The sequence below is a fragment of the Pseudomonas rhizosphaerae genome (assembly GCF_000761155.1).
In the GTDB taxonomy this organism is placed as follows: domain Bacteria; phylum Pseudomonadota; class Gammaproteobacteria; order Pseudomonadales; family Pseudomonadaceae; genus Aquipseudomonas; species Aquipseudomonas rhizosphaerae.
On record NZ_CP009533.1, the window covers coordinates 2239793 to 2352867 of the forward strand.

Consider the following 113075-nt stretch of genomic DNA (forward strand, 5'->3'; position numbering starts at 1 on the left):
CCCGTGCGTGCAACGACCCAGAAATAGTGAAGCTGACGATAATTGAGCACGGGTATGTTCACTTCGTAAAAACCGAAGTGTATCTGGTAAAAATACGAATTTTCCAGAAGTATCCGCCTCTCTAGAATGCCTCGCTAGCAATGAGCCAGTAGTTAGGGCTAGAGATCTGATGCGCGGCATCTGCCGAGCCTCCCCAGACATTCAGCGAACCGTGATAAGGGCAGGAACGATACATGGAATACCTACTGGAACTGGCTTCAAGCCCCACCGCCTGGGTGGCGTTGATTACCCTGGTGATCATGGAGGTCGTGCTGGGTATCGACAACCTCATATTCATCTCCATCCTGACCAACAAGCTGCCCAAGGAGATTCAAGCCAAGGCACGCCGTATCGGTATCAGCATGGCGCTGATCCTGCGCCTGGGTCTGTTGAGCACCGTGGCCTACATCGTTCAGCTGACCGAGCCGGTGTTCTCCGTGCTGGATCACTGGTTCTCGTGGAAAGACGTGATCCTGATCGCCGGTGGTCTGTTCCTGCTGTGGAAAGCGACCAAGGAAATCCACCACACCGTGGACCCGGTCGAACAGGAAGAAGCCAAGATCGGCGACAAGGTGAGCATGAGCTTCGCCTCGGCGATCGGTCAGATCCTGGTACTGGACCTGGTGTTCTCCATCGACAGCATCATCACCGCCGTGGGCATGACCGAGCACTTGCCGATCATGATCATTGCCGTGGTCAGCGCCGTCATCGTGATGCTGGTAGCAGCGGAACCTCTGGCCAAGTTCATCAACGACAACCCGACGGTCGTCATGCTGGCCCTGGGCTTCCTGATCATGATCGGCATGACGCTGATCGCCGAAGGCTTCGGTGCCCACGTGCCTAAAGGCTACATCTACGCAGCCATGGCGTTCTCTGCCACCATCGAGGGCTTGAACATGCTGTCGCGCAGGGCCAAGCAGCGCAAGATAGCGGCCAGTCGCGAGGCGTAAAGGCGACAAGCAAAGCGAGGGGGCATGGATGCCCCCTTTTTTTTTCGCCTGATGCTTTGTTTGGGTGGGTTCAGATGTGTTGCGGCGTGGTGGTGCGGCGCAGCGCTACAGCGCTTTTTGGTTTGGCTGGTTGCCGGATCTGCGGCTCGTGGTGCTGATGGCGACGCGCAATACGCAGTACACCCCAAAGCATGGCAGCTGCCACGGCCATCCAGCCGGCAATCAGGCTGAAGATTGTCATTGCAAGGCTCATCACTACCTCCATTGCTTTCGCGTCTTCTCGGTCACGTAATAGATGACCCTGAGGGTTTGCCGGCGTTTCAACCTATTGACGAAAGGTCATTTGCGTGGGTTGAACTCGTTGGTGCGATGTCCCGTAGCGAGTCGCTGTACCACTGGCTGCGGGAAATCTATGATGGCCGCTCAGGCGGTACGTTGTGCGCCGCCATGGAACGGGGAACACCATGCTGCCGAAAATGAACGTCATGGCCAGAACGCTGCTGGTCTGCAGCCTGCTGGCTGGCGTGGCCGCCTGTACCAGCAGCAATGGCCCGGCATTGCCCGGCCTGGCGGATCGGGTGGAGCTCAACGGTGTGCCGTTCTTCCGGGGCAACGCCAATCAAAGCGGTTCGATGGTGCTCGCCAGCATGCTCTCGCAACAAGGCATTACCATTACACCCGGGCTGCTCGACCCAGCCTTGAAACTACCCGGTGAGACCGATCGCCTGCAGCAGAACATTGCACAGGTGGCCCGTGAATATGGCCTGCTGGTGTATCCGCTGGATCCGGAACTCAATGCGTTGCTGGCCCAAGTGTCGGCGGGCAATCCGGTAATGCTGCGCTACAGCGAAGGCTCGGCGTTCTGGTCGCAGCCGCGCTATGCGTTGCTGGTGGGTTATGATCGATTCAAGCGGCACGTGTTGCTGCGTTCGGGTATGAACCGACGCCTGCAGATGGATTTCGGCAGTTTCAGCTCGGCGTGGAAAAGTGCAGGGTCATGGGCCATCCTGGTTCAACAGCCCAATCAACTGCCTGCCCAGCTCGACCGCCAGCGCTGGCTGGACGCCGCCCGCGAAACCGCCGCCGCCGGCCAGGAACCCGCCGCCGCCCGCGCCCGCAAGGCAGTCGGCGCATAACCACCCGCCCGTGGGAGCAGTCATCGGCCGCGAAGAAAGCACCGCGCCGTATCAGGCATAACTGTATGCACCCCTGACGCGGCTCGCGCCGCTGCTACAGGGCAATTCGATTTCTGTAGCAGCGGCGCAAGCCGCGTCCGGGAGCACAGCGGTGTGTCAGGTTTGGCGTATCCGGGTCAAAACCCGAGGCGATCACGCAGGCTGTAATACCAGGCGCCCAGCTGGGTCAGCGGCGCGCCCAGGGCTCGCCCGCCAGGAAAAGGGTAGTGAGGCAGATCGGCGAATGCATCGAAGCGCTCGGCCTGGCCGCTCAAGGCCTCGGCAAGCACCTTGCCCGCCAGGTGGGTGTACGTCACCCCATGCCCACTGCAACCCTGTGAATAATAGATGTTGTCGCCCAGGCGCCCCATCTGCGGCAGGCGCGACAACGTCAGCAGGAAGTTGCCGGTCCAGGCATAGTCGATCTTCACCTGCGCCAATTGCGGAAACGCCTTGAGCATTTTCGGCCGAATGATCGCCTCGATGTTGGCCGGATCTCGCGCGCCGTACACCACGCCACCGCCGAAGATCAAACGCTTGTCCGCCGTCAGGCGGTAGTAATCGAGCAGGTAGTTGCAGTCTTCCACGCAGTAATCCTGCGGCAACAGCCTGCGCGCCAGTTCCTCGCCCAACGGCTCGGTCGCAATCACCTGAGTGCCACAGGGCATGGACTTGGCCGCCAATTCCGGCACCAGCTCGCCCAGATAGGCGTTGCCGGCGACGATCACAAACTTGGCCCGCACCTTGCCGTGAGCGGTATGCACCACAGGGCTCGGGCCGCGCTCGATGCGAATGGCCGGCGATTGCTCATGAATGCGGCCGCCCAGCGACTCGACCGCCGCTGCTTCGCCCAACGCCAGGTTCAGCGGATGGATATGACCGCCACTGACGTCCAGCAAGCCGCCGACATACTGGTCGCAGTCCACAACCTGGCGAATGCGGGCCTGGTCCATCAGCTCCAGCTGGGTATGGCCGTAGCGCTCCCATAAACGTTGCTGGGACTCGAGGTGCTTGAGTTGCTTGGCCGTAATTGCGGCGAAGACACCGCCATTCTTCAAATCACAATTGATGCCGTAGCGCGTCACCCGTTCGCGAATGATCCGCGCGCCCTCGAAGGCCATGTCGCCGAGCAGCCGCGCCTGTTCGGCGCCGACACTGCGCTCGATCACATCCAGGTCACGGCTGTAACTGTTGACGATCTGCCCGCCATTGCGTCCCGAAGCACCGAAACCGACCTTGGCCGCTTCCAGCACACACACGCTGAAACCACGCTCCAGCAGAAACAGCGCACTGGACAGGCCGGTATAACCTGCACCGATGATGCACACATCCGTTTCGATCTCACCTTGAAGGGCAGGGCGAGGCGGCGCCGCGTTGGCAGACGCGGCGTAGAAGGAGGGTGGATACTGCATGCTGGACATCCGGCAACCTCGGCGCGGTGGAATTCACCTGTCTTCGGATGCTAGCGCAGTTGGGCCCGGCTCACCAGCGCGCAGAAATTGAACGCGCTGAAAATAATTCCGCAATTCATAGGCTTAGCGCGTAAAAATGAGTTGACAGGTCATGCCGATTCCGTAGAATGCCGCCTCACAGCAGGCACGTAGCTCAGTTGGTTAGAGCACCACCTTGACATGGTGGGGGTCGTTGGTTCGAGTCCAATCGCGCCTACCAAACAAAATCCGCTCTGCTGGGCGGTCTGGAAAGGCGATCCGAAAGGGTCGCCTTTTTTGCGTCTACCGATCCGTAGTTTGCTTGAGCCGTTCGACCAGGGTGGCAAGCTGCGCGCTGCAAGATTCGATCTCCGCGAGGCGTTGAAGAACTTCTGCGCCTGCGTCAGACCGATGAAGACAGCGTCTGACGTCGTCCAGAGCACCTGCGTACGCTTGTTGATGCTGCTGAAGGCGCATCAGGTGCAGCGCCAGCAGGTCATGCTCGAACATCGCGGCTCCCCCTCATGCGTGTCACAGCCGCCTGGTGATGCCTTGCAGAGCGAGTTCAGTTCAGCGGCCGCCACTGCACATCACGCAGACCCCGGCGTTCGACGTGTCTTCTCAACTGCTCGGCATGCTCCGCCGGATTGGTTCCGCCGTAGACCAACCCGATACCCGAATGCAGGGCGGCGTAATACCAGGCGTCGGAGTCGCTCATGTGGGTATCTCGTTGCTGAAAGCGCCGAGCTTCACCATTGAGAACGTAGCGAATCTCGTAGTCCGTGAACCGGCTTGTCATATATTGCTCCCGTGTTACCGGGCATCTGACATGCAGGCCATTAGCCAGTTCCGCAATGATGGCAAAATCCTACCATCGGTAGGATCGGCCTTGGGCGTATCAGCTCGGTTCGGTCGATGCGTCGGCACCGTCGATGTCCGGATCGTCCGGCAGCACCTCCGGCTCGCCATCGTCGGCATCGTTGAGGGCGGCGCCATCGCTGGTCAGGTCATCTGCCAGCGGATCGGCCTCGGTTTGGCCGATAAGCGGGATGGGATCAAGATCGTTGGTCATGGCATGCCTCGCAAGTTGACGTGGGTGTCATGCATTCGAGATATGCCTGGCAGCTCAGGTTCTGTCCGATCTGCAACCGTCGGTCATGTCACAACTCGATCGCGTTGAATTCGCAGTAGTCCTCCCAACTCAAGCCCAGCGCGTCGGCCACCTCTTGATGGACCTCAAGGCGCATGGCCTTGAGCTCTTCCGGGCTCTGCGCAATCAGCTGCAAGGCCAGCTCCCAAGGCTCGAGGCCCTGAGCCTGGGCTTCGTCCTCGAACGCCCACTGCACTTGTTGTGCTTGCTCGCGGCTGTCCAGCACCTGAATTTCCTCGCGCAACTGGGGGTGCGCGTCGAGAAATATCGCCAGTGCGGCTTGGTTACGGTCTTCTTTGGCGATCATGTCTAGGCCCTGCCGGCTGTTCGAAATAAAGCGCTCATGATGCCATGGCAGGGCAGTGACGTCAGCGTCGGTCATCGCCCGTGCGGGCGCTGGAAGGATAGATAGTGATAAAATCCGCCCCTCGAATTCTGGAGGTAGGCGTGTGCGCAAGTTGATGATGGTGATGGCGATGCTGACGTTGGCCGGCTGCGGAACCGCGTTCGAAAAAGCCCACGAGGCGGTGTCGCAGTTGTTGGAGAATCCCAAGACGGCGCGTTTCACCAACGTACGCACCACCGACCAGGGCAACTACTGTGGCCAGGTGAAGGGCAAGGACGCCCAGGGCGTCTACGGCCCTTACCGCAGCTACGCGGCGATTCCCCACGGCGATCGATTTGAAGTTGTCATCGACAAGGATGGCAACGATCCGCGCGTGCGCGAAGTGTGCGGCAGCGCCGAGGAGTTGCTGCCTGCAGTCGATGCAGCCGAGCCGGGACAGCGCTGGGAAGTGCGGATCGTCTCGGGCCGCAACATGGGCTCGGTCACCGACATGGCGGCACGTTTGGTGGAAAACGGCTTCGTGGCCAGTTTCGTCCAGCGTGACGGCCAGACCATCGTCTACCTGGGGCCGTTCGACAGCAAGGCCGAGGCCGACAAGGAACGGGCCCGGCTCATGGGATCACGCGGGATCGAGTCGGTGGTGATGCCGTTCAGCGAAGCGGACAAGCCCTGAGGCGTGGGTACGCTTCAGGGCAGCGGCTTCAGCCGCAGGCCTTGAGGTCGACCGGCCCGACGAAAGCGTTGCCGTGTCCCATCACGCACGCCACCTGCTGGTTGCGCTGGCGCTCCCAGACCTGCACCGGGTAGGTCTTGTCCCAGGCCTGGTACAGCTGGGTGTCCTGGCGCGACAGGCGCAGCCCGTACTGCTTGCTCATGTACATGTAGGTGCGCGCGATCATCCCGCGGATCGAAGGCCGGGGCATGACCTTCTTGGCCTTGAAGTCGACCTGAGTCAGGCACGAACCGTATTGCCCGCGTTGTTCGGGCAGCCAGCCGAAGCTGAAATTGCTGCGGTCGCCGTTCACCTCGCCAATGCTGGGCACCAGGTTGTGCAGGTCGGCTTCGGCGGTCTGATAGACCTTGTCGTTGCGGGTACAGTTTTTACGCCCGCCGTTCTGCCAGCACTGGCGCTGGTGACCAATCTGCCAGGCGGGGACGATGTGTTCCCACTCGATGCGCGCAGCGCGGTTGGCATTCTTGCGCGGCACATAACCACACGCCGCCAGGTTGACTCGGTTGCCGGTGTACTTGCAGCCGCAGTAGAACTCGGTGGACTGGGGGGCGTACAACTTCCAGGCGACTTTCTTGGCTTCGCTGAAGGTACGTGGGGCATCGGCGTGGGCGATGAAACTGGACAGCATCAAACTGACGAACAAACTGCGAACCATCATTGAATCAATCTTCCTTCGGTACGACCCAGAAAATCTGCACGCCACCGTCGTCGCGGTGGGCGAGGGTGACATTGTCGTTCTCGGCGATTTCCTCGAGCATTTGCGCCCAGTCCTCCTCGCTTTCGTGCTCGAGCCGAAAGATCAGCGCGGCACGGGATTTCTGCGCGGTGGGCGAGTTGATGATCTTCTGGATGCGCACGCCTAGACGTTCATAGGCGCTCGGCGCGGCGGGGGTGGCAGTGGTCACGACGCGTTTCCTTGAGGGGCTGTACGTGCGTACAGTATTTGACTGTAGGACGTTTCGCAATAGCCCTAGGTAAATAGCGGGGTTCTGACAGCGGATTCGCGAATTTTCTTCCCGGTTGACAAAAAAACTTGAATCCGATCAGAGACATCCGACACGACGTGGCGAATCGAAAGTCCTGGCAGTGATATCGTTATGCAATAACGATATTTAAAATTACGTTCTTATACCTCTACAGTTTGGCCATTCCCTCGTACTCAATAGCCAGAGTCGGAGCACAACATGGCCGTCGCCCTTTCAGAGATCCCTCGTCAGTCCTTCAAGATCCGTCCGTTGGCCGGCCATGTCGGGGCCGAAATCATCGGCCTGGACTTGCGCTTGCCGCTCAACGATCAGGATTTCGCCAGCATCCACCGGGCGCATCTGGACCATCATGTCGTGGTCTTTCATGACCAGCGCATCACCCCGCAACAGCAGATCGACTTCAGCCGCCGTTTCGGGGTGCTGCAGATCCATGTGCTCAAGCAGTTTCTATTGGCAGGGCACCCGGAAATCCTCATCGTTTCCAATATCGTCGAGAATGGCCAGCCGGTCGGGTTGGGTGACGCAGGCAAGTACTGGCACTCGGACCTGTCCTACAAAGAATTGCCGAGCCTGGGCTCGATGCTGCATGCCCAGGAGTTGCCCAGCGAGGGCGGCGATACCTTGTTCGCCGACATGCACAGGGCCTGGGACACGCTGCCGTCTGCATTGCGCGAGGCAGTCGAAGGCAAGCAGGCCGTGCACTCATACACCGCGCGCTACAGCGAGGGCAAGAACGCGGCCAATTGGCGGCCGACCTTGACGGCGGAGCAGTTGACCCAAGTGGTGACCGTGACCCATCCGGTGGTCCGTACCCATCCTGAAAACGGCCGCAAGGCCCTGTTCGTCAGTGAGGGATTCACCACGCACATCGTAGGCATCCCTGAAGATGAAAGTCGGGATCTTCTGCAGCAGCTCTATGCCCACAGCGTGCGCGCAGAGAACGTCTATCGGCATTCCTGGCAAGCCCACGACATGGTCTTCTGGGACAACCGCTCGCTGATTCACCTCGCGGCCGGCTGCCCGGACCACCTGCGGCGCAAGCTCTACCGCACCACCATCCAGGGCGACGCGCCGTTTTGATAGGGAGTCTTGCATGAACGCTGCACTGCCAGGCCACACGGCCAGCGCTGGGACCGATTCGGCAACCGGGCAACGGGCGACTCCCGAAACCCTGCTGCAGGTGGAGAACGTCAGCCTCGAATACCGCACCTCCGAACGGGTGGTGCGGGCCACGCATCAGGTCAGCTTCGAAGTCGATCGGGCCGATCGATTCGTCCTGCTCGGGCCTTCCGGGTGCGGCAAGTCCACGTTGCTCAAGGCTGTGGCGGGTTTCATCAAGCCCAGTGAAGGTCAGATCCGCCTCGCGGGTGAGCGGATCGAAGAGCCTGGCCCCGACCGGATCGTGGTGTTTCAGGAGTTCGACCAGCTTCCGGCCTGGAAAACCGTGATCGAGAACGTGACGTTTCCGTTGCTGGCATCGCGCACGCTCCAGCGCGCCGAAGCCAACGAGCGGGCCCGTCACTACCTGGAGAAGGTCGGCCTGAGTGCCTTTGCCGATGCCTACCCACACACCCTCTCCGGCGGCATGAAAGCCCGCGTGGCAATCGCACGCGCGTTAGCCATGCAGCCGAAGATCCTGCTCATGGACGAGCCGTTCGCTGCGCTCGATGCGCTAACGCGGCGCAAGATGCAGGAAGAGCTGCTGGAGCTGTGGCAGGAAGTGCGCTTCACCCTGCTGTTCGTCACCCATTCCATCGAGGAAGCCTTGGTGGTGGGCAATCGCATTCTGCTGCTCTCACCTCATCCCGGCCGGGTTCGGGCCGAGATCAACAGCCACCAGTTCGACCTGGGCAGCCTGGGCGGCGTGGACTTCCAGGCCAGTGCGCAGCGCATTCACCGGTTGCTGTTCGACGAAGGCGAGGAGCCGTCGATGGACCTTCCCGTGGATTTCCAGCACCTGCGCATCGCCTATTGACCTCGCTGCGTTGACCCCGCCGCATTCGGAGCAAACCCATGAGCCTTTCCCCACCCGTGCGTCAAGAGTATGAAGTGACGCTTGAGCCGTTCACTCAATCCGAACTGGTTCGCGACATTTCCCTGCCCCGTCGCATCTGGCAGCAGGCCTGGGTACGCAAGGGCGTGATCCTGTTGGCCCTGGCCGTGCTATGGGAACTCGCTGCCCGTTGGCAGAACAATGACCTCCTGCTGCCCAGCTTTCTGCAGACCGCCAATGCGTTCATCGAGGGAGTTGCCAGTGGCGAATTGCTGAGCAAGGTGTGGATCTCCCTGACCGTGCTGATCAAGGGCTACCTGATCGGCATCGTCCTGGCGTTCGGTCTGACCACCTTGGCAGTCTCGACCCAGTTGGGGCGCGACCTGCTCAGCACCTTGACCGCCATGTTCAACCCGCTGCCAGCCATCGCGCTGTTGCCGCTGTCGTTGCTGTGGTTCGGCCTGGGCGAGAACAGCCTGATCTTCGTACTGGTGCATTCGGTGCTCTGGGCCCTGGCGCTGAACACCTACGCCGGCTTTCTCGGGGTATCCGAAACCCAGCGCATGGCCGGGCGCAACTATGGCCTGCGTGGCTTGCGCTTCGTCTGGCACATCCTGATTCCGGCGGCACTGCCGTCGATCCTGGCGGGCCTGAAGATCGGCTGGGCATTCGCCTGGCGCACCCTGATCGCCGCCGAACTGGTGTTCGGTGCGTCTTCGGGCAAGGGCGGCCTGGGCTGGTACATCTTCCAGAACCGCAACGAGCTGTACACCGACAAGGTCTTCGCCGGCCTGGCCGCCGTGATCCTGATCGGTTTGCTGGTGGAAAACCTGCTGTTCAACACCTTCGAACGTCTCACCATCAAGCGCTGGGGCATGCAGCGCTGAGTCCATCCATCCCTGTCCAGAGCATTCAACATGGTATTTGCAAACAAGCTTTCCCTGGCCTGCGGGCTCGCTGCCGCGGTGTTGGCCGGCGGCGCCAGCGCCGAAGGCAAGATCAGCATCGCCCAGCAGTTCGGCATCGGCTACCTCATCCTTGATGTGGTGCGTGACCAGCAGTTGATCGAGAAACACGGCAAAGAGCAGGGCGTGGACATCGAAGTGGACTGGAACAGCATATCCGGGGCCACTGCCATGAACGAGGCGTTGCTCGCCGGTGCTCTGGATGTGGTCTCGGCTGGGGTGCCACCGATGCTCACCGTGTGGGACCGGACCAAAGGCCGGCAGAACGTCAAGGCCATCGCTTCGTTGGGTTCGATGCCCAACTACTTGCTCAGCAACAACCCCGACGTGAAGACCCTGAAAGACTTCACCGACAAGGACCGCATCGCGGTGCCCGCCGCTGGCGTCGGTTTCCAGTCGCGCACCTTGCAACTGGAAACGGCCAAACTGTATGGCGACAAGGAATTCAAGAAATTCGACAACATCTCGGTGAGCATTCCCCATCCGGACGCGACCTCGGCATTGATCGCCGGCGGTTCGGAAATCAGCGCGCATTTCTCCAGCCCCCCATTCCAGTACCAGGCCCTGGAAAACCCCAAGGTGCACAAGGTGCTGAGCAGCTATGACATTCTCGGTGGGCCGGCCACCTTCAATGTGCTGTACACCACCCAGAAATTCCACGACGACAACCCCAAGACCTACAAGGCCTTCTATGACGCGTTGGTGGAAGCGGCGCAGATCGTCAAGGCCGACAAGGTGGCTGCAGCCAAGACCTACATCCGGGTCGAGAAATCCACCCTGAGCGAAGCCTTCGTGGAGAAGATCGTCAAGGACCCGGAGATCGACTTCACCGTAGTGCCGCAACGCACCTTCATCTACGCCGAGCGCCTGCATGAGCTGGGTGTGCTGAAGAACAAGGCGCAGAGCTGGAAAGACTATTTCTTTGAAGAAGCGCACGGCGGCGAGGGCAGTTGATACCAAGTGTCGCGTGGTTTTTGCCTGGAAACCGAACTCAATGCGGGTCGCTCTATTGATCGGTGCATCTGTCACTGATTGAATCGGACCCGGCAAGCTCGACGATCCGAGGCCTTTGCTGAGGTCGTCGGTCTTGCGCATCAAGCAGCCGCGTGCCGTTGCGGTCGTGTTGCTGCTGTTCGCGGGTTCTCATTCAAGGCTTTGATCATGTCGTCGAGCAGTACCTTCGCCACCGCGTCGCCGGGTCGGCAAGCGCAGATTTCCACCCGTATTGCCTTCTTCATCGCCGGTTTCGCCATGGCCGCCTGGGCCCCGCTGGTGCCGCTGGCCAAGGCTCGGGCGCAGCTGAGTGAAGGTAGCCTGGGCCTGCTATTGCTGGGCCTGGGTGCCGGCTCGATTCTGGCCATGCCGTTGGCCGGTTACCTGTGCGCACGGTGGGGTTGCCGGCGGGTCATCGTCGGTGCCAGCGTGCTGATCTGCCTGATGCTGCCGCTGCTGGCCAGCGCCTCGACCCTGCCGCTATTGATCGCCGCCGTGCTGTTGTTCGGCGCCGGGATGGGGGCCATCGACTGCGCCATGAACATTCAGGCCGTGCTGGTCGAGAAGGCCAGTGGGCGGCCGATGATGTCCGGTTTCCACGGCTTGTTCAGTGTCGGTGGCATCCTCGGCGCAGGGGGCATGACCGCCTTGCTGGCACTGGGCCTGACACCGACGCTGGCAGCGCTCTGTGTGGTGGCGGTGACCCTTGCCGCCGTCATCAAGGCGGCGCCGAACCTGCTGCCTTACGGCAATGAAAGCGACGGCCCGCTGTTCGCCGTCCCGCGCGGCATCGTGCTGTTTCTCGGCGCGCTGTGCTTCATCGTCTTCCTCACCGAAGGTGCGATGCTCGACTGGAGCGCGGTGTTTCTGGTGTCCGAGCGGGGCATGGAACCGGCGTACGCCGGCCTGGGCTATGCAGCGTTCGCCACCACCATGACCATCGGCCGACTGACCGGCGATGCCATCGTCGCCCGCGTCGGTGGTGCCCGCGTCACGTTGTTCGGTGGGTTGTGCGCAGCGGCCGGGCTGGCCTTGTCGCTCGCCGTTCCGGCATGGCCCGCCGCTCTGCTGGGCTACGCCCTGATCGGCGCCGGTTGCTCGAATATCGTGCCGGTGTTGTTCACCGCCGTCGGGCGCCAGACCACCATGCCGCAGAGCGCCGCCATCCCGGCCATGACCTCGCTGGGGTATGCGGGTATTCTGGTGGGGCCAGCATTCATCGGTTTCGTCGCCCACGGCAGCAGCCTGTCGATCGCGCTGGGCGTGCTGATCGTGCTGCTGCTGTTCGTCGCCGCCAGCGGGCGCTACCTGCGAAACTGAACGGTCCGTGCGGGGGTCTACGCTGTACGCTCACCAGTAGACTTTCCATCGTCACTCGATACGGAGTTCAGCCATGCAATTGCACGGATCCTGTCACTGCGGTGCCGTCACCTTCAGCCTGCACAGCGCGCACCCTTATCCCTATCAGCGTTGCTACTGTTCGATTTGCCGCAAGACCCAGGGTGGCGGTGGCTACGCGATCAACCTCGGTGGCGAGGCTGCGAGCCTCAACGTTCAAGGGCGCAGCCACATTACCGTCTACCATGCGCGCCTTCCTGACGAAGACGGTACGGGCTCGCACCCTAGCAGCGCCGAGCGGCATTTTTGCCATCTGTGCGGCAGCGCGCTGTGGCTGTTCGACCCTGCATGGCCTGAGCTGGTACACCCGTTCGCCAGCGCTATCGACAGCGAACTGCCCGTGCCGCCTGAGCATACCCATCTGTTGCTCGATTCGAAGGCGGGATGGGTGGAGGTCAATGCGGGCAAGAACGACCTGCAGTTCCAGAAGTACCCGGAAGAATCACTCGCCCAATGGCACGAACGGCTTGGCCTGACCCAGGATTGAGCGGCAGTGCTGCCTTGGAAACATGGTGAATTACCTGCGCGGGTCTGCCAGGTCATGGTGCAGCGAACGCCTGAGGCGATTCATCCTCCAACGCCTGAACCCATTGTGATCGAGGACACGCTACCCATGAAGTTGTCCCTACTGGCGACCGTGCTGCTGGGCGCGGCGCTGTCCCATTCGGCACTGGCCTTCGAGGCTACTGTGCAGAAACCGCCGCAGCAGGTCATCAACCTGGCTGCGAACGACACCTCGAACCCCTACAACAGCCCTACACGACGCATCAATCCGAACAGTCGGCAGGGCACCACCGCGCCCAATCCGCAATTACGCCAGCCCACGCCGCGCACCGACAACCCACGGCCGCCGACGCTCGAGAACCGTGGTATCGGTAACGGCGAAAATCTGCGCCGTCCGGTCAATGGTACCCAGCAACCCCGCACCGCCCCTGGCACGCGGTGATCCCACTTTTTCTCGCTGAAGGATAAGCCCTATGTTGCAGAAGACCCTTTTGGCCTCAGCCTGTGCTGGCCTTGCCCTGTATGGAATGGCAGCTTCGGCCGCCACGGTCACCACTTACCAGAGCGAACTGGGCCAGGTGACCGTGACCACCGTGGCCGAAGGCCTCAAATACCCGTGGGGCCTGGCTTTCCTGCCCGACAACAAGGGCATGTTGGTCACCGAGAAACCAGGTGATCTGCGTGTGATCAGCGGCGAGGGCAAGATCTCGTCACCCATCAGCGGTGTGCCGCAAGTGTGGGCGAAGAACCAGGGTGGCCTGCTCGACGTGGTGCTGTCGCCCGATTTCAAGGCTGACCGCATGGTCTACCTGTCGTATGCCGAACAGGGCGAAGATGGCAAGGGTGGTACCGCCGTGGGCCGCGGGCGTTTGTCTGAAGATCTGACCCATCTGGAAAATTTCACCACGATCTTCCGTCAGGAGCCCAAGCTGTCGGTGGGCAACCACTTCGGCTCGCGCCTGGTGTTCGACCGTGACGGCTACCTGTTCATTGCCCTGGGCGAAAACAACCAGCGCTCGACGTCCCAGGACCTGGACAAACTACAGGGCAAGGTGGTGCGAATCTTCCCCGACGGCAAGATACCGAAGGACAACCCGTTCGTAGGCAAGAAAGGCGTGCGCCCGGAAATCTGGTCGTTCGGTCATCGCAACCAGCAGGGCGCCGCCTTGAATCCATGGACGGGGACGCTGTGGACCCATGAGCATGGCGCCAAGGGTGGCGACGAGCTCAATATCATCGAGCGTGGTGCCAATTACGGCTGGCCGCTGTACACCCACGGCATCAACTATTCCGGCGAACCGATTCCCGAAGCCAAAGGCAAAACCGGCCCAGGCATCACCGACCCTTTCCACGTCTGGGAGAAGTCGCCCGCCATCAGCGGCATGGCCTTCTATGACAATGACAAGTTCAAGCGCTGGAACCACAACCTGTTCATTGGTGCGCTGGCTTCCGAAGACCTCATCCGTTTGCAGTTCGAAGGCGACAAGGTGGTACACGAAGAGCGGTTGCTGGGCGAGCGCGGCGAACGTATCCGTGATGTGCGCCAAGGCCCGGATGGCTATTTGTATGTGCTGACCGATGACGACAACGGGGAATTGTTGAAGATCGGCCTGGAATGAGTGGGTACGTTTGATCGATTGAGTGAAACCTCTTGGTCATCTTCGAGTCGATTGGTGGTCAATGGCCATCATGGCTTCGACCATTCCGCGTTCTCAAGAGGTTCAGCATGATCGGTGTCATCATACCTGTGCATAACGAGCAGGCCAGTCTCGACCGGTGCCTGCAGTCGGTCATGCAGGCCGCGGAGCATGGCACCTTGTGCACCGAGCTGGTCCGCATCGTCGTGGTGCTCGATGACTGCAGCGATCATTCGCGGGATATCGCCCAACGCTATCCGGTGCGACTGATCGACATCACTGCCGGCAACCCGTTGGCGGCAAGAGCCGCGGGCGCTGATCATCTGGTTCACGCCGGCGCTCGCTGGTTGGCACTGACCGAGGCAGACGTTCGGGTACCCGATGATTGGCTGGCCGCGCAGTTGGCGTATCAGGTCGACGCGGTTTGCGGGCGGGTGGATGCCGAACCTGGCGCGCGGAAGGGCGTTCCGGGTCAGCGGCGACGCCGTTCCATTGCCCTGGACGAATTGCGGCCTGGTGTCCATGGGGCGAATCTGGGTATCAGCACCGTCGCTTACATGGATGCCGGCGGCCTCAGCGCAGTGACTGGCCAGGACGAGATGCAACTGATTCGTCGGGTAGAGGCCAACGGGCGACGTATCGCCTGGAGTGGTTCGGTGCGCGTCAGACGCTGCGCAGTAGTGGGCAGTGGCTACGGCGAGCCGGCACGACTTCCGGCCCTGAGCAGGGCGAGTGGGTTCTGAAGACATGGTGAAGTTCTGACATGCTAAATGTAATCACGCTGGTACACGGCCGCGAACGGCAGCTGGACAATGTCATCCGTGGGCTGGAGCAGGGCAGTGTGCTGCCGGACGCATTCTGGGTGGTGTTCATGAACCAGCCAGCGCGCAATCTGCACAGCGAGCTGTTTCCTATCCATTGCCGTGTCATCGACGATGGCTCCCATGGCCTGCCGCTGGCCAGGGCGCGCAATGCCGTTCGCCAATGCGAGGGTGAGCAATGGGTGTTCCTGGACGTGGACTGCATCCCCGGTCAGACCTTGCTGGCGGACTACGCCGATGCGCTGCGCAACCGGCCCGAGGCGTTGCACCTGGGCGAAGTGCGCTATCTGCCCAGCACGGCGCAGATGGAAGGTTGGACCCATGCCACGCTGGCGCGCGATGGAGTCGCCCATCCGTTGAGCCAGTACCGTGGCGAACCGGGCTCGGTGCTTGCGCATCATCTGTTCTGGTCACTCAATTTTGCCTGCACCCGTGAGGTGTTCGAGCGCATCGGCGGCTTCGACGAGGGGTATGTGGGCTACGGCGGCGAAGACACCGATTTCGCCTTCAGCGCGCGTCGGCAGGGTGTCGAGCTGAGAACGGCGGCGGCCCTGGCTTTTCATCAATACCATCCCACATGGCGTCCGCCGCTCAACCACTTCGACGCCATCGTGACCAACGCGCAGAGGTTTTATCTCCGCTGGCAGCAGTGGCCCATGGAGGGCTGGCTGACGGAGTTCGCCGAACGGGGGCTGATGAGATGGTCTCGCGACTCGCTGCAGATCCTTCGCCATCCCACCGACGATGAAGTCGATGCCTGCCTGGACCGGGCCGGCTCGGGGTTCTGAGACCTGGACTGATTCGGCAAAGATTACTGGCTTGCTTCGAGTGCGCCGCTGCTACGGGATTTGCGCAGATCAGGGGGCGGCACAGTCGTTGTCGAGCAGGTGGCCGATGCGGCTGATCAGGTCGCCCATGCGGAAGGGCTTGATCACCATGTCCATGCCCTCGGCGAGGAAGGTCTGCAGGTCCAGGGCGTTTTCGGCGTAGCCGGTCATGAACAGCACCGGCAGTTCGGGACGCAAGGCGCGGGCGGCGTCGGCCAGGACGCGGCCGTTCATCTGCGGCAGGCCCACATCGGTCAGCAGCAGTTGGATCGACGCGTCGTTGCGCAAGGTCTCCAGCGCGTCCAGCGCACTGTCCACCTCGGTGCAGCGGTATCCCGCATCGGTCAATGCCTCGACCACGAACATGCGCACCGACGCCATGTCTTCCACGACCAGCAAATGCTCGCCGCTGCCGCGATTCTCCACCTGCACCGACTCGCTGGGCTGCGGCAGCAGCGCCAGGCCAGCCGGCAACATCAGGGTCACCTCGGTGCCATGGCCCAGCAGGCTGCGAATCCTGACATCACCGCCGGACTGTCGAGCGAAGCCATAGATCGTCGACAGGCCCAGCCCCGTGCCTTTGCCGACCGCCTTGGTGGTGAAGAACGGATCGAAGACCTTGTCGATGATGCTGTGGTCGATGCCGGTGCCGTCGTCGCGCACCGAAAGCACCACGTAATCGCCATCGGCCAGGCGTGTGTCACCTTTCGAATAGGCGGCGAAGGTCGACAGGCGAATGTTGCCGCCCTCGGGCAATGCGTCGCGGGCGTTTATCACCAGGTTCAGCACGGCATTCTCGAACTGGATCGGATCGACCATGGCGATCGCCGCGCTGTCGGTCAGGTCCAGGCTCAGGGTGATCCGTTCGCCGATGGTGCGGCGCATCAGATCCTCCAGCGAGTGCACATGCTGGTTGATCGCGATCGGCCGCGTGTCCAGCGGTTGCTGGCGGGCAAAGGCCAGCATGCGATGGGTGAGGGCGGCCGCGTTGGTCGCCGACTGCAACGCAGCGTCGGCGTAACGCGACACGGTCCTGTCGACGCTGGCTGTGGCCCCTGCGGGCTCGACCCGTTTCTTGATCAGCTCCAGCGCCGTAATGATCCCGGTCAGCAGGTTGTTGAAGTCGTGGGCGATACCCCCGGTGAGCTTGCCCAGGGCGTCCATTTTCTGCACCTGCAGCAACTGCGTCTCGGTGCGCGCGCGTTCGGCCACTTCCTGGGCCAGCAATGTCTGGGCGTCGGCCAGCTGGATCTGTTGCTGGCGCTCGCGCAGACGATGCTCCGTCACATCCTCGATGAATACCAGGCTGTGCCCGGGTGCGCGGTACGGCGACACCTGCCACTCGGTCTCACGCAATTGTTCATCGACCCTGATGGAAAGATTGCCGCGCCAGCGCTCGCCCTTGCTCAGGCGCACCTGCAAATCCTCCAGCACGGTTTCCTGCCCAGCTGCCAGATGAGCTTGCAGACTACTCAGGGACACCGGCGTGGGCAGCAGCTGCGAGAAGGCATGGTTGCATTCGATCACCTGCAGCTGCTCGTCGATCACGGCAATGGGCGCGGCGATGTTGGCGAAAATCTCGCGAAAGCGTGCTTCGCTTTCGCGCAAGGCATTCTCCGTATCGCGCACGCGCAACAGCGTACGCAAGGTCGCCAGCAAGACGTCGGCGTCCACTGGGTGGATCAGGTAGGCGTCGGCACCGGCTTCAAGGCCGGTGATGATGTCGCCGGTCTGTATCGACGCCGCCGACACATGGATGATCGGCAGCAACGCCGTGGCGGGTTTGGCGCGCAGCAGGCGGACGATGTCGAAGCCGCTCATGTCCGGCAGGTTGACGTCCAGAATCAACGCGTCCAGCGGTTCGCTGGCGATCAGCGCCAGGCCGTCGCCTCCGGTACCGGCTTCCAGAATGGTGATGCCGTGCTGTTCCAATCGGCGCCGCAAGGCGTAGCGCGTGGCGCTGTTGTCGTCGACGATGAGTACGCGCACTTCAGGCGTCATGGCCAGGCTCCGGCGCAATGGCCAACGGAATGATCACAAAGAATGTCGAACCCACGCCCGGGCTGCTCTGCACGCCCACCGTGCCACCCAGCAGCTCGGCGAAGCGTTTGCACAGCGACAGGCCCAGGCCGGTGCCGCGCAGGCGCTTCTGCACCGGCGAATCGATCTGGGCGAAATCCTCGAACAGGGTGCCATGCAGTTCTGCGGGAATGCCGATACCGGTGTCGGTCACCGCGAAACGGATCTGCGACGGCGACTCGAGGCTGGCCGACACCCGTACCTCGCCTGCAAGGGTGAACTTGAGCGAGTTGGAAATGAAGTTGCGCAGGATCTGCGCCAGCTTCTTGTCATCGGTGTACAGCCTTGGCAGACCGGCAGGCTCTTCGAAAATCAGGTCCACGGCGCTGGCGTTGACGATCGGGCGGAACATGCCGCGCAGCGCCGCGAACAGGTCGAACATGTCGAACCAGGCGGGCGAGATGGTGATCCGTCCGGCTTCGATCTTGGCCAGGTCGAGCAGGTCATCGACCATGTCGCTCAGTTCCTGCGCCGCGTTGGTGATGAAACTCACCTGCTTTTGCTGCTCCGGGGCCAACGGACCGTCCAGTTCATCGGCGAGCAGGCCGGTGATGCTCAGGATCGAGCCCAGCGGGGTGCGGAACTCGTGGCTCATGTAGGACAGGAACCGGCTCTTGAGGTCCGAGGCCTGGCGCAGTTCCTCGGCCTGGCCGTCAAGCTCGCCATACAGCGCCAGCACGCCTTGGTTGGTTTCATCCAGTTCGTCGCGCAGTGCTTGCGCCTCGGCGCGCAACTGAGCGATCAGTGCCGCGCTGGCCTGGGCGTCCAGCTCGAGGGGTTCAGACATGGGCGGGCTCCAGGGCGATGACCAATACGGTGATGTCGTCGCGACCGCGACAGAAGTCGCGGTACAGCACCGACGCAATGAGTGCGGGGTGTAGGTGGACCAGGCCGGGGTAGTCGACCATGTTCCAGCGCGACTGCAGGCCGTCGCTGTACAGAATCAGCAACTGTCCGCTCGCGTCATCGAAGGTGAACGTCTGCACGCGGCGGAACTGGCCACCGACGATCCCCGGATGCGAAGCCAGCCCGCGGCTCTTGCCCGGCGCTATCAGCGAAGCGCCGATGTTGCCGATACCGGCGAAACGCAACTGACCGGAATCGTAATCGAACTGGGCCACGGCCACTGCGCCACCGCGAGTGCCGTTCATGGCCTGATGCATGGCGTCGAGCACGTGTTCGGGCCGTGCGAACGGCGCATCGGCGAAGGCCCGGCAACCGGCGCGCGCAGCTTTTTCGGCTTCTTCGCCATGGCCCAGGCCATCGACCACCAGCGCGCTGATACCCTCGGCGGTAAACGCTACCTGCCAGGCATCGCCGCAGGCCGGGTCGTCGTGCAACGAACGCTGGGTCACGCCCAGGCGCAAGTCGGCTTGGGTGTCGCGCTTGCGGTAGAGCCGTGCCAGCACCACTGAGCCGCGTGCGTCACTGTAGACGTCGAAGACTTCCGATTGCCGCGCCAGGGCGCCCAGGCCGATACCTTGGGTACCGCTGGTGGAATAGCCGTCGGCCAGGCACTCGTGCAGTTCGAAGCCGGTGCCGCGATCCAGCGCCAGCAGTTCCACGCCCGGCGAAGTCGGATGGGGCAGGGCGCGCAGGTGCAACTCGCCATGGCCTGCATGCTTGAGGACATTGCTGGCCAACTCGGTGGCGACCAGCGCCACGCGGCCGCAGTCGGTTTCGTCCAGGCCCTGTGCCTGGGCCATCTGCTGCGCGGCACGCCGGGCTTCGCCTACCTGGCTGGCATCCTGCAGTGCAATCACGCGAGTGATGACACTGTGCAAAGTCAGGTCCATCGGGTGATCGTCACACGAGTGCCTTGGCCAGGTGCGGTGTCCAGCTCGAATTCCTCGACCAGGCGGCGTGCGCCGGTCAGACCCAGCCCCAGCCCGTTGCCCGAGGTCCAGCCGTCGGTCAGCGCCAGCTTGAGGTCGGGGATGCCGGGCCCCTCGTCACGAAACGTGAGGCGCAAGCCCTTGCGCACGCCGTCGTCGAGCACCTGCCAGTCCATGTCGCCACCCCCGCCATAGACCACGGTGTTGCGCGCCAGCTCGCTGACCGCAGTGACCAGCTTGGTCAGGTCGATCAGACGCATGCCGCAGTCCTGGGCCAGCTTGCGCGCGGTCTGGCGGGCCAGCACCACGTCCTGTTCAAGGCGTACCGGTTGGCTGCCGCTGCTCTCGATGTTCATGAGCCATCCACCCGTGCCTGCAGCAGGCGCATGCCACGCTCCACGTTCAATGCAGTGCTGACGCCGGGCAAGTTCATGCCCAGTTCGACCAGAGTGATGGCCACCGCCGGCTGCATGCCGACCAGGACGGTCTGGGCGTCCATGATGCGGGACAAGCCAGAGATGGTGCCGATCATCCGGCCGATGAACGAATCGACCATGTCCAGCGCCGAGATATCGATCAGCACGCCACGTGCGGACGTCTTGCTGATCTTCTCGGCCAGGTCATCCTGCAGCCTGAGCGCGAGCTGATCGTGCATGTCGACCTGAATGGTCACCAGCAGGTAAGGGCCCATCTGCAATATAGGGATGCGTTCCATGGCGTCAGTCTGCCTTGCTGACGGTCAGGTTCAGACGGCGCAAAGCCAAGGCCAGCGCATCCGCGAGGTTGGCTTTGGTCACCACGCCTTGCAGGTCAAGGCCCAGATGGACGATGGTCTGGGCGATCTGCGGTCGCACGCCGCTGATGATGCAGTCGGCGCCCATCAGGCGAATGGCGGTGACCGTCTTGAGCAGATGCTGAGCAACCAGGGTGTCGACCGTTGGCACGCCGGTGATGTCGATGATGGCGATTTCCGAGCCGGTGTCGACGATGCGCTGCAACAGCGACTCCATCACGACTTGAGTGCGCTGTGAGTCCAGCGTGCCGATCATCGGCAATGCCAGTACGCCTTCCCACAGTTTGACCACCGGGGTGGAGAGTTCGAGCAGTTCTTCCTGCTGACGCTTGATGACCATCTCGCGGGACTTCTGGAAGGTGCGAATGGTGTGCATGCCCAGCCCGTCCAGCAGGTCGGAGACCAGCAGCAGTTGCTCGGCAAGCTCGGCAGGCTGGCTGGCGTACGCTGCCTGTAGCACGGCGAACAACGGACGCTTCAAGGCGAAGATGAAGTGTGCAGTCTGGTGCGAGTCGTGACCCAGCAGCGCACGGCTGTGGGACAGCTTCTCCAGTACCTGACGGACGTCGGCCCACTGGCTGCCGGCAATGTTGTGGGTCTGGCAGGTCTCCAGGGCGATGATCAACTGGTTGAGCAGCTCGCTGCTCTGTTGTTGCAGCTCGGCTTCCTTGATGTTGCGCGTCGCACCGCTGGCTTCGAGGCCGGCGAGCCATTGCTCGACGATGGCATTTTGTTGAGATTTGAAAGCGTCAACGGTTTGCGTGTTCAGCGCGGCCATGCAGGAACTCCTGTACAGAGATAGGGCAAGATAGCGTAATGATGGCGATTATCTGCTAAACGCCCTACCTCGTCGATGAGCAATAGCGGGCGCTTATAAAACCGCGCCCGGGGCCAGGGCCGATTGCAGGATCGACTCGGCGGCCAGCGAGGTGATCAGTGGTGCCGGCAGTGGCGGCAGGCCATGGGCCGCCCGCGCCTTGTCGCAGGCCGGACTGTGCTCGCCATGCTCCCACGAGGCATCGAACTCGCGACAGGTGCTGGAGCGCTGAGCGTACATCGAACAGCTCACGCCGGCCTTGCCCACTTCGCCGGCAAGGGCGGTGCAGCGCGCAGGCGAGGCGTCGGTGCCGATCATCGCCACCCGGTTGTGGGTGACCTGGATGACGCGCTCGTCGGGCACTAGCCCGCCTGCAGACTGGCATTCACCCCAATAGAAGGACACACGGAAATACGCGCAGCAGGCGCCGCACTCAAGGCAAGGGTTGGGTTTGCTCATGTTGGCTCGGGAGGGGGGGCAACAGCATTATTGGGGACCGCGACCACGCCGCCATTCTAGGCTTGCGGCGGCGGTTGGGAAGGGGGTCTGCCAGGTATATTTCACGGCGCCAGGCTGCTGGAAAACGCCGCCCGGAGACGGCATGTTCGCGCTGTCATCGCACAACACCCTGATATATGATCGGTTTTCCATTTGCCGCCACGATTGCCCCTCCATGAGCAACGACCTCGTCACCGCCGACATCACCCGCCGCAGGCCGGGCAACCTGGCCCAGAGCCTGGTGGACGATGTCTGCAGGATGATCAGCCAAGGCGTGGTCAGGCCCGGCGACAAGCTGCCCACCGAGCTTGAATTGATGGCCGTGGGTGGGGTGAGTAGGGCCACGGTGCGTGAGGCGCTGTCGCGGCTGCAGGTGTCGGGCATCGTCGAAACCCGCCGCGGGATCGGCACCTTCGTGCTCAACGTTCCCGGCTCCACCGTGTCGCGCCTGGATCCTGCCACCATCGTCACCCTGCAGGACGTGATTGCGATTCTCGATGTGCGTATCAGCTTCGAGATCGAGGCAGCGGGCCTGGCGGCATTGCGCCGCAGCGATGCGCAGTTGGCAAGCATCGAAGAGGCGCTTAAACGCTTCGAGCACGCGTCCGATACCAGCGGCTCCATCGTTTCCGACTTCCAGTTCCACCTGCAGATCGCCCAGGCCTCCAACAACCGCTACTTCGCCGACATCATCACCCACTTCGGCACCAGCATGTTTCCCCGTGCGCGCCTCGACACCGTGGCCATTGCCCGCCTGGATCGGCAGCAGAAGCATGAGCGCCTGGTGCGCGAACATGCCCACATCTTCGAAGCAGTTGCCCGTTGCGACTATGACGCATCCCGTGCGGCCATGCGCATCCACCTGGCCAACAGCCGTGCGCGCGTGGTCAAGGCACACGAGGACTTGTCGATCTGACAAGCCTGCCGTACGTAGTACGATGACTCTGTCCACTTCTGACGACATCTTTGGAAATAATTCACGTCCGAGGTATGGATATCCTCAGCGTTGTACGATAACGTAACTGCAGTACCGGCACAGACCGGTGTCCCCTAATAATTCCAACGTCCAGGGTGCTGCAACCATGATTATCCGCGCGATCTCTCTCCGCTGTTGTCCGACCTCCTTCGTTCCTCAGGCGCACAGTTCACGCACGTGTTGACTGCGTAACACCTGAAAAACCCGGTTACCTACTTTCTACCCGCATAAAAATAACTCGTGGGAGTACCTTCGCATGCCAGCGACGAAGAAGACGCATGTGCGCTATATGATCCTGTTCCTGTTGTTCGTGGTGACCACCCTGAACTACGCGGATCGCGCCACCATTTCCATCGCCGGTGCCAGTCTGCAGAAAGACCTGGGCATCGACGCCGTGACCCTCGGCTATATCTTTTCCGCATTCGGCTGGGCTTACGTCCTGCTGCAGATCCCCGGTGGCTGGCTGCTCGACCGTTTCGGTTCGAAGAAAGTCTATGCCTGGAGCATCTTCCTCTGGTCGTTGTTCACGGTGATGCAGGGGTTCGTCGGTTACCTGCCGATGGCCAACGCGGTGATCGCGCTGTTCATGCTGCGCTTTCTGGTGGGTGCGGCCGAGGCGCCGTCCTTCCCTGGTAACGCGCGCATCGTCGCGGCCTGGTTCCCGACCGCTGAGCGCGGTACTGCGTCGGCGATCTTCAACTCGGCGCAGTACTTCGCCACGGTGCTGTTCGCGCCGCTGATGGGCTGGATCGTCCATTCCTTTGGCTGGGAACATGTGTTCGTGGTCATGGGCGGCCTGGGTATCCTGTTCTCCGGCGTGTGGCTCAAGTACATCCACAACCCCAAGGAACACCCGAGCGTCAGCGCCGAAGAACTGGACTTCATCGAGCAAAACGGCGGGCTGGTCGACATGGACCAGGCCAAGGGCGCCAAGTCCAAGCCAAAATGGGGCTACATTCGTCAACTGCTCACCACCCGCATGATGCTGGGTGTGTACCTGGGCCAGTTCTGCATCAACGGCATCACCTACTTCTTCCTGACCTGGTTTCCGGTGTACCTGGTGCAGGAACGCGGCATGACCATTCTCAAGGCGGGCTTCATCGCCTCACTGCCAGCGATCTGCGGATTCATCGGCGGTGTGCTGGGCGGGGTCATCTCGGACAGCCTGCTGCGTCGTGGCCATTCGCTGACCTTCGCTCGCAAGACCCCGATCGTCTGCGGCTTGATGCTGTCGACCACCATGGTCATCTGCAACTATGTGCAGGCTGAATGGATGGTGGTGGCGTTCATGGCCCTGGCGTTCTTCGGCAAGGGCGTGGGTGCCCTGGGCTGGGCTGTGGTGTCCGACACCTCGCCCAAGCAGATCGCCGGGATCAGCGGTGGCCTGTTCAACATGTTCGGCAACGTGGCGTCCATCACCACACCGATCGTGATCGGCTACATCATCAGCGCCACCGGCTCGTTCAAATACGCGCTGGTCTATGTGGGTGCCAATGCCCTGGTGGCGGTGTTCAGCTACCTGGTGATCGTCGGTCCCATCAAGCGTGTGGTATTGCGCGAAGAGAACGGCGATCCGATCGTCGACGACGCACCGCAGCTGTCCAGCGCTCGTCCCTGAGGCGCTTGCAGCCAACGACAAGACCGCGGCCGGCAAGGCCGGCACGCGGCTCTCGATTCAGCCTGAGTTGATTGGAAGGGCCAAGCCATGCAATTGATCGAACATTCCGATTCTCCCCGCTACGTGCGCCTGCACGCGGCCGATAACGTCGTGGTCGTGGTCAACGATCAGGGCGTGGCCGAAGGCAGTCGCTTTCCCGATGGCCTGACAGTCATCGAAGGCGTGCCGCAAAGTCACAAGGTGGCTACCGTTGACATCGCCGAAGGCGGCACGGTGGTGCGCTATGGGCAGATCATCGGCTACGCGCTGGAACCGATCCGTCAAGGCAGTTGGGTCAAGGAGAGCCAACTGGCGATGCCGTCGGCGCCGCCCCTGGACAGCCTGCCAATGTCCGACGCAGTGCCGCCCGCGCTGCCGCCTCTGGAAGGGTTCACCTTCCAAGGCTACCGCAACGCCGACGGCACCGTGGGTACCCGCAATATCCTGGGGATCACCACCACCGTGCAATGCGTCACCGGGGTGCTGGACCACGCCGTGAAGCGCATTCGTGAGGAGTTGCTGCCCAAGTATCCGAACGTCGACGACGTCGTGGCCCTGACCCATAGCTATGGCTGCGGCGTCGCCATCAACGCGCGCGACGCTTATATTCCGATTCGTACGGTGCGCAATCTGGCGCGCAACCCCAACCTGGGTGGCGAAGCGCTGGTGATCGGCCTGGGTTGCGAGAAATTGCAGGCCGGGCAGGTGATGCACGAGGACGACCCTTCGGTAGACCTCAGCGAGCCGTGGCTGTACCGCCTGCAGGATTCGGGTCACGGTTTCGGTGAAATGGTCGAACAGATCATGGCCCTGGCCGAAACGCGCCTGGCCAAGCTCGACCTGCGTCGTCGCGAAACCGTGCCTGCCAGCGAGCTGATTCTGGGCATGCAGTGCGGTGGCAGCGATGCGTTCTCCGGGATCACGGCCAATCCGGCGTTGGGCTTTGCTTCGGACCTGCTGATCCGGGCCGGTGCCACGGTGATGTTTTCCGAGGTGACTGAGGTTCGCGATGCGATCTACATGCTGACCTCGCGGGCAGAGACCCACGAAGTGGCGACCGAGCTGGTGCGCGAGATGGACTGGTACGACAACTACCTGGAGCGCGGCGCGGCGGACCGTAGTGCCAACACCACGCCGGGCAACAAGAAAGGCGGATTGTCCAACATCGTCGAGAAATCCCTGGGTTCGATCGTCAAATCGGGGAGCAGCGCCATCAACGGCGTACTGGGTCCGGGCGAGCGGGTCAATCGCAAGGGTCTGATCTACTGCGCCACGCCGGCCAGCGACTTCGTTTGTGGCACGCTGCAACTGGCTGCGGGCATGAACCTGCACGTATTCACCACCGGGCGCGGCACGCCCTACGGCCTGGCGATGACGCCGGTGGTCAAGGTGTCCACCCGTACCGAACTAGCCGAGCGCTGGCCAGACCTGATCGATATCGACGCCGGGCGTATCGCCACCGGGCGGGCAACCATAGAGGAGCTGGGCTGGGAGTTGTTCCACTACTATCTGGCGGTGGCCAGCGGTGAGAAGCAGACCTGGGCTGAGCGCTATCGCCTGCACAACGACATCACCCTGTTCAACCCCGCGCCGATCACCTGATCGAGCGCCCCTGATGGCAGGAAAGGGCAGCGGGCAATCCGCTGCCGCGGGTGGCTGTCGTGCGGGTGAACAAAAGAAGCGTCAAAAAAGGGAATCAAATAGCTACCTCCAGTGTCGAAGTGCCACTAAACTGTCATTCACCGTTTCGGTACCTACACTAGAGGTTTTCGCATGAAGCTCAGTCCGTTTGCGGGCAAACCTGCACCAGCCCAATTGCTGATCGACATCCCGCGTCTGGTCACGGCTTATTACACCGGCCAGCCGGATGCGAGCGAGCCCACCCAGCGTGTGGCTTTCGGCACCTCGGGGCACCGTGGCAGCTCGTTCGACCTGAGCTTCAACGAGGGCCATGTGCTGGCTATCAGCCAGGCGATCTGCTTGTACCGCGCGAGCAAGGGCATCGACGGCCCGCTGTTCGTCGGTATCGATACCCATGCGCTGTCGACGCCAGCCGGTGCCAGCGCCCTGGAAGTCTTCGCGGCCAATGGCGTGCAGGTGATGCTGTCCAAGGACGACGAATACACCCCAACGCCGGCCGTGTCCCACGCGATCATCTGCCACAACCGCGGGCGTAGCAGCGGCCTGGCCGACGGCGTGGTCATCACCCCGTCGCATAACCCGCCGCAGAGCGGTGGCTTCAAGTACAACCCACCCAATGGCGGGCCCGCCGACGGCGACGTCACCAAGTGGATCGAATCCAAGGCCAATGAATTGCTTGCCGACGGCCTGCGCGATGTGAAGCGCATGCCCCATGAGCAGGCGCTGAAGGCTGCGACCACACACCGTCACGACTACATCCATCATTACGTGGCCGACCTGGTCAACGTGATCGACTTCGACGTGATTCGCAAAGCCGGCCTGCGCCTGGGCGTGGATCCGCTGGGCGGGGCAGGTGTGCGCTACTGGTCGGCGATTGCCGAGCACTATCAGTTGGATCTCGAGGTGGTGAACACCGAAGTCGATTCCACGTTCCGCTTCATGTGCGTCGATTGGGATGGACAGATTCGTATGGATCCGTCGTCCAGCCATGCCATGCAGGGGCTGATCGGCCTGAAGGATCGCTTCGATGTAGCTTTCGCTTGCGACCCCGACCACGACCGTCATGGCATCGTTACCCCTACAGGCGGGTTGCTGGCGCCGAACAACTACCTGGCGGTGGCCATCGACTACCTGTTCCAGAACCGTCCGCAGTGGCGCGCCGATGCCGCCGTGGGCAAGACCGTGGTCAGCAGCGGCTTGATCGACCGCGTGACGGCACGCCTGGGACGTCGTCTGCACGAAGTGCCGGTAGGTTTCAAGTATTTCGCCGATGGGCTGTTCGATGGCTCGCTGGGTTTTGGCGGCGAAGAGAGCGCTGGGGCGTCGTTCCTGCGCAAGGATGGCACTGTGTGGACCACCGACAAGGATGGTCTGATTCCAGCACTGCTGGCCGCCGAGATGACAGCCCGCACGGGTCGCGATCCGAGCCAGGCGTATGAGGCCCTCACCCAGAGCCTGGGCGAGCCGTTCTCCACGCGTGTAGAGGCCAAGGCCAACCCGCAGCAGAAGGCGGCCCTGAGCAAGCTGTCGCCCGAGCAGGTCAAGTCGACCGAGCTGGCCGGCGAGCCGATCGAGCAGATTCTCAGCCATGCGCCGGGTAACGGCCAAGCCATCGGTGGCTTGAAAGTCATCACCGCCAACGGTTGGTTCGCGGCGCGCCCATCGGGCACCGAGGACATCTACAAGATCTACGCCGAAAGCTTCATCGACGAAGCCCACCTGCAACGCCTCGTGGCCGAAGCCCAGGTGTTGGTGGATTCGGCGATCGGTTGACCCCACGTGACGGCCCGCGTAGCAGCGGCGCAAGCCGCGTCGGCGGTGGTTGCGGTGTGTCTGATGCACTGCGGTGCTGCTGGACGCGGCTTGCGCCGCTGCTACGGGGAGCGGGGTATGTGTACCAGCGGCGCAAGCCGCGTCATGGGCGCTGCGATAGCAGGGGTGAGGCGCTGACGGGATCTTTGGTATATTGCGGTCCTCGCGACGTGCCCAGGAGCTTTTGTGTCATCGCAACCTACCGATAAAGACCGTCAGGCCCAGGGCTTGATCGCCCGGGGCTGGCGTTGGCTGCGCTCGCAGCAGCGCGAAGCCTGGTTTCACACCTCACTGGTTGACGCGCCAACGACCACCCCGTCCGCTGACCTCGCCAAATCCCAGGAAAGCCGTCCGCGACAAAAGCCCAAAAAACCCGTTGCACTTCAGGCACCTCAGCCGTTGCTGTTCGCACCCTGGCAACTGGAGCTGACGCCTGCGCTGAAAAAAACCATCAAGGCCGACGTTGCTGCACGCTTGCCCGAGCATGCCCAGCCTAGCGCTGCACAGTGGAAGATGATTTTCAGCACTACACCGGCCACGTGCGTAGTTGCCGGCGCAGGTGCGGGAAAATCCACTTCGTTGGTATTGCGCGTTCTGGTGCTACATCACTACCTGCGCTACGAGCTGGACAGCCTGAGCGTAGTGACGTTCACGCGAGAATCACGTCGAGACTTTATCAAGAAGCTTTGCCAAATTTTTGATAAATGGGAAATATCCTACGTATTCGAGAAACTACGTGAGGTTGTCCGGACCTATCATTCGTTAGCACTTCCCCTGATTCATGCATTGCCCGGCCTGGCCGACGTGCGTGCGTTCGAGAACCTAGGCGCCGCCGGGTCAGGCACTGACGACGCCAATCCGTTCCAACTCCGTCTCAATGACACTCAGCGTCAACTGATGAACGAGTGCTATCGCAGCCTCATGGGCAACGATCCAGTCTTCGCGGGTCACATTGCCAGCCTGCGCCGAGGCGCCGCGCAACTGCGCAAGTTGGACCCACAGGATCCTGACGTTCAGAAGCGCTTGAAAGCGCTGAGCCTGGCCAGTGCCCGCGACGCAGAACTGTGTGACCTGATCGAAGAGTATTGGCAGGTAGCAGGATCTTGGCCTATAAAAGGGATTAAGATAGATCGGCAAGCTATTGATATAAAAGGATTTAAATTTACGACGCACGGGTATATCGCCAAGCTGAACACGTGGGTCGTGCTGGGGTTCGACGCCGCGACCGACGCGCAGTTGACCCGGCCCACAGCCAAGATACCCGTGTGGGGTGAATGGGCGGTCAAGCGCACCCTGTTTCAAGCTTTCTGCGATAAACCATTGATATGGCTCGATAACCCATCTGATGCCAAGAAAGTTCTGAGCGCATTGAACAGCAAGGCCCTTTCCGGCCCTGGGTTCGAATATCAGCTGCCGGGCGAACTCGCTCCGGCTCCCTTGCTCGATTGTTTCGTGGCTGCAGCAACCTTCATCGAGAACCTGGGATTGCAGGTGCCCGATGCCATCGATCGCATGACCTGGGACGCAGAAGATCCAGAGGCCGGCTTCTTCGCGGCGCTGCGGACCTACTGGCCAGCGTTCGAAGCGCATCTGCAACAGCAGAAGCCACCGGTGATGCTGTTCAACCGCATGTTCGCGCTGCTGGGCGAAGGCGCAGATTCGCGGGTTGGCGAGCTGCCCGATGATGCACTGCGTCCCATGTCCCACCTGTTGGTCGATGAGTTCCAGGACATTTCCGCGCAAATCGTTGGCTGGCTGCGGGCATGCCTGACGGAAATACTGCGCCGTGGCCCGGCGCTGGCTACTGATCGCAAGGCGCAAAACAGCTCGCTGATGTGTGTTGGCGATGACTGGCAGTCCATTTATGGCTGGCGCGGCAGCACGCCCAGCTATTTCATGCAGTTCAATCGAACGTTCGGTGCGCACAAGCACACCCGCGTCCTGCTGATCGACAACTACCGCAGCCATCAAGCGATCATCGATGCCGCCGAACACATCGTTGCATCGGCCCCCGCCATACCGGGCAAGAAGGCCCAGGCGCGCACGGCGTTCACCCGCGAGCCGGTGCCGGTCACCGTGCTGAGTCGGGATCTCGCCGACCTGGCGCGGCGCGCTGCCGAGCATCATGCGGCCGGGGATTCGATCCTCGTGCTCTATCGTCGCAACAGCGACCGTCAGGCGCTGGCCGAGCATATCCAGGGGTTGATCCAGATCGACCAGGCATTGCCGCTGGAGCAGCGCCGCTTGCGCCAACTTACCTTCCACAGTGCCAAAGGGTTGCAGGCCGACGCGGTGTTTTTGCTGGGCGACTGCCAGTACGCCAGTCGCTCGCCCTACAAGAATCAGGTCTATGCCCTGGCAGGGCTGGCGCAAGCGGGACAGGCCGACGGTTACGACAGTGCCCAGCACGAAGAAGCGCTGCGCCTGGCCTATGTGGGTATCACCCGTGCCATCCACAGCTGCTACTGGTACGTGGAAAGCGCCACCAAGCCAGGCGCTCGCGCCTCGGATCGCATCGAAGCCAGCCTGCCGTGCTTCAGCGACCTGCGGGTCAAGCCCAGGCGCTGACTCAAGCCTGGGACATTTCCCGGACCTTGGCCGTGAGCACGTCGAAGGCAAACGGCTTGGTGATCATCTGCATGCCGTCATCCAGGAAGCCGGCGCGCACTTCGGCATGCTGGGCATAGCCGGTGATGAACAGCACCTTGAGGCCGGGCCGCAGGTTGCGCGCCACTTCGGCCAGTTGCCGGCCATTCATGCCCGGCAAGCCCACATCGCTGATCAACAGGTCGATGCGCTGCGCAGACTTGAGGATCGGCTGCGCTTCGCTGGCGTCGGCAGCTTCCAGATAGCGGTAGCCCAATTCGCGCAGGACCTCGCACACCAGTGTGCGCACTGCCTGGTCGTCTTCGACGATCAGTACCGTTTCACCGTTGCTGGCCATGGGTGACTCGATTACCGGTACCAGACTGGGCGGCAACTGCGAGGCGTAACAACGCGGCAAGTACAAGGATACCGTGGTGCCTTCGCCAGGCGTGCTGTGGATGGCCACGTGGCCACGCGATTGCTTGCTGAAGCCGTAGATCATCGACAGGCCCAGGCCGGTGCCCTGGCCGATGGGTTTGGTGGTGAAAAACGGATCGAAGGCGCGATCGACCACGGCCGGGTCCATGCCCATTCCGGTATCGCTGACGCTGAGCATGATGTAGTCGCCAGGCTCCAGGTTCTGCTGCGCACTGGTGAAGCGTTCATCCAGATGCCGATTGGCTGTCTCTACGGTCACCTCGCCAGCGCCGGGCATGGCGTCGCGGGCATTGATCACCAGGTTGAGCAGGGCGCTTTCCAGTTGATGAGGGTCGGCCTCGGCAATCCACAGGTTCGGCTCCAGGCGCATGTGCAAGCTGATGCTTTCGTTCAGGCTGCGGTGCAGCAGCTCTTCCATGGAGTGAACCAGTTCATTCACCTGAACCGGTTTGGAGTCCAAGGACTGACGGCGGGAGAATGCCAGCAAGCGGTGGGTGAGGGAGGCGGCGCGGTTGGCCGAACTGATGCCCATGTCGATCAATTTCGGCAGATCGTCGAACTGGCCGCGGTGCATGCGCCGGCGCATCAGTTCCAGACTGCCGATGATGCCGGTGAGCATGTTGTTGAAGTCGTGGGCAATGCCTCCCGTCAACTGGCCCACGGCTTCCATTTTCTGCGCCTGGCGCAGGGCCTCTTCATTGACCCTGACTTGTGCAGTGCGTTCTTCGACCTGTTGTTCGAGGTTGCCGTTGAGCTCGCGCAACTGCTGCTCGGCGGCTTTTTGCTCGGTGATGTCGGTGGTAACCCCGACCAACCCCTGGATCAAGCCCTTCGCGTCAGGAATCGCCCTGGCCCGCACGTCGACCCAATGCACTGAACCATCGGGCCAGCGATTACGAAACTGCAGAGCGAAATCGGCACCCAGTTGCAGGCTGTTGATCAGCGCTTCTTGCATCATTGCCTGATCGCCGGGGTGAACGCACAGGAGCCAGTCGGAGTAGTCGAAATGGGCATCGGCCTCGATGCCGTAATGGGCGCGGGTTCGGTTCGAGCAGTTCAACTGCAGCGGGCTGCGGGTCAACTCCCACGCGCCCAGGCGCCCGGCGCTCATGGCATGCTGCAAGCGTTGCTCGTTCTCGCCGAGGTCAAGCAGGCGGTCACGGGCTTCGTACTGCCGGCGGCGCCCACGGATGGCGGTCTTGGCCAGGCTCACCAGCGTCATTGGGTGAAAAGGACGCTCCACGAAGGTGACGTTGCCCAGGCGCGCAGCCAACAGCATGGATTGCGCCTGATCGGCCGCGCGCTGATGGGTCATCAGGACGATCGGCAGGTCGGACCAGGCCGGTTGCTGGCTCAGGTACACCAGCAGCGGCTGCATCTTGGGTTCGGAGAGCGCTTCGTTGGCGACGATGCACATGCCCGCGCCTTCACGCTGCAGATGGGCGCAAAGCTCGTCGACGTCGCCCACGGCAATGCCCTGGATACCGGCCTGCCCAAGGATCTGCAAGGCGACCTGACTGTCGCGGCCCAGAGGCGCAAGGACCAGCACACGCTCCGATGTAGGAATCGTCATCTTCACTGATCATCTGCATCGAGCAGGGGCCGTGCCTCACCGACGTAGGTCGGCACCCCGCGCAACACCCCCTGGAACGCGCTGAGGGGACCGCCAAGCGTCAGGCCCTGGCCGCCGATGGTGTATTCACGGATGGTATTTTCATGCCCGCCGAAGCGCTTCTTGATCACCGACACGGCGCGGCGCACATTGCCAAGGGCTTCGAAGTAGCGCAACAGAATCACGGTATCGGCCAGGTAGGTGATGTCCACGGGCGCCTTCATGTCGCCGACCACGCCTTGCTGGGCCACCGTCATGAATGTCGAGGCGCCCAGGCGGTTGAGATAGAGCAGCAGTTCGTGGATGTGCAGCACCGGCGTTTTCTCACCCATCATGGCCGCGTGATAACCATTGATGCTGTCGATCACCACCGTCTTGATGCCGTGCAAATTGACGCTGTTGCGCACCATGTGGGCGAACTCGCCGGGCGACTGCTCGGCTGCGTCCACCTGATGGATGACCATCTCGCCTCGCTGCTGGTAAGCCGGCAAGTCGATGCCCAGCTTCTTCATGCGTTCGAACAGCAGGCTGAGTTCCTCGTCGAAGATGAACAGCGCGACTTTTTCACCGCGGGCCACCGCCGCCGCGGCGAAGACCATGGAGATCAGCGATTTGCCGGTACCGGCGGGGCCAATGATCAGGGTGCTCGAACCGTTCTCGACGCCGCCTCCCAGCAACGCGTCCAGTTCCGTGATGCCGGAGGTCAGCTGAGTGCGTTCATACGTCGCGCGGTGCTCGGCTGCCACCAGGCGTGGGTAGACGTGAATGCCGCCGGACTGGATGGTGAAATCGTGGTAGCCACCGCGGTATTTCTGCCCGCGAAATTTCATGATGCGCAACCGCCGCCGTTCTGCGCCGTAGTCCGGCGCCGTTTCTTCCAGGCGAATCACGCCGTGGGCAATGCTGTGCAGGGTCTTGTCCAGCGGCTCGCTGGTCATGTCGTCCAGCAGCAGGACCGTGGCATGGAAACGCGCGAAGTAGTGCTTGATGGCCAGGATCTGCCGGCGGTAACGCAGCGAGCCCTGTGCCAGCAGGCGCACCTCGGAGAGGCTGTCGAGCACCACTCGCGAGGGCTTCACCCGTTCCACTTCATCGAAGATCTGCCGAGTCGCCTCGCCCAGCTCCAGGTCGCTGCTGTACAGCAGGCTTTGCTGCTGTTGCAGGTCGAGCACCAGTTCCGGCGGGGTCAACTCGAATACCGTCACCCGTTCGTCCAGTTCCCAGCCGTGGGAGCGGGCACCTTCGCGCAGCTCTTTGGCGGTCTCGGACAGTGTGATGTAGAGACAGGTTTCGTCCTGCGCCACCCCTTCGAGCAGAAACTGCAGGGCGACCGTCGTCTTGCCCGCGCCTGGCTGGCCTTCGAGCAGGAAAATATGGCTGCGGGTCAGACCTCCGCCCAAGATGTCGTCCAGCCCGGCGATACCGGTGGCTGCTTTGGCCGTCGTCAAAAATGTGTCCTCGGGTAGCGGAAAGGGCGGAGGGGGGCGGAAGCTGTTACAGCATGATACTGGACACCGCCGCCATTAGGGGGGTTCCGAGCTTTGAAGATTTCGATTCTCGGGCTTCTACAGCCCCTGCTGCAAGCTGGGATCGTCGGCATTCTGCTGTTCCAGTTCAGCCAGCAGCACCTGGACATTCTGCAACTGACCGGTTTCCTTCCAGTACTGGATCAACAGCACCCGGGCGCGGCGGTTGGCCGGATCGCGCCGCAGAATCTCCTCGAGCTGCTTCTGGGCCGCCTCGACCTGCTGCAGATCGTGCAGGTTGGTGGCCAGCACATAGCGGTAGTCGTTGTTGTCCGGCGCCAGTTCCACCGCACGGGCCAGGGCGAGCAGGGCGTATTCGTCTTCGTCATGGGCCATCAGCCACAGGCCCAACTGCTGCTGCAAGAGGGCCGATTGCGGATGAGCCAGCAGCTGTTCGGCAAGCAGGCGACGAGCCTGATCGCTTTTGCCCTGGCGCTCGAGCAGTTCCACCTGCACGGCGATGGCGTCCAGGTCATCGGGTTCGAGCAGGCGATAGCGAGCCAAGGCCTGTTCGGCTTGATCGTGAGCGGCGTCGTGCAGATACAGTCGGGCCAGTTCCAGCTGCGCGGCGGCGTCGTCCGTTTGGCCTTGAAGGGCAGTGATGTAGGCGTTCACGGCCTTGTCCAGGTGCGCGAAATACAGGCCCAGCTCATCAGCCGGCAAGCCGAGCAACCCACGAACGGCATGAAAGCGGATTGCCTCGTCGCGATCCTCCAGCAATGGGCCCAGCAACACGCTGCGCTGGCTCTCGGGCACCAGGCCGATCACGGCGTCGATCGCTGCGTGGCGCACCTCGGCGACATCGTCGTGCAGGTCGGCGGTGGCCAGCTTTAGGGCCTGGGGGCTTGGGTAGTTGGGCAGTTGCGCGTACAGCGCGGCGCGGCGCTCGGCGCTCAGGTCGCTGCGCGCCAGCTGCTGATAGAGCACCCGCGCGGCGCCAGGCTGACCGTTGCGGGCTTGACTCAATGCGTTGCTGTAACCCTGCTGCGGTGCGACAGGGGCAGGCGTGGCAGCCGGGCGCCAGGCATACCAGAGCGCCGCCAGCAGCAGTGTCACAAGGATAACGATCAGCGAAAGGCGAACGCGTTTGAACATGCAGGTATCCGAAAAAGCGCAGGCTTGGCCAGGGCATTCAGCTTGGGTCACAGTCCAGGCTCAGTCAAATCGATGCAGCCGCGACCATTGGCAAGCCACCTGCCGGTGAGGTTTACTAGCGCACCCTTTCTGCCATCTTCGTCTCCATCCGCCAAGGCCACCGCATGTCCCGCTACACGAGCCGCGAGTGGCTGCCCCATGAAAAGCCGAACCTGCCGGGCTCACCCTCGACACCCTTGCATCCGACACCCAAGCGCCTGGCGTTCGGCATCGTCGGCCTGCTGGTGGCGCTGACCGGCGGCCTGGGCAACTCGCTGGTGGTGGCCAATCTGCAATTCCTGCAGGGATCGCTGGGGGCTACGGCAGCGGAGATGGCCTGGTTGCCGGCCGCCTACGTGATGACCAACGTGTCGATGAACCTGCTGCTGGTCAAGTTTCGCCAGCAGTTCGGGCTGCGCACCTTCACCGAGCTGTTCCTGGTGCTGTACGCCCTGGTCACCTTCGGCCACCTGTTCGTCAACGACCTGGGCTCGGCCATTGCCGTGCGCGCGGCCCACGGCATGGTCGGAGCGGCGTTGAGTTCGCTGGGCCTGTACTACATGATCCAGGCCTTCCCGGCCAAGTGGCGGCTCAAGGCCCTGGTGCTGGGGTTGGGTACTTCGCAACTGGCGCTGCCGCTGGCCCGAGTGTTTTCCGAGGACCTGCTGCAGATCGCCGAATGGCGCGGGTTGTACCTGTTCGAACTGGGCATGGCGCTGCTCACACTGGGCTGCGTGTTCATGCTCAAGCTGCCGCCGGGCGACCGCTTCAAGACCTTCGAGCCCCTGGATTTTCTGATTTTCGCCATTCTGGCCACGGGCATCGCGTTGCTCTGCGCCGTGTTGTCCCTGGGTCGGATCGACTGGTGGCTGGAAGCGGATTGGATCGGCTGGGCGTCGGCAGGCGCCATCGTGTTGATCCTCGGTGGACTGGCGGTGGAACACAATCGCAGCAACCCGATGCTGATGACCCGCTGGCTGGGCAGTGGGGTTGCCATACGCTTGGCCCTGGCGGTGATTCTGACGCGCATGGTGCTGTCGGAGCAGTCCACCGGGGCGGTCGGGCTGCTTCAAGTGCTGAACATGGGCCAGGAACAGATGCGCACTCTTTATGTGGTGATGCTGTGCGGCGCAGTGGCAGGCTTGGCCGTGAGCGCCTGGACCATCAACCCCGAGCATCTGTTCATGCCGCTGATCATTGCCCTGGCGCTGATGGCCGTCGGCTCGGCGATGGACAGTTTCTCCAGTAACCTGACGCGTCCGGCCAACATGTACCTGAGCCAATTCCTGCTGGGGTTCGGCGGTACGTTTTTCCTCGGGCCGACCATGGTGCTGGGCATGCGTCACGTGTTGACCAATCCACGCAACCTGGTGAGCTTCTCGGTGTTGTTCGGTATCTGCAACAACCTCGGCGGATTGATCGGCGCGGCGTTGCTGGGCACGTTCCAGATCGTGCGGGAGAAATACCATTCGAGCATGATCGTCGAACACCTGACCCTGATGGACCCGCTGGTCCAGGCGCGGGTCAGCAGCGCGGCCGCCAGTTACCTCTCCAGTGTCGCCGACCCTGCATTGCGGGCCACGCTGGGTACCCGCGCCCTGGCCACCGCAGCCACGCGCGAGGCGAACGTCATGGCCTACAACGATGTCTTCATGCTGATCTGCATCATCGCCGTCCTGACCATGCTGTGGATCTTCGTGCGCAGCCTGTGGCTGATGAGCACCACGCGGGCGGTTCAGACCACCGCGACACCTACCGTATCCACCAGCGGCGCCAGCACTTCATGACCGAACCGACGTCCACGACCACCAACGCCATCGCCGCCACCCCGGAAGGCCAGACTCCGCCGCCCAATCCGGCGGCCACCGAGCCGCGCTCGCGGCGGGTACGACTACTCTCCAGCCTGATTTTCGCCAGCGTGGCGTTGGTGGGGGTGGCGATCGTGCTCTACGCCTGGCAGCTACCGCCGTTCAGTAGCCGTATCGAAAGCACCGAGAACGCCCTGGTGCGGGGCCAGGTGACGATCATCGGGCCACAGCTGGCAGGCTACGTGTTCGAGGTGCCCGTACAGGACTTCCAGTTCGTCAAGGCCGGCGACCTGCTGGTCCGCCTGGACGACCGTATTTACAAACAGCGCTTGAACCAGGCTTTGGCTCAGGTGCAGGTGCAGAAAACCGCACTCGCCAACAATCTGCAGCAGCGTCGCAGTGCTGAAGCGACCATCACCCAGCGCCAGGCGGCGGTCGCAGACAGCGAAGCCCAGGCGCGCAAGGGCGCGGCCGACCTGCGCCGCAACCAGGACCTGATCAGCGATGGCTCGGTGTCGCGTCGCGAGCTGGATGTGACCCGCGCCGCCAACGCCCAGGCGCTGGCGTCGGTGGCGCAGGCCAAGGCTGCATTGGCGATCGCTCGCGAAGATCTGCAGACGGTCATCGTCAACCGCGACTCGCTGGCCGCCAACGTGACCAATGCCGAGGCGGCGGTGGAACTGGCCCGCATCGACCTGGACAACACCCGCATCCTGGCGCCGCGCGACGGCCAGTTGGGGCAGATCGGCGTGCGTCTGGGCGCTTACGTCAATTCCGGCGCGCAGTTGATGGCACTGGTGCCCGACACGCTGTGGGTCATGGCCAACATGAAGGAGACCCAGATGGCCGACGTGCGCATCGGCCAGCCGGTGACCTTCACCGTCGATGCACTCAATCACCTGCGGTTGCGCGGGCATGTGCAGCGCATCTCGCCGGCCACGGGTTCGGAGTTCAGCTTGCTGCAGGCCGACAATGCCACCGGCAATTTCGTCAAGATCGCCCAGCGCATCCCCGTGCGTATCACCGTAGACCCGGACCAGGCCGCGGCACGACGCCTGCGCCCCGGCATGTCGGTGGTGGTCAGCATCGACACCGGCTATGTGGTCGAGCAGGACCGCACCGATGCGCCCAGTGACGACATGCCCTAGCCTGCGGAGGGGGCGCCGACGGTGGGTTGCCGCGCCTAAACCATTTGATCTTTGCCGACGGGTCGCCTACCGTCTGCGCCGCTTGTCATCGCCCAGTGCAGGAAGCCGGTTCGAATCCGGCGCGGTCGCGCCACTGTGATCGACATGTTGCATGTCGTCAGCCAGACCTTGCCCCCGGGTTTTCTTCGATCTGTTGGACGCGCCATCCAAGGAGTTGTCATGAGTTTTGCTACCGTATTCGCTCGCGCCAGCGTCGCTGCCGTCGGTCTTTTCGCCGCCGGTGCCAGCCTCGCCGCTACCCACTATCCATTGACCCTGGCCAACTGTGGCGCACCCGTCATCATCCAGGCGGCACCGCAGCGCGCGGTCAGCCTCGGTCAGGCGAGCACGGAGATTCTCCTGTCGCTGGGCCTGGCACCGCGCATGGTCGGTACCGGCGTATGGTTCGGGCCGCTGCCCGAATACCTGCGCGATGCCAATGCCAAGGTGCCGCGCCTGGCCGACAATGCCCCCAGCTTCGAGGCCGTGGCCAATACCGCGCCCGACATCGTGGTGGCGCAGTACACCTACCACGTCGGCCCCAACGGCGAAGTCGCCAAGCCCGAGCAGCTTGCCAGTCTGGGCATTCCTTCCTACGTGTCGCCCAGCGATTGCGACGGCAAGGAAGTGACCGCCACTTCCAACGCCGACGGCAGCCGTAGCCAGGTGTTCTCCATGGAGCTGGTGAACAAGGAGATTCGCGAACTGGCGAGCATCTTCGACGTCGAGTCGGCCGGGGAGCATTTGACCGCCCAGTTGCAGGCGCGCATCCAGGCGGCCATCGAGCGCGCTTCGAGCGCCGAGCAAAAGCCCTTGTCGGTGGTGTACTGGTTCTCCAGCACGCGCCTGGAAGGTGATCCCTGGGTAGCCGGCAAGAGCGGCGCACCGGGCTATATCAACCGCTTGCTGGGCCTGCGTAACACCGTCGACAGCGACGAGGAGTGGCCTGGGGTAAGTTGGGAAAGCATCGCCGCCAGCAACCCCGATGTGATCGTCGTTGCGCGCATGCAGCGCCGCCTGTATCCGGCCGACGATGTCGAGAAGAAGCTGGCCTTCCTGCGCAGCGATCCGGTCACCCGTGAACTGGATGCCGTGCGCCACAACCGCATCATCGTGGTCGACGCGCAGTCGCTCAATCCCTCCATGGATGTGGTGCGCGCGGTGGAAGACATCGCCGCTGGCCTGGAACGCACACGGGCCCAGCCTTGATCCAGCGCCTGGCCCGTGAAGACGGCTGGGTCTGGCGCTGCCTGCTGGCGGTGCTGGCCCTGGCCACCTTGAGTGTGTCCATCGCTCTGGCGGTGTCGGTGGGGGAAATGGGTATCGCCCTGTCCACGGTCGGCAAGGCGCTGCTCAACGGCCTGGGCCTGGGCGACTACGCGGTGCCGCGTATCGTCCAGGGCATCATCTGGGAGTACCGCCTGAGCCGTGCGCTGGTGGCCGCGTGCTGTGGCGCGGGCCTGGCGATCTGTGGTGCGGTGTTGCAGGCGCTGTTGCGCAACGTGCTGGCCGAACCCTATGTGCTGGGTATCTCCGCAGGCGCGTCTACCGGCGCGGTGGTGGTGATGTTGCTGGGACTGGGCGGCGGCGTGATCGGTATTTCCCTGGGGGCTTTTCTTGGCGCGGCACTGGCTTTCGGCCTGGTGCTGCTGCTCGCCGCAGGCGCCAGCAGCGGTCCGGCGCAGGTGATCCTGGCCGGCGTGGCCGGCTCTCAGCTGTTCAATGCGCTGACTGCCTACATCGTCTCGACCTCGGCCAACGCCGAGCAGGCGCGCAGCGTGATGTTCTGGCTGCTCGGCAGCCTCGGCGGAGTGCGCTGGCCCGACGTCGGCCTTGCGGCGGCAGTGGTGGGTGCAGGCTTGTTGTTGTGCCTGTACTTCGCGCGGGCGCTGGATGCCTTCGTGTTCGGCGAAGACGCTGCCGCCACCCTGGGCGTGCCGGTGGTCGCGGTGCGCCTGGTGCTGTTCGCCACCACTGCGCTGATCACCGCCACCATGGTCAGCATCGTCGGCGCGGTGGGCTTCGTCGGGCTGGTGGTGCCGCACATCGCGCGGTTTCTGGTCGGTCCCAGCCACGTTCGCCTGTTGCTCGCCTCGGTGCTGATCGGCGCCAATTTCATGGTGCTGGCCGACATCGTTGCGCGCATCATCGTGCCGGGCCAGGTCTTGCCCATCGGTGTGGTCACGGCGCTGGTCGGCGCCCCGGCCTTCGCCTTGATCCTGTACCGCGCGAGGCGTCGAGCATGAGCCTGCAACTGCACCGGGTCAGCTGGAAGGCGGGCGGGCTGCTGATTCTCGACGACGTCAGCCTGGCCATCGCCCCTGGCAGCATGGTCGGCCTGATCGGTCCGAACGGCTCGGGCAAGTCGTCGCTGCTGCGCCTGCTGGCCGGGCTGGACCGTCCCAGCCAGGGCCAGGTCACCCTCGACGAGCAGCCCCTGACGGGGTTGCCGCGGCGTGCGATCGCCCGGCAGGTGGCGATGGTGGAACAGCACGCCAGCACCGACGTGGACATTCGCGTGGAGGAGGTCGTACGCCTGGGGCGTACGCCGCACCGCTCGCCGTTCGCGCCGTGGCTGCGCGAAGACGACTTGGCCATTGCCCAGGCGCTGGCCCAGGTCAACCTCGGCGGCCATGCGCAGCGCCGCTGGCACACCTTGTCCGGTGGCGAGCGACAGCGGGTGCAGATCGCCCGCGCCCTGGCCCAGCAACCCAGCGAACTGCTGCTCGACGAGCCCACCAACCACCTCGACATCCAGCACCAGCTGGAACTGCTGCAACTGATCCAGGACCTGCCATTGACCTGCGTGATGGCGATCCACGACCTGAACCTGGCGGCGATGTTCTGTGACGTGCTGGTGGTGCTCAAGGATGGACGCCAGGTGGCCAGCGGTGCACCGGCGCAGGTGCTCACCGAGCGCCTGATTGCCGAGGTCTACGGGGTGCAGGCCGAGGTCAGCCTGGCCGGCGACCGTCCCCATGTGCGCTATCGGGTCTGAGCCGTGTCACTGACACATCCCGTGCCCTGTGGTAGCCTTGCGCGTTCGAGGTTCTCTGCCCTGCAGAGCTAAGATGGGAACGCGGTCCAAGCCGCGGCTGCCCCCGCAACTGTAAGTGATGAAGGCTGCGCCAAGGCCACTGCGAGTGTTCGCGGGAAGGCGCCGCAGCCTCGGCCAGCACGGTCGGCATCACGAGCCAGGAGACCTGCCTCAGCCGTTCTTTCCTATTCAACCGGGCGGGGTGATCCGGTGACGAATGCTGGCGCCTGCCGTTGCGGTGCTCGTCTCGTGCCCTGCCGCGCAATCAGGGCGACCCGATGAAAACGCTGTCCAAACTACCCGTCACCATCGTCACCGGCTTCCTGGGCTCGGGCAAGACCACCTTGCTGCGGCACATGCTCGATAACGCCCAAGGCCGGCGCATCGCCGTGATCGTCAACGAATTCGGCGAGCTGGGCATCGACGGCGAGATCCTCAAGCAATGCACCATCGGCTGCACCGAGGAAGAGGCGAACGGCCGCGTCTACGAGCTGGCCAACGGCTGCCTGTGCTGCACCGTGCAGGAAGAGTTCTTCCCGGTCATGCGCGAGCTGGTCGCCCGGCGCGCCGACCTCGACCATATTCTGATCGAAACCAGCGGCCTGGCCTTGCCCAAGCCGCTGGTGCAGGCCTTCCAGTGGCCGGAAATTCGCAGTGCCTGCACGGTCGATGCGGTCATCACCGTGGTCGACAGCCCAGCGGTGGCGGCCGGTACCTTTGCCGCATTCCCCGACCAGGTCGACGCCCAGCGCAAGCTCGACCCCAACCTGGACCATGAGTCGCCGCTGCACGAGCTGTTCGCCGACCAACTGGCCAGCGCCGACCTGGTCATTCTCAACAAGGCCGACCTGATCGATGCCGAGGCTTTGGCGGCGGTACGCGCCGAGGTTGCCGAGGAACTGCCGGCAGCGGTCAAGGTGGTCGAGGCCAGCAGTGGTCGTTTGCCACTGGCCGTGCTGCTGGGCCTGGGCGCCGAGTCCGAGCAACACATCGACGGGCGCAAGACCCATCACGACCATCACGAAGGTGACGATCACGACGATCACGACGATCACAACCACGATGCCTTCGACTCGATCTCCATCGAGCTGCCCCAGGCCGAGGAAGCCAAGCTGTTGCAGGCGCTCAACGCCGCCGTGGTCCAGCACGGCATCCTGCGCGTCAAGGGTTTCGCGGCCATTCCGGGCAAGCCGATGCGGCTGCAGATCCAGGGTGTGGGCACCCGTTTCGACAAACACTTCGATCGCGCCTGGGGCACCGACGAAGCGCGCAGCACGCGCCTGGTGCTGATCGGTCAGGAGCTCGATGCATCCTCGCTGCAAGCCCAACTGCGCGCTGCGCTGGAAGCCTGACCGATGCACCTGCTGAGGACCCAGCCCGGTGGCTTCGTGCCGGACGACAGCATCGCCGACCTCGGGCAGACGCCTGCCGAGCTGGTGATTCTGTGCAGTGGCGACTCGCACCTGGCGTTGCTCGCCGAGGCCTGCGGGCAACTGCCCGCCGACTATCCGAGCCTGCGCCTGGCCAACCCCATGCAGGTGCAGAACCATTCCTCGGTGGACCTTTACGTTGACCAGGTGCTGCGCCACGCCAAGGTCATCCTGATTTCCCTGCATGGCGGCATTGGCTACTGGCGCTACGGCGTCGAGCAGTTGATGCAGCTGGCCGAGCGGGGCGTGCAGGTCATCCTGGTGCCGGGCTGCGATCGCCCCGATCCCGAACTGGCCGAGCGCTGCACGGTACTGCCCGAGCAGGCCGAGCAGCTGTGGCAGTACCTGCGCCAAGGCGGCATGGAGAACGCCCGCAATCTGTTCGGCTATCTCGGCAATACCTGGTTCGGCCGCACCGAGCGCTGCGAAGCGCCTCGGGCACTGCCGCGCACGGTCATCTACCATCCAACGCGGCCCACCGCCGAGCTGGCCGACTGGCAAGCGCAATGGCAGCCGCAGTCGCCGGTGGTAGCGCTGCTGTTCTATCGCTCGCACCTGCAGGCGGCCAACACCGGTTTCGTCGACACCTTCTGCGCCAGGTTGCAGGCAGCCGGGCTCAACCCGCTGCCGATGGCCGTGGCCAGCCTCAAGGAGGCTGCCTGTCTGGAGCAGGTCCAGGCGTGGATGGACGAGGCGGGCGCTGCAGTCATCCTCAACACCACCGGCTTTGCCCAGTCCAGCCCGGAAGCACCGCACCTGCGACCGTTTCGTCGCGACATCCCGGTGATCCAGGCCATCTGCGCGCAAGACAACCAGGCGTTGTGGCAGGCCAGCGAGCAAGGCCTGGGCGCCCGCGACCTGGCCATGCACATCGCCTTGCCGGAGCTGGACGGACGCATCATCAGCCGCGCCATCAGTTTCAAGGACCTGGCCTGGCACAACGAGCGCAGCCAGAGCGACGTAGTGTGCTACACGGCGCACGTCGAGCGCATGGATTTCGTCGCCGAGCTGGCACGCAAATGGGCCGACCTGGCGCGCCTGCCCAATGCCGACAAACGTGTCGCGCTGGTGCTGGCCAACTACCCGACCCGCGATGGCCGAATCGGCAACGGCGTCGGCCTGGACACTCCGGCAGCGGCGCTGAACATCCTGCGAGCAATGCAGCAGCAGGGCTATCCGGTGGCCGATCTGCCCGACAGCGGCACGGCGTTGATCCATGCCTTGCTCGGCGGTGTGACCAATGACCTGGAACAGCTGGACCTGCGTCCCTGTGCCCAGAGCATGGCGCTGGACGACTACCTCGCCGCGTTCGCCTTGCTGCCCCAGGCCAATCAGGCCGCGGTCCGTGAGCGTTGGGGCGAGCCGGAAGCCGATCCGATGCTGCGCAATGGCCGGATGATGATCGCTGGCCTGCGCATGGGCCTGACCTTCGTCGGCATCCAACCGGCCCGTGGCTACCAGGTGGACGTCAGCGCGGTCTATCACGACCCCGACCTGGTGCCGCCCCATGGCTACCTGGCGTTCTATTTCTGGTTGCGCCACACCTATGGCGCTGATGCGCTCATCCACGTGGGCAAGCACGGCAACCTGGAGTGGCTGCCAGGCAAGGGCGTGGGCCTGTCCGAACAGTGCTGGCCCGACGCGATACTGGGGCCGATGCCCAACATCTATCCGTTCATCGTCAACGATCCAGGGGAGGGCGCACAGGCCAAGCGCCGCACCCAGGCGGTGATCATCGACCACCTGATGCCGCCGTTGACCCGTGCCGAAACCTACGGACCGCTGCGCGATCTGGAACTGCTGGCCGACGAGTATTACGACGCGCAACTGCTCGATCCGCGCCGCGCCCAGGCCCTGGAAAAGGACATTCTGGCGCTGGTCCGCGAGACTCGTATCGACCATGAGCTGCAAATGGCCGAAGGGGCCGAGGCGGCGGTGTGGCTGCCGCGCCTGGACACCTACCTGTGCGACTTGAAGGAATCGCAGATTCGCGACGGCCTGCACGTGTTCGGCGAATCGCCCCAGGGCCGGTTGCGCGCCGATACCCTGTTGGCGCTGCTGCGCATTCCTCGCGGCGATGGGCGCGATGCCGAGGCCAGCTTGGTGCGCGCGCTGGCCAAAGCCTTCGAGTTGGGCTTCGATCCGCTCGACTGCGACCTCGGGGCCCCCTGGAGCGGGCCGCGGCCCGCAGCCTTGGCCGAACTGACCACCGAACCGTGGCGCAGCGCCGGCGACAGCCGAGAGCGTCTCGAACTGTACGCCGCCCAGTTGATCGAGCAAGCACTGAGCGGCCCGGTAACCCTGGGCGAAGGCTTCGATGCCGTTCAGCTCATCCTGGAGCACCTGCGCGACACCGTGGCGCCGCGCCTGGATGCCTGCGGACCGGCCGAGATGCACGGCCTGCTGGCCGCCCTGGCAGGCCGTTTCGTGCCCGCCGGGCCGAGCGGGGCGCCCAGCCGTGGGCGTCTCGACGTGCTGCCCACGGGTCGCAATTTCTTTTCCGTGGACGTGCGCAACCTGCCGACCACCACCGCTTGGCGGATCGGCTTCGCCTCGGCCAACCTGATCCTGGAGCGGCACCTGCAGGACCATGGCGATCACCTGCGCCAGCTGGGCCTGTCGGTCTGGGGCACGGCGACCATGCGCACCGGTGGCGACGACATTGCCCAAGCCATGGCGCTGATGGGTGTACGCCCGGTGTGGGCCACCGGCAGCCAGCGCGTGGACGATTTCGAGATTCTGCCGCTGAGTCTCCTCGATCGCCCACGGGTGGACGTGACCCTGCGAGTGTCCGGCTTCTTCCGCGATGCCTTCTCCAATCTGCTGCGCCTGTTCGATGCAGCGGTGCAGGCGGTGGCTGCGCTCGACGAGCCGGAGGACCTCAACCCGCTAGCGGCCAAGGTGCGCAGCGAACAGGGTCAGTTGCTGGCCGAGGGTGTCTCGGCGGAGCAGGCTGCACGCGAAGCCGGCTGGCGCATCTTCGGCGCCAAGCCGGGTGCCTACGGGGCCGGTGTCCAGGGGGCCATCGACGGTCGCCTGTGGCAGACCCGTGAGGACCTTGCCGAGGCTTATCTGAACTGGGGTGCCTATGCCTATGGCGCGGATGACGAAGGCACCGCCGCACGCGCGCCGTTCGCGCGTCGCCTGGGCCAGGTCCAGGCAGTGCTGCAGAACCAGGACAACCGCGAGCACGACCTGCTCGATTCCAACGACTACTACCAGTTCCAGGGCGGCATGCTCGCTGCCGTGGAAACCCTCAGCGGGCAGACCACCGCCAGCTACCATGGCGACCACAGCCAGCCTGACGTGCCGCGCGTGCGCACCCTGAAGGAAGAGCTGAACCGGGTGGTGCGGGCCCGCGCGGCCAACCCGAAATGGATCGAAGGGGTCAAGCGGCACGGCTACAAGGGCGCCTTCGAACTGGCCGCGACGGTCGATAACCTGTTTGCCTTCGATGCCACCACCCACCTGATCGACGATCACCAGTACGCCTTGCTCACCGATGCCTACCTGCTCGACCCGGACACCCGTGGCTTCCTGCAGGAGCACAACCCTGCGGCCCTGCGCGACATGGCCGAACGCCTGCTCGAGGCTCAGCAACGTGGCCTGTGGGCCGAGCCCGGTGACTACCGTCAGGCCGTGGAAGACCTGCTGCTGGATACCGAAGAAGATGCCTGAAGAGAACCCTGCAATGACCGACACCGTGCACTTTCCGCTGGCCGCTGTGGTGGCCGCCGATTCGCTGAAGCTGGCGCTGTGTCTGGCAGCCATCGACCCGCGCATCGGTGGGGTGTTGATCGAAGGGCCGCGGGGCATGGCCAAGAGCACGCTGGCGCGGGGGCTGGCCGACCTGCTTGCCGATGGCCAGTTGGTGACCTTGCCACTGGGTGCCAGCGAAGACCGTCTGGTCGGCACGCTGGACCTGGAGGCCGCACTGGGCGAGGGGCGGGCACGCTTTTCGCCCGGTGTGCTGGCCAGGGCCGACGGCGGGGTGCTGTATGTGGATGAGGTCAACCTGCTCGCCGACCATTTGGTGGACCTGCTGCTGGACGTTGCCGCCAGTGGCGTCAACCGCATCGAGCGTGACGGTATTTCCCATGCTCATCCAGCGCGCTTCGTACTGATCGGCACCATGAATCCCGAGGAAGGCGAGTTGCGCCCGCAGCTGCTCGACCGGTTCGGTCTGAACATCGCCCTGGATGGCCAGCCGGCCCCGGCCGAACGCGGCCAGATCATTCGCCGCCGCCTGGCGTTCGACAGCGACCCCCAGGGCTTCTGCGAGCAATGGGCCCCGGCCCAGGCAGCGCTGCGGTTGCGTTGCCAACAGGCACGGGAACGCCTCGAATCGATCCCGCTGAGCGACCAGGCCCTGGAAGCCATTACCACCCGCTGTTTCGCCGAAGGCGTGGACGGCCTGCGTGCCGATCTGGTGTGGCTGCGCGCGGCACGGGCGCACGCAGCGTGGCGCGGCGGCGACGATATTCTGGAGGAAGACGTTGAAGCGGTGGCCGAGTTCGCCTTGCGCCACCGTCGCCAGGCACCACGCAAGCCGCAGCCCCAGCGAGAATCGAAGCCGGCGCCACCGCCCCCCGCTGAGAGCGCCGCGCAACCCTCTGATCCGGGTCAGGGCCAGTGGGGCGACATGCCCGCTCAGGCCGTTCCGGTAGGTGACCGCCGCAGCGTGCCGAGCTGGCCAAAAAAGCCCTGAGCATCCGTCCGCGCCCAGCGGATGCTCGGCCCGGCCAGGGCAACCTCGAACAAGGGCGACAAGGCGCGGCGCGTGCGGCGTCGAGCGGTACGCTCGACTGGCCGGCGACCCTGCTGCAAGGACGACCGCGTCAGCGCGATGACCTGCGCTGGCAGCAACGTCGCAGCGCGGCGCAGCAACTGTGGCTGGTGGTGGTCGACGCTTCTGCCTCGACGCACCGTCACGGCGCTCTGGCCGAGGCCAAGGGCGTGCTGGCGCAGGTCTTCGACGATGCCTACCGGCAACGCGCACGGCTGGCGTTGTTGACCGCCAGTGGCAGCGGACCGATCTGGCAATGCCACGGCCTGAAAGCCTCGGCAGCACTGCAGCCCTGGCTCGAGGCACTGGGCGCAGGGGGCGGTACGCCATTGCTGGCGGCATTGGCCGAGGCCGACGATTGGCTCAGGCAACGCGCGCGGCGCTATCCGCAGGAGGCACAGCGCTGCCTGGTGTTCACCGACGGGCGTCTGAAGTCCCTTGAAGGCGTAGCCCCGCTGGCCTGCCCGGCGTTATTGCTGGACATGGAAATGAGCCCGATCCGACTGGGCCGCGCCCGTACCCTGGCGGCTGCCCTGGGCGCCGAGTATCAACATCTGGAAGATCTGCCACGGGCCTAGCCCGGATGTGCGCACGGTTTTCCAAGGCCTACTGAACCTGATTGCGCCGATAAGACGTATCGCTGACGCGCCTTGGAGCCGTGAAGGCCGTCGCTGACGGCTGGAAAGGGGTTGAAACGTCAATTTTCCGTTACCATTTTGACGTAAGTTGCAACCCGCTGTTTTTGATGTATTTTCCCGAGCATGTCCCATCCAGGAAAGGCCATGCCCGTGAATCCTAATGCCTACCCCTGCGAGCCTTGCGGACTGTTGGGCGATAGTCTGCCCATGCGCGACCTGTACAAGCTCATCACCAAGTTCTCGGCGACCGACTCGCCGGTACTGATCCAGGGTGAAGCCGGTACCGGTAAACAGTTGATCGCCCGTGCACTGCACCAGCAGTCGCAACGCCGACAGCAGCCCTTCATCGTTTTCGACTGCCAGGCCCGCGCACAGCGGCCAGGCCAGACGCCGCTGTTCGCGCCGGGTTGTGGCGAAACCAACGTGCACCCATTGTCCGGTAGCGTGCTGCAGGCCGCCAATCGCGGGACCCTGCTGCTCGAGCAAGTGCAAGGCTTGCCCCTGGACATCCAGGAGCAACTGCTGCGGTTTCTCCAGCGCAAGACCCCGGGCGATGTGGATGTGCGGGTCCTGGCCACCAGCAACGTCGATCTGGCACTGGCCATCAGCCGCGGGCAACTGCGCGAGGACCTCTACTACCGGCTCAATGTGCTGCAGATCATTGCCGCGCCGTTGCGCGAGCGCTTTGGCGACCTGGCCATGCTCGCGAATCATTTCGCGCAACGCTACAGCCGCGAGAACGGCAGACGCGAGCGGCCATTCAGCCAGGAGGCGCTGATCGCCATGGGCGAGCATGACTGGCCGGGCAACGTCCGCGAGCTGGCGAACCGGGTTCGCCAGGCTCAGGCGCTCGCCCAAGGCAATCGGATCGAAGCCATAGACTTGGGTTTGGGCATCGAAACGCTGGTCACTGCGCCCATGGGCACGCTGCACGATTACAAACACCGCGCCGAGCGCCAGGCGCTGGGTGACGTGCTGCTGCGCCATGGCGGCAACCTGAGCACGGCGGCCAGGGTGCTCGGGGTGTCGCGCCCAACGCTGTATCGCCTGTTGCACAAGCATCAGATGCGCTGACCGCAGCCTAGGGTTGATCCAGAACATGTCGAACGCTCGCCAGCACCTGCGCTTCGCGCGCCAGCCAGTCGCCGCCTATCACCGTGCAGGGCAGCCCGTGCGCCAGCAGCCAGGCTTGGCTTTGCGCAAAGAAAGCCTGGCGCTGGGCCAGGTCGGGCTGGCAGCGCTGGCCATCGGCGGACCAGTCGACGCCTTCGGGCGAGAGCAACAGGTGGGCATCGTAATGGCGCTGCAGCAGCGCCGTTTCCAGCCACGCAGGGCAGTCACCGAACAGCGTGCGGCTCCACAACAGATTGCTCAACAGATGGGTGTCGAGTACCAGCAGCGCCGGTTGCGTGCGCCGAGCGGCATCTTCCCAGGCCAATTGGCCACGGGCGATGGTGTCGATGTCGGCATAGCAGGTGTCGCGCTGTTCGCGGTCGATGAAGTGGCGCACGTATTCGCCCACCACCACGGCGCCCAGGCGCACGCGCAGGCGTTCGGCCAGCCAGCTCTTGCCCGAGGATTCCGGCCCGCACAGTACCACCACTTTCATGCAGACACCGCTGCGCTTTTGCGCCACTGGTGCCAGCCGTGAACGGCCAGCATCAGGAACAGGCCATACAGCGCGGCCGTCAGGTACAGCCCCTGATCAACGAACAAACCGACGAAGATTGCATCCAGCACGATCCACAGCGGCCAGCATTGCTCGCGCTTGTTGGCCATCCACCACTGCGCCACCAGGCTGAAGCCGGTGAGCAGGGCGTCCAGCCACGGCTGGCTGGCATCGCTCCAGGTGGCCATCGCCGCACCCAGCGCGAGTCCTGCAACCAAGCCAATGGCCAGACCGCCAAGCAGAGGCGCCGGTGTCAGGCGGATGACCGCTCCACCCGTGGCCGTGGCGTCGCCTCGGGTCCACTGCCACCAGCCATACACCTGGACGCCGGCGTACACCACCTGCAACAGCATGTTGGAGTACAGCTTGTAGTCGTAGAAAACATACGAATAGATCAGGACCATGACCAGACCGATCGGCCAGCACAGCCAATTCTGCTTGACGGTCAACCACACCGCGATCACGCCCAGCGTGGCGGCGAACAATTCCAAAGGCGACATGGACAATCCCTGGCAGGTGCATGCAATGCATCGAAGGCGGGGATTGTAACCTGCGCCACCGGTGCCGCGCGCGTCGCTCGCCGCGCGCAGGTTGCAAAGATGAAACTTCAACTCAGTCAACACTCACCGACGCCCGCATGCGGATTTGCACGAGCTGCTCTGATAGCATCGCGGGGCCCGACGGCAATGAGTTCTATTAAACAGACAGGACCTCGCCAGGCGCGGGTCCAATTGGGGGAATGATGGATTTTTGGACCGCCATGCAGGCGCTGATTCTGGGCATCGTGGAAGGCTTGACCGAGTTCCTGCCCATCTCCAGCACCGGCCACCAGATCATCGTGGCCGATCTGATCGGCTTCGGCGGCGAACGGGCCATGGCCTTCAATATCATCATCCAGCTGGGTGCGATATTGGCGGTGGTGTGGGAATTTCGTCGCAAGATCCTCGAAGTGGTCACCGGCTTGCCGACCCAGCGCAATGCGCAGCGCTTCACCATCAACCTGCTGATCGGCTTCCTGCCCGCAGTGGTGCTGGGAGTGATATTCGCCGACAAGATCCACGAATACCTGTTCAACCCGATCACCGTGGCGGTGGCGCTGGTGATAGGCGGTTTCATCATGCTGTGGGCCGAGAAACGCGAACACGCCGTACGCGTGCACCACGTCGACGACATGCACTGGACCGATGCCCTGAAAGTCGGCTTCGCCCAGTGCCTGGCAATGATTCCAGGAACGTCGCGCTCCGGCTCGACCATCATCGGTGGCCTGCTGTTCGGTCTGTCGCGCAAAACGGCAACCGAATTCTCGTTCTTCCTCGCCATGCCGACCATGGTCGGTGCCGCGGTGTACTCGGGCTACAAGTTCCACCACCTGTTCCAGCCCGCGGATTTCCCGGTATTCGCGTTGGGTTTCGTGGTGTCGTTCATCTTCGCCATGATCGCAGTACGCGGCCTGCTGAAGTTCATCGCCACCCACAGCTATGCCGTGTTCGCCTGGTACCGCATTGCCTTCGGCCTGGTCATCCTGGCCACCTGGCAATTCGGTTGGATCGACTGGTCCAGTGCGCAAGGCTGAGCCGGCGCCCAAACGGGCGCAGGACCAAGGCCGCGGTCGGGCACAGCGACCGGTGCAGTTCATGGCGCTGAAGCTCACGGTGTTCGTGCTGCTCTGCCTGCTGCCCTTTCTGGGGACACTGCGCCTGGCCATGGCCGGCCATCCTTCGGTGCTGGCGATCTATGGGCTGATGAGTTTGCTGACGGCGGGGCTGTACTGGCATGACAAGCGGCGGGCGACCTCGCAAGGCCAGCGCACCCCTGAGAAGCTCCTGCACGGTGTCGAGCTATTGGGCGGCTGGCCTGGCGCGCTGGTGGCCCAGCAATTGTTCCGGCACAAGACACGCAAGGTCTCCTACCAACTGGTTTTCTGGATGATTGTCGCGCTGCATCAAGCGTTCTGGTTCGACCAGGTCATCTTTGCCGGGCAACACCTGGGCATCACGTTTTGATGATGCTTAAAAAGCGCCCATGAAAAATGCCCCCGCACAGGATGCGGGGGCATCGGGTGTTGCAGGCAGCGGCGCTAAGCCTTACTGCGCAGCAGCGCCACCGTGGGCAGCGGCCAGTTTCTTGGCAGCTTCCAGATGCGCCTTCAGCTTGGGCAGGGTTTCAGTGGCGAACGCCTTGAGCTCGGCATCTTCACCACTCTTGATTTCGTCTTCGAAGATCTCGATGGTCGCTTCGTGCGCCTTGACCTGGTTGTTGGCATAGGCCTGGTCGAACGACTTGGCCGAACGCAGTTCCAGAATCATCGCCTTGGCCTTGTCCAGCAGCTCGGCGTCATCGGATACGTCGATGTTCTTCTTGTCGGCCAGCGCCTTCAGCTTCTGGTTGGCCGCAGTGTGGTCCTTGACCATCATGTCGGCGAAGGTCTTCACGTCCGCAGCGGTGCCTTTTTCCTGAGCCAGCTTGCCTGCTTCGACTTCGGCAACGCCTTTGGCCGATGCATCTTCGACAAAATCATCGGAGGCCGCGAAGGCACCGTGGCTGGCGAGCGAGACAGAAAGGGCGAGGGCAGCGGCGTAGAATTTGGATTTCATGGTCAATTCCTTGTGTAGAGTCTGAGACGGACTGAGCGTTGCAGGCCGTGAAACTGTGACTGCTGTCAGTCCTTGGCAGTTTCATCGGATGTACGTTCGTGTGATGGTTGGCAGTGGCTCAGCCTTTGCTGTGTTCGTCCGAGGTCGGCGCAATGGCAACGCCTCGTGGTCCGGCAAAGCCCCAGATCGCCAGCCCAACCAGTGGAAAGACGAAAATCAGCACGGTCCAGCCGATCTTGGTGCCCGAGCTCTTGGTGCTTCTCCAGACGCTGGCCAAGGCCCAGAGGTCGAGCAGTAGCACGATGATCGCCGCAGCGGTCCAGAAAATCGAAGTTTCCATGAGTAGGCTCGCTGATCAGTGTGTGTCCTACAGGGGAGGGTCAGCCTGCTCGGCAAGTTCCATTCGATCGGTGGATGGCGCCCGTTTGGCCTCAATGAGCGTGTTGGCTGCCCGTAGGGTCCTGGATCTGAATCACTCGGCCCTTGCTCCAGGCATCGGCGCCAGGGTCTATCGGCGGCGCGGGAATGTCGGCGCGCTGGCGTTTTTTCTCGGTGCTGTCGATGCCGAAGCGTTTATCTCGCTCGCGCACCAGGGCAGGGTCGATCTGTCCGTCACCCGTGAAGCCCATCATCAACTGAGGCACGCCCAGCGGCAGTTGCTTGTCCAGGTCGGTGTGCCAGGTGTGCCAGGTCTTGCCGTAGGTGTTCACCAGTTTCTCCATCAGGGCATGCTCGGCAGGCGCCGGAATGCCCGGAGCTATGAGTTGGCCGGACTTCACCTCATGGACGTGGCTATGCCACAACGCTTTTTCCGCCTTGGGTAGCTTGGCGTAAAGGCCGGCGCTGATGATGTATTCGACGCCCATCAGTTTGGCATCCTTGACGTTGCCGTCGTAGATGACGCATTGAATGACTTCTTCATTGAGGATGGCGCAGTAATGATGAGCTTCCATCTGCGCACCGGGGTGACCGTTGTAGAAGTGAAAGCCGTCCAGGTAGGCGTTCAATTCGTTGATCGGAGGACGTGACTGCAAAGCGTTGGCGCCGGCATCGAGGGTCTTGGTCAAGGCCGTGGTCGGGGCGCCGGGCGCGTCGACCTTGGACTGGCTGTTGTTGCCGGCACAGCCGGCAACGGTCAAGGCCGCCAGACACAACAGTGGAGTGCGCAATGCAAAGAGAGAGCGAGCGCTCATGCTGGAATCCTTTTCAGTGAGGTGAGCGCAGTGCAGGCCCGGTCGAAGGGGCATGCGAAACTGCGCAGGGCACCTTCATAGAACGACAGGTTTGATCAGGGTTCAGCCGGGCAAGGCAAGCCATCCGAGGGGTGCGCGCCTGGCTGCGCAATATTTCACGGAACCGGGGTGTGACTTGGCCCATCCTATGCTGTGTCAGAACCTACCCCCGAGGTTTTGCCAAGGAAGAGCGCCGCGATGGTCCGTCGTTGTGCAGTACTCGTTTCTCTGCTGCTGTTGAGCCTGCTTTCGGTGCAGGCTCAAGCGAACCCCCATGCCCGCTGGAACGTGGGCTACCACCTGCTGACCTTCAACGATCCGCTCGACGAGCAGCCGATGCAGGCCTACGCCTTCTATCCGACTCAAGGGCATACGCGGCCCGCACGCCTGGGCAGCTACAGCATCGACGCGCTGCAGGATGCGCCCGTGGCGATCGGTCGTTTCCCGCTGTTGATGTTGTCCCACGGCAACACTGGCACGCCGTTGGCCTTGCATGACTTGATCACGGCGCTGACGCGCAAAGGCTTCGTCGTCGTGGCCGTGGTGCACCCGGGCGACAATGCGCAGGATCACAGTCGACTGGGTAAACTGAGCAACCTCTACGGTCGGCCGCTGCAGATTTCCCAGGCGATTACCGCCGCGCTGGGCGATTCGATGTTGTCACCGTTCGTCAACGCCAATGCGGTCGGCGTGATCGGCTACTCGGCGGGCGGCGAAACGGCGCTGATCCTGTCCGGCGCACGTCCCGACCTGCAACGCCTGCGCAAGTACTGCGAAGAGCGCCCGTTCGACGCCGACGCCTGCCAGACGCGTGGTGAACTGGAAGCCGACCGCGACGACCTCACCCCCGAGGCAGACCCACGGGTGCGCGCCCTGTTATTGATGGCGCCGCTGAGCCTGATGTTCGGTCGCCAGACCCTGGCCGAGGTCCACCTGCCAACGCTTATCTACAGCGGCGACAACGATCAGTTGGTAGCCATCGACAAGAATGCCGACGCGCTGGCGCGCAAACTGCCCGGCAACACGGACTATCGCCTGCTGCCCGGTGCCGGTCATTTCGTCTTCATGGCTCCTTGCAGCGACGAACAACGCAGCGCCTCGCCGGCACTGTGTACCGATGCCGATGGCGTGGACCGCGAAGGCATCCACCGCGACCTGATCCACGAAGCCGGCAAATTCTTTACCCATACCCTCGGCCGGCCTTCACGCGCAGGCCTGCAGACCGCCGATCACTGATCCTGCCGCGAGAGCCACACGGTCAGGCCCAAAGCGACCAGGGAAAGTCCGGCCGCGAGGGCGAAGATCGAGCCATAACCGAACCCGGCCGCCACGGCGCCCATCACCGGCCCCGCAATCGCCAGGGCCAGGTCGAAGAACACCGCGAACGCACTCAGCCCAGCGCCCCGGCTGGTGCCAGGCACCTTGTGGATGGCCAGCACGCCAAGCGCCGGATAGACCAGTGACAACCCCAACCCCGCCAGCGCCGCACCTGCCAGGGTGAACACCGGCGAGGGCGCCAGCCACAGCAGGCACAGCCCGACCACTTCGGTGGCGATGCAGGCCATGGCCACGGTAGACCCGCCCAGATGGTTGATGCTGTTGATGAACACCAGCCGGGCCGCGATGAAGCTGATGCCGAAAGCCGTCAGGCACCACGCCGCGCCTTCCCAGCCGCGTTCCACGTAATACAGGGTGATGAACGTCGTGAGCGTACCGTAGCCGATCGATGCCAGCATCAGGCTCATGCCGTGGGGGGCGACCCGACCGAAAGCAGACCAGAACGGCATGCGCTCGCCGCGCACCACGGGGGAGGCCGGCGTACTGCGAATCATCCACAGGCCCAGGGCGCTCAACGCCATCAAGGCAATGCCCAGGCTCCAGAAACCGGCGAAGGCAACCATCAACACGCCCAGGGGCGCGCCAATCGCGATTGCGCCGTAGGATGCGATGCCGTTCCACGAAATGACCTTGGCCATGTGTTCGGCGCCGACCCGGCTGATGCCCCAACTGCTGGTGCCCACCCCGATGGCGCCCTGGGCCAGGCCCAGGACCACACGCCCGGCGATCAGCACCCCCAGGCTCCACTGCGGCACGCTGTGCAGGAACACCGAGGCGAACGTCAGCGCACCGCTGATGCCGATACCGATCAGCCCATAGACGATGGTGCGCTTGGTGCCCAGGGCATCGGCCATGCGCCCGGCGCTGGGGCGGCTGAGCAAGGTTGCCAGGTATTGCGCGCCGATCACCACACCTGCGGCCACGGCGCTGAACCCCAGCTGGTCGTGAACGTAGCCTGGCAGCACCGCGATGGGCAGCCCGATGGAGATGAAGGCAATGAAGGTATAGAAAACGATGGAGATGATTTGCAGGGTGATAGAGGCAGGTGGCGACACGGGTTGGGCAGAATCAGTCATGAGCTCGTTCGCAGGCGTGCGGTTGAGGTCCCCTTGGACAAGGGACGTTGGTTAAAGCAAAGCAGGCTATCGATTATTTGCAACCTCAACACAACGCGCCTTTCTAGCAGCGGCGCAAGCCGCGTCCAGCCTCACCGCTTTGCATCAGGCACGCCGCGTGGCTCATGACGCGGCTCGCGCCGCTGCTACAGGGGGTGTTCCAGCAACGCGATGGTTTTCTCATCGCTGTCGCCGTGGAAAAACCGATCAAGCACCTGCTGAAAGCACATTTGCTCCGGCGCAACATTGGCAAACAGGGTCGTGCACGAGCGCAGCTTCATGTCATCGGGGGTGCCGAACATCGCCTTGGCGCTCTGGCCGGAATGCTCCAGCACCGTGCGCGTGCATTCCAGCAAGCGCGCACCCAATAATGGATTGTTCAGATAAGCCGTCGCCTCTGCCGCGCCGCTGATCGCATAGAAGCGCGCCGTCTCGCTATGACCGAGGCCAGCCAGCTGCGGAAAGATGAACCACATCCAGTGGCTGCGTTTGCGGCCACTGCGCAGCTCTTCGAGGACATCGGGGTACACCGCGCGCTGGGCGTCGATGAAGCGGTTGAGATCGAAGGTATCGTTCATGGCATGGCTCCACAGGCGGCTCTTTGGATGTCTGGCCGCTGAGCACGCGTCGAGTTCCGCCCAAGCTTCGTCCATTTAGCCCTACTTGTGGAAAGGCCTTTGTTGATCTTTACTGGAACCAGCGTCCAATACAATCACAAGAGACGATGCCGATGAGCAATTCCGTGAAGACCCGTAAGAGCGACAGTCATGTCGATGCGTGGGCCATAGCCTTCATGATGGTGGTCGTGGTGGCGACTGCGGTGTACTGGTTCAGCCGTAACTGAACCGGTACCTGCAAGGCGTGACTCAGTTGTCGTAGCCCAGATTCGGCGCCAACCAGCGCTCGCTGACTGTCAGATCCTGTTGCTTGCGCGCCGTGTAGCTCTGCACCTGGTCGCGATCGATCTTGCCCACGGCAAAGTATTGCGCCTGGGGGTGAGCGAAATACCAGCCGCTAACCGCCGCCGCCGGGAACATCGCGTAGTGCTCGGTGAGCGTCACGCCGCTCTGCCCGTTGTGGTCGAGCAGGTCGAACAACGTGCCTTTTTCGGTATGGTCCGGGCAGGCCGGGTAACCAGGGGCAGGGCGGATGCCCTTGTACTGCTCCTTGATAAGCGCCTCGTTGTCCAAGGTTTCCTCGGCGTCGTAACCCCAGTGCTCCTTGCGCACCTGCTGGTGCAGCCACTCTGCACACGCCTCGGCCAGGCGGTCGGCCAGGGCCTTGACCATGATCGAGTTGTAGTCGTCGCCGTTGTCCTGATAGGCCTTGGCCACCTCTTCGGCACCAATGCCCGCCGTGGTGATGAAGCCACCCACGTAATCCGTCACGCCGCTGTCCTTGGGCGCCACGAAGTCGGCCAGGGAGAAGTTCGGCTTGCCGTCGGTCTTGATGATCTGCTGGCGCAGGTGGTGCAGACGGGCCAGCGGCTGGCCGTCGTCGCCGTACACCTCGATGTCGTCATCGTCCACCTGGTTGGCCGGCCAGAAGCCGAACACTGCGCGAGCACGGATCAGCTTCTCGTCGATCAGCTTGCGCAGCATCACCTTGGCATCTTCGAACAAGGCAGTGGCCGCTTCGCCTACGACTTCGTCGGTGAGAATGCGCGGGTACTTGCCGGCCAGGTCCCAGGAGATGAAGAACGGCGTCCAGTCGATGTACTCGGCCAGCACGTTCAAGTCGATATCGTCCAACACCTTCGCGCCGGTAAACGTCGGCTGTACTGGAGCGTAGGTGCTCCAGTCGAAGCTGGCCTTGGCCGCGACGGCCTGGGCATAGCTCAGGCGCTCGGTGCGCGCGCTGCGGTTGGCGGTGCGCTCGCGAACGTCGATGTACTCCAGGCGGGTCTTCTCGACGAACGCCGGCTTGAGCTCCTTGGACAGCAACTGGGTGGCAACGCCGACCGCGCGCGAGGCGTCGGTGACATAGATGACCGCGTCGTTGCTGTACTTGGGTTCGATCTTGACCGCAGTGTGCGCCTTCGACGTGGTCGCGCCGCCGATCATCAAGGGCAGGTGGAAATCCTGGCGCTGCATTTCCCGGGCGACATGCACCATCTCGTCCAGCGACGGGGTGATCAGGCCGGACAAGCCGATGATGTCGCACTTCTGTTCGCGGGCAACCTGGAGGATCTTGTCGGCCGGCACCATGACGCCCAGGTCGACGATGTCGTAGCCGTTGCAGCCCAGCACTACGCCGACGATGTTCTTGCCGATATCGTGTACGTCGCCCTTGACCGTGGCCATCAGGATCTTGCCCTTGGCCTCGGGTTTGTCGCCTTTTTCTTCCTCGATGAACGGAATCAGGTGGGCCACGGCCTGTTTCATCACCCGCGCCGACTTGACCACCTGGGGCAGGAACATCTTGCCGGAGCCGAACAGGTCGCCAACGATGTTCATGCCCGACATCAGCGGGCCTTCGATGACCTCGATCGGACGCTTGAACGACTGCCGAGATTCCTCGGTGTCCTCGACGATGTGGGTGGTGATGCCCTTGACCAGCGCATGCTCCAGGCGCTGGTTGACCGGCCAGCCACGCCATTCCTCGGTCTCGGCTTCCTTGACGCTGCCATCGCCCTTGAACTTGTCGGCGATGGCGAGCAGGGCGTCGGTGCCTTCGGGTGTACGGTTGAGCACCACGTCTTCGACACGGTCACGCAGCTCGGCCGGGATCTGGTCGTAGATCTCCAGCTGGCCGGCGTTGACGATGCCCATGGTCAGACCGTTGCGGATGGCGTGCAGCAGGAACACGGAGTGAATCGCCTCACGCACCGGGTTGTTGCCACGGAACGAGAACGACACGTTGGACACGCCACCGCTGGTCAAGGCGTGGGGCAGCTCATCGCGGATGTACGCGCAGGCATTGATGAAATCGACGGCGTAGTTGTTGTGCTCCTCGATACCGGTGGCCACGGCGAAGATGTTCGGATCGAAGATGATGTCTTCCGGCGGAAAGCCGACCTGGTCCACCAGGATGTCGTAGGAGCGCTTGCAGATCTCCTTCTTGCGCGCTTCGGTATCCGCCTGGCCGGCCTCGTCGAAGGCCATCACCACCACCGCAGCGCCATAGCGCTTGCATAATTTGGCGTGGTGAATGAACGCGTCGACACCTTCCTTCATGCTGATCGAGTTGACGATGCCCTTGCCTTGGATGCACTTGAGCCCGGCTTCGATCACTTCCCACTTGGAGGAGTCGATCATGATCGGCACCCGAGAGATGTCCGGCTCGCCCGCGATCAGGTTGAGGAAGGTGACCATGGCCTTCTGCGAGTCGAGCATCCCCTCGTCCATGTTGATGTCGATCACCTGAGCGCCGGCTTCCACCTGCTGCAGGGCGACTTCCAGGGCCTCGGTGTAGTTCTCCTCGCGGATCAAGCGGGCGAAGCGCGCCGAACCGGTGATGTTGGTGCGCTCGCCGACGTTGACGAACAAAGACTGGCGATCGATGGTGAACGGCTCCAGGCCCGACAGGCGGCACGCCTTGGGGATCCCCGGAATTGCCCGCGGTGGGTAGCCGGCCACGGCCTTGGCGATGGCTTCGATATGTCCGGGCGTGGTGCCGCAGCAGCCGCCGACGATATTGAGGAAGCCGCTCTGGGCGAATTCTTCGATGATTTTCGCGGTTTCCGACGGCAATTCGTCGTATTCGCCGAAGGCATTGGGCAAGCCGGCGTTGGGGTGGGCGGACACATGCGTGCCGGCCTTGTTCGACAACTCTTCCAGGTACGGACGCAGCTCGCTGGCGCCCAGCGCGCAGTTGAGGCCCACCGAAATGGGCTTGGCATGGCTCACCGAGTTCCAGAAGGCTTCGGTGGTCTGCCCGGACAAGGTCCGGCCCGAGGCATCGGTGATGGTCCCGGAGATCATGATCGGCAGCTCGAAGCCCAGCTCTTCGTACACGCCCTGCACGGCGAAGATCGCCGCCTTGGCGTTGAGCGTGTCGAAGATGGTCTCGATCAGGATCAGGTCGGCGCCGCCCTCGATCAGGCCCTTGGTGGCTTCGGTGTAGTTCTCCACCAGTTCGTCGAAGGTGACGTTGCGGTAGCCGGGGTTGTTGACGTCCGGGGACAGCGAGCAGGTGCGGCTGGTCGGGCCCAGCACGCCGGCCACGAAGCGTGGCTTGTCCGGGGTTTCCAGGGTCTTCGCATCGGCGACCTGGCGCGCCACACGCGCACCTTCTACGTTCAACTCGTACACCAGCGATTCCATGCCGTAGTCGGCCTGGGACACCTGGGTGGCGTTGAAGGTGTTGGTTTCCAGAATGTCCGCACCGGCGTCCAGGTAAGCCTTCTCTATGGCGGCGATCACGTCCGGGCGGCTGAGCAGCAGCAGATCGTTGTTGCCCTTGACGTCGCTGGGCCAGTCGGCGAAGCGCTCACCGCGGTAATCCTCTTCCTCGAGCTTGTAGCTCTGGATCATCGTGCCCATGCCGCCGTCGAGAATCAGGATGCGCTCTTTGAGGGCTTGCTGGAGGGCTTGAAGGCGAGCACTGCGGTCGGACATGGGAACCACTCTTTCAGAAAATTCGGACATTGCGACAGGGGGCGGATGATAGCAAACCTGTGCGCTATTTGATCACGAAGGGTAGGGCCATGAATTTCGCTCATGTTGCCAGTATGCGTTAATACTTGGCCATGACCCACTGGCTGAGGGCTGAATGAGGAAGCGTATCTGCCAGGCCCTCGACGAAATGCGCGATCTTTTTCGGTTTTTTGCAGTCCCACCCCCCGGAATGCCCCGAAAAGGGGCGCGAATTCTCGTTGCAAAAGGCGGTACGCATGCTGATCTCGCTTCAAGCTCTACGGGCCCTGGCTGCCTGGATCGTGGTTTGCCATCACTTCATGCAGATATTCTTCGACTTCCACGCATCAGGCCCGGTCGGCCAGTTCTTCACCGATCGAGGCGCAGTAGGTGTCGACATCTTCTTCGTCATCAGTGGGTTGGTCATCTACCTGTCCACCCAAGGCAAGCAGATGCCGGCCGGTCGCTTCCTGCTCAACCGCATCATCCGCATCGTCCCGGCCTATTGGCTGTACACCGCGCTGATGGGGCTGATGCTGGTCAGCCTGGGGCAATGGCTGCCGCACGCTGCGATCGACCTGCCGCACTTCGTCCTGTCGCTGCTCTTCATTCCCTCGGAAAACCCTGGTGGCTATGGCCTGTACCCGACGCTGAACGTGGGTTGGACACTCAACTACGAGATGTTCTTCTACCTGTTGTTCTCGCTGGTGTTCACCGTGCCACAACGCTTCCGCCCGTTGATCGTGGCAGCCGCCCTGGTCGCCGTCAGCGAAGTGCTGGGCCGGTACGGGGTGGTCAGCCGCTTCTATCAGAACAACATCATCTATGAGTTCCTGCTCGGCATCGGGATCGGCATGCTCTATCGCCGCGGCTGGATCGCCCAGGGTCTCTGGCTGCCGTTGGCCGTGGTGATCGTGTCGGTCCTGCTGATCTACCACCTGGATTCGAGCGACCGGCTGTTGCACTGGGGCTTGCCAAGCGCACTGATCGTTCTCGCCTGCGTGGCCATGGAGCCGCATTTCCGTGGCAGCCGGGTACTCAAGACCTTGGGCGACTGTTCCTATTCGGTGTACCTGGTGCACGTACTGGTGCTCTATGGCGGCTGGCTGGCGAGCGTTCACTGGCACCTGAACCCGTACTGGGTCTTCGCGTTTTGCATTCCAACCATCGCCCTGGTGTCGTGGGCCAGCTACGTGTGGATCGAAAAGCGCCTGTACCAGCGGGTCAAGCAGTGGACCGACGCGCGCCTGGATTCCAGCGCGGTGGCACACACCGGTTGATTCCCGACCAAAACAGTCAGGCTTTGTCAGCGTCGCCGGATTCGCGTAAACTCCTGCCAAGTCTGTGAGGAACCACTATGAGCGCTATAACGATTACCGACGCTGCGCACGATTACCTGGCCGATCTGCTGAGCAAGCAGAACACCCCCGGGATCGGCATTCGCGTGTTCATCACCCAGCCAGGCACCCAGTACGCAGAGACGTGCATTGCCTACTGCAAGCCAGGTGAAGAAAAACCGGAAGACACCGCACTGGGCCTGAAAAGCTTCACCGCCTGGATCGACTCGGTGAGCGAAGCCTTTCTCGACGATGCCGTGGTCGATTACGCCACCGACCGCATGGGCGGCCAGCTGACCATCAAGGCGCCCAACGCCAAGGTGCCGATGGTCAACGCCGACAGCCCGGTCAATGAACGCATCAACTACTACCTGCAGACCGAGATCAATCCCGGCCTGGCCAGCCACGGCGGGCAGGTCAGCCTGATCGACGTGGTCGAGGACGGTATCGCCGTGCTGCAGTTCGGTGGCGGCTGCCAGGGCTGCGGTCAAGCCGACGTCACGCTCAAGGACGGCATCGAGCGCACCTTGCTCGAGCGCATCCCGGAGCTCAAGGGCGTTCGTGATGTCACCGACCACACCCAGAAAGAAAACGCCTACTACTGATTGGCGTTGCTAAAGCAAAGCATCGACTTGCTGCCCCTGTGCAGCGTCGGTGCTGGCCCTTATTGGCCGAAGCGTTGCGCATACCCCTGGGGGCTCACCCCGAGCACTTTCTGAAAGCTGCGGCGCAGGTTCTCTGCGTGCCCGTAGCCGCACAGTCGCGCCACACTCTGCAACGACAACTGTCCGCCCTGGATCATCGCCCGTGCCGCTTCCAGGCGAACCCGTTCGATGTGCCGCGCCGGGGTGATCTTGAGTTCGGCGAAGAACACCCGGTACAGCGTGCGCGGCGTCATGTGAGATCTTTGTGCAAGCGCTTCCAGGGACAGGTCCTCGCTCAGATTCAGCGCGATCCACTCCAGCAACTCGGTAAGCCTCGAGGTGGGCCCGTTGCACCGCGCCAGGTGCGGACTGAACTGGGTCTGCCCACCCGAACGCCTGAGGAACAACACCAGGCGGCGGGCGACGGCCAGGGCTAAGGGTCGCCCCAGATCCGCCTCGATCAAGGCCAGTGCCAGGTCGATCCCGGCGGTGACACCGGCCGAGGTGAAGATGTGGCTGTGGCCATCCTTGTCCGAGGGGTCGTAGGTGTGCAGCCGATCACCCTGCACCTGTACGTTGGCGAAGCCCTGCAGGGCCTCGACGTCGTCCCAGTGGGTAGTGGCGATCAAGCCGTCCAGCAGGCCGGCGCTGGCGAGCATCAGCGCGCCTGAACACACCGAGCCCAGCCGGCGCACCTGCGGCTCGGCGCCGCGTAGCCACGTGAGCAGGGCAGTGTTGGCGCATTGCTCGGCATCGCTGCTGCCCCCGGGAAGCAACACCGTATCCAGGGTGGCGCAGTCGGTCGATAGCCAACTGGCATCGGCGTGCAGCTTCAGCCCGGCGGAAGTCGCCACGGGCCCGGATGTTTCGCCCAGCAGTTGCAGCTCGTACAAAGGCGCCAGGCCCTGACGGACCAGCTCGACGTTGGCCGAGGCGAACACCTGCATCGGGCCGGTAACGTCCAGGCTCATCACGCCGGGGTAGATCAGGCAAGCGATCACTTTCATGGGGGCAACCTCGCAGTCCGTTGCGTTCAGGAGCGATACAGGTGCGCATGGCCAGCGCGGTACAGCGCCGAATCGGCGAAGCTGTCCGTTTGCAGCACGTGGCCCACGAGAATGAGCGCACTGCGACGAAAGTCCTTGGCTGCGACCTTGTCCTGGATGTCCGCCAGGGTGCCCAGGACGAAGTCCTGGTCCGGCCAGCTGGCCTTGTGGATCACGGCCACCGGGCACTCGGCGCCGTAGCTGGGCAGTAGCTCGGCGACGATCTTGCCCAGGTTTTTCAGCCCCAGATGAATGGCCAGAGTAGCGCCGTGCTGGGCCAGGCTGGCCAGGCTTTCTCCCGGCGGCATCGGCGACTTGTCGCCGTAGCGAGTGAGGATCACCGTCTGTGCAACGTCGGGCAATGTCAGTTCCACCCCAAGCAACGCGGCACAGGCCGCGGTCGCGGTAACGCCCGGAATGATCTGATAGTCGATGCCGTGCTCGCGCAGGCAGCGGATCTGCTCGCCGATGGCGCCGTACAGCCCGGGATCGCCACTGTGCACTCGCGCCACATCCTCGCCATGGGCGTGGGCCTGCTGGATGATTTCGATGATCTGTTGCAGGTGCAGCTCGGCACTGTTGTGCACCTGATGCGCAGTGTGCCCATCGAGCACGGCTTCGGGCACCAGCGAGCCGGCGAAGATGATCACCGGGCATTGGCGGATCAGACGCTGACCCTTGACGGTGATCAGCTCCGGATCACCCGGTCCGGCGCCGATGAAGTAAACGGTCATGGGTATTCCTGATGAACGAAGGTGTGAATGATATTCAAGTTGAGCGCTGTGTGCAGCCACGGTGAGGTTCAGTGCAGGCGATGGCGAGGGTTGCCACCGCCGAATGCCGTCGGCTGACGCGCAGCATCGAGGCGCACTGGATGCCATCCTCGGCCATGGCCAGCGCGGCACTTTCCGACACGCCCAAGCAACCAGTGGCGGCGAATGAGCGAGCGGAATGATGGCTGAGGCGGTCCTGATAAGGTGCCAGGGCCTCGGGGCTATAGGTGGCAAACGGCAAACCGAGACGTTCGGCCAGCGCCACCAGCCCCGGTTCATGCGCCTTCATATCAATGCTGGCAATGCCACGCACGTCAGCCCAGGGCAGGTCATGTTCGAGCAGGGTTTGCTCCAGCAGATCGTGCAACGCTTGCGCGCTGCACCCCGCACGACAGCCGAACCCGACCCACAGCGCTGTCATCGGCTTCAGCGACCGGCTCGGCGGAACAACCAGGCGCTGATAAGCCCCAGCGCCAGCCAGAACACGGCGTTGGTCACCAGCGAGGCGACGATGAACTGCTGCTCCAGGGCCTGCGGTGCCAGGCTCGAATGATGCTCGGGTTGCGGCGCGCCGATCAGGTGCGGTACCAACACGATGGCCAGTCCCAGGGCTTTGAGCAGCGTGCCACGGCCGAACACCAGCAATGCCAGGCCTGCCGCGGTGGACGCCGCGGTACCTATCCACCAGGTCTGGCGCAGCATCAGGTCCGCTGCCTGGGTGCCGGGCAGTTCCGGCGGCAGGCCCAGGTTCGGCGCCAGACAGAACACCGCGAATCCGCCCAGTCCCCACAACAGTCCCTGAGCAGTGCGCCCAGGAGCGCGCAGCGTATACAACGCCACCAGCATCAGGGCGAACCCCACGGCGACCACCAGATTGCCTCCGGCGGTGGATAGCACGCGCTGCCAGCCGTCTTCCGGCTCCCAGGCCTCGGCGTGTTCGTGCCCGGCAGCGGAAGCCTCGTCATGCTCGTGCTGGGCAGAGGCGGTTTCATAGGTCTCGCCCTGAAGAATCAGCGGCGAGACCCACAAGCTCTGCAGCACTGTCAGCAGCAGGGCGGCCAACAATCCGCTGAAACCAGCGGTTCGTGCGATATGCCTGATCATCTCGGCGCTCCTCAATGGCACGGAAAGGCGGCGCTGTGCCGGGTATCGTGCGCGGCGTTGTGCACCGCCTCGATGTGCGAGAAGCCGGCGAAGCCTACCAGGCAGCAGCCCAGCAGAAAGGTGCCGATCGCCAGGGCGATGCGCTGCGCCAGGGTGCCGGCGGACGGCAGGACGTGTTCGGGGGTGGAGGCGGTGGTAGACATGGCGTTCCCTCTTGTGGTCCCGGTGGCGATGGTCCACGGTATGTGGCACCAACGATCGGGCACGCGCACGAAGAAAGCCGGGCGCAGGCGCGCCATGCTTGCAACAGCGCCCGCCCACCGCGGAGTTGTCGAGCAAAGACTGTCTGGGCCGGTCTCCGGGCTTGCGAGGGGCGGCATGAGCCAGCCTTGAAAGCGTCGCCTTCCCATGCCCAGGAGCACAGTGGATCTGACACTTCTCTCGCTTACCGTTGCGGGGGCAGCACCGGACTTGTACCAACGCCTCTCGAGGTTGGCACGCACCGGTTTCCCGTTTCACCCTGTGAAGGGCACCCAAACGATGGCGCCTAGCAAATCATGCCGACGCAGCATCGTCAATGCGCCGAGCGCTGTAGAATGCGCTCGCCGTCCGCGCTTTCTCCCTACGAAATGGAGTTCCCCCATGCCCGAAGAAGGCAACATGCTACAAGCTGCCGTGGTGTTCCTGCTGGCAGCGGTGATCGCCGTGCCGCTGGCCAAGCGCCTGCAACTGGGTGCCGTGCTCGGCTATCTGTTCGCCGGCGTGGTCATCGGCCCGCAAGTGCTGGGCTGGGTCGGCGACCCGCAAAGCGTCAGTCACATCTCCGAACTGGGCGTGGTGCTGCTGTTGTTCATCATTGGCCTGGAACTGTCGCCCAAGCGCCTGTGGGTCATGCGTAAGGCGGTGTTCGGGGTCGGGCTGGCGCAGGTGCTGTTGACCGCCGTGGTGATCGGCGCGGTGGCGCTGCTCGGCTTCGGCCAGCCGCTGAACAGCGCCGTGGTGCTGGGCCTGGGCCTGGCGCTGTCGTCGACCGCGTTCGGCTTGCAGAGCCTGGCCGAACGCAAGGAACTGAACAGCCCACACGGCCGCTTGGCATTCGCCATCCTGCTGTTCCAAGACATCGCCGCGATCCCATTGATCGCCATGGTCCCGCTGCTGGCCGGCGGTGGTGGCGATGCCGGCGAGGGCAGTACCCTGGATCACAGCCTGCGGGTACTGGGCAGCATCGCCGTGGTAGTGATCGGCGGACGCTATCTGTTGCGCCCGGTGTTTCGCATCGTCGCGCGGACCGGCTTGCAGGAAGTCTCCACCGCCACGGCGCTGCTGGTGGTGATCGGCACCGCCTGGCTGATGGAACTGGCCGGCGTTTCCATGGCCCTGGGCGCCTTCCTCGCAGGTTTGCTGCTGGCCGATTCGGAATACCGGCACGAGCTGGAATCGCAGATCGAACCGTTCAAGGGGCTGTTGCTGGGCCTGTTCTTCATCAGCGTCGGCATGGGCGCCAACCTGAGCCTGCTGCTGGAAAACCCCGCGCTGGTGCTGGGCTTGACCGTGCTGCTGATCGGCATCAAGTTGCCGCTGCTGATGCTGATCGGTCGCCTGGCAGGCGGCCTTGGCCGGCTCAGCGCCGTGCGTCTGGGTATCGTGCTGGCCGCTGGTGGTGAGTTCGCTTTCGTGGTGTTCAAGATAGGCCGCGACCAAGGCCTGTTCGACGCACGCCTGTACGACACACTGCTGCTGACCATCACCTTGTCCATGGCGCTCACGCCCTTGCTGTTGCTGCTGTGCGCACGGCTGTTGCGCACCAAGACGCCGCCCGTGGAAGTGCCCGAGGAATACCGCGAGATCGACAGCGACGCGCCCCGCGTGGTGATCGCCGGCATGGGCCGGATGGGGCAGATCGTGGCGCGTATCCTGCGTGCGCAGAAAATCAGCTTCGTGGCGTTGGACACCTCGGTGGAGTCCATCGAGTTCTCGCGCAGCTTTGGCCATCTACCCGTGTTCTACGGCGACCCGCTGCGCCCGGAAATCCTGCGCGCAGCCAAGGTCGAGCAGGCCGAGTATTTCGTCATTGCCACGGACGATCCGGAGATCAACATCAAGACCGCCGAACTCGTCCACCGGCTGTACCCGCACGTGAAGATCATCGCCCGCGCGCGTAACCGCCAGCATGTACACCGGTTGGTCGACCACGGCGCACAGGCGGTTCGCGAAACCTATTACTCGAGCCTGGAAATCACCCGGCGCACGTTGGTTGGCCTGGGCTTGAGCCAGTCCCAGGCCGATGCGCGCATCAACCGCTTCAAGCGTCACGACGAGCAAGTGCTGCAAGCCCAGCACGCCATCTACGACGATGAAGCCAAGGTCATGCAAACCGCCCAGGAAGCCCGTGCGGAACTGGCCCGGCTGTTCGAATCCGATCGCCAGGACGAGAAGGCTGCCGCCAAGGGCGCACCGCGCCGCTGAGGCTCAGGGTTGGAGAATCAAACCGGCGGCTGGCGGACGACGTCGGTGGGTCCTTCCTCGTTGGCCGGGTGCAGTGTGCGGCTCGACATTTCGGCGCGCAGTTGCGGCAGGCATTCAGGGTAGCGGTTGTTGACGAAGGTGATCAGCCGCTCGCGCACGTAGCAGCGTGCATCCCAGTTGCGCGACGAGTCCAGCGAGCTCAGCAGAATCCGCAGCTGCATGGCCTTGTCGCTGGTGTCGGTCACCTGCAACACCGCCACGCGGCCGTCCCAGAGGTGCGGGATTTCTTCGCACAGGCGCTTGGTCTCCACACGCAATGCCTCCAGGGGCACTGAGTAGTCCACCCAGAGAAACACCGATCCGATGATGCTGGACGTGCTGCGGGTCCAGTTCTGGAAGGGCTTTTCGATGAAGTATTGCAGGGGCACGACCATGCGCCGCTCGTCCCAGATCTTCACCACGACGTAAGTACCGGTGATTTCTTCGATGCGGCCCCATTCGCCTTCGACGATGACCACATCGTCGATGCGAATCGGCTGGGAAATGGCGATCTGCAGGCCGGCGATCAGGTTGCCCAACACCGGTTTGGCAGCGAAACCGGCCGCCAATCCCGCCAGGCCGGCAGACGCCAGCAGGCTGGTGCCGATCTGCCGCACGGCCGGGAACGTCATCAGGATCAGGGCAATGCCGAAGATCAGCACCAACACGTTGAGGCACTGTACCAGCACGCGTACCTGGGTCTGGATGCGCCGCGCTGCGAGGTTGTCTTCGATGTCCAGCGGGTGCTTGATGGTCATGGTGGTGGCCACGGCCTTGACGCAGCGCAACCCCAGCCAGGTCAGGCAGGCCGTGACCAGCATGCCATTGAGGTGGCGCACGGTGTTGATCATCAGCAAGTCGTCGGGCGCCGAGGTCCAGACCGCCTGCAGGCCCATGAGTGGCATCAGCCACAGGGTCGGCTGTTCGGCACGGGTGATCAGTTGCTGGGCCAGCACGAAGGACTTGGAGACCCGCCGCAGGATGATCAAGCCGACCCAGCGGATCAGCAGGATAATGCACACGGCCAGGGCGGCGGCAATCAGCGTGCTGAGCCAGGGCAGGGGCACGCGGGCCAGCAAGGATTCGGGAAGGGCATATTCCATGGGTCGAAGGCTCGCTGTGGCATGAACTGGAGTCGACCGACAGATGCCGCCACGGTTCCCCTCGATGGGCAGCCGATCAGTCTGCCAAGCGGGTTTCACGCGATGGCGAGTGGCCAAAGTAGCCGCTGTAGCACTTGCTGAAATGGCTCACCGAGACGAACCCACAGGCGATCGCCACCTCCAGGATCGACAACTGCGAATGCTGCAGCAGGCGGCGGGCTTCGGTCACGCGCAGCTCCATGTAGTAACGATGGGGCGAGGTGCCGAGCTGGTCCTGGAACAACCGGTCGATCTGACGACGCGAGCGACCGACGAACTCGGCCAATTGGTCCAGCGACAGCGGCTCCTCCAGGTTGGTCTCCATCAGGTCGATGATGTTGCGCAGCGGCGGGGTGAGCTTGCCGTTGGGCTGGGCGCCGGTGCGGCGAAAACGCAGACCTTCGAAGGCCAGGATATGCTCGACGCCACTGGCCAGAGTGTCGCCGCGTTGTTCGCGGATCAGTGCCATCATCATGCTGAAGCTGCCATTGGGGCTGGCGGCCGTGATGCGGTTACGGTCGATGACCTGGCTGGCCGGGGTCACGGTGATCTGCGGGCTGAGCTCGGCGAGCGATGCGCGGTTCTCCGGGTGCACCGCACAGCGATAGCCATCGAGCAGGCCAGCCTGGCCGAGAAACCAGGCGCCGTTCCACAACCCGCCCAACTTGATGCCACGTCGCGCGCAGTCCGCCAGCACCCGGCTGAGCAACAGGGAGGCGCGCAGCGGCGTGCGGAACCCACCACAGATGACCAGCATGTCCAGTTCGTCATGCACGCCGGGTATCAGCGGCGCGTCTGGCTGCAGTTGGATGCCCAGGTCACTAATGACCTGGCCTGGCGCCAGCCCGTAGGAACGAAGCGTATAGGCGCCGGGACTGATCAGGTTGGCTGTGACCAAGGTGTCCAGGCTGGCGGTGAAGGCCGCCAGGGAAAAGTGCTCCAGCAGCACGAAACCTACGCGCGGGCTGGCCTGGCCGCCGTTGCGCAAACCCTGGTTGGCCGAGGCGAGGTACAGCAGGTTCTTGCTTTGCCCAGCGCCGCTGAAGATCCGTTGCGTCATTGCTGCCTGCTCTCTGGATTGCCGTCTGTCGCTGCAGATATTACCGTAGTGCTGCACCCGTGGGTCTGCGAGACTGACGGCCTTTTCCTGCGGAGGACGCCTTCATGCCTTACCTGCGACACGCACCTTGCCTGCTGCTGTGCTGGCTGATCGGCTTGCCGGCATGGGCCGACGACAGCGTGATCGTCTGGCCGGCCGATTGGGACGTGCAGATCCTGCCCGATGCGTCCGACGCCCAGGGCCAGCCCAGCGGCAGCCGCCAGCGCGCGACCAAGACCGACGCCAATGGTGATCCGTTGATGATCGTCGAAATGACCCGTGGCGCGCTGGCCCAGGACCATGCGGTGAACCTGGAGGCGGTGTTGCTGGAAATGCGCAAGGCGATCCAGATCAACTTTTCCCGCTCTGGCTACCAGAGCGTCTGCACCAAGGTCAAACCGACGACATTGGGCAATCTGCCGGCGGCGCAGACCACCTGCAAGGTCACGCGTAACGGCACGCTGGCCATCACCCAGACGCTGGTCGCCGCCGTGCAGCCGGGCATGGCCTACGGCTTCAGCTATGCAGGGTCCGCCGTAGGTTACCCGCAGTTGGAAGCTGAAGTAGTGGGCATTCGTCAGGGACTGCGCTTTGCCAAGGATGAGTAGGCACACGGGTCAAGACCTGTAGCAGGCATCGGCAGCAGACGGTGCATATCTCCAAAAGACATATAAAAAGCATTATTTATTCTTTTTAAATTGTCGGCCCAGGGTGCAATCTCCACCTCACGCACTGCGGTGCGACCGAATGTCTAACGAGGATGACTGCATGACCATCAAAGCGATCAACGTACGCAACCAGTTCAAGGGTACCGTGAAGGAAATCATCGAAGGTCCAGTGGTATCGGAGATCGATGTGCAGACGCCGGCCGGCATCGTGACGTCGGTCATCACCACCCGCTCGGTGCACGAGCTGGAATTGCAGATCGGCAGCGAAGTCATCGCTTTCGTGAAGTCCACCGAAGTGTCCATCGCCAAACTGTAACAAACAGGTCCCATACTGCCGTAGAACCCGCGTTTGACGACGTTGGTGTCTTGTCACGTTTGAAGCCGGAAAGATCTTGAGGGTCGTGCTCTTGCAGGGGAGCACGGCCCTTTTTTTATACGCCCCGGTTTTCCGCGATGAAGGTCAGCCCAGCGGGGTCGGCGCCAAGGTACCGAGCAAGGCGACTGCAGCCACGGCGCCCAGTCCGCAGGCCCATTCCAGGGTGACCGTGCGCTTGAACGACTGCACATCTACCGGGCCTTGCGCCAGTTGGCGGCGGTGCCACAGCGCCAGCCCGAGCATGGCCAGCACCAGCGCCAGCTTGACCGCCAACACCGTGGCGAAGCCGGATTCGCCAGGCATCGGCAGGAACGATCCGGTCAGCACCCGCGTGTTGATCAGTCCGGTCACCAGCAGCCCTGCCACCAGCACGCAGCCCACGCCGCTGAAGCGGCCCAGCACCACGCGCAGATCCTGCTCGCCGGGACGTGCCAGCACGAACATCAACAGCATCAGACCACCCAGCCAGGCGCCGACGCACAGCAGGTGGATCAGTTGATTGACCACCAGCCAGGTGCCGGCCGCACCTTCGAGCATCGCCGCGTGGCCTACCGGCGCCAGGGTTGCCAAGGCCAGTGCGCTCAACGGCCTGGCCACCACCTGCAATTTCGGGTTGGGAATACGCAGGCATACCAGCACGGCCACGCAAGCGAACAGGTGCAGGGTCCAGACCTTGCCGAAAAAGGTTTCACTCAGGACCCGGCGCACCAGCGCCATGTCCAGCGAACCGCCCATCTCGAAGGCCACGGCGAACAGCCAGGCCACGCCGCTGATCAAGGCCAGTGCCGCAAGCAGGCACACCAGTGGATCGATCAGGTTGCGCAACCGCCCTTGCTGGCCTGGTTGGTCGAGCAGCAGCGGACGGAACATGCACGCGCCGAACACCAGCATCAGGCTGGTGAAATGCAGAAAACGCAGAACGATCAACACGCTCATGCTCAAGGACTCACGGTGAAGCGGTATTCGCCCGCGCTTTTGTGCGTGTCTACCGACACTACTTGCCAATGCACGGTGTACTGGCCGGCGGCCAATGGAGCAGCAGGCTTGACCACCAAAGTCTTACGATCGTTGGTGGCACTGGCCAATGGCTGCAGAGCCACTGGATCACCGCCAGAAGCAGTCAGGGTGACCTTGCTGAAGCCCAGCTCGATGGCTTCGGAAAACCCCAGGCTCAATTGCGCAGGTGCAGCAACGGAAGCATCGGCGGCAGGCACCGGGTGAGTCAGGTGGGCATGAGCCAGGGCTAGCGGCGAGACGAGAACGAGCAGGGCAGCGCTGAGCAACGTGCGGACGGACATGGCAATGGCCTTGAACACTGAAAAAGGCCGCCAATAAAGCATGATCCGGGCGCTTGGGCAACGCCGCCCAACCCCATGCCTACTTTATGGCCAAGGCCGACCCGAGCCGCCAGCCGGGCTGAACTCCCCAAGGCTCCTCCAGCCTAACCTGCATGACTCATTGACCAGGAGGCCTTCATGGCCAGCAAAAAAGTAGCCGATATCGTCATTCAGACCTTGCAGGAAGCGGGTGTGCGCAACTGTTACGGCATCGTCGGCGACACGCTGAACCACGTGACCGATGCGATTTCGCGCAGCGAGATCGAATGGGTCCACGTACGCCATGAAGAAGCCGCAGCCTTCGCCGCCGGCGCCGAGTCGTTCATCAGCGGTCGCTTGACGGCCTGTGCCGGATCCTGCGGCCCGGGCGGGCTGCATTTCATCAACGGTATCTTCGAGGCGCAGCGCAACAGCGCGCCCATGGTGCTGATCGCCAGCCAGATCGTCACTAGCGAGCTGGGCATGGACTTCCCGCAGGAAGTGGATTTCAAAGCCATCTATGGCAGCTGCACGGTGTTCTGCGAGCAGGTCTATACCCCTGAGCAAGCGCGCCGGGTCACCACCCTGGCGGCCCAGACGGCACTCAATGAAGGCGGGGTGGCCGTGATCATCCTGCCTTCGGACATCAGTTCGGCCGAAGTCAAGAATGACCGTCCCTTCAGCGTTCACCAGCCGCGGCCCGTGCTGCAACCCAGCCCTGACGAGCTGGCAGGCATTGCCGACATGCTCGCCCAGGGCAAGAAGATCGCGATCTATGCGGGCTTTGGCTGCGAAGGCGCCCATGACGAATTGATCGAATTGGCGCAGCGCTTGAAAGCGCCCATCGCCCACACCTCGCGGGCCAAGGACTTCGTCGAATACGACAACCCCTACAACATGGGCATGACCGGCGTGTTCGGTGTGGAATCCGGCTACCACGCCATGATGGAGTGCGACACCTTGCTCTTGCTCGGTGCCGACTTCGCCTGGGGTCAGTTCTACCCGCAAAACGCCAAGGTCATCCAGGTGGACCGCAAGGGCGCCCACCTGGGCCGTCGCCATCCCATCGACCTGGGCGTGGTCGGTGATGTGCTGCCGACCCTGCAGGCGCTGCTGCCTCTGGTGGCCGAGCGTACCGAACACAGCTTCCTGGAAGATTGCCTGAAGGTGCGGCAGAAGACCTTGAAGACCCTGGCTCACGACCAGCGTCACACCGACGGGCACCTGATCCATCCTCAATACCTGACCCACCTGCTGGACAAGCACGCGACCGAAGATGCCTTGTTCACGGCCGATGGCGGTTCGCCCATGGTGTGGATCTTGCGGCACATCAATACCAACGGGCAGCGCCGCACCCTTACCAGCCTGCGCCACGGCACCATGGCCAATGCCATGCCGCAGGCGTTGGGTCTGCAGAAGGCGTATCCGCAGCGTCAGGTCATCTCGCTGTCTGGTGACGGTGGCTTGGCCATGCTGATGGGCGATCTGCTCACCGCCGTGCAGGAAAAGCTGCCGATCAAGGTGGTGGTGTTCAACAACAGTTCACTGAACTTCGTGCAGATCGAGCAGAAGGTCGAAGGCTTGCTGGACAACTTCACCAGCCTGCACAACCCGGATTTCGCCAAGCTGGCCGAGGTGATGGGTTTCTACGGCGAACAGGTATCGGACGGCGCCAGCCTGGAGCGGGCGGTGCAGCGCTTCCTGAATCACCCAGGTCCTGCACTGCTGGACGTGAAGGTCAACCCGGAAGAGCTGGTGATGCCGCCCAAGATCGAGTTTTCACAGGTGTCCAACATGGCCCTGTATTCGGCCAAGGCCATGCTCAACGGTCGCGCCGACGACGTTGCGCACATGCTGGTCGACAATTTCATCAAGTAAGCCTGATCAGGCCGCCGAGCCAGGCTTGGCGGTCTATTTGTTCTCTTTGCTTTCCTTGTGAATCAGGTACATGACATAACCGAACGAACCCAGCGTCGCCGTTATGATGGTCAACATGATCACACCGTCCATGACACACCTCCAGGAAATGAAATTTCGTTCAGGTGACTATGGACGTTATCGGCAAATGAAAACAGATTCAGAAAGCGCTGAAAAAACCGGATCAGATCGCGAACTTGCCATTCAGTAGCTTGGCGAAGTGCGCGATGGCCAGCTTGTAGCCATGGGTACCGAACCCTGCAATCACGCCCACTGCCACTTTCGAGACGAATGAGTGGTGACGGAACTCTTCGCGGCGGTGAACGTTGGAGATATGGACCTCCAGCACGGGCACCTCACAAGCGATCAATGCATCGTGAATGGCGATCGAGGTATGGGTCCAGGCGCCTGGATTGATCACGATGCCGGCCACACGCTGACGTGCCTGGTGAATCCAGTCGATCATCTGGCCTTCGTGGTTGGTTTGCTTGCATTCGACCGCAAAGCCCAGCTCCTGCCCGCTCTCCACCGCCATGGCTTCGACGTCGGCCAGGGTTTCATGGCCATAGACGGCAGGCTCGCGCAAACCCAGCATGTTGAGGTTGGGGCCATTGAGTACGAGGATGATCTGTGACATGGGGTTTCCTGGTCGGCAGTGATGAACCAAGCGGGCAGGGCGCCGCGCTGTGGCAATGAGACCGGAAGAATACCCAAAAAAAACGAGAAAAGTGACGGATGTGAAAACGGGTGGTCTGTCATCGCGCAATCAATCGCGCTTTTCGACATCCACCCGCTTTCTATCTCGCTCGAACCACAGGCGCGTTGCGCCCCGTCCGCCTGGAGATCAGTTGCCGCTAGTACCACCAGCGCCGCTGCCTGCACCTTTGCCGGAGCTCGCGCCGTTGCCGGTGCCGCTGCCCATGGTGCCGCTGTTGGCGCCGCTGCTGTTGCCGGTGCCATTGCTGAACGTGCCTTGGCCAGTCGGGGCGCCCGAAGTAGTGCTGCCGCTGCTGCTGTTGGCGTCGTTGGTACGACCGCTGCCCATCTGGTTGCCAGTGCGGGTATCCGAGCTAGTCGTTGGGCTCGACGGGCTTGGTTCCTTGCCTGGGGGCACCGAACCGGCCAACGCATACATACTGGTGGCGGACAGCAGGCCAACGAGGGCAAGGCGAGTAATCGTGCGAGTGACCATGGTATTTCTCCGTTATAGGAATCGGTACGCAATTTGGGCACCAGACATCCAGCGTCGGTGCCATAAACCCGACAAACGGTAGTATATGGCCGCGTCGGCAAACCCTGCAGTTTGCCGATACAACACGGCGCGTCCCTGCACAACCGCCCCTGTAGCAGCGGCGGGAGCCGCGTCGGCGGTACACGCGGTCTACCGGATACAACACGGTGACGTCGGACGCGGCTCGCGCCGCTGCTACAGGGCTTGGGTTACCAGAAGGGTGCAGGAGCCTGCAGTGCGTTCTTGATCGTGGTGATGGCGATCTCGATATCCTCTTTTGTGCTGTATCGGCCCAGGCTCACCCGTAAACTGCTCGACGCCTGGGCCTCACTCAAACCCAAAGCCAGCAACACATGCGAGGCAGCAGCGCTCGCCGAGTTGCACGCCGAGGTCGAAGACACCGCGATGCGCGCAGCGACCGCTTGCGTGGAAAAAGAGCCACTGGCAATGCACACGTTGAGGGTATGAGGAATTCGCCACTCGGCGCATCCCGTGAGTGAGACGCCCGGCAGTGCCAGCAAGCCTTCGCGCAAGCGTGCGGCCAATGCTGCGATGTGCTGGTTATCTTCGTGCATCTGCGCGGATGCCAAGGCGAATGCCGCGCCCATTCCAACGATCTGGTGGGTTGCCAGCGTGCCCGAGCGCAGTCCCTGCTCATGGCCGCCGCCATGCATCTGTGCGCGCAACACAGGTCGCGCCCGCGGCCCGACGTACAGGGCGCCAATGCCCTTGGGGCCATACACCTTGTGCGCAGACAGCGACAACAGGTCGATCACGCCATGGGACAGGTCGATGTCAACCTTGCCGGCCGCTTGCGCCGCGTCCACGTGCAGCAGTGCGCCATGGGCGTTGACCAGCCGGCCAATTTCGACGATGTCGGTCAGTGTGCCCAGTTCATTGTTGACCCACATCAGCGACACCAGCCGCGTGTTGGGTCGCAGCGCCAGCCTCACGGCCTCCGGCTGGATGAGGCCGTGGGCGTCCGGGCTGAGCCAGGTGACTTCGCAGCCGGCAGCCTGTTGCTCGCGAACGGTATCGATGACCGCCTTGTGCTCCAGCACACTGCTGACAATGTGATCTCCCGGCCGGGTGCAGCCCTTGATCGCCAGGTTGTTGGACTCGGTAGCCCCCGAAGTCCAGACGATGTCGTCGGCCGGCGCATGGAGCAGCTCCGCCACTTGCCGTCTGGCCAATTCGACCGCTTGGCGCGCTTGCTGGCCAAAAGCGTGACCGCTCGAAGCCGGGTTGCCGAACACGGCATCGCGGCCCATGCAGGCGAGCATGGCCTTGATGACCTGGTCGTCGATGGGGGTAGTGGCGGCGTAATCCAGATAAGCGGGAAGGGTAGGCATAGCGTCTCGACCAGTGCTGATTTCGTGCTGATCATGCTAGCGGTAGGCGCGGTGAAAAAATTTGATATCTGAAAAGCCATTGCGACGTTATGTGCAAAGATTTTGCTCGCACAGTGTAATCGAGGGAATAATATTGCGATCAATCTTGTCAGTCCTCAATCATCCACTCAGGCGCGCTTTTTTCATGGACAAGTTCGACGTGGCAATCCTCGAGATCCTTCAGGCCGATTGCACCCGCCCGCTGGCTGATATCGCCGAGCAGATCGGCCTGGGTGGCACGGCGTGCTGGCGACGCATTCAGAAGCTCGAACAACAGGGCGTGATCACCCAGCGGGTCGCACTGCTCGATGCACGCGAGCTGAATGTCGCGGTGACAGTGTTCGCCGAGTTGCGCACGCAGCGGCACAACGCGCAGTGGCTGGCGGACTTCCACACCGTGATCGGCGCATTACCCGAAGTAGTGGAGTGTTATCGAATGGCGGGGGACACGGACTACATGCTGCGCATCGTGGTGCCGGACATAGCCGGCTATGACGCGGTGTACAAGCGGCTGATCCAGGTAGAGGGGATAACCGACATCAGCTCGACGTTCGCCATGGAGCGCATCAAGTCGACCACCGTGCTGCCCCTGCAATACGCAAAACGCACGTAGCTCTGTAGGAGCGGTCACCGGCCGCGAAGGGAGCACCGCGTAGCATCTGTTACACCGCGGCGACCTCTTCGCGGCCACAGACCGCTCCCACAAGATTGCGTCATGGCACATACGTAGGAGCGGTCATCGGCCGCGAAGGGAGCACCGCGTAGCATCTGTTACACCGCGGCGACCTCTTCGCGGCCACAGACCGCTCCCACAAGATTACGCTGCCTACGCCGCCTATGTAGCAGTTTACGCATGTGGGAGCGGTCATCGGCCGCGAAGGGAACACCGCGTAGCAGCTGGCGCACCGCAGTGATCTTTTTCGCGGCCACGGACCGCTCCTACAGGGTTGTGATGCTAGCTATGTATAAATTCATGGCTGTAGGTAGTTACCGCAGCATTACTTCTTCTTGACCGAAGTCTTGTCGATCATTTCCACGATGGTGCCGTTCGGAATGTTCACGCGCACGAACTTGTCTTTGATCTCCACCCACTGCTCGTTCTCTTCAGGCTGCGCCAGACCCTTCTGGGCCGGGTTGACCGCCAGCTCCTTGCGCTTGTAGGAATCGGGCACCTTGTCGCCTTTTTCGAATTCGTGCGGCTCGGTGCCCGGACGGTCCAACGTAACGCTCTGGTCTTTATCGCCGACGTCGGCTGCGAAAGCGGGCACGCTCAGGGCGCAAAGGGTAGCGAGCGCGAGGCGGGGCAGCAGCTTGGAAGTGGTCATGATGGTTATCCTTGATGATCGAATAGGGCAACGTGATACGCCGGGGCGTCAGCGTCGACATGCTATTGACCAGCACCGGAGCCGATGTTTCCGTGCAAGTTTCAACAGCCTCCCTATCGCAGGGTTCTAATCCTCGCTCTTCAGTAGTTGGGTGGCCGTGCTGCCCAGCAGCGACCCCGCCTGGAAGTAGCCCATGACCGTCGCCACGCTGCGGTGCTCGGTCATCGCCATCACGTCCCCCAGGGGCACGCCCTGTCGCCCGGCCTCGGTCACGAAACCCGAGCGCAGGCTGTGGGCGGCCCAGTCACCCTCCAGGCCGGCCAGTTGGGCCCGGCGTTGGACGATGCGGGCCACCTGGTCACCGCCAATGCCGTGGCTCGACACCTTGTCACCACGGTACAGCCGGCGAAACAACGGGCCCGTGCTGGCTGGCGCAGCGGCTAGCCAGGCGGCCAACGCATGGGCGGCCGGGCCGCGCAATGGCTTCTCCCGTCGCGCCCCGGCAGTGTCGGTCTTGGTAGCGCCGAGACTGTAGACCCAGGTGTCGGCGTCCAGACGACGCACGTCGCCCACTTGCAACCCGACCACTTCCGAGCGGCGCCGACCGCCGCCGCTCCAGGCCAGCAGTAGCAGGGCACGGTCACGCGTGCCACGCAGTCCGTCGGTGCAGGTTGCCAGCATGGCCTGCAACGGCTCCAGGGCCATGGCCGTTTTCTTGCGCACGGTCACGCCCTGGCGCACTTGTGCCTTCTGCGCGCTACGCAGCAGGGTCTTCAGCGCAGGGGCGTCGATCGGACTGTCCCAGCCTTTGACCCGATGCCATTTGCCCAGCACCGCCAAACGATGCTGCACCGTGCTGTAGGCCAGCGGGCCGGGGCGCGATTTGGCGCCGGCTTCGACCAAGGCCTGATCGACGGCCTTCGGCAACAGGTGATTCCAGTTGCCGTCATCCATGGGTCGCGCCAGGTGATCGAGGACGAACTGAATCGCCACGGCCACAGGCAACGCACCGTCGCCCAGCTCTCGGCTGTAACGCAGTTTCAGCCAGGCGGACCAATACGCCAGGGCGCTGCGATAGCTGCGCACGGTGTTGGCCGCGGTGCCGGCAGCAACGAACGCCTCAGCCGCCTGGGCGGTGGTTTCCGCCAGCGAGTGCAGATTCAGTGGCCTGATTTCGACCAGAGCGATGCCAACTGTATTTTTCATTACGTTCTACGTATCATAAATTAGGATTGATGATTTTAGGGTCGGATAATCTTTCATTATCATACCTAATCCAACGGAGAGCAGGGCATGGCAGTAGGTGTACCGGAAACAGACGTATTTGCCGCAGCCGATGCGGTGCTGGCTCGCGGTGAGCGGCCAACGGTCGAGCGCGTGCGTCTGGAGCTGGGCCGAGGCAGCCCGGCCAGGGTCGGCGCGCTGCTCGATCAATGGTGGGAGCGCCTGGCCGAGCGGCTGCGCGGAGAAACCCGCCTGCCGGGGCTTCCGGCTGAAGTGGCGCAGGCATTCGTGGCGATCTGGCAACAGGCAACCACCCTGGCCCAGGGTGTGGTCGAACAGTCGCTCGCTAACCAACGCGAGGTGCTGGCGGCTGAACACGAGCGCGTTGCGGCCCTAGAGGACCAGGCCCGCCGCGACACCGCGCAGGCCCGGCGCCAGGCAGCCGAGGCGGATACGGCACGCATCAATGCCGAAACCCGACTGGCCGATCTGGAAAAGCTTCTGGCCCAGCGCCAGGTGCAGATCGACGACCTGCAACAGCAGCGGATCGAACTGCAGCATGCGCGGGGCGAGCTCCAGGCTGATCTCGTGGCGCTGCAACAGACGCTGCGCGATCAACAACATCAGGCCGAGCACAGCCGCCTGGCTCAGGAGGCGTACGTGCGCGCAGTGGAGGAGCGCTCGCACCGCGAGGTCGATCGCGCCCGTGAGGACCTCAAGGCGCGCAACCTGGAGGCCCGCGAGCAGCAGAAACAGATCGAAACGTTGCACAAGCGTCTGGAGCAGGCCCGAATCGAGTTGGGCGAGGCGCAACTCCAGGCGGCGGCCATGGACGCCCGTTCAGCGTTGGCCATCGAGCAGGGCGAGCACGCTCGGCAGCAACTCGAAGCGCAGCTGCTTAGCGCGCAACAAGCCCAGGCCTCAGCGCAGCAAGCCGCCGCAGCCCAGCAGGCACGGGCCGAAACCCTGGACGCGCAACTTGCGCTGCTACGCCTGCCACCGCCACGCAAGCCACGCAGCCGAAAGACCGAGTGAGCCGCGCAACGCTCGCACTGGCTAAACCGCTCACACAGCCTGAGCGCTGACAACATTGCCGCCAGGCCTGCGGCGGATCACTATCGGCAGGTGCCTTCTCAGGTCGCAAATCCCATAACAACAAGATCCACTAACAGAAGCAGGGTCATGTATGCGCGATTACTTCAGCACCGCCCAGGCTTTCGATTATTCGCAAACCTCCGCGCAGGATCTGCACGGCACCCTCGAGCAGCTCAACGCCTGTGTCGAATGCTGCGACCGTCACCTTGATACCCGTCACTCTGGAAAGCCCGCCGTGGCCCTGTATTGCGAATCGCAGCAGGGCGTCGCCACGCAGTACACCTTCGAGCAGTTGCACGCGTACGCCGCGCAGTTCGGCAATTTCCTGCTCACACAGGGCGTAAAGCCTGGCGATCGCGTGGCCGGATTGATGCCGCGGACCGTGGAATTGCTGATCGCCATACTCGGTACCTGGCGCATCGGCGCGGTCTACCAGCCGCTGTTCACCGCGTTCGGGCCCAAGGCCATCGAGCAACGCCTGCACTGCTCCCAGGCGAACTGGGTGGTGACCGACCTGCACAATCGCCCGAAGCTCGACGAGCTGGAACAGCGCCCGAATGTGTTGACCGTGGGCTGCACCGCAGCAAGCGCCAACGAACATGATTTCTGGACCGTGCTGCAAGGGCAGAGCCGCGAATGCGATCCCGTCATGCTCGATGGCAACGCACCCTTCATGCTCATGTGCACCTCCGGTACCACCGGGCCGGCAAAACCCCTGGAAGTCCCGCTGCGCGCATTGCTGGCGTTCAAGGGTTACCTGCGCGATGCCGTGCAGCTGCGCGCCGAAGATCGCTTCTGGAACCTGGCCGATCCCGGCTGGGCCTACGGCCTTTATTACGCCGTCGCCGGTCCGCTGGCGCTGGGGCATGCCACGCTGTTCTACGACGGCGGCTTTACGGTCGACAGTACGTGCCGGGTGATCGACAAGTACGCGATCACCAACCTTGCAGGCTCACCGACGGCCTATCGCATGCTGATCGCGGCCGGTGACCGTTTCGCTGCCGGTGTGCGCGGACGCCTGCGTATTGCCAGCAGCGCTGGAGAGCCGCTCAACCCGCAGGTCATTCGCTGGTTCGCCGAACACTTGGGTGTCGTGGTCCATGACCACTACGGCCAGACCGAGCTGGGCATGGTGCTGTGCAACCACCATGGGCTCGACCATCCGGTGCATGAAGGCTCTGCCGGTTTTGCCGTGCCGGGCCACCGTATCGTCGTGCTCGACGCGCAGTTGCAGGAGCTGCCCGCCGGTCAGCCGGGTGTGCTGGCGGTGGACCGCGAGCGCTCGCCGCTGTGCTGGTTCGGCGGTTACCTAGGCATGCCGACCAAGGCCTTCAAGGGCAAGTACTACCTGAGCGGCGACACCGTCGAGCTCAATGTGGACGGCAGCATCAGCTTCGTCGGGCGTAACGACGATGTCATCACCACTTCGGGTTACCGCGTAGGACCTTTCGACGTGGAGAGCGCGTTGATCGAGCACCCGGCGGTGGTCGAGGCCGCTGTAGTGGGCAAGCCCGATCCCGAACGCACCGAAGTGATCAAGGCGTTCGTGGTGCTGCAAGCCGGTTTCCAGGCCGGCCCCGAGCTGGCCGAAACCCTGCGCCTGCATGTGCGTCAGCGTCTGGCCGCCCATGCGTATCCGCGCGAGATCGAATTCGTCGAGCAGCTCCCCAAGACACCCAGCGGTAAATTGCAGCGCTTCATCTTACGCAACCAGGAAATCGCCAAGCAGCAGGCGCCCAGCGCCTGACCAGGAGACCGTTTCATGCATGTCAAAGACAAAGTGTTCATGGTCAGTGGCGCCGCCTCCGGGCTGGGCGCCGCTACCGCGCGGATGCTGGCCCAGGCCGGTGCGCGCCTGATGCTGGTAGACCTCAATGCCGAGGCGTTGCAGGCGCAGGCCACTGAGCTGGAAGCAGGTTACGCAGTGGCCGACATCACCCAGGCCGATGCGGCCCAGGCCGCCGTGGACATGGCCCTGCACAGCTTTGGCGAACTGCACGGCCTGGTCAATTGCGCCGGCGTGGTCGCCGGCGAAAAGATCCTCGGCAAGCAGGGCGCGCACTCACTGGACAGCTTCAGCCGGATTATCAATATCAACCTGATCGGCACCTTCAATCTGCTGCGTCTGGCTGCCGAAGCCATTTCCAAAAGCACCGCGAATGCCGAAGGCGAGCGCGGGGTGATCATCAATACCGCTTCGGTGGCTGCTTTCGACGGCCAGGTAGGTCAGGCGGCGTATGCGGCGTCCAAGGGCGCGGTGGCCAGCATGACCCTGCCGGCGGCGCGCGAGCTGGCCCGCTACGGCATTCGCGTAATGACCATCGCGCCGGGCATCTTCGAAACACCGATGATGGCCGGCATGACCGATGAGGTGCGCGCTGCCTTGAGCGCCGACGTACCCTTTCCACCACGCCTGGGCAAGCCCGAGGAATATGCGGCACTGGTGCGCCACATCATCGAAAACAGCATGCTCAATGGCGAGGTGATCCGTCTCGACGGCGCCCTGCGCATGGCGGCCAGATAACAAGGGAGACCGCAGATGAATGAAGATCCGATCGTTATCGTCAGTGCCGTGCGCACACCCATGGGTGGCTTTCAGGGCGACCTGCGCAGCCTGACGGCGCCGCAGCTGGGCGCAGCCGCCATCGCCGCAGCCGTCGAGCGTGCCGGTGTCGAGGCTGGCAGCGTCGACCAGGTGCTGTTCGGCTGCGTGCTGCCAGCCGGGCTGGGCCAAGCCCCGGCGCGGCAGGCGGCACTGGGTGCCGGGCTGCCCTATGCAACCACCTGCACCACCCTGAACAAGATGTGCGGCTCGGGCATGCAAGCCATGCTCATGGGCCATGATGCGCTGCTGGCGGGCAGTGCCCGTGTGGTGGTTGCCGGCGGTATGGAAAGCATGTCCAACGCGCCGTACCTGCTGGACCGCGCCCGCGACGGTTATCGCATGGGCCACGGTCGGGTACTCGACCACATGTTCCTCGATGGTCTGGAAGACGCTTACGAACCCGGCCGGTTGATGGGCACCTTTGCCGAGGACTGCGCCCAGGGGCACGGTTTCAGCCGTCAGACGCAGGACGAATTCGCCCTGGCCTCGCTGAGCCGCGCACGCCAGGCCATCAGCGACGGCAGTTTCACCTCGCAGATCGTGCCGGTGCAGGTCACGCGCAACAAGCAAACGCTAACCATCAGTGACGACGAGCAGCCACCCAAGGCCAATCCGGACAAGATCCCCACGCTGAAACCGGCCTTTCGCGAGGGCGGCACGGTGACGGCGGCCAACTCCAGCTCCATTTCCGATGGGGCTGCCGCCTTGCTGTTGATGCGTCGTAGCGAAGCTCAGGCTCGCGGACTCGCACCGCTGGCGGTCATTCATGGGCACACGGCCTTTGCCGACGCGCCGCACCTGTTCCCCGTAGCGCCCATTGGCGCCATTCGCAAGCTGGTGGAAACCACCGGGTGGGCGTTGCCAGACGTCGACCTGTTCGAGATCAACGAAGCATTCGCCGTGGTCACCCTGGCCGCCATGCAGGCGCTCGACTTGCCGGCGGACAAGGTCAACGTCAACGGCGGTGCCTGCGCCTTGGGCCACCCGATTGGCGCCTCTGGCGCGCGCATCGTGGTGACCTTGCTGGCGGCCCTGCGGCAACGCAACCTGCGCCGTGGCATCGCCGCGATCTGTATCGGCGGCGGCGAAGCGACGGCCATTGCGGTGGAGTGCCTGTATTGAGCGTCTCGATGGCCCGGAGGCTTGCCCGGCGCGAACGGATGGATTAGAACTGACGACCGCAAGGCCGGAGCAACGATTGCCCTGGCCTATCTGGTCCGTTTCGCGCAGAAGCGGTTAGCGAGGATGAGTGAACCTGCCCCGACACCCGCTCGACGCTTCGTCGCTGCGCGATACGATTTCGATCCACCTGGTACGCGAGGCCGTGCGCGACAGCCATGTCGACGTCGGTCCTATCCTTCAAACGGTAGGCATCGACGGTGCGCTGCTGCTCGATGAGCAGGCCCGGGTGCCGGTCAGCAGCTACGCTCGGCTCTGGCGCCAGTTGGCCCGCGCGCTCGACGACGAATTCTTCGGCATGGACGCGCGGCCCTTGCGCCGCGGCAGCTTTGCTTTCCTGTGCCAGGCCTGCATGCATCAGCCCACCGTGGCTGACGCGCTCAAGCGGGCCCTGGAGTTTCTCGGGCTGATGCTCGCCGACTACGACGCACGCCTGGCGACCCAGCAATCGCTGGCGGAGATTGTCATACGCGAGCGCGGCGCCGAGCCCAAGCGGGCGTTTTCCTGTTTCACCTACTGGATGATCGTGCACGGCATCGCCTGCTGGCTGGCGGGTCGGCGCATCCCGATCCTGGCGATGGAGCTGCGCGGACCTGCACCTGCGTACTTAGGCGATTACCAGGTGATGTTCTCGGCCAACCTGCGCTTCGACCGGCCACGCACTCGGCTCATTTTCGCTGCCGAGCACCTGAACATTCCTGTACGACGCAGCGCAACGGAGCTTCGGCGCTTCCTCGCCCGTGCCCCGGCCAACATCCTGGTGCGCTACCGCGATCCGGAGAGCCTCGGCTGGCGCATTCGGCAACACCTGCGCAACCTGCCGGCGGCGCAGTTTCCGCCGATCGAAGCCATGGCAAGCCATTGCGGGGTCTCGGTGGCCACGCTGCGTCGGCGCCTGGCCGAGGAGGGCGCCGGTTACCAGGTGCTCAAGGACAGTGTGCGCCGGGAGCGCGCGGTGCTCTGGCTGGCCGAGCCCCAGGCGACTTTCGAAGACATCGCCGAGCGCTTGGGTTTTGCCGACGCCAGCTCGTTTTACAAGGCGTTTCGCAAATGGACCGGCGCCAGCCCCGGCCACTATCGCAGCCTCATTCTCGACGCAGGCGATTCACAGGGTGCCCGCCAGAATTAACGATGCCCGAAATGCCTAGGTAGCGGCGAATCGCAAGCCCTGAACGGCAGTTGTCAGGGGCCAGCCAGTGAATCTGTCCGATCAAACCTCGAATCGCCGCACAACGCAGGGTGCCGGCCGGCGTTTTGCGCGCCCATAATGAAAACACAACAACAAAGGTGTCCATGCCATGTTCAAGGACCACATCGTCAAGCCCCGCGCAACCGACAGCCCGGCCTTCATGGGTACGGTGGCCGCCGTCACCTTCGCCGTCACCCTGTTCGCCGGCCTGGGCGAGAGCGGCCTGGCGCGGCTGATGGCGCCGATACTGCTGGACCTGCAGGCACCCCTGGCCCGGGACATTGCCGTAGCGGTCACTTTCACCCTGACGCTGGTCCTCAATCTGTTCGTGCTCGGGCGGTTCCCCTTGCGGGCGCAGATCGTCACGGTGTGGTGCGAACTGCTGTTGATGTTCCTGCTGTTCTTCGACACCTTCGATCTGTCTTACTCGTTCATCGCCACCAAGGTCGGCTTCATGATTACCCAAGGGGTATTCACGACCGTGTACGTGTCGGCGATTTCCATCGCCATCGCCTTCGTGCTTGCTCTGCTGGGCGCCACCGCGCGCTTGTCGTCGAACGGTTTCGCCATCGCCATCGCGAGTTTCTACACCTCGTTCTTCCGTGGCGTGCCATTGCTGATCCAGATCTACCTCATCTACCTGGGTATTCCGCAACTGGGCTATGTGGTCGGTGCCGTGCCCGCAGGCATCCTGGCCCTGTCGCTGTGCTACGGCGCGTATATGACGGAGATCTTCCGTGCGGGCATCAGCAGCATTCCGCGCGGGCAATGGGAGGCGTCGCGAGCCATTGGGCTGTCGCCGCTGCAGACCATGATGCGGGTGGTGCTGCCACAGTCCATGCGGCTGATCATTCCGCCCACCGGCAACCAGTTCATCTCCATGCTCAAGGACAGTTCGCTGGTGTCGGTGATCGGCGTCTGGGAGTTGATGTTCCTGGCGCGCACCCAGGGCCGCGCGGAGTTCCGCCACCTGGAAATGCTGATTACCGCAGCGGTGCTGTACTGGGTGCTGTCGATCGTGCTGGAAACGGTCCAGGCACGCCTGGAAAAGCACTTCAATCGCGCCCATCGTTGAACGGCCAGGGAGAGTGACATGAATCATTCGAGGGTTTCCGACGTGGCCAGCCAGCAAGCGGGTGTCCGCGTGCGCAAACTGAACAAGTGGTACGGCGAATTCCATGTGCTCAAGGACATCGACCTGCACATTGCCAGTGGCGAGATCGTGGTCATCTGCGGGCCGTCGGGCTCCGGCAAGTCCACGCTGATCCGCTGCCTGAACCTGCTCGAAGACTTTCAGCAGGGCGAGGTGATCATCGGCGATACGCCGCTGACCCGCAGCGCCGCCTGCGTGGCCGGCATGCGCCGTCAGGTGGGCATGGTCTTTCAGCAGTTCAACCTGTTTCCGCACCTGACCGTGCTTGACAACCTCATGCTCGGGCCGCGTCTGGTCAGCCGCCTCAGCGATGCCGAAGCGCGGGCGCTGGCCCACGAATACCTGGAACGGGTGCGCATCGGTAACCAGGCCGACAAGTATCCAGGGCAGCTGTCCGGTGGCCAGCAGCAACGCGTGGCGATCGCCCGAGCGTTGTGCATGCGCCCGCGGATCATGCTCTTCGATGAACCGACCTCGGCGCTCGACCCGGAGATGGTCAAGGAGGTGCTTGATGTCATGGGCGAGTTGGCCAAGGACGGCATCACCATGCTCTGCGTGACCCATGAAATGGGCTTTGCCCGCCGGGTTGCCGACCGGATCATCTTCATGGACCGGGGCTGCATCGTCGAAGAGGCCAAGCCACAGGACTTCTTCGATCATCCCCAGCACGAACGGGCGCGGGAGTTTCTCTCGCAGATTCTCAGCCGCTGAGCCGGTCGCCCGCTCACCAGTGCCGATTACCGATTCACCCACGCTGCACACGCCACAAGAACGATAACCGCGTATCGCCGCTCTCTGGAGGTTCACCATGACGTCGCTGACCCGCTTGTTCACCGTTGTCGCACTGGCCGGTGTGTTCACGGCCGGGGCCGGGGTTGCCTGGGCAGGCACCACCCTGGACCGCATCACTTCGACCAAGGTCATGAAAGTGGCCACGGCAGCCAACTGGCCACCGCAATCGTTCCTGGGGCCGGACAACGCCCTGCAGGGCTTCGATATCGACGTGGCCACCGAGATCGGCAAGCGGCTGGGCAGCAAGGTGGCGTTCGTCACGCCCGAGTACGGCATCATCACTGCCGGGCACTGGTCGAACCGCTGGGACATCTCAGTAGGCTCCATGACCCCGACCCGCGAGCGCGGCCGGGTTCTGGATTTCCCGGCGGTCTATTACTACACGCCGTATGTATTCGCCGTGCACAAGGCCGCGGCCGGTACCAAGACCGCAGACCTCAATGGCAAGATCATCGGCGTCGAGGCCGGCACCACGTCGGAGGACTACATCAATCGTCGACTGACCATCGATGCGGCCGACGTGCCGTCCTTCACCTATGACGTGGAGCCGGGCGAGGTTAAAACCTACGGCGACAGCATGGGCCCGCTGGATGACCTGCGCATGGGCAACGGTGTGCGTCTGAACGCAACCCTGTCGGCGTTGCCGACCATCACCGCTGCCATCAAGAACGGCTACCCGATCGTCCAGGTCGAGGGTAAGCCGGCCTACTACGAGCCGCTGGCGATCGCCGTGGACAAGGGCGACGACGCCTTCAACGCGGCGCTGACCAAGGTCGTCGGCGAGATGAAAGCCGACGGTACCCTCAAGCAGCTGTCCGAAAAATGGTACGGCGCCGACCTCACCCAGGTGCAGTGACCCCCGGCCCTGCGCGTGCCCCTTGCTCCGGCACGCGCCAGGCACACGCCCGACGAAGGACGATGTCTTCATGTTCAGCTATATCGACAACTATTACACCGCGACCATGCGCGCGGCCCCCGTGCGCCCGCCGCTCACTGGCCAGGTCAGCGTCGACGTGTGCATCGTGGGCGGTGGCCTGGCGGGGCTGAGCACGGCATGGGAGCTGGTGTCGCGGGGCAAGTCCGTGGTGCTGCTGGAGGCGGCGCGGGTCGCCTGGGGGGCGTCGGGTCGCAATGGCGGGTTCGTGTTGCAGGGGTGGTCCGAAGGCCTGTCGGCCATCGAGCAGCGCTGCGGCAAGGACACCGCTGCGGCCCTGTTCAAACTGTCCCTGGAGGGCGTGGACAGTGTGCGCGAGACCATTACCGGGCACCAGTTGCCCGGCTGCGCGCCCAGTCGGGGCAAGCTGAGTGTCAGCCGCTTCGACAACGCCGACAGCCTCAAGCGCTTCAGCGAGCGCATGGACCGCGACTTCGGCTTTACCCTCGACTACCTCGACCGCGCCACCTTGCGCACCCTGCTTAACACCGAGCGTTATCACCAGGGGCTGCGTGATACCCACGGTTTCCATTTCCATCCGCTGAATTACTGCCTGGGCCTGGCCGAGTTGATCGAGCAGAAGGGCGGGGTGATTCACGAGCAGTGCGCCATGCTCGAGGTCGCCAGCCGGGCAGGGCGCTCACAGGTGTCGACCGCCCACGGCAGTGTCGATTGCGCTGACGTGGTGTACTGCTGCGGCGGCTACGGCGGCCCGGAATTCGGCAAGCTGCACCGCGCCTTCCTGCCCATCGCCACCTACGTGGTCCTCACCGAACCGCTGGGCGCGCGTCTGCAGCAGGCGGTGCGCACTTCAGAAGCCGTCGGCGATTCCCGCCGCGCTTCGGACTATTACCGTATCGTCGACGGCGATCGGTTGCTTTGGGGCGGCCACATCACCACCCACAACCTGCAGGACGAACAGCGCCTGGCACAACTGCTCACTGCCGACATCCTCGACGTCTACCCGCAGTTGCAAGGGCTGAAGATCGACAAGGCCTGGTCTGGACTGATGGGCTACGCGCGGCACAAAATGCCCCACATCGGCCCAATCGGCCCGGGGCTGTGGTCCTGCGCTTCCTTCGGAGGGCACGGCATGAACACCGCGCCGGCCGGGGGGAGGGTGATCGCCGAAGCCATCTGCGGCGAATCGGATCGCTACCGCCTGTTCGACCGCTATGGGTTGCAGTGGAACGGTGGTCCGTTCGGTCCGCCGGCGGCGCAATTGGTGTATACCGGGTTGAAGATGATGGACAGGTTCCAGGAACGACACGCCGGCGCAGGGCCGCGCTAACCCCTCCAGACGCAAGGTCGACACGGCATGGACGCACATTCCCCGAGCACATTGTTCAACCTCACCGAGAACGACCGGCAACTGCTGGCGCTGCTGCAAGCCAACGCCCGCGAACCGACTGCTTCGCTGGCGCGCAAGCTGGGCGTGTCGCGTTCCTCGGTGCAGGAACGCATTCAGCGGCTGGAGAAAGCCGGCGTCATCACCGGCTACAGCGTACGCATCGACCACGACCGGATACAGCCGACCATCAACTGCTTCACCATGACCTCGTGCACCAACAAGAGCTACACCGACGTCATGACCACGCTACGCAAGATCGACGCCGTGCAGGCGGTGTACGCGGTGTCCGGGGAGTCGGACTTCATCATCCACCTGGCCACCGGCACGCTGGGTGAACTCAACGCCGAGCTGACCCGGATCAACATGATCAAGGGCGTGGCGCATACGGCCTCGCACATCGTGATGGAAACCAAGTTCAGTCGTCGGTTGAGTGTGTAGGTGGGGAGATGCCCGGTGCGGTGAGTCACCGGGCAGGTTGGATACAGAGGGGGCTAGAGGTTGATCGGATACTGGGTGATGAACCTGACGTCATCCAGATCGCCGCTGAACGAGTTGCGGTAGGTGGCCTGGCGGACGCGGAAAGTCAGGTCTTTGAGCGGGCCGCTTTGTACCGTGTAGGCCGCTTCCAGGTCACGCTCCCATTCGGTCTGGCCGGTGGAACCGTTGGCCAGGGTGATGTTGTCGCCGCGCAGGTAGCGCGCGAATACATTGAGGCCCGGCACACCCAGGCCTGCAAAGTTGAAATCGTAGCGTGCCTGCCACGAGCGTTCATCCTCGCGGGTGAATTCGGCGTACTGCACGTAGTTGGCCAGGTAGTTGGTGTTGCCGCCGTCGGTGTAGAAGACGTAGCCACCCTTGCCGGTGATGGCCTGATAAGCCAGGGTCAGCTTGTGCGCGCCATAGCTGTAGGCCGTCTTGAAGCTGAACGAATTGCTGTCGATGTCACCACCGCGTTCGGCGCCCGTACTCTTCTGGTTATAGAACCTGAAGTCAGCGGAAAACGCCTGCGTGTCGTCGATAGGTTTGACCCAGCTCAACCCGGCGTATTTCTTCTTCCACAAATCCTCCACGTCCGAGGCATACAGCGCACCGGTCAAGGCCGGTGTGAAGTTGTAGGTGGCGCCATAGACATCCGCACGGGTCATGCCGCCCGCGTTGTGACCACTCTGGGCGTAGGTGCTGAGCGAGGTCAGGTGGGCGACATCGATCCGCAGGTTGTCGATTTCGTTGCTGCTCAGGTAGAACCCTTCGGTCGTTTCGGGCAACAAGCGGCTGTCGCCCGTGGAATAGACCGGCAGGTTGAGGGTCATTTCGCCGTACTTGAGGACTGTCTTCGACAGTTTGAGCTTGACCGCTGCGGCAACTCGCGAATAGTCGTCTTCAGCCTTGTCGACTCCTGGCGTGTGCCTGCCGCTGCTGGGCAGCAAGCCCGTACCGATACGGTCCGAGCTGCTGTCGAGCTTCATGCCATAGAGGCCTATGGCGTCTATACCCAGGCCCAGGGTGCCTGGGGTGAAGCCCGAGGTGAAAGTCGCGATGAAGCCTTGAGCCCACTCTTCGCGATAGCTTTGGGTGTTCGGGCCGTTGTTGTGGAAATCACGGTTCAAGTAGAAGTTACGAGCCATGACTTGCGTGCTGCTGTCTTTGAAGAACGGGTTGTCGAGCACATCGTCGGCAAAAGCCGCAGGGGAAATGGCCGCGCACAGTGTCGCACTGCCAAGCATTAAAGCTGACCGCATGGTGTTGACCCTTATCGAGAATAATCAGCAGATGGCGAAGTCTTGAAGCAAGATTATTGTTATGGGGCGTCCATGCCCTGCAGCGGTGAATCAGGTACTTTCGGCCACCTCGCAGATGCTCAGAATGGCCAGGATGTAGACGCGGACCATGTCCAGGTAATCGCGCTTGTGAACACGCTCGTCCGGCATCGTGTTGAACTTGCCGCCCGGCCCGCAGACCACGCCCTGCATACCCAGGCGCTGATAGAAATGCGCGGCATCGGTACCGAAGTACGCCGGTGGGGTGATGATTCCCGTGGGCTGCGGTTCGCCGCGCACCTGTTGGTAGGCCGCATTCACCGCCTTTACGATCGGTGAATCGAGTGCCACTTCGAAGGGCGGCATCAGCGGCTGGTTGTCGCTGTCGTTGATCAGCTTGGCCTGCAGCCCCGGGAACTGTTCGCACAGGCGATCAAGCAAGCCTTGCAGGTCGGCGAGCACCGACTCCACGGTCTGCCCAGGGGTGTAGCGGGCCGAGCCGCGCAGGCGCAGGAAGTCGGCGACCTGCGGCGGACGCCACTCTTCCAGGTCGCGACCCAGGGCACCGTGGACCACACCAATGTGGCCGCGGTTGACCTGTTCGTGCTCAGGCGTGCGGGCACCACTGAAGGTGATGCCGTTGATTTGCGGAATGAGTTGTACCGCCGCAGTGATGACGTCCACTGCTTCTTCACGCTTGGACAGATGACGGGTATCACCGGTCAGCTCGATGACGAACATCAGCGAGCCCACGTGCAAGGTCACCGCCTGCAGGTCGGTAGGCTCGCAGTTGATGAAGTAATCGGCTTTCACGCCCTGTTCGATCGCCGCGATGGTGCCGATCCCGCCTTGCAGCTCGCCGACCACATAGGTCAGGATCACGTCGCCCTTGAGCTTCACCCCGGCGTCTATCAGGGTTTTCAGCGCGCAGAAGTAGGCGGCATCACCGGCCTTCATGTTGGAGACACCGATGCCGTAGATGAACTCGTCATCGACCTTGCCGGCCCACGGGTCCACGGTCCAGCCTTCGGTAACGGGGTTGGTGTCCAGGTGTCCGTTGAACAAAAGACTGTGGCCACCACCGCCTTGGCCCTTGAGCGTGCCGATGGCATTGAGGCGTTCGCCGGGCACGGGCATGAGTTCGCTGTGCAACCCCAGCTCGCTCATCTGCCCGGCCATGTATTCGGCCAAGCGACGTTCCTCGGCCGTGGCGCTGTAGCTCTTGTGCTGCACCATGCGCGCAAGAAAGTCGAGGCAGTAGGCCTCATCGATGCTGTGGATCAGCGCATCAGGCGTCATCGAGTTGCTCCATTTCGGTGAGGGGCTGCGGCACTGCCTGGAGCAGGGCACGGGTGTAGGGATGCCGGGACTGCTCGGCCATGTCCTGCGCGGGCAGGATTTCCAGCAGATCGCCGCGGTACATCACGGCGATGCGATGAGCGATCTGGCGGATCAGGTTCAGGTCATGGGTGATGAACAAATAGGCGGTGCCGTGCTTGCGGCGCAGCTCCAGCAACAGCTCGATCACCGTGGCCTGCACCGACACGTCCAGGGCAGCGGTGATCTCGTCGCAGATCACCAGCTCCGGCCGCGCGGCGAACGCACGGGCAATCGCCACACGTTGCTTCTGACCGCCTGACAGCGCATGGGGATAGCGATCGGCGAAGTCCTCGGGCAGGCGCACCTCGCGCAGCAGTCGGGCGACGGCCTGGCGCTCGGTTTCGCCTGCGGGCAGGCCGTAGAGCCGCAGCGGGCGGGCGAGGATCTGGCCAATGGTCTGGCGTGGGTTGAGCGAGGCATCCGGGTGCTGAAAGATGATCTGCACCTTGCGCCGGTAGTCCCGGCTCATGTCGGCCGGGCCACCGATGTCGACACCGTCGAACCGCACCTGCCCGGTGAATGGGGTAAGACCGGTCAACGCCTTGGCCAGGGTCGACTTGCCCGAACCGGATTCGCCGATGATGCCGAGGATCTCGCCACGCGCCATGTCCAGGTGCATGTCGCGTGCCCCCATGGAGGGCTTGGTCGTGCGCCGCAGCAGGCTGTCGAGCAAGCCAGGGCGACCGTAGCGCACGTTGAGGCCACTGACTTGCAGCAAGGGTTTGCCGTCTGCGACGGGTTCGTCCAACAGGCGCTTGTCGGCCGCCGGCACGGCAGCCACCAGACGTTGCGTATAGGCATCGCTGGGAGCGCTGAAAATTCGCCCACCCGGTGCCTGCTCGACAATGCGGCCCTTGTTCAGCACGCAAACCCGATCGGCCACCCGCGACACCAGCGCCAGGTCGTGTGAAATGTACAGCGAGGCCACCCCGGTTTCCTCGCGCAGACGCCGGAACAGCTGCAGGATCTGCGCAGAGCTGATCACATCCAGTGCGGTAGTCGGCTCGTCGAAGATCAGGCATTGCGGCCGGCAGGCGAACGCTGTGGCGATCAGCACGCGCTGTTTCTCGCCACCGGAAGCTTCGTGGGGAAAGCGCTTCATCATTGCCGCCGGGTCCTTGAGGTCGACGCCGGCGAGCAGTTGCTCACCCAGCGCCCAGGCGTCCCGATAGCTCAGGTCGCGATGGCGGGTCAGCACTTCCACCACCTGTTCGCCCAGGCTCAGGGTCGGGTTGAGCGACGCGCTCGGGTCCTGGAAGATCATCCCCAGGCGTCCGCCGCGCAACTGCTCGACCTGGCGTTGCGGCATCTGCAGCAGGTCTTCACCGTGCAAAATAATGCTGCCGCCCACGTCGTGAGCATTGCTGGCCAGGTAGCGCATGATGGCGAAGCCCAGCGTAGTCTTGCCCGATCCGGATTCGCCGACCAGACCCAGCACCTCGCCGGCGCCGACCTCAAATTCGATGTTCTGCAAGACGTGGAGCGGGCCGCCCGGCAGTTGATAGTCGAGGCTGTAGTCAGCCACTTGCAACACAGCAGTCATTGGCGGTGCCCCTTGGGATTGAGGGCATCGCGCAAGCCATCGCCCAGTAGATTGAAACCAATCGCGATGATGGCGATGGCCAGGCCGGGCATGAGCATCATCCACGGTGCCTGAAAGAAATAACGTCTGGCCTCGGCCACCATCAGGCCCCATTCAGGCTGCGGCGGTTGCGCGCCCAGGCCGAGGAAACTGAGGGTGGCGAACAGCATGATGGCGAACGCGACCCGAATGGTTGCCTCGACGATGATCGGTGCGACGATGTTGGGCAGCATTTCCCGCACCACGATGTAGGCGGTCGATTCGCCGCGTGCGATGGCCGCGTTCACGTAGTCCTGTCGGCGCGCGGCGAGGGCGACACTGCGCGCGATCCGCGCCATGCCAGGGACGAAGGCGATGGTGATCGCCAGCACGGCATTGAAGTCGCTCTTGCCCAGAGTGCTGACGATCAGCAGCGCGAACAGCAGGCTGGGGATCGACATCACCGCGTCCAGCGTGCGCATCAGCGCTTCGTCGATGCGCCCGCCCAGGTAGCCGCTGGCTGTGCCGAGCAGCGCGCCCACCAGCATGGCCATCGCCGTGGCCAGCACCGACAGCGAAATGGTCGCGCGGGCCCCGATGAGCAGGCGGCTAAAGATATCCCGGCCCAGTTGATCGGTGCCCAGCCAATGCATCAGGCTGGGTGCCTTGTACCGGGCCAGGATGGAGATTGCTTCCGGGTCGTAAGGGGCCAGCGCTGGCCCGGCGCAGACCAGCACGATCGCCAGCAGCAGGATCAGGCTGCCCACCAGACCCTGCGGCGAGCTCAGCAGTCGGTAGAAAATATCACGCATATTGAATCCGCCGATCGAGGTAGGCATAGGTCAGGTCAGCGATGAAGTTGACCACGCAATAGGTCGCGGCGAGGATCAGCACACCGCCCTGAATGGCCGGCAGATCGCGGGCCGCGACTGCCACCAGCAGTTCCCGGCCGATGCCTGGAATGTTGAAGATTTCTTCCACCACGACGATGCCGCCCAGCAGATAGCCCACGTCCAGCGCGACGATGGTGATGGTCGGCAGCAGGCCGTTGCGCAGCGCATGACGCAACAGCACACGGCGCCGAGACAGTCCCTTGAGCCGCGCCGCACGGATGTAGTCGGTCTCGAGCACGTCGATCATCTCGGAGCGCACCATCCGCGACACGTGAGCGACCATGATCATCGACACCGTGAGCGTCGGCAGGATCAAGTGCCGCAGGCCCTCGCCGAAGTTTTCCGAAAGCGGCACGTAACCGGTGGCCGGCAGCAACTGCCAGACATCGGCGAACAGCAGCACCAACAGGGTGGCCGTGACGAACTCTGGCAGCGAAACACCGATATAGGAGAACAGGGCAATGATCAGGTCCACCGGTCGCCCGCGCCGTACGGCAGCAAGGATGCCCAGCGGAATGGCCACGGCCAGCATCAGCAGCAGAGAACATCCCGCCAGCAATAAGGAGCGGCCTAGGGCGTCCAACAATGAACCCAGTACCGGTTGGCCGTTGAGCATCGACAGGCCGAGATCGCCTTGCAGCACGGCCATCAGCCAGTGGCCGAATTGCAGCCACGCCGGTTGGTCCAGCCCCAGCTTGGCGCGCAGGGCGGCGAGCGCTTCAGGCGTGGCGTTCTGGCCCAGCAGCGTCACTGCGGCATCGGCCGGCAGCAACTGGGTGATGGCGAACACCAGCAGCGAAACGATCAGCAGGGTATAGACGACCAGAAGCAAACGCTTGGTCAGGTAGGCAGCAGTCACAGGGTTACCCTCGATTCATCCGCGCTTGGGGGCGCCTTCGTCCAACCAGGCCTGATCCAGGCGGAATACGGCTCCGCGAGGGTGCAGCTGGTAGCCCTGAACGTAGTTGCGCTGGGCAGCCAGCACATCGAAGAAGGTCGGAATCAGCGACGGCACTTGTTCATGCATCAGTCGCTGCGCCGTACCGTACAGCGCGGCGCGCTTGACCGGATCGTCGGTGCCGCGTGCAGCGGCCACGGCGGCATCGAACTCGCTGTTGTTCCAACGGGTTTCGTTCCAGGCCGCATCCGAGGTGTACAGCAGGGAAAACACCGCGTCGGCCGAAGGTTGCATGTTGTAGAAACCGACGTAGAAATTGCCTTTCTTCCAGACCTGGTCCAGGTAGGTACTGTTGGCCATGGTCTCGACCTTGATGTTGAACCCGGCTGGCTTGGCCATTTCCCGTACGGCGATGCCCAACTGGGTGCGCGTGGAGGGCTTATCGGAGGCCACCAAGGTGATGTCCAGGCCATCGGGATAGCCGGCGTCGGCCAACAGCTGCCTGGCCTTGGCGATATCGGTCTGACGCAGTTCGATATCGGCGTGGTAGCGGTAGGCAGCATTGAGCGGTGTATCGTTGCCGGGCGTGCCGAAACCTTCTGCCACGAAGTCCACCAGCGCGGCGCGATCGACGCAGAGCGAAAGCGCCTGGCGCACGCGCACATCGTTGAACGGCTTCTGGTCGCAGGCCATGTTGATGTTGAGGAACTGCCCGGAAGGTGCACGCAGGCCGGTCACGCCGCTGGCCTGGCCAAGGCGGCTGAACTCGGTGGCCTGGGCCGAGAGCATAAGGTCGATGTCGCCGGACATCAGCGCTGAGCTTTCCGCAGTCGGGTCGGGATACACGCGGATCTCGACGCGGTCCAGAAATGGACGCTCGGGGTCATGGAACTGTTCGTTGCGAGTGACCACGACCAGCCGCTCGGGCTCGAACGAGGTCAGCTTGAACGGCCCTGTGCCCACGGCTTCGCGCGTCAGGCGGGCCATATCCCCCTGGATGATTGCCGCCGGCACGATCTTGGCGTCCGGGTAGGCCAGGCTGATGGGCAGGTCTGCGTAGGGCATGGTGGTGGTCAGCTTGACGTGCAGCTCGTCGATCGCTTCCACGGACTTGATCGGGCCAATGTTGCGCAGGCCAGGCGATGCGGTCTTGGGATCGAGGATGGTCTGCAGGCTGGCGACGACATCTTTGGCTGTGCAGCGGCTGCCATCATGGAACAGCAGGTTGTCGCGCAGGCTGAAGGTCCACTCGGTGAGCGCTTCGTTGTGGCTCCAGGACGCGGCCAGATCAGGTTCGGCCTGCATATCCTGACTCAGGCGTGTGAGTCCGTTGTAGAGCAGTTCACTGAGCAGGTACTCGGGGTTGACCCGAGCCAGCAGCGGATTGAGCATGCCCACCGCCTGGTCGACACTGATGCGCAGCGTGCCGCCTTTGCGCGCGGCGCTAGCAGCCCACAACGTGCTCGAAAACGGCAACATGGCAGCGCCAGTAACGATGGCCGTGGTTGCAAGAAAGCGGCGACGATTGAGCCGGAAAACTGTAGTCATGGCGATACTTCACTTAGCAAAGAGTTATGGGGCAGCTAGGTAAAAAGTGCCGATGACCGATCTTGATGCCAGTCTTCGGTGGTCGCTTGGGCTTAGCCTGTCGCGGCGGCCCCAGGTACGAAGTCTGCAGCCAGGTAGGCCAGAATCGACTTGGCCAGTGCGACCAGATCTTCGCGGGTGGTGTATTCATCGCTGGCGTGGATGCGACTGTGCGGACGAATCAGGCCGCCCAACAAAATCTCCTGGATACCGGCCTGTTGCACCCAGCCCATGTCGGAACTGCTACTAGAGCCGTAGCACTGAAATTGTTCGGCGGTAAAACCAAAACCCACGCCCAGCGCCGCCTGCCAGCGCGGCCAGTGGGGGCCGGTAGGGTCCGCAACCGGCGCAAGGTGCCCGATCACTTCGGCCTCTACCGCGAGTGCTTCGCTGTCAGCCATGGCAGCGTCAATGCAATGGTGTAGCTCGCCCAGTACCTGATCGTAGGGTTCTTCCGGCGCGTAGCGACGATTGATGATGATTTCGAACTGCGCCGGCACGGTAGAGCCCTTGCTCCCACCATGGGCGGCTGCCAATGTCATGTGCGAGATCAACGGCGCGCCGTTGTAGTGAGGCGGCGCCGGCATCGGCCAGGCACGTCGTTCCACCTGCTGCTTGAGTGCGTGCAGGGCATTGAGCAGGGGCAAGCTCTGCTCGATGGCATTGATGGCATCTACCGGCTCACCGGAGTGCGAAGAGCGGCCCTTGACTGTGATCTTCAGGTCGACACTGCCAAAGCACCCGGCCCAGATCCGCGGCGCGGCGCCGCCGTTGAAACTCAGGATATGACCCTCGACCAGCTGTTGTTCGGCCAGGTAGCGGATACCAGGATAAAAACCGCCTTCTTCATCGGTGCACAGCAGCAGGGAAGGGCAGTAGCGCAGCGGCAGGTTGAAACGTGCTGCTGCACGCAAGGCACTCAAGGTGGCGGCGATGCTGCCTTTCATATCAGCCGTGCCGCGGCCGATCAACTTGCCGTCAGCTTCGGTCAACTGCAGAGGAGGGTGGTTCCAGCCATCACCGGGCGGCACCGTGTCGACATGAAAGTACAGGCTGCACACTTCCTGATCGCCCGGATAGCGGGTAATCAGATTGACACGCTCGCCAAAGGCCTCGCCACTGCGCGTTTGCCAGAGCGCTTCGGGCACGGTGACCCGAGTCGCATGCAAGCCAAGCGGCGCCGTGAGCGTTTCCATCAAGTCTGCAAAGGCACCGTAGCCCGCACCGGGCGGAAAGCTGGTGTCGACGGCGATCATGCGTTGCAGATCATCGATCAGCCCAGCATGATCCGCTTCGATCGAATCGAGTGCCTGCTCCAGCGCTGCATTCGTCATCATTCAGGTCTCACCGTATTTCTATATAGTTTATAGTTAAACACCAACGCACGGCCCGTCAAGGAAAAACGATGACCAACAGCAACGCACCGGCCGCTGCCAGCTTTGCCCGATTGAGCGAACAGGACAGCGCACCTTTATATGAAGTGGTAAAGCGCCGTGTGTCAGAGGCGATCCTGCTGGGGGAGTGGGCCAGTGGTACGGTGATCCCCAGCGAGAACGCGCTGGCTGCAGATTTCGGCGTATCGGTCGGCACCGTGCGCCGCGCCCTGGCCGAGCTGGTGACAGAGGGCATGCTGATGCGCCGCCGCAAGACCGGCACCGTAGTGACCGGCTGGGCGCCGCTGCACAACCTGCGCTATTTCTTCCAGTATTTCCGCTTGCACAACAAGGACGGTGCGCTGCTCAAATCGAGCACCTCCTTGCTCGACTACCAGGCAGGTGAAGCGACAGCGGAGGAGGCCGACAAACTACTGATCGATCCCGCCAGCCCTGTTTATCGCCTGCATCGGTTGCGCACCATCGACGGCGTTGCTGCCATGCACGAGCATTTCACGGTAGTGGCCAGCAAAGTCCCGGACTTTCCCGGGCCGGATGCGTTCCCAGAGTTGCTGTATCGCCATCTGCTCGAGCACTACGGGATACGGGTAGCAGCGGTGCGTGAACAACTCACTGCTGGCCTGGCCACGCAGGAGGACTGTGCGTTGCTCAAGCTAGACGCGCCCCATGCCGTGATGATCATCGATGCCATATCCTTCGACCAGACGGCAACGCCGGTGATGATGACCCACCAAAGGGCGAGCACTGAGCACTTCATGTATGTGAACGAGATTCGGTGAAGGAGGCGTTGAAAGGGCCTGCTAGTGGGGGGGTCCAGCCCATCCTCATCAGTAACTCTACTAAATGCTTATTTAGTAGAGTTATCGTGTTTTCGCCGAAAATTACGGCACATTTGGCGCAGGATTAACGCCCTTGCATTGTAATGCTTGGATTGCTGGCGATGTGCTGCGGAGCCTTCAATACGTGTCGCTTCGCTCAAAGGTGTTGCCGTGGAGCTGCGTATTTCTGGGATACGGGTGTGCAGTAGCTACGCAGTGTCAGTTGAAAGTTTTTAAGCACTTTCGAAATCATGAACCGACTGCATGAGCATGGGTTCATCAGTGATCCTGTCAACAAGAACAAATCGATCTGGGTGACAGATGAGGGACTGGCCCGAGGTCGACAGATAGCCGACCGATTGTTTGTGGTGAAGACTCTAACGGATCAAAAATCAGGATCTGATAGCTGATCACATGCTCTCGTCAGATGTTCGGGTTCACGGATCGACTGCGTTTGCTAGTGTGCGCCATCACGCTCAAGTCATCTAAGGTCGCTGCCGTGATCAGTTCTTGAGGCGTGACCAATTCTTGAATGGTTGGCCAGCAATTCGAGCGCTGGCTGGAAGACATGAACATTGAAGAGGACGGCAGACAGCTTTTACGACTTCGCTGACGTTACCGGCAGCTCGATCGCTTGCGGTGAGATGGAAAACGGTTCAGCAGATGCGTTCGCGAACCGCTCGGGTACAGAGAGCTATGAATGAATGGCAAGGATGATGCTAATGAGCGTGTGGACGCCGGAATGGTGGAAATGGCCTGGTGGCAGGATAACGCTAGCGACCAGGGGCATCCCTGCCATCCAGTGCGGCAATATGGAGTTACGTATAATGTATATTATGTTAAATCATGTACTATGCTAGATATGTCCATCAGTACCTAGCCGCTTTCACCCACCTATAATACTCCTGCCTTCGGCTTCACCGCCTGCGCGCTCAGTCGCAGCCGTGCTGCGAATAATGGCATCCAGCGACTCCACCGATCCGCATCCAGCGGAGATTCTTGGTAGCCGCGCTGTAGATTATCTTCGCGGTGTTCCGCCCGGAGCCGTTGTACACGAAGGTATGAATACCCGTGTTGTGGAGTCTGAACGCTTGCTCACACAGCCTCCAATGCTGCCTCTTCTTCCTGAGCAATGGTTTCTTCTACAGCCAACTGATGTCGCGTCCACTCAGCAGCGACCGCTGGGTTTTCACGAATCTGTTCTTCGATCCGCAGGGTTTCGCGATATTCGAGTGCCTGGGCAACCATCGTCCACTGAGTTTCGACCTTTAGTGATTCAAGCTCTTTGCGAATCGACGGTAGGTCAATCCGGAAAAACTCCTTGCGAGGATTCACTTTGTTGACTTGCTCCCGCAGGAAATGGCGATGCAGCTGCTTTTCCAAGCCTGGTGCATCATCACTGAAAATCATCGCATGTATATCAAACTCGAATGGGACGCTGGCGTCGCCAAGCTCACGAACACGATCTAGTGGTTCGAGACGGCGAGTCATACCAATCTTGAATATCTCCTCTCCGAACGATCCTGTATTGGAGATCACGTACACGTGGCCTGCCCGCGTTTGCTGGGCCATCGACAGAGCGCGTTTGTTTTTCTCTTCAGCAGCTTTCAGTTGGTCTTGGAGCAAAGCTAGGCGTGCTTCAAACTTGGCGCGTTCTGCAGCGTTAGCTGCGGCTACCTGCTCTTGGGCCTTTTCCAAAGCACTACGCAGTGTCGTTTCTTCCTTGGCAGCGTCTTTAATGGCACGTTCATATTCACGACGGGCCTTCTCTTCTTCACGCATTTGTTCGCGTATCTGTCGCTGCTCTTCGCGCTCCTGATCTTTCAAAAGCTTGGCGGTCACTCCCCAACGCAGCTCTTCAAGGCGTGCTTTGAGGTACTCATCATTCACTCGGGCATTTCGGAACGGAGCGCCTAACTGGTTGACCACTGCGGCTGCGTCGAGGATTTCCTGTTCAAGCTTGCCGTGGTTGTCTGATTTGGAGCGAGACAGAATAGAATCAACCTTGCCGTTAAAGGCATCGGCCACAAAGCGAATCGCCGTTTCACGGCGATTCGCTTCGGCGTAATCACAGCTGGCCGCCCTGCCCGTCTTCACCAAAACCTTGGTGAGTTCGCGGGCTTCTTTGAGCTTCTGCCCAGCCTCAACGAATCCGAACTCCTCAGCTAGGTCGTCCAGGAGGTGGTAGGTAGGGACAATGTAGGCATCACCATAGCCTTCGATGATGTTCTTCATGGCCTTAGCAGCATTGGCATATTGCTTTGCTTTACCCATAGCCTCCATAGCATCGCCGGCGATTTCCTGAGCACGCTCGTTCGCCGTCGCTACAATTTTGTCGGCGTCAGCGATAGCTTTAGCCAAGCGAGTCTCGGCCTGATCGACTCGGGACTGGGCAAGCTGAAGCAGGCGGCTACGCTCAAAGCTAGCTTCAGCTGAAAGCCGTGCGGCCTCTGCCTCAACATCAACGATATCTTTGAAGCGTTCAAGCTCCCGGGTTCGTAGCTGAAGCTGTTTCCGAAGTTCGCTGACCTCGTCCTCAGTTTTGTCGAGGTCGTTTTTCCTGGCATTAAGCTCAAGAGTCAGTTGAGCTACCTTGCCATTGGCCTTGGTGCTTCTAATCAAAAGCACGACCGCGGCTATGCCTGCAATGAGGGCAATGAGGGCAATGAGTTCCATGTGAGATCGTCCCTTCTATAGGAACAAGTGTTCCTACAGCACTACGTTGGTTGAGGGTATGGGTGATTCAAAGGAGGGCCGACAAATAACTTATTGAACGCCTCGTGATCATTATCGCGCTCAGGCAGCTTATTAGGGCTGAACACCTTTGATTTTCCCAAGTTTTATTTGGTAGCCCTAACCAGGCTACGTAACGGTTTCAGTCTCAACCGTTTGAGCGATCTGGCCTTTTGCATCTTTGGTGACCGGGATGCTTTTGCTATAGGCAGTTTGTACACAACCAGAGATGGCTGTGATGGACAGCAGGACAAGTCGAGCGCTGAATTTCATCTTGGATTCCGTTTCCAAAGTTAAGTGGCTCAGCATACAAGCGAGCATGGCCAATCGCCAGATCGCTCGTAGCGGCTGGCAATTATTGGTGCGATACGATCAGCGAAGGGTATCAGGAAATCACTCCTTCACAAGCCTCCAAACGTAACAACCCTCCATTCGCTGCGGCATCCGTCATCACCACCACGCGAATGTATGGCGGTGATGACCAGCTCAGATTTGAGTGCCTCAGCTAGCTAGCTACTCTGGCCGATGCTTGGTGCGGTCCCCAATGCGCCTCTGACAAACGCCTTAATGTAGTGGTCAACCAACCCCGGACACTGCGTTAAGTTTTTCCTCGCCACCTGCAGGCGCCAAGCCTAGGTTGAAATAATGCGGCCGGCCCCAATTTTTGCCGCTCCACCAAGTCAGGCTGTTCGAACAAACCCCGGAATCCCCAACCCCAAACTCTCCCGCAACGTCGTCCCCTCGTAAGCCGTACGGTATACCCCGCGCTCTTGCAGCAACGGAACAACCTCCTGAGTGAACCGCTTGAACTGCGAGGGATGCCCAATGTAAATATTAAACCCATCCACCGCCCGCGTCTCGAACCAGTCCGCCATCTTTCGAGCGACCGTTTCCGCTGATCCCACGAATGCACCCGGCCGCAACTGCCGGCCGAATTCCACGGCCTGGCGCAGCGTGAATCCTTTTTCTTGTGCTTGATTGGCGATCCGCTTGGCGGCCGTGAAGAAGCTGCTGCGCGCGGCTTCGAGGCTTTCCTGGGGGAAAGGTGCGTCAAGATCGTATTGGCTGAAGTCGTGCCAGCCGAAGTTGCGACCGAACTCCTTGAGTGCGAGCTCGAAACTGTGATCGACCTCATGATAGTGCCGCTCGATTTCACGCGCGTGCTCGTCGGTGTCCCCTACATGGATCTCGGCACCTGGCATGACCAATAGCTGCTCGGGATCTCGCCCAAGGCGTGCCGCCCTCCCCTTGATATCGCGGTAGAACGTCTGGCCCTGCTCGATGCTGGCCGCGTGGGTGAACACGACATCGGCGGTGGCGGCGCCCAGTTCTCGGCCCTGCTCGGAATCGCCTGCCTGGAATATGACGGGCTGCCCCTGCGGGGAGCGCTGGATGTTCAACGGGCCGACCACGGAAAAATGTTCACCCGTATGGTTTAGCGCATGCAGCTTGCTCGCATCGAGAAACTGTCCAGTCTGCCGATCCCGTACGAAGGCATCTTCCTCGTAGGAATTCCACAGGCCCTGGACGACCTGCACATGCTCTGCAGCTCGGCCGTATCGGGTGTCGTAGTCGAAATGCTCGTCGCGACTGTAGTTTCCTGCGGTCCCTGCGTCGCCACTGGTGACCACGTTCCACCCTGCCCGCCCTTTGCTGATCAGGTCGAGCGACGCGAGTCGGCGCGCGACATTGTAAGGTGAGTTGTAGGAGGTGGTGAGCGTGCCCACCAACCCCAGATGTCGGGTGGTGACCGCGAGCGCGGATAGCAGCGTCAGCGGTTCCAGACGGTTGAGATAGTGTGAGGGGGAGCCTGGCGTGATGAACTGGCTGTCGACGATGAACATCAGGTCAAACAGCGCGGCCTCTGCTTGCTGCGCGATGTCGATGTACCAGTCGACGTTCACACTTGCATCAGCCGGCAACTCGGGGTCGAGCCAGAGGTTATGCCGCCCTGGGCCGCCGCAGCCCATTGTCAGGGCACCGAGTTTGAGCTTTCGTGACGTCATGTTGATCGTGTTCCTTGCGAGTAGGTAAAAGCCTTGAGTGCTGTCAGCCGATTCAGGGTTGAGCTTTTGCCACAGCGGGCTGGAGCGACGCTGCGAAGGAATCGTCGAACAGACTCGCCGCAGGGTAGGCCTTGACCAGACCCAGGCTGGCGAAGAAGTCCACGGTCTTCTGGGCCTGGATGGGGGCTTGTGGGCTCAGCGGCTCGACGGTGGTTCGCGCACGGGCGAACCAGGCTCGTGAGATGTCGGCGTCCGCGCGGGTACGCTTTGCCCAGGCGTCGGCATAGGCGTCCGTGTTGGCAGGGCTCTGCAGAGTCCAGTCGCGAGCCTTCTTCAATCGCTGCAAGAAATCGCTGATCAGTGCACGCTTGGGATCAATGGCTTTGGAATTGGCGGCGATGAAGCTTTGCGCAGGAATTAGCCCGTCTGCCGTTGCCAGGACCCGGGCGCCCTGCCTTTCCTGTTGGGTAACGTAAGGTTCCCAAGTGGCGATTACGTCCACTGAGCCACCCTCCAAGGCATGGGAGGCATCCAGGGCACTGAGATAGCGCAGGTCAAGCGAGTCTCTGGGAACGCCCGCCTTGTCCAGCGCAGTGAATAACAATTGCTGACTCCACGATCCTTTCCAGACCGCAGCGCGCTTGCCTTTGAGATCTTCGATGCTGCGTATCGGTGAGTTTTTGCTTACCAGAATGGCAACGCCATCCAGGCTCTGGCGACCTACTGCAATGACCTTGATCGGGGCGCCCAGGGCGCCGAGAAAAAGAGCGGGCGCGTCACCGAGCAAGCCGATATCCAGACTGCCGACGTTCAGGGCCTCCGCAACGGGCGACCCTGCAGTGAATTGTTTCCACTCGAGGGTGTAAGGCAGGTCATTCAGCACGCCTGCCGCTTCCATGACGGCCTGTGCGTTATAGCTCTGGTCTCCCACCACCAGCGTCTGCGCGCTCGCCGAGAGGCAGAGCAAGGAAGTGGCCACGCCGATCGCCAGTTTTTTCAGGTAACGCACGGTTGTCTCCAAAGCCCATTCAGGGCAGTGAGGACCGATCCGCGCGTGCGGTCTCGGGGAAATTTAGGTGTAGTCGGCAGCGAAGCCGTCAGTGCTTCGAAAGGAGAATTCCTGTGGACGCTGCGACAAGATAGAGACGCGCGGGCAAGCCGTGAAATACCCAATGCGCATAATCCTATTACCAAAGATGCGCCATGAGCATTTCTTGACTAGGCGTTTCGCTATGCATTGGTCTTGTAAATGACGGAATGCAGAACCGCGCCACTGAGGCTGCAACTTAGCCATAGTTCTCATTTAAACCTTCGAAAATAACAGCGCCAGAATTACGTCAAATGGATAAACCTGTAAAGATTGCAACTGATATTCGCCATTCTGTTGACGTGAGAGCTTGAGTCCGTTACAAGTCGGTTCGTTTTGCAATACTCCAGCATTCTCCCATTTTCGGACTGCATGCCCCGCTCCCCTGCTTTGAGTTCAGCTGCTGACACATGGATGCTACAACCATCGACGAAAGGACTATCGAATGGATGCCACCACGGTCATCTTGCTTGTTTACTGCGTTTCCCTTTTTATTGTGAGCCTGCTGTTCTCTCGCCTGCCAGTGCTCACTGCCTCCACCGCGGCCCGTTCTTCACCACTTGATGCCTTGCGTGGCATCTTGGCGACGGCGGTTATCTGCCATCACTTCGTAGTCACTTATTTCTGGAAAACAACGGGTAGCTGGATCCCTCCTGAGAGTGCCGTGCTCAACAATCTCGGTGCTGTACCGGTATCGCTGTTCTTCATGATTACCGGTTTTCTGTTTTTCGGAAAAATATATCAGCGTCAGCCAGATTTTCTGGATATCTTCAAATCGCGAGTGCTGCGAATCATGCCGCTCTACGTGTTCGTGCTGATATTCGTGGTTCTATTGAGCCTGTTCGAAACGGGCTTTGCCATCATCACCCTGAAGGAACTGGGTAAGGAAGTTTTCAAGTGGCTGGTGTTTTCCGGCGGCTCGTTCAACGGTTTCATTCATAGCAACATCATGACCGCAGGGGTCCACTGGACATTGCGCTACGAGTGGCTGTTCTATCTGACGCTACCGATCATCGCCGCGCTGGTGAACAAGGTCTGGTACGGCCAGTATTCGCTGGCCTCGCTGTTGGTGTTCGTTGTCATCGGTGTCGGGATGATGTTCGGCGTCGTCAAACCCGCCTTGCTGCTGCTTTTCGTTGCCGGTTTCATTCCGGTACTCATCAAGCGTCATTTCCCCCAAGGCATCGCTTACCTGGCTCACCCGCTGGTCTCAGTTGCTGCCGTGTTGTTGATGGCCTATGCGATGACGCTGGAAGCCTATTCGGTACTTCAGATCGCCACGTTGGCCGTGCCTTTCCTGATCCTGGCGCTAGGCAACGATGTGTTCGGCCTACTGGCCAGCCGGGGCTTGAAATCCCTGGGCGAGGTGAGCTACAGCTTGTACCTGACCCATGGCGCGGTGCTGTACATCGCGTTTTCAACACTGCATTTGTATTCGTTCGAAAACACCGAGCTGACGGATTTTGTCGTCTACTTGCCTGCGATATTGCTTACCGTAGCGGTGGTGTCCTACTTCACATTCAACGGGGTGGAAAAACCGTTCATCAAAGTGCGCAAACCGAGTATTCAGCAGACCGCAGAATTTAGCCGATTGCAGCCAGCGCCGGAACGTTAGTTGCGATCCTCATGCCAATCGTCAAGCCCTGGCCGATGGTGTCCGTGCTTTTACAACCGGGATAGCCCAGGAAAGCGCGCTTCAAGCTAGCGCTAGGCTGTAGGCGCGTTCACTCGATGAGCACACGCCACGCTCATCCGCTACAGCGCGCCTCGACCCACCCCATTACCCACCCGAACAATGTCAGCCATCACGGCCAGGGCAATTTCCGCCGGGGTTTTGCTGCCCAGCCGCAAGCCCACGGGCGCGCTGATCCGCCCAATCGTCTCATCATCCAGTCCGCCGATGCGGCGCACGCGTTCCAGGCGTTTCTCGCTGGTGCGCTGCGATCCCATGGCGCCGATGTAGAACGCCGGCGTTCTCACCGCCTCAAGTAGAGTCAGGTCGTCCAGGCGAGGATCATGGGTCAGCGCGACGACGGCGGTACTGGCGTGGCAACCGCCATTGGCGATGAAAGTCGCCGGTAGTTGCTCGATGACCTTGACTCCTTCAAGGTTAAAGCCAGCAAGCAACTCGGGGCGAGGGTCACAGATGATCACTTCATAACCCAGAGACACGGCAAAGCTTGCGCAGAACTCTGCGACGGGCGAGAGCCCCGCTATCAATAGCCGCCGCGCTGCGCCGATGCGAATCATGATTTGTCGATCGGACACATGGACCGTCGAATCCTGTGTAGAGCAGACGTCGAGTGTCCGGTTAAGGGTGTCCAGAGAAACCGTGCGGATGATCCGCTGCTGGCCTTGGAGCGCCTGCAACATCAGGGAAAAATGTTCGAGTGCCTCACAGCCAGGGACGAACTGCTCAACCAAGACGTCCAGGACGCCACCGCAGGGCAGTTTCAAAGACGGCGCCAAGCCCCCTTCCCCATAGCGAACGACCTGGTTGTCAGGCCCGAATTCGTTACGGCCAAGACGTTCCAGGAAATCATCTTCCACGCACCCGCCGGACAGCGATCCGCAGAAACGCCCATCTGCCAAGGCAACCAGCATCGCACCGGGCCCGCGTGGCGCGGAGCCATAGGTCGACAGAACGGTACACAGGCACACGGATTGTCCCTGCTCAAGCCATTGCTGCGCTTGCTGGACGACTTGGAGGTCGAGACTGTTCATGGGGGTTACGGTCCGCTGGGTTGGCAACATCCCCTGGCGAATGGGGCGTAATTACCCGGTTTAGTATGACGGCTGGTCGCCTCGCAGAATTGCCTGATCTACGCGGGTTCTTGCCTATTCCTTGGGACCTTGGGTCTGAGCTGACACCTCGGTGGGTCGGCTTTACTATTCCGGTCTATGCTCGGAATAGGCAATAAAGACGTTTGTTCAGGCAATTTGCCCCTCGATTGCCCTGCAATACTGGCGTCGATGAAACCCAGTCGTGCAGCGTGGGCCTGATCCGTTTGGATGTTCTTGAAACAGCTGCGCTGACTAGGGCGTTCTGGCACTTTCTTCAGCCTCTTTCCAGACCAAGCATGGAGGAAGAGCTTGTGGCTCACCTTGTACACCCCACCGATTCTATCGAGCTGCAAAGCAGCTCCTCCGGCAATGCCGAGCCGCTCGTGACCAATGATACCCGCAGGCTGGCCCAGGCCCTGAGCCGGTGGGCACGCAGCGACGGTGACCACGAAACGCCCGTACCTGGCCTCACGCTGCACCGCCGCCATAAACTCACCATGCCCCTGCACTGTATCTACGGTCTGGGCCTGGGCCTGACCGTGCAAGGGCGCAAACAGGTGATTGTCGGCGAAGAGCTGATGACCTATGGGCCGGGGCAATCGATGGTCACCAGCATCGATATGCCGGTGATTTCCAATGTCATCCAGGCCAGCGTTGCACAGCCTTTTCTGGGCATGATGTTGACCTTCGAGAATGCGCTGGTCGTCGAAATCGCCGAGCGGCTGCAGTTGTCGCAGAGGCTCAAGGACGAAACCTTCAAACCCTTGTCCGTAAATGATCTGGACAGCGGGGTGCTGGAGGCGCTCGAACGTCTGATTGCCTTGTTCGATCACCCCGAACTGCTTAAATCACTGGCGCCGTTGATCAAGGAAGAGATCATCATCAGGCTGATGAATGGCGCTCACGGGCCTCATATGCTTCATGTCGTCAGCGCGGGGTCGCCCAGGCAGAACATCGACAAAGCCGTCGCCTGGCTCAAACTTCATTACAACGAGGCGCTGCGCATGGATGATCTGGCGACCATTGCCCATATGAGCCCTTCCACTTTCCGACAGCACTTTCGTACCGTCACGGGAATGAGCCCCTTGCAGTATCAGAAACAACTGCGTCTGCAGGCTGCACGCCAGTTGATGTACAGCGAAAACATCGATGCCAGTAGCGCAGGCGGTCTGGTGGGCTATGAAAGTTCTTCCCAATTCAGTCGCGAATACAGCCGCCTGTTCGGCCATCCACCGCAGCGCGATATCAAGCGCATGCGGGTTCAATAAGTTCATGAATCGAAATAAATCGTTTTAGGCAATCATGACCCTGAATAGGGCAAGCCCGATTTCGTGTTTCCTTTTAACGTGGGCCACCCCTTTATCGGAGCCCCTGTCATGGCCTCACTTTTTGATCCGCTCGCCGTAAAAGGCGTCACGCTGCGTAACCGTATCGTCGCCTCGCCCATGTGCCAGTACCAGGCACGGGATGGACTGCTCAACGAATGGCACCAGGCCCACTACACCCTGCTGGCACGTGGCGGTGCGGGGCTGGTGATCGTCGAAGCCACCGCCGTAGCACCCGAAGGTCGAATCACGCCAGGCGATGCAGGCTTGTGGAGCAACGAACACGTACCTGGTTTTGCAGCCGTTGCCGCGTCGATCAAGGCGGCTGGCAGCGTTCCCGGCATTCAGATTGGGCATGCAGGCCGCAAGGCAGGCTGCACACCGCCCTGGGAAGGAGGCGCGCCGCTGGAACGCTTCGATCCGCAGGCATGGACACCGGTAGCCCCCAGCCCCCTGCCCTATGTGCCTGGCTCGGATTACGTACCGGCGGAACTGACTCAAGATCAGATCCTGGTGACTCAACAAGACTTCGTCGACGCGGCCATTCGTGCACGACAAGCCGGTTTCGAGTGGCTTGAACTGCACTTCGCACACGGCTTTCTCGGGCAAACGTTTCTGTCACCGCAATCGAACGTCCGTGAGGATCAGTACGGCGGTCCGTTGGAAAACCGTGCTCGATTTCTGCTCGAAACCCTGAAAGCGGTGCGGGAGGTGTGGCCGGAGCATCTGCCATTGACCATGCGCCTGGGCGTGACCGAATTCGGCGAAAACACACATCACTCGTTTTCCGAATCCCTGCAGCTTCTGAAGTGGGCAAAGGAAGCGGGGTTGGACCTGGTCGACGTAGGGCTGGCCCTCGCCTGCGCCAATGATCCGGTACCTTGGGGCCCTAACTTCATGGTTCCGTACGCTGAACGCGTGCGGCTGGAGACAGGCTTGCTGGTTGCGACGAGCTGGATGATCACGGACCCGAAAGAGGCTGACGCTTTTGTGCGTGAGCACAAGCTGGACCTGGTGTTCTTCGCTCGTACGCTATTGGCCAACCCACACTGGCCCTTCCACGCTGCTCGGGAGCTGGGGATAGAGAAACCCGAAGCGGTGCTGCCCACGCCCTATGCATTCTGGCTGCAGAACTGGTCGGCCTGAGTGGGCAGGAGCGTGCGGCTTCAACCACGCTGCCGCACGCTGCGCGCTTCACTCAGGTCAACAGCTTGTCCATGGTGAACGGCAGATCGCGGATCCGCTTCCCGGTGGCGTGATACACCGCATTGCCAATGGCCGCGGCCACACCCACGATCCCTAGCTCGCCGACCGCCTTGCCACCCAAGGCGCTGGCTTGCAGGTCGGTATCCCCCAGACTGACCTTGACCGAACTTGTGGGTACGTCGAGTACCTCCGCTGCGGTCTGAGCGAGGATCGTGTAGGTGCCCGTACCCAGATCGGTGCCCGCGCTGAGTACTTCGATACGCCCGTCTCGTTGCGATTGATTGCAGCAAGTCAGGCAAGAGCGATTCGTTGGTTCAGGCAACATTTCCAGTGACCCTCGCAAGCTGCCGTCGTGGAGCCCCTCTTGCCCTCGCAATCCAACTGAACTTTGCTTTCATCGTCCCTCTCAATCGTCAAACCCTGACGAGTCATATCCATGCTTCCACACAGCAGACAAGGCCACGGGGCGCCCACCTTCGTGCTGATGCACTACCTGGGTGGGTCCCACCGTACCTGGTTTCCTACTCTTCCCTATCTGGACGATGAACATCATTGCGTGGCGATCGATACGCCGGGATTCGGCGATGCGGCGCACGTCGAGGGTTACAGCGTCGACGCGATGGTCGAGCATGTGGACCAGTGCATCCGTGAGCTGGGCCTAACGAACTGTGTATTGGTAGGCCATTCGATGACAGGCAAGGTCGCCGTTGTTTTGGCGTCACGCCGGCCTGATTATCTGAACGGGCTGGTACTGGTCGCGCCCTCGCCTCCCGGCCCCCAGCCGATGACGGATAAAGACCGAGACGAGCAACGCGCTTACGCAAAGACACGCGCCGAGGCCGAAGAATTCGTCGATGAGTCCAGCACGTTGCGTTTGCCCGACGATGTCCGGGAAGTCGCTATCGCCGATGCCCAGCGCGTAAACCTCGATGCCTGGCGCGCCTGGGTCGATCACGGCAGTCGCGAAGATTGGAGTGCCCGATTGGGGACGATCGATTATCCGGTTCTTCTGGTCTGTGGCGAGCTCGATGAGCAGGTGCCGGGGCCTGAAGAGCAGCGCCGGACGACGCTGGCAGCCTTTACCCACAGTACGTTGGAAGTCATTCCCAACGCGGGCCATCTGATGCCGATGCAGACGCCTCAGGCGCTGGCGACGTTGATGCTGGCGTTCGTGAAAGCGCAGTGCGGCGGATGACCGTCCTGAAAACCGCCTGCTCAGGCGGTTTTCATCAAAAACGGAGTGACTGGCTTTACGTGAATACCGGTCGACACCTAGGCGTAGTGCCTCACGGCGCGATCAACCGATCCTGTTGTACAACAACATCGGTGTACGAATCCTCAGCCTCGGCATGCTGTGCAGCCCATACCCGATAAGTACCCTTGCCTATTTTGAAGCAACCCTCTGCAGGCCCTTCCTCATAGCGCGCAAACACTTGAGGCTCCAACTCCAGCTCGACGATACTGTGCTGCCCGGCCTCCAAGTCGACT

106 protein-coding genes, 1 tRNA gene, 2 pseudogenes and 2 riboswitches (2 of these 111 running past the window's edge) are annotated in these 113075 nt (G+C 62.5%); of the genes and pseudogenes, 55 read left to right on the forward strand and 54 right to left on the reverse strand.

The window, feature by feature from the left end; all coding sequences use genetic code 11:
• Window positions 1-50: the 5' portion of a transcriptional activator NhaR gene (nhaR, locus tag LT40_RS09980; RefSeq protein WP_043189507.1), read on the reverse strand. It extends 853 nt beyond the left edge of the window; only the first 50 of its 903 coding nucleotides appear in the window; it begins with the start codon at window positions 48-50; the stop codon falls past the left edge of the window.
• Window positions 51-233: 183 nt separating this feature from the next.
• Here nhaR and LT40_RS09985 point away from each other — a divergent pair, with 183 nt between their 5' ends.
• Window positions 234-989 (forward strand): TerC family protein, encoded by a 756-nt coding sequence (locus tag LT40_RS09985; RefSeq protein ID WP_043189510.1) that lies wholly within the window; start codon window positions 234-236, stop codon window positions 987-989.
• A gap of 70 nt (window positions 990-1059) precedes the next feature.
• Here LT40_RS09985 and LT40_RS09990 read toward each other — a convergent pair whose 3' ends face one another.
• Entirely contained in the window at window positions 1060-1242 is a 183-nt protein-coding gene (locus tag LT40_RS09990) for a hypothetical protein (RefSeq protein WP_043189513.1), read from the reverse strand.
• Window positions 1243-1453: 211 nt separating this feature from the next.
• Between LT40_RS09990 and LT40_RS09995 the strand changes: the two genes are divergently transcribed.
• Window positions 1454-2125 carry a lipoprotein gene (locus LT40_RS09995; RefSeq protein WP_043189515.1) on the forward strand — a complete coding sequence of 224 codons (672 nt, stop codon included), beginning with the start codon at window positions 1454-1456 and terminating at the stop codon, window positions 2123-2125.
• 176 nt (window positions 2126-2301) lie between these two features.
• Here LT40_RS09995 and LT40_RS10000 read toward each other — a convergent pair whose 3' ends face one another.
• Window positions 2302-3585 carry an NAD(P)/FAD-dependent oxidoreductase gene (locus LT40_RS10000; protein WP_043189519.1) on the reverse strand — a complete coding sequence of 428 codons (1284 nt, stop codon included), beginning with the start codon at window positions 3583-3585 and terminating at the stop codon, window positions 2302-2304.
• 173 nt (window positions 3586-3758) lie between these two features.
• Between LT40_RS10000 and LT40_RS10005 the strand changes: the two genes are divergently transcribed.
• Window positions 3759-3835 (forward strand) — tRNA-Val (locus LT40_RS10005).
• A 62-nt stretch (window positions 3836-3897) separates the two neighbouring features.
• Here the strand turns inward: LT40_RS10005 and LT40_RS10010 are convergent.
• The 4 genes from LT40_RS10010 to LT40_RS10020 all read right to left on the reverse strand — a co-directional run bounded on the left by LT40_RS10010 (window position 3898) and on the right by LT40_RS10020 (window position 5051).
• On the reverse strand, window positions 3898-4104 hold the full coding sequence (locus LT40_RS10010) for a hypothetical protein (protein ID WP_043189521.1): 207 nt from the start codon (window positions 4102-4104) through the stop codon (window positions 3898-3900).
• Window positions 4105-4159: 55 nt separating this feature from the next.
• Window positions 4160-4393 carry a DUF6555 family protein gene (locus LT40_RS10015; RefSeq protein ID WP_043189523.1) on the reverse strand — a complete coding sequence of 78 codons (234 nt, stop codon included), beginning with the start codon at window positions 4391-4393 and terminating at the stop codon, window positions 4160-4162.
• A 99-nt stretch (window positions 4394-4492) separates the two neighbouring features.
• On the reverse strand, window positions 4493-4666 hold the full coding sequence (locus LT40_RS21690; protein WP_158497444.1) for a hypothetical protein: 174 nt from the start codon (window positions 4664-4666) through the stop codon (window positions 4493-4495).
• A gap of 88 nt (window positions 4667-4754) precedes the next feature.
• Window positions 4755-5051: a DUF6388 family protein gene (locus tag LT40_RS10020; RefSeq protein ID WP_043189525.1), complete on the reverse strand. Its 297-nt coding sequence runs from the start codon at window positions 5049-5051 to the stop codon at window positions 4755-4757.
• Window positions 5052-5193: 142 nt separating this feature from the next.
• Here LT40_RS10020 and LT40_RS10025 point away from each other — a divergent pair, with 142 nt between their 5' ends.
• Complete coding sequence (locus LT40_RS10025) at window positions 5194-5763, forward strand: SPOR domain-containing protein (protein WP_043189528.1); 570 nt, start codon at window positions 5194-5196, stop codon at window positions 5761-5763.
• 28 nt (window positions 5764-5791) lie between these two features.
• Here the strand turns inward: LT40_RS10025 and LT40_RS10030 are convergent, their stop codons facing one another.
• Window positions 5792-6481, reverse strand: a complete 690-nt coding sequence (locus tag LT40_RS10030) for an endonuclease (protein WP_043189530.1) — start codon at window positions 6479-6481, stop codon at window positions 5792-5794.
• A gap of 4 nt (window positions 6482-6485) precedes the next feature.
• Window positions 6486-6728, reverse strand: a complete 243-nt coding sequence (locus LT40_RS10035) for a DUF1654 domain-containing protein (RefSeq protein WP_043189533.1) — start codon at window positions 6726-6728, stop codon at window positions 6486-6488.
• Between the two features lie 279 nt (window positions 6729-7007).
• On the opposite strand from LT40_RS10035, the gene LT40_RS10040 reads away from it, so the two are divergent.
• The 10 genes from LT40_RS10040 to LT40_RS10085 all read left to right on the forward strand — a co-directional run bounded on the left by LT40_RS10040 (window position 7008) and on the right by LT40_RS10085 (window position 15908).
• Window positions 7008-7889, forward strand: coding sequence for a TauD/TfdA dioxygenase family protein (locus LT40_RS10040; RefSeq protein ID WP_043189536.1), 882 nt, complete (start codon window positions 7008-7010; stop codon window positions 7887-7889).
• A gap of 13 nt (window positions 7890-7902) precedes the next feature.
• Window positions 7903-8784, forward strand: coding sequence for an ABC transporter ATP-binding protein (locus tag LT40_RS10045; protein WP_043189539.1), 882 nt, complete (start codon window positions 7903-7905; stop codon window positions 8782-8784).
• Window positions 8785-8822: 38 nt separating this feature from the next.
• Entirely contained in the window at window positions 8823-9689 is an 867-nt protein-coding gene (locus LT40_RS10050) for an ABC transporter permease (protein WP_043189541.1), read from the forward strand.
• A 30-nt stretch (window positions 9690-9719) separates the two neighbouring features.
• Entirely contained in the window at window positions 9720-10721 is a 1002-nt protein-coding gene (locus LT40_RS10055) for an ABC transporter substrate-binding protein (protein WP_043189543.1), read from the forward strand.
• A 207-nt stretch (window positions 10722-10928) separates the two neighbouring features.
• Window positions 10929-12080 carry an MFS transporter gene (locus LT40_RS10060; RefSeq protein ID WP_043189545.1) on the forward strand — a complete coding sequence of 384 codons (1152 nt, stop codon included), beginning with the start codon at window positions 10929-10931 and terminating at the stop codon, window positions 12078-12080.
• A 73-nt stretch (window positions 12081-12153) separates the two neighbouring features.
• Entirely contained in the window at window positions 12154-12645 is a 492-nt protein-coding gene (locus tag LT40_RS10065) for a GFA family protein (RefSeq protein WP_043189546.1), read from the forward strand.
• A gap of 126 nt (window positions 12646-12771) precedes the next feature.
• The gene (locus LT40_RS10070; RefSeq protein WP_237749301.1) at window positions 12772-13104 is read left to right on the forward strand and encodes a hypothetical protein; all 333 of its coding nucleotides are present in this window, start codon (window positions 12772-12774) and stop codon (window positions 13102-13104) included.
• Window positions 13105-13135: 31 nt separating this feature from the next.
• On the forward strand, window positions 13136-14281 hold the full coding sequence (locus tag LT40_RS10075) for a PQQ-dependent sugar dehydrogenase (RefSeq protein WP_043189548.1): 1146 nt from the start codon (window positions 13136-13138) through the stop codon (window positions 14279-14281).
• Window positions 14282-14388: 107 nt separating this feature from the next.
• Window positions 14389-15042: a glycosyltransferase family 2 protein gene (locus LT40_RS10080; protein ID WP_043189552.1), complete on the forward strand. Its 654-nt coding sequence runs from the start codon at window positions 14389-14391 to the stop codon at window positions 15040-15042.
• Window positions 15043-15062: 20 nt separating this feature from the next.
• Window positions 15063-15908, forward strand: coding sequence for a glycosyltransferase family 2 protein (locus tag LT40_RS10085; protein WP_043189554.1), 846 nt, complete (start codon window positions 15063-15065; stop codon window positions 15906-15908).
• Between the two features lie 69 nt (window positions 15909-15977).
• On the opposite strand, the gene LT40_RS10090 is transcribed toward LT40_RS10085, so the two are convergent.
• The 7 genes from LT40_RS10090 to LT40_RS10120 all read right to left on the reverse strand — a co-directional run bounded on the left by LT40_RS10090 (window position 15978) and on the right by LT40_RS10120 (window position 21930).
• Window positions 15978-17948, reverse strand: coding sequence for a response regulator (locus LT40_RS10090; RefSeq protein ID WP_043189556.1), 1971 nt, complete (start codon window positions 17946-17948; stop codon window positions 15978-15980).
• Window positions 17938-18813: a sensor histidine kinase gene (locus LT40_RS10095; RefSeq protein ID WP_043189559.1), complete on the reverse strand. Its 876-nt coding sequence runs from the start codon at window positions 18811-18813 to the stop codon at window positions 17938-17940. The genes LT40_RS10090 and LT40_RS10095 overlap by 11 nt, the downstream gene beginning before the upstream one ends.
• Window positions 18806-19816, reverse strand: coding sequence for an ATP-binding protein (locus LT40_RS10100; RefSeq protein ID WP_420329688.1), 1011 nt, complete (start codon window positions 19814-19816; stop codon window positions 18806-18808). The genes LT40_RS10095 and LT40_RS10100 overlap by 8 nt, the downstream gene beginning before the upstream one ends.
• Complete coding sequence (locus LT40_RS10105) at window positions 19813-20217, reverse strand: anti-sigma regulatory factor (protein WP_043189566.1); 405 nt, start codon at window positions 20215-20217, stop codon at window positions 19813-19815. The genes LT40_RS10100 and LT40_RS10105 overlap by 4 nt, the downstream gene beginning before the upstream one ends.
• Window positions 20214-20576: an STAS domain-containing protein gene (locus LT40_RS10110; RefSeq protein ID WP_043189568.1), complete on the reverse strand. Its 363-nt coding sequence runs from the start codon at window positions 20574-20576 to the stop codon at window positions 20214-20216. The genes LT40_RS10105 and LT40_RS10110 overlap by 4 nt, the downstream gene beginning before the upstream one ends.
• Window positions 20577-20580: 4 nt before the next feature.
• Window positions 20581-21432, reverse strand: a complete 852-nt coding sequence (locus tag LT40_RS10115; RefSeq protein WP_043189570.1) for an STAS domain-containing protein — start codon at window positions 21430-21432, stop codon at window positions 20581-20583.
• A 93-nt stretch (window positions 21433-21525) separates the two neighbouring features.
• Window positions 21526-21930: a YkgJ family cysteine cluster protein gene (locus tag LT40_RS10120; protein ID WP_052393380.1), complete on the reverse strand. Its 405-nt coding sequence runs from the start codon at window positions 21928-21930 to the stop codon at window positions 21526-21528.
• A gap of 214 nt (window positions 21931-22144) precedes the next feature.
• On the opposite strand from LT40_RS10120, the gene LT40_RS10125 reads away from it, so the two are divergent.
• From LT40_RS10125 to LT40_RS10145, 5 genes are all read left to right on the forward strand, one after another.
• Complete coding sequence (locus tag LT40_RS10125; RefSeq protein ID WP_043193559.1) at window positions 22145-22885, forward strand: FadR/GntR family transcriptional regulator; 741 nt, start codon at window positions 22145-22147, stop codon at window positions 22883-22885.
• A gap of 316 nt (window positions 22886-23201) precedes the next feature.
• The gene (locus LT40_RS10130) at window positions 23202-24563 is read left to right on the forward strand and encodes an MFS transporter (RefSeq protein WP_043189572.1); all 1362 of its coding nucleotides are present in this window, start codon (window positions 23202-23204) and stop codon (window positions 24561-24563) included.
• An 87-nt stretch (window positions 24564-24650) separates the two neighbouring features.
• The gene (gene garD, locus LT40_RS10135; protein ID WP_043189576.1) at window positions 24651-26204 is read left to right on the forward strand and encodes a galactarate dehydratase; all 1554 of its coding nucleotides are present in this window, start codon (window positions 24651-24653) and stop codon (window positions 26202-26204) included.
• A 171-nt stretch (window positions 26205-26375) separates the two neighbouring features.
• Window positions 26376-28016, forward strand: a complete 1641-nt coding sequence (gene pgm / locus LT40_RS10140) for a phosphoglucomutase (alpha-D-glucose-1,6-bisphosphate-dependent) (RefSeq protein WP_043189579.1) — start codon at window positions 26376-26378, stop codon at window positions 28014-28016.
• A 225-nt stretch (window positions 28017-28241) separates the two neighbouring features.
• The gene (locus LT40_RS10145; RefSeq protein ID WP_052393381.1) at window positions 28242-30623 is read left to right on the forward strand and encodes a UvrD-helicase domain-containing protein; all 2382 of its coding nucleotides are present in this window, start codon (window positions 28242-28244) and stop codon (window positions 30621-30623) included.
• Between the two features lies 1 nt (window position 30624).
• On the opposite strand, the gene LT40_RS10150 is transcribed toward LT40_RS10145, so the two are convergent.
• The 3 genes from LT40_RS10150 to LT40_RS10160 form a co-directional block, all read right to left on the reverse strand.
• Window positions 30625-32652 carry a hybrid sensor histidine kinase/response regulator gene (locus tag LT40_RS10150; protein ID WP_043189582.1) on the reverse strand — a complete coding sequence of 676 codons (2028 nt, stop codon included), beginning with the start codon at window positions 32650-32652 and terminating at the stop codon, window positions 30625-30627.
• A gap of 2 nt (window positions 32653-32654) precedes the next feature.
• On the reverse strand, window positions 32655-34139 hold the full coding sequence (locus tag LT40_RS10155; protein WP_043189584.1) for an ATPase domain-containing protein: 1485 nt from the start codon (window positions 34137-34139) through the stop codon (window positions 32655-32657).
• Between the two features lie 117 nt (window positions 34140-34256).
• Complete coding sequence (locus LT40_RS10160) at window positions 34257-35312, reverse strand: tetratricopeptide repeat protein (protein WP_043189587.1); 1056 nt, start codon at window positions 35310-35312, stop codon at window positions 34257-34259.
• A 164-nt stretch (window positions 35313-35476) separates the two neighbouring features.
• Here LT40_RS10160 and LT40_RS10165 point away from each other — a divergent pair, with 164 nt between their 5' ends.
• The 10 genes and pseudogenes from LT40_RS10165 to LT40_RS10210 form a co-directional block, all read left to right on the forward strand.
• Entirely contained in the window at window positions 35477-37138 is a 1662-nt protein-coding gene (locus LT40_RS10165) for an MFS transporter (RefSeq protein ID WP_043189591.1), read from the forward strand.
• A complete protein-coding gene (locus LT40_RS10170; protein ID WP_043189593.1) occupies window positions 37135-38307 on the forward strand; it encodes an HlyD family secretion protein in 1173 nt (390 codons plus the stop codon). Before LT40_RS10165 ends, LT40_RS10170 begins: the two co-directional genes overlap by 4 nt.
• A gap of 219 nt (window positions 38308-38526) precedes the next feature.
• The gene (locus tag LT40_RS10175) at window positions 38527-39555 is read left to right on the forward strand and encodes an ABC transporter substrate-binding protein (protein WP_043189596.1); all 1029 of its coding nucleotides are present in this window, start codon (window positions 38527-38529) and stop codon (window positions 39553-39555) included.
• Entirely contained in the window at window positions 39552-40592 is a 1041-nt protein-coding gene (locus LT40_RS10180; protein WP_084139779.1) for a FecCD family ABC transporter permease, read from the forward strand. The genes LT40_RS10175 and LT40_RS10180 overlap by 4 nt, the downstream gene beginning before the upstream one ends.
• On the forward strand, window positions 40589-41344 hold the full coding sequence (locus tag LT40_RS10185; protein ID WP_043189599.1) for an ABC transporter ATP-binding protein: 756 nt from the start codon (window positions 40589-40591) through the stop codon (window positions 41342-41344). Before LT40_RS10180 ends, LT40_RS10185 begins: the two co-directional genes overlap by 4 nt.
• Before the next feature lie 31 nt (window positions 41345-41375).
• Window positions 41376-41571: riboswitch (cobalamin riboswitch) on the forward strand.
• A 90-nt stretch (window positions 41572-41661) separates the two neighbouring features.
• Complete coding sequence (gene cobW / locus LT40_RS10190; RefSeq protein WP_043189602.1) at window positions 41662-42735, forward strand: cobalamin biosynthesis protein CobW; 1074 nt, start codon at window positions 41662-41664, stop codon at window positions 42733-42735.
• Window positions 42736-42738: 3 nt separating this feature from the next.
• Window positions 42739-46491, forward strand: coding sequence for a cobaltochelatase subunit CobN (gene cobN, locus LT40_RS10195; protein WP_043189606.1), 3753 nt, complete (start codon window positions 42739-42741; stop codon window positions 46489-46491).
• Between the two features lie 13 nt (window positions 46492-46504).
• A complete protein-coding gene (locus LT40_RS10200; protein WP_043189609.1) occupies window positions 46505-47521 on the forward strand; it encodes a magnesium chelatase ATPase subunit I in 1017 nt (338 codons plus the stop codon).
• 191 nt (window positions 47522-47712) lie between these two features.
• Window positions 47713-48177: a vWA domain-containing protein gene (locus LT40_RS10205; protein WP_337587997.1), complete on the forward strand. Its 465-nt coding sequence runs from the start codon at window positions 47713-47715 to the stop codon at window positions 48175-48177.
• Window positions 48178-48423: 246 nt separating this feature from the next.
• Window positions 48424-49311: pseudogene (locus tag LT40_RS10210) on the forward strand (sigma 54-interacting transcriptional regulator); the annotation flags it as partial.
• 7 nt (window positions 49312-49318) lie between these two features.
• On the opposite strand, the gene LT40_RS10215 reads toward LT40_RS10210, so the two are convergent.
• On the reverse strand, window positions 49319-49846 hold the full coding sequence (locus tag LT40_RS10215) for an AAA family ATPase (protein ID WP_043189617.1): 528 nt from the start codon (window positions 49844-49846) through the stop codon (window positions 49319-49321).
• Window positions 49843-50406 (reverse strand): nicotinamide riboside transporter PnuC, encoded by a 564-nt coding sequence (gene pnuC, locus LT40_RS10220; RefSeq protein WP_043189619.1) that lies wholly within the window; start codon window positions 50404-50406, stop codon window positions 49843-49845. The genes LT40_RS10215 and pnuC overlap by 4 nt, the downstream gene beginning before the upstream one ends.
• A gap of 242 nt (window positions 50407-50648) precedes the next feature.
• On the opposite strand from pnuC, the gene LT40_RS10225 reads away from it, so the two are divergent.
• Both LT40_RS10225 and LT40_RS10230 read left to right on the forward strand, forming a co-directional pair.
• Window positions 50649-51479 (forward strand): undecaprenyl-diphosphate phosphatase, encoded by an 831-nt coding sequence (locus tag LT40_RS10225; RefSeq protein ID WP_043193563.1) that lies wholly within the window; start codon window positions 50649-50651, stop codon window positions 51477-51479.
• A 61-nt stretch (window positions 51480-51540) separates the two neighbouring features.
• A complete protein-coding gene (locus tag LT40_RS10230) occupies window positions 51541-51909 on the forward strand; it encodes a DUF1294 domain-containing protein (protein WP_052393523.1) in 369 nt (122 codons plus the stop codon).
• Between the two features lie 81 nt (window positions 51910-51990).
• Here the strand turns inward: LT40_RS10230 and LT40_RS10235 are convergent, their stop codons facing one another.
• The 3 genes from LT40_RS10235 to LT40_RS10245 form a co-directional block, all read right to left on the reverse strand.
• Window positions 51991-52500 (reverse strand): DUF4142 domain-containing protein, encoded by a 510-nt coding sequence (locus LT40_RS10235; protein ID WP_043189625.1) that lies wholly within the window; start codon window positions 52498-52500, stop codon window positions 51991-51993.
• A 118-nt stretch (window positions 52501-52618) separates the two neighbouring features.
• A complete protein-coding gene (locus LT40_RS10240; RefSeq protein WP_043189627.1) occupies window positions 52619-52840 on the reverse strand; it encodes a PLD nuclease N-terminal domain-containing protein in 222 nt (73 codons plus the stop codon).
• A gap of 91 nt (window positions 52841-52931) precedes the next feature.
• Window positions 52932-53693, reverse strand: coding sequence for an OBAP family protein (locus tag LT40_RS10245; protein ID WP_043189631.1), 762 nt, complete (start codon window positions 53691-53693; stop codon window positions 52932-52934).
• A 237-nt stretch (window positions 53694-53930) separates the two neighbouring features.
• Here LT40_RS10245 and LT40_RS10250 point away from each other — a divergent pair, with 237 nt between their 5' ends.
• The gene (locus LT40_RS10250; protein ID WP_043189634.1) at window positions 53931-54968 is read left to right on the forward strand and encodes an alpha/beta hydrolase family protein; all 1038 of its coding nucleotides are present in this window, start codon (window positions 53931-53933) and stop codon (window positions 54966-54968) included.
• Here the strand turns inward: LT40_RS10250 and LT40_RS10255 are convergent.
• The 3 genes from LT40_RS10255 to metH form a co-directional block, all read right to left on the reverse strand.
• Window positions 54962-56146: an MFS transporter gene (locus LT40_RS10255; RefSeq protein ID WP_043189638.1), complete on the reverse strand. Its 1185-nt coding sequence runs from the start codon at window positions 56144-56146 to the stop codon at window positions 54962-54964. The genes LT40_RS10250 and LT40_RS10255 overlap by 7 nt on opposite strands.
• A gap of 185 nt (window positions 56147-56331) precedes the next feature.
• The gene (locus LT40_RS10260; RefSeq protein ID WP_043189641.1) at window positions 56332-56763 is read right to left on the reverse strand and encodes a DUF1810 domain-containing protein; all 432 of its coding nucleotides are present in this window, start codon (window positions 56761-56763) and stop codon (window positions 56332-56334) included.
• Between the two features lie 288 nt (window positions 56764-57051).
• Window positions 57052-60744 (reverse strand): methionine synthase, encoded by a 3693-nt coding sequence (gene metH / locus LT40_RS10265; RefSeq protein WP_043189645.1) that lies wholly within the window; start codon window positions 60742-60744, stop codon window positions 57052-57054.
• A gap of 275 nt (window positions 60745-61019) precedes the next feature.
• Here metH and LT40_RS10270 point away from each other — a divergent pair, with 275 nt between their 5' ends.
• Together LT40_RS10270 and nfuA are read left to right on the forward strand one after the other, a co-directional pair.
• Window positions 61020-62042, forward strand: coding sequence for an acyltransferase family protein (locus tag LT40_RS10270; RefSeq protein WP_043189647.1), 1023 nt, complete (start codon window positions 61020-61022; stop codon window positions 62040-62042).
• Window positions 62043-62119: 77 nt separating this feature from the next.
• Window positions 62120-62704, forward strand: coding sequence for a Fe-S biogenesis protein NfuA (nfuA, locus tag LT40_RS10275; RefSeq protein ID WP_043189649.1), 585 nt, complete (start codon window positions 62120-62122; stop codon window positions 62702-62704).
• A gap of 59 nt (window positions 62705-62763) precedes the next feature.
• Here nfuA and LT40_RS10280 read toward each other — a convergent pair whose 3' ends face one another.
• From LT40_RS10280 to LT40_RS10300, 5 genes are read right to left on the reverse strand one after another with little or no spacing between them, the layout of a single operon-like run.
• Window positions 62764-63750, reverse strand: a complete 987-nt coding sequence (locus tag LT40_RS10280) for a GlxA family transcriptional regulator (RefSeq protein ID WP_043189650.1) — start codon at window positions 63748-63750, stop codon at window positions 62764-62766.
• Between the two features lie 26 nt (window positions 63751-63776).
• Complete coding sequence (cobM, locus tag LT40_RS10285; protein WP_043189651.1) at window positions 63777-64523, reverse strand: precorrin-4 C(11)-methyltransferase; 747 nt, start codon at window positions 64521-64523, stop codon at window positions 63777-63779.
• A gap of 34 nt (window positions 64524-64557) precedes the next feature.
• On the reverse strand, window positions 64558-64983 hold the full coding sequence (locus LT40_RS10290; RefSeq protein WP_043189652.1) for a cobalamin biosynthesis protein: 426 nt from the start codon (window positions 64981-64983) through the stop codon (window positions 64558-64560).
• Between the two features lie 5 nt (window positions 64984-64988).
• Window positions 64989-65666, reverse strand: a complete 678-nt coding sequence (locus tag LT40_RS10295; protein WP_043189653.1) for a CbtA family protein — start codon at window positions 65664-65666, stop codon at window positions 64989-64991.
• 11 nt (window positions 65667-65677) lie between these two features.
• Window positions 65678-65869, reverse strand: a complete 192-nt coding sequence (locus LT40_RS10300) for a CbtB domain-containing protein (protein WP_043189655.1) — start codon at window positions 65867-65869, stop codon at window positions 65678-65680.
• A gap of 129 nt (window positions 65870-65998) precedes the next feature.
• Window positions 65999-66218, reverse strand: a riboswitch (cobalamin riboswitch).
• Window positions 66219-66308: 90 nt separating this feature from the next.
• Here LT40_RS10300 and LT40_RS10305 point away from each other — a divergent pair.
• A complete protein-coding gene (locus LT40_RS10305; protein WP_043189657.1) occupies window positions 66309-68132 on the forward strand; it encodes a monovalent cation:proton antiporter-2 (CPA2) family protein in 1824 nt (607 codons plus the stop codon).
• Between the two features lie 17 nt (window positions 68133-68149).
• On the opposite strand, the gene LT40_RS10310 is transcribed toward LT40_RS10305, so the two are convergent.
• Both LT40_RS10310 and LT40_RS10315 read right to left on the reverse strand, forming a co-directional pair.
• Window positions 68150-69274, reverse strand: coding sequence for a mechanosensitive ion channel family protein (locus tag LT40_RS10310; protein ID WP_052393383.1), 1125 nt, complete (start codon window positions 69272-69274; stop codon window positions 68150-68152).
• Between the two features lie 76 nt (window positions 69275-69350).
• Window positions 69351-70373: a GlxA family transcriptional regulator gene (locus LT40_RS10315; RefSeq protein WP_043189658.1), complete on the reverse strand. Its 1023-nt coding sequence runs from the start codon at window positions 70371-70373 to the stop codon at window positions 69351-69353.
• A 104-nt stretch (window positions 70374-70477) separates the two neighbouring features.
• Between LT40_RS10315 and LT40_RS10320 the strand changes: the two genes are divergently transcribed.
• Both LT40_RS10320 and LT40_RS10325 read left to right on the forward strand, forming a co-directional pair.
• On the forward strand, window positions 70478-71020 hold the full coding sequence (locus LT40_RS10320) for a DUF4946 domain-containing protein (RefSeq protein ID WP_043189660.1): 543 nt from the start codon (window positions 70478-70480) through the stop codon (window positions 71018-71020).
• Between the two features lie 160 nt (window positions 71021-71180).
• Window positions 71181-71396, forward strand: coding sequence for a TOBE domain-containing protein (locus LT40_RS10325; protein ID WP_043189662.1), 216 nt, complete (start codon window positions 71181-71183; stop codon window positions 71394-71396).
• Between the two features lie 144 nt (window positions 71397-71540).
• Here the strand turns inward: LT40_RS10325 and copD are convergent, their stop codons facing one another.
• Entirely contained in the window at window positions 71541-72392 is an 852-nt protein-coding gene (copD, locus tag LT40_RS10330; protein WP_043189664.1) for a copper homeostasis membrane protein CopD, read from the reverse strand.
• Between the two features lie 2 nt (window positions 72393-72394).
• Window positions 72395-72754 (reverse strand): copper homeostasis periplasmic binding protein CopC, encoded by a 360-nt coding sequence (copC, locus tag LT40_RS10335; protein ID WP_043193565.1) that lies wholly within the window; start codon window positions 72752-72754, stop codon window positions 72395-72397.
• Window positions 72755-72931: 177 nt separating this feature from the next.
• On the opposite strand from copC, the gene LT40_RS10340 reads away from it, so the two are divergent.
• Window positions 72932-74650, forward strand: coding sequence for a thiamine pyrophosphate-dependent enzyme (locus tag LT40_RS10340; RefSeq protein WP_043189666.1), 1719 nt, complete (start codon window positions 72932-72934; stop codon window positions 74648-74650).
• Between the two features lie 223 nt (window positions 74651-74873).
• Here LT40_RS10340 and aroQ read toward each other — a convergent pair whose 3' ends face one another.
• The 3 genes from aroQ to LT40_RS10355 all read right to left on the reverse strand — a co-directional run bounded on the left by aroQ (window position 74874) and on the right by LT40_RS10355 (window position 77272).
• Entirely contained in the window at window positions 74874-75326 is a 453-nt protein-coding gene (gene aroQ, locus LT40_RS10345) for a type II 3-dehydroquinate dehydratase (RefSeq protein ID WP_043189669.1), read from the reverse strand.
• 207 nt (window positions 75327-75533) lie between these two features.
• Window positions 75534-75881: a hypothetical protein gene (locus LT40_RS10350; protein WP_043189670.1), complete on the reverse strand. Its 348-nt coding sequence runs from the start codon at window positions 75879-75881 to the stop codon at window positions 75534-75536.
• Window positions 75882-76129: 248 nt separating this feature from the next.
• Window positions 76130-77272: a cysteine desulfurase family protein gene (locus LT40_RS10355; protein WP_043189672.1), complete on the reverse strand. Its 1143-nt coding sequence runs from the start codon at window positions 77270-77272 to the stop codon at window positions 76130-76132.
• Between the two features lie 184 nt (window positions 77273-77456).
• On the opposite strand from LT40_RS10355, the gene LT40_RS10360 reads away from it, so the two are divergent.
• Entirely contained in the window at window positions 77457-77924 is a 468-nt protein-coding gene (locus tag LT40_RS10360) for an Lrp/AsnC family transcriptional regulator (protein WP_043189674.1), read from the forward strand.
• A 385-nt stretch (window positions 77925-78309) separates the two neighbouring features.
• Here the strand turns inward: LT40_RS10360 and LT40_RS20945 are convergent, their stop codons facing one another.
• Together LT40_RS20945 and LT40_RS10370 are read right to left on the reverse strand one after the other, a co-directional pair.
• Window positions 78310-78636 carry an RcnB family protein gene (locus LT40_RS20945; RefSeq protein ID WP_052393384.1) on the reverse strand — a complete coding sequence of 109 codons (327 nt, stop codon included), beginning with the start codon at window positions 78634-78636 and terminating at the stop codon, window positions 78310-78312.
• 126 nt (window positions 78637-78762) lie between these two features.
• Window positions 78763-79842: a site-specific integrase gene (locus LT40_RS10370; RefSeq protein WP_043189677.1), complete on the reverse strand. Its 1080-nt coding sequence runs from the start codon at window positions 79840-79842 to the stop codon at window positions 78763-78765.
• A gap of 87 nt (window positions 79843-79929) precedes the next feature.
• Between LT40_RS10370 and LT40_RS10375 the strand changes: the two genes are divergently transcribed.
• From LT40_RS10375 to LT40_RS10420, 10 genes are all read left to right on the forward strand, one after another.
• Window positions 79930-80895: a DNA-binding protein gene (locus tag LT40_RS10375; protein ID WP_043189679.1), complete on the forward strand. Its 966-nt coding sequence runs from the start codon at window positions 79930-79932 to the stop codon at window positions 80893-80895.
• Between the two features lie 151 nt (window positions 80896-81046).
• Complete coding sequence (locus tag LT40_RS10380) at window positions 81047-82702, forward strand: AMP-binding protein (RefSeq protein ID WP_043189682.1); 1656 nt, start codon at window positions 81047-81049, stop codon at window positions 82700-82702.
• Between the two features lie 15 nt (window positions 82703-82717).
• The gene (locus tag LT40_RS10385; protein WP_043189684.1) at window positions 82718-83479 is read left to right on the forward strand and encodes an SDR family NAD(P)-dependent oxidoreductase; all 762 of its coding nucleotides are present in this window, start codon (window positions 82718-82720) and stop codon (window positions 83477-83479) included.
• A gap of 15 nt (window positions 83480-83494) precedes the next feature.
• Complete coding sequence (locus LT40_RS10390) at window positions 83495-84682, forward strand: acetyl-CoA C-acyltransferase (protein WP_043189687.1); 1188 nt, start codon at window positions 83495-83497, stop codon at window positions 84680-84682.
• A 127-nt stretch (window positions 84683-84809) separates the two neighbouring features.
• Complete coding sequence (locus LT40_RS10395) at window positions 84810-85868, forward strand: AraC family transcriptional regulator (protein WP_237749302.1); 1059 nt, start codon at window positions 84810-84812, stop codon at window positions 85866-85868.
• A 169-nt stretch (window positions 85869-86037) separates the two neighbouring features.
• A complete protein-coding gene (locus tag LT40_RS10400) occupies window positions 86038-87003 on the forward strand; it encodes an amino acid ABC transporter permease (protein ID WP_043189688.1) in 966 nt (321 codons plus the stop codon).
• Between the two features lie 18 nt (window positions 87004-87021).
• Complete coding sequence (locus LT40_RS10405) at window positions 87022-87792, forward strand: amino acid ABC transporter ATP-binding protein (protein WP_052393385.1); 771 nt, start codon at window positions 87022-87024, stop codon at window positions 87790-87792.
• 97 nt (window positions 87793-87889) lie between these two features.
• Window positions 87890-88729 (forward strand): transporter substrate-binding domain-containing protein, encoded by an 840-nt coding sequence (locus LT40_RS10410; protein ID WP_043189691.1) that lies wholly within the window; start codon window positions 87890-87892, stop codon window positions 88727-88729.
• Window positions 88730-88799: 70 nt separating this feature from the next.
• A complete protein-coding gene (locus LT40_RS10415; protein ID WP_043189692.1) occupies window positions 88800-90098 on the forward strand; it encodes an NAD(P)/FAD-dependent oxidoreductase in 1299 nt (432 codons plus the stop codon).
• Window positions 90099-90125: 27 nt separating this feature from the next.
• Entirely contained in the window at window positions 90126-90596 is a 471-nt protein-coding gene (locus LT40_RS10420; protein ID WP_043189695.1) for an Lrp/AsnC family transcriptional regulator, read from the forward strand.
• 53 nt (window positions 90597-90649) lie between these two features.
• Here the strand turns inward: LT40_RS10420 and LT40_RS10425 are convergent, their stop codons facing one another.
• From LT40_RS10425 to LT40_RS10455, 7 genes are all read right to left on the reverse strand, one after another.
• Window positions 90650-91897, reverse strand: coding sequence for an OprD family porin (locus tag LT40_RS10425; protein ID WP_043189697.1), 1248 nt, complete (start codon window positions 91895-91897; stop codon window positions 90650-90652).
• Window positions 91898-91987: 90 nt separating this feature from the next.
• A complete protein-coding gene (locus LT40_RS10430) occupies window positions 91988-93214 on the reverse strand; it encodes a M20 family metallopeptidase (protein WP_043189700.1) in 1227 nt (408 codons plus the stop codon).
• Window positions 93204-94838 carry a dipeptide ABC transporter ATP-binding protein gene (locus LT40_RS10435; RefSeq protein WP_043189702.1) on the reverse strand — a complete coding sequence of 545 codons (1635 nt, stop codon included), beginning with the start codon at window positions 94836-94838 and terminating at the stop codon, window positions 93204-93206. Before LT40_RS10435 ends, LT40_RS10430 begins: the two co-directional genes overlap by 11 nt.
• Window positions 94835-95668, reverse strand: a complete 834-nt coding sequence (locus LT40_RS10440) for an ABC transporter permease (RefSeq protein WP_043189705.1) — start codon at window positions 95666-95668, stop codon at window positions 94835-94837. Before LT40_RS10440 ends, LT40_RS10435 begins: the two co-directional genes overlap by 4 nt.
• Window positions 95661-96608 (reverse strand): ABC transporter permease, encoded by a 948-nt coding sequence (locus tag LT40_RS10445; protein WP_043189708.1) that lies wholly within the window; start codon window positions 96606-96608, stop codon window positions 95661-95663. The genes LT40_RS10440 and LT40_RS10445 overlap by 8 nt, the downstream gene beginning before the upstream one ends.
• Window positions 96609-96623: 15 nt before the next feature.
• A complete protein-coding gene (locus tag LT40_RS10450) occupies window positions 96624-98195 on the reverse strand; it encodes an ABC transporter substrate-binding protein (protein WP_043189710.1) in 1572 nt (523 codons plus the stop codon).
• Window positions 98196-98287: 92 nt separating this feature from the next.
• On the reverse strand, window positions 98288-99571 hold the full coding sequence (locus LT40_RS10455; protein WP_043189712.1) for a M20 family metallopeptidase: 1284 nt from the start codon (window positions 99569-99571) through the stop codon (window positions 98288-98290).
• A gap of 68 nt (window positions 99572-99639) precedes the next feature.
• On the opposite strand from LT40_RS10455, the gene LT40_RS10460 reads away from it, so the two are divergent.
• Complete coding sequence (locus tag LT40_RS10460) at window positions 99640-100407, forward strand: GntR family transcriptional regulator (RefSeq protein WP_043189714.1); 768 nt, start codon at window positions 99640-99642, stop codon at window positions 100405-100407.
• 290 nt (window positions 100408-100697) lie between these two features.
• Window positions 100698-100856 carry a DUF6429 family protein gene (locus LT40_RS22040; protein WP_420329680.1) on the forward strand — a complete coding sequence of 53 codons (159 nt, stop codon included), beginning with the start codon at window positions 100698-100700 and terminating at the stop codon, window positions 100854-100856.
• 685 nt (window positions 100857-101541) lie between these two features.
• Here the strand turns inward: LT40_RS22040 and LT40_RS10465 are convergent.
• The 3 genes from LT40_RS10465 to LT40_RS10480 all read right to left on the reverse strand — a co-directional run bounded on the left by LT40_RS10465 (window position 101542) and on the right by LT40_RS10480 (window position 106194).
• Complete coding sequence (locus LT40_RS10465) at window positions 101542-103122, reverse strand: SNIPE associated domain-containing protein (protein ID WP_084139782.1); 1581 nt, start codon at window positions 103120-103122, stop codon at window positions 101542-101544.
• 737 nt (window positions 103123-103859) lie between these two features.
• Window positions 103860-105185, reverse strand: coding sequence for an LLM class flavin-dependent oxidoreductase (locus LT40_RS10475; RefSeq protein ID WP_043189716.1), 1326 nt, complete (start codon window positions 105183-105185; stop codon window positions 103860-103862).
• A gap of 52 nt (window positions 105186-105237) precedes the next feature.
• Complete coding sequence (locus LT40_RS10480) at window positions 105238-106194, reverse strand: ABC transporter substrate-binding protein (RefSeq protein ID WP_043189718.1); 957 nt, start codon at window positions 106192-106194, stop codon at window positions 105238-105240.
• 523 nt (window positions 106195-106717) lie between these two features.
• Between LT40_RS10480 and LT40_RS10485 the strand changes: the two genes are divergently transcribed.
• Window positions 106718-107887, forward strand: coding sequence for an acyltransferase family protein (locus LT40_RS10485; protein ID WP_052393388.1), 1170 nt, complete (start codon window positions 106718-106720; stop codon window positions 107885-107887).
• A gap of 140 nt (window positions 107888-108027) precedes the next feature.
• Here the strand turns inward: LT40_RS10485 and LT40_RS10490 are convergent, their stop codons facing one another.
• Window positions 108028-108996, reverse strand: coding sequence for an XdhC family protein (locus tag LT40_RS10490; RefSeq protein ID WP_043189720.1), 969 nt, complete (start codon window positions 108994-108996; stop codon window positions 108028-108030).
• Between the two features lie 269 nt (window positions 108997-109265).
• On the opposite strand from LT40_RS10490, the gene LT40_RS10495 reads away from it, so the two are divergent.
• Both LT40_RS10495 and LT40_RS10500 read left to right on the forward strand, forming a co-directional pair.
• Window positions 109266-110324, forward strand: coding sequence for an AraC family transcriptional regulator (locus LT40_RS10495; RefSeq protein ID WP_237749253.1), 1059 nt, complete (start codon window positions 109266-109268; stop codon window positions 110322-110324).
• A gap of 108 nt (window positions 110325-110432) precedes the next feature.
• Entirely contained in the window at window positions 110433-111527 is a 1095-nt protein-coding gene (locus tag LT40_RS10500; protein WP_043189721.1) for an NADH:flavin oxidoreductase/NADH oxidase, read from the forward strand.
• A 52-nt stretch (window positions 111528-111579) separates the two neighbouring features.
• Here LT40_RS10500 and LT40_RS21775 read toward each other — a convergent pair.
• Window positions 111580-111861 (reverse strand): annotated as a pseudogene (locus LT40_RS21775) (molybdopterin cofactor-binding domain-containing protein); the annotation flags it as partial.
• A 162-nt stretch (window positions 111862-112023) separates the two neighbouring features.
• Here LT40_RS21775 and LT40_RS10510 point away from each other — a divergent pair.
• Entirely contained in the window at window positions 112024-112782 is a 759-nt protein-coding gene (locus LT40_RS10510; RefSeq protein ID WP_043189723.1) for an alpha/beta fold hydrolase, read from the forward strand.
• Between the two features lie 91 nt (window positions 112783-112873).
• On the opposite strand, the gene LT40_RS10515 is transcribed toward LT40_RS10510, so the two are convergent.
• Window positions 112874-113075 carry the 3' portion of a beta-glucosidase gene (locus LT40_RS10515; protein ID WP_237749254.1) on the reverse strand. The gene runs 2162 nt beyond the window's last position, so only the last 202 of its 2364 coding nucleotides appear in the window; its start codon lies off the right edge, out of view; the stop codon is at window positions 112874-112876.

Bases quoted from the DNA above. Each gene is read 5' to 3' on its own strand.
- LT40_RS09985 (WP_043189510.1), top strand. From the start codon at position 234: ATGGAATACCTACTGGAACTGGCTTCAAGCCCCACCGCCTGGGTGGCG.
- LT40_RS09990 (WP_043189513.1), bottom strand. From the start codon at position 1,242: ATGAGCCTTGCAATGACAATCTTCAGCCTGATTGCCGGCTGGATGGCC.
- LT40_RS09995 (WP_043189515.1), top strand. From the start codon at position 1,454: ATGCTGCCGAAAATGAACGTCATGGCCAGAACGCTGCTGGTCTGCAGC.
- LT40_RS10000 (WP_043189519.1), bottom strand. From the start codon at position 3,585: ATGTCCAGCATGCAGTATCCACCCTCCTTCTACGCCGCGTCTGCCAAC.
- LT40_RS10010 (WP_043189521.1), bottom strand. From the start codon at position 4,104: ATGTTCGAGCATGACCTGCTGGCGCTGCACCTGATGCGCCTTCAGCAG.
- LT40_RS10015 (WP_043189523.1), bottom strand. From the start codon at position 4,393: ATGACAAGCCGGTTCACGGACTACGAGATTCGCTACGTTCTCAATGGT.
- LT40_RS21690 (WP_158497444.1), bottom strand. From the start codon at position 4,666: ATGACCAACGATCTTGATCCCATCCCGCTTATCGGCCAAACCGAGGCC.
- LT40_RS10020 (WP_043189525.1), bottom strand. From the start codon at position 5,051: ATGATCGCCAAAGAAGACCGTAACCAAGCCGCACTGGCGATATTTCTC.
- LT40_RS10030 (WP_043189530.1), bottom strand. From the start codon at position 6,481: ATGATGGTTCGCAGTTTGTTCGTCAGTTTGATGCTGTCCAGTTTCATC.
- LT40_RS10040 (WP_043189536.1), top strand. From the start codon at position 7,008: ATGGCCGTCGCCCTTTCAGAGATCCCTCGTCAGTCCTTCAAGATCCGT.
- LT40_RS10045 (WP_043189539.1), top strand. From the start codon at position 7,903: ATGAACGCTGCACTGCCAGGCCACACGGCCAGCGCTGGGACCGATTCG.
- LT40_RS10050 (WP_043189541.1), top strand. From the start codon at position 8,823: ATGAGCCTTTCCCCACCCGTGCGTCAAGAGTATGAAGTGACGCTTGAG.
- LT40_RS10055 (WP_043189543.1), top strand. From the start codon at position 9,720: ATGGTATTTGCAAACAAGCTTTCCCTGGCCTGCGGGCTCGCTGCCGCG.
- LT40_RS10060 (WP_043189545.1), top strand. From the start codon at position 10,929: ATGTCGTCGAGCAGTACCTTCGCCACCGCGTCGCCGGGTCGGCAAGCG.
- LT40_RS10065 (WP_043189546.1), top strand. From the start codon at position 12,154: ATGCAATTGCACGGATCCTGTCACTGCGGTGCCGTCACCTTCAGCCTG.
- LT40_RS10070 (WP_237749301.1), top strand. From the start codon at position 12,772: ATGAAGTTGTCCCTACTGGCGACCGTGCTGCTGGGCGCGGCGCTGTCC.
- LT40_RS10075 (WP_043189548.1), top strand. From the start codon at position 13,136: ATGTTGCAGAAGACCCTTTTGGCCTCAGCCTGTGCTGGCCTTGCCCTG.
- LT40_RS10080 (WP_043189552.1), top strand. From the start codon at position 14,389: ATGATCGGTGTCATCATACCTGTGCATAACGAGCAGGCCAGTCTCGAC.
- LT40_RS10085 (WP_043189554.1), top strand. From the start codon at position 15,063: ATGCTAAATGTAATCACGCTGGTACACGGCCGCGAACGGCAGCTGGAC.
- LT40_RS10090 (WP_043189556.1), bottom strand. From the start codon at position 17,948: ATGACGCCTGAAGTGCGCGTACTCATCGTCGACGACAACAGCGCCACG.
- LT40_RS10095 (WP_043189559.1), bottom strand. From the start codon at position 18,813: ATGTCTGAACCCCTCGAGCTGGACGCCCAGGCCAGCGCGGCACTGATC.
- LT40_RS10105 (WP_043189566.1), bottom strand. From the start codon at position 20,217: ATGAACATCGAGAGCAGCGGCAGCCAACCGGTACGCCTTGAACAGGAC.
- LT40_RS10110 (WP_043189568.1), bottom strand. From the start codon at position 20,576: ATGGAACGCATCCCTATATTGCAGATGGGCCCTTACCTGCTGGTGACC.
- LT40_RS10115 (WP_043189570.1), bottom strand. From the start codon at position 21,432: ATGGCCGCGCTGAACACGCAAACCGTTGACGCTTTCAAATCTCAACAA.
- LT40_RS10120 (WP_052393380.1), bottom strand. From the start codon at position 21,930: ATGAGCAAACCCAACCCTTGCCTTGAGTGCGGCGCCTGCTGCGCGTAT.
- LT40_RS10125 (WP_043193559.1), top strand. From the start codon at position 22,145: ATGAGCAACGACCTCGTCACCGCCGACATCACCCGCCGCAGGCCGGGC.
- LT40_RS10130 (WP_043189572.1), top strand. From the start codon at position 23,202: ATGCCAGCGACGAAGAAGACGCATGTGCGCTATATGATCCTGTTCCTG.
- garD (WP_043189576.1), top strand. From the start codon at position 24,651: ATGCAATTGATCGAACATTCCGATTCTCCCCGCTACGTGCGCCTGCAC.
- pgm (WP_043189579.1), top strand. From the start codon at position 26,376: ATGAAGCTCAGTCCGTTTGCGGGCAAACCTGCACCAGCCCAATTGCTG.
- LT40_RS10150 (WP_043189582.1), bottom strand. From the start codon at position 32,652: ATGACGATTCCTACATCGGAGCGTGTGCTGGTCCTTGCGCCTCTGGGC.
- LT40_RS10160 (WP_043189587.1), bottom strand. From the start codon at position 35,312: ATGTTCAAACGCGTTCGCCTTTCGCTGATCGTTATCCTTGTGACACTG.
- LT40_RS10165 (WP_043189591.1), top strand. From the start codon at position 35,477: ATGTCCCGCTACACGAGCCGCGAGTGGCTGCCCCATGAAAAGCCGAAC.
- LT40_RS10170 (WP_043189593.1), top strand. From the start codon at position 37,135: ATGACCGAACCGACGTCCACGACCACCAACGCCATCGCCGCCACCCCG.
- LT40_RS10175 (WP_043189596.1), top strand. From the start codon at position 38,527: ATGAGTTTTGCTACCGTATTCGCTCGCGCCAGCGTCGCTGCCGTCGGT.
- LT40_RS10185 (WP_043189599.1), top strand. From the start codon at position 40,589: ATGAGCCTGCAACTGCACCGGGTCAGCTGGAAGGCGGGCGGGCTGCTG.
- cobW (WP_043189602.1), top strand. From the start codon at position 41,662: ATGAAAACGCTGTCCAAACTACCCGTCACCATCGTCACCGGCTTCCTG.
- cobN (WP_043189606.1), top strand. From the start codon at position 42,739: ATGCACCTGCTGAGGACCCAGCCCGGTGGCTTCGTGCCGGACGACAGC.
- LT40_RS10200 (WP_043189609.1), top strand. From the start codon at position 46,505: ATGACCGACACCGTGCACTTTCCGCTGGCCGCTGTGGTGGCCGCCGAT.
- LT40_RS10215 (WP_043189617.1), bottom strand. From the start codon at position 49,846: ATGAAAGTGGTGGTACTGTGCGGGCCGGAATCCTCGGGCAAGAGCTGG.
- pnuC (WP_043189619.1), bottom strand. From the start codon at position 50,406: ATGTCGCCTTTGGAATTGTTCGCCGCCACGCTGGGCGTGATCGCGGTG.
- LT40_RS10225 (WP_043193563.1), top strand. From the start codon at position 50,649: ATGGATTTTTGGACCGCCATGCAGGCGCTGATTCTGGGCATCGTGGAA.
- LT40_RS10230 (WP_052393523.1), top strand. From the start codon at position 51,541: ATGGCGCTGAAGCTCACGGTGTTCGTGCTGCTCTGCCTGCTGCCCTTT.
- LT40_RS10235 (WP_043189625.1), bottom strand. From the start codon at position 52,500: ATGAAATCCAAATTCTACGCCGCTGCCCTCGCCCTTTCTGTCTCGCTC.
- LT40_RS10240 (WP_043189627.1), bottom strand. From the start codon at position 52,840: ATGGAAACTTCGATTTTCTGGACCGCTGCGGCGATCATCGTGCTACTG.
- LT40_RS10245 (WP_043189631.1), bottom strand. From the start codon at position 53,693: ATGAGCGCTCGCTCTCTCTTTGCATTGCGCACTCCACTGTTGTGTCTG.
- LT40_RS10250 (WP_043189634.1), top strand. From the start codon at position 53,931: ATGGTCCGTCGTTGTGCAGTACTCGTTTCTCTGCTGCTGTTGAGCCTG.
- LT40_RS10255 (WP_043189638.1), bottom strand. From the start codon at position 56,146: ATGACTGATTCTGCCCAACCCGTGTCGCCACCTGCCTCTATCACCCTG.
- LT40_RS10260 (WP_043189641.1), bottom strand. From the start codon at position 56,763: ATGAACGATACCTTCGATCTCAACCGCTTCATCGACGCCCAGCGCGCG.
- metH (WP_043189645.1), bottom strand. From the start codon at position 60,744: ATGTCCGACCGCAGTGCTCGCCTTCAAGCCCTCCAGCAAGCCCTCAAA.
- LT40_RS10270 (WP_043189647.1), top strand. From the start codon at position 61,020: ATGCTGATCTCGCTTCAAGCTCTACGGGCCCTGGCTGCCTGGATCGTG.
- nfuA (WP_043189649.1), top strand. From the start codon at position 62,120: ATGAGCGCTATAACGATTACCGACGCTGCGCACGATTACCTGGCCGAT.
- LT40_RS10280 (WP_043189650.1), bottom strand. From the start codon at position 63,750: ATGAAAGTGATCGCTTGCCTGATCTACCCCGGCGTGATGAGCCTGGAC.
- cobM (WP_043189651.1), bottom strand. From the start codon at position 64,523: ATGACCGTTTACTTCATCGGCGCCGGACCGGGTGATCCGGAGCTGATC.
- LT40_RS10290 (WP_043189652.1), bottom strand. From the start codon at position 64,983: ATGACAGCGCTGTGGGTCGGGTTCGGCTGTCGTGCGGGGTGCAGCGCG.
- LT40_RS10295 (WP_043189653.1), bottom strand. From the start codon at position 65,666: ATGATCAGGCATATCGCACGAACCGCTGGTTTCAGCGGATTGTTGGCC.
- LT40_RS10300 (WP_043189655.1), bottom strand. From the start codon at position 65,869: ATGTCTACCACCGCCTCCACCCCCGAACACGTCCTGCCGTCCGCCGGC.
- LT40_RS10305 (WP_043189657.1), top strand. From the start codon at position 66,309: ATGCCCGAAGAAGGCAACATGCTACAAGCTGCCGTGGTGTTCCTGCTG.
- LT40_RS10310 (WP_052393383.1), bottom strand. From the start codon at position 69,274: ATGGAATATGCCCTTCCCGAATCCTTGCTGGCCCGCGTGCCCCTGCCC.
- LT40_RS10315 (WP_043189658.1), bottom strand. From the start codon at position 70,373: ATGACGCAACGGATCTTCAGCGGCGCTGGGCAAAGCAAGAACCTGCTG.
- LT40_RS10320 (WP_043189660.1), top strand. From the start codon at position 70,478: ATGCCTTACCTGCGACACGCACCTTGCCTGCTGCTGTGCTGGCTGATC.
- LT40_RS10325 (WP_043189662.1), top strand. From the start codon at position 71,181: ATGACCATCAAAGCGATCAACGTACGCAACCAGTTCAAGGGTACCGTG.
- copD (WP_043189664.1), bottom strand. From the start codon at position 72,392: ATGAGCGTGTTGATCGTTCTGCGTTTTCTGCATTTCACCAGCCTGATG.
- copC (WP_043193565.1), bottom strand. From the start codon at position 72,754: ATGTCCGTCCGCACGTTGCTCAGCGCTGCCCTGCTCGTTCTCGTCTCG.
- LT40_RS10340 (WP_043189666.1), top strand. From the start codon at position 72,932: ATGGCCAGCAAAAAAGTAGCCGATATCGTCATTCAGACCTTGCAGGAA.
- aroQ (WP_043189669.1), bottom strand. From the start codon at position 75,326: ATGTCACAGATCATCCTCGTACTCAATGGCCCCAACCTCAACATGCTG.
- LT40_RS10350 (WP_043189670.1), bottom strand. From the start codon at position 75,881: ATGGTCACTCGCACGATTACTCGCCTTGCCCTCGTTGGCCTGCTGTCC.
- LT40_RS10355 (WP_043189672.1), bottom strand. From the start codon at position 77,272: ATGCCTACCCTTCCCGCTTATCTGGATTACGCCGCCACTACCCCCATC.
- LT40_RS10360 (WP_043189674.1), top strand. From the start codon at position 77,457: ATGGACAAGTTCGACGTGGCAATCCTCGAGATCCTTCAGGCCGATTGC.
- LT40_RS20945 (WP_052393384.1), bottom strand. From the start codon at position 78,636: ATGACCACTTCCAAGCTGCTGCCCCGCCTCGCGCTCGCTACCCTTTGC.
- LT40_RS10370 (WP_043189677.1), bottom strand. From the start codon at position 79,842: ATGAAAAATACAGTTGGCATCGCTCTGGTCGAAATCAGGCCACTGAAT.
- LT40_RS10375 (WP_043189679.1), top strand. From the start codon at position 79,930: ATGGCAGTAGGTGTACCGGAAACAGACGTATTTGCCGCAGCCGATGCG.
- LT40_RS10380 (WP_043189682.1), top strand. From the start codon at position 81,047: ATGCGCGATTACTTCAGCACCGCCCAGGCTTTCGATTATTCGCAAACC.
- LT40_RS10385 (WP_043189684.1), top strand. From the start codon at position 82,718: ATGCATGTCAAAGACAAAGTGTTCATGGTCAGTGGCGCCGCCTCCGGG.
- LT40_RS10390 (WP_043189687.1), top strand. From the start codon at position 83,495: ATGAATGAAGATCCGATCGTTATCGTCAGTGCCGTGCGCACACCCATG.
- LT40_RS10400 (WP_043189688.1), top strand. From the start codon at position 86,038: ATGTTCAAGGACCACATCGTCAAGCCCCGCGCAACCGACAGCCCGGCC.
- LT40_RS10405 (WP_052393385.1), top strand. From the start codon at position 87,022: ATGAATCATTCGAGGGTTTCCGACGTGGCCAGCCAGCAAGCGGGTGTC.
- LT40_RS10410 (WP_043189691.1), top strand. From the start codon at position 87,890: ATGACGTCGCTGACCCGCTTGTTCACCGTTGTCGCACTGGCCGGTGTG.
- LT40_RS10415 (WP_043189692.1), top strand. From the start codon at position 88,800: ATGTTCAGCTATATCGACAACTATTACACCGCGACCATGCGCGCGGCC.
- LT40_RS10420 (WP_043189695.1), top strand. From the start codon at position 90,126: ATGGACGCACATTCCCCGAGCACATTGTTCAACCTCACCGAGAACGAC.
- LT40_RS10425 (WP_043189697.1), bottom strand. From the start codon at position 91,897: ATGCGGTCAGCTTTAATGCTTGGCAGTGCGACACTGTGCGCGGCCATT.
- LT40_RS10430 (WP_043189700.1), bottom strand. From the start codon at position 93,214: ATGACGCCTGATGCGCTGATCCACAGCATCGATGAGGCCTACTGCCTC.
- LT40_RS10435 (WP_043189702.1), bottom strand. From the start codon at position 94,838: ATGACTGCTGTGTTGCAAGTGGCTGACTACAGCCTCGACTATCAACTG.
- LT40_RS10440 (WP_043189705.1), bottom strand. From the start codon at position 95,668: ATGCGTGATATTTTCTACCGACTGCTGAGCTCGCCGCAGGGTCTGGTG.
- LT40_RS10450 (WP_043189710.1), bottom strand. From the start codon at position 98,195: ATGACTACAGTTTTCCGGCTCAATCGTCGCCGCTTTCTTGCAACCACG.
- LT40_RS10455 (WP_043189712.1), bottom strand. From the start codon at position 99,571: ATGATGACGAATGCAGCGCTGGAGCAGGCACTCGATTCGATCGAAGCG.
- LT40_RS10460 (WP_043189714.1), top strand. From the start codon at position 99,640: ATGACCAACAGCAACGCACCGGCCGCTGCCAGCTTTGCCCGATTGAGC.
- LT40_RS22040 (WP_420329680.1), top strand. From the start codon at position 100,698: ATGAACCGACTGCATGAGCATGGGTTCATCAGTGATCCTGTCAACAAG.
- LT40_RS10465 (WP_084139782.1), bottom strand. From the start codon at position 103,122: ATGGAACTCATTGCCCTCATTGCCCTCATTGCAGGCATAGCCGCGGTC.
- LT40_RS10475 (WP_043189716.1), bottom strand. From the start codon at position 105,185: ATGACGTCACGAAAGCTCAAACTCGGTGCCCTGACAATGGGCTGCGGC.
- LT40_RS10485 (WP_052393388.1), top strand. From the start codon at position 106,718: ATGGATGCCACCACGGTCATCTTGCTTGTTTACTGCGTTTCCCTTTTT.
- LT40_RS10490 (WP_043189720.1), bottom strand. From the start codon at position 108,996: ATGAACAGTCTCGACCTCCAAGTCGTCCAGCAAGCGCAGCAATGGCTT.
- LT40_RS10500 (WP_043189721.1), top strand. From the start codon at position 110,433: ATGGCCTCACTTTTTGATCCGCTCGCCGTAAAAGGCGTCACGCTGCGT.
- LT40_RS10510 (WP_043189723.1), top strand. From the start codon at position 112,024: ATGCTTCCACACAGCAGACAAGGCCACGGGGCGCCCACCTTCGTGCTG.